The following is a 115,343-nucleotide window of genomic DNA, read 5'->3' on the forward strand; positions in this document are numbered from 1 at the left end:
TTAAAAATAATTGCAGTGCATTGCCCAAGTGCGCATCCATCCGAAAAAGATGAAAGTGTACTCCTTTGGAGAGCAATTGTTCCTTGGTTCGCGTCATTTTGGCTTCCAAGGCCTTTAAATAAGCATCTTTGGCCTTGTCCACATCCACCTTTACCTTGGCCCCGGTCTCCAAATCTTCAAAAGTGACCGATTTTTTATAATCAAAATCCAGTTCGTTGCCCGCCATAAGCTGAAGCACCACGACCTCATTATTGGAGGTTTTCAGTTCCTTCGCAAAATCGGAGAGTTCCGAAATGTCTTCGTACATATCTGTCAGGAAAAACACCAACTCCCTCGTTCCCCTACTGTGTATTTTTTTGGTAGCGACGGATAGTTTTGGCCATTTTCCCTTGGTGGATATATGGAGGAGTTCCAAAAGCAATCGGTTGTAGTGTTTTTGGTCCGCCTTTGGATAGATCTCTACGAATTCATCTTCGTTCAAGGCAAAAAGGCCGACAGAATCGCCTTGTTTCTGTGCTATTTGGGACAGACAGGCCACAATGACACGGGCAAATTCCAATTTGGAGAGGCCATTTTCGGTATGCTCCATGGAGGCACTTGCGTCCACGATAAACTTCACCACGACCTGACTTTCCACTTCAGATTGTCGGATATAGTACCTTCCTGAACGGGCCAACATTTTCCAATCGAGCAAACGAAGGTCGTCCCCTGGTTCATAGGCACGGTATTGGCTGAACTCCATCCCGGGACCCACGCTCCTGCTCCTGTGCAGACCCGACAGGTAGCCTTCCACCACGATACGCGATATCAGGGAAAGTCCCGATACGGTATTGATGACTTCCGGTTTTAACAGATCATGGTAGTCCCTAGTGGCCATTGATTTTTTTTATTTGGACTATTGATTGCTTCTATTTAAAACACTAATCACCAATCGCTTTACCGTTTCCATTTCCTCAGGTTTGCTAGATGCTATAAACAGCGTTAGGCTGGCTAGTGTTTCATTGGCAATTATTGGTTGTTGTTTGGTATTAAAAAGCATATTGTTTTGTTGTAAGAATTTTAGAAAACATGCTGCAGCAATTCGTTTATTGCCATCTACAAATGAATGGTTTTTCACGATCAAGTATAAAAGCATTGCAGCCTTTTCTTCTAATGTGGGATAAAAATCACTTTTGTCAAAGCCCTTCGTGATTTGGTTCAAAGAGCTTTGAAAACTGTTGTCCTTTTCCTTACCAAATACCGCACTATCAAACTCAGATTTCATTTGGTTTACCACCTCAAAATAAGCCTCTAAAGTTGGATAGCTGGCTGCTCTTTTAGTTAATCCTTTGGCATCTAATTGCTCATGGTCATAATCATCCAATAAGCGTAAACCTTTAGCGTAAACTGTAAGCCATTCATTATCTTCTAATTTTTCTTCGATGGCTCTGCTTAATATTTGTATGCCTCCTTTTAAAAGTTGTACTTCTTGCTCCTTTTGGGCCAAGCGCTTTTCATTTACAGCGTATCCTTGTATAAGATATTCTTTTAGAATATTGGAAGCCCAAATTCTAAATTGGGTTCCTCTTTGGGATTTCACCCTATAACCTACAGAAATTATAACATCTAAATTGTAAATGTTAACGCTGGAGGTTTGTGTTTTCCCTGCAATGGCCCCATGCTGAGTGGTTGTCCGGGATTTCCGGACAACCACTTTTTCGTCCAGTTCACCTTCTTTAAAAATGTTTCTTATGTGCTCTGAAATTGTACGCTTGTTTTTTTCAAATAGTTGCCCCATTTGCGCCTGTGTCAACCAAACAGTATCTTGCTCAAGTTGAACATTAATCTGAGTGGAACCATCATTAGCCTGGTAAATCTCTATTTGCTTATCCGTTTTCATACAGTTCTGAACTGATACTTTCTGTTCAAGACAATTTTTGTTCAAGCACTTTCAGTTGTAAGTTATCGTTTATGTGAACTATTTTCAACCTTGACGTTTTGATTTAATGATTGGATTCAATTTTCTCTCCAGAAACATTTATCCAGATGGTGGTCCTTAGTGGCCATTATTTTTCCTTTAACTGGACAGTTTTCAAGATGTGGCGGGTCACTGCATCCGAGGTTATCCCTTCGGCCTCTGCTCTAAAATTGACCAATACCCTGTGGCGCAATACGGGAACGGCGACCGACTTTAAATCTTCAAGGGAAACGGCCAAACGTCCTTCCAAAAGTGCATGGGCCTTGGCGGTCAATATCATGGCCTGACCGGCACGGGGACCGGCACCCCAATCCACCCAATCCTTGACATAGTCAATCGGTGTGGTGTCCGGTCGTGTAGCACGAATGACATCGCTGACATATTTGATCAGTCCATCACTAATGGATACATCCCGGACCAATTGTTGCAAACGGATGATGTCTTCGCCTGTAATGACCTTGTTCAATTCGACCTTGACCCTACCCGTGGTCGCCTTCAAGATCTCCGTTTCCTCCGTTTCCGTGGGATAGCCAATTTTGATGTACAGCAAAAACCTGTCTTGCTGGGCTTCGGGAAGGACAAAAGTCCCTGATTGCTCTATCGGGTTCTGGGTGGCCAAAATGAAGAAAGGCCTGTCCAGCGAATAGGTCTTGTCACCATAAGTCACTTCAAATTCCTGCATGGCCTCCAAAAGGGCCGCCTGTGTTTTTGGGGGTGTCCTATTGATCTCATCCGCCAAAATGATGTTGGAAAAAATAGGCCCTTTGTTGAACTTGAAGAATTTTTTGCCCGTGGTATGGTCCTCTTCCAAAATCTCTGTTCCAATGATGTCCGAGGGCATCAGATCGGGCGTGAACTGTATCCGTTTGAATTTTAGATCGATGGCATTGGCCAAGGTGCGGATCATTAAGGTCTTCGCCAGTCCCGGTACGCCTTCCAAAAGGGCATGTCCCCCGGCCAAAAAGGTAATGAGCAATTGGGATACGGTCTCTTCTTGCCCAATGATCACTTTGCCGATCTCTTTTTTGAGTGCCTTTAGTTTTGCGGAAAGGTTCTCGACCTCAGTGGCTATCTGTTGTAGTTCTTTGTCCAAATTCGTAATGTTATGAAGTTAGGGCATAAAGCACAATGTTCACCGCAAAGCGGGTATTGTCCACTTTATACCATCGTTTGTTCCTAAAATCGTAATCCCATTCGCAACCATAGTCCTTGTTGCTGTAGAGCACCCCTATCCTTCCGTTGATAACGATGGCCTTCAAATAGTCGTGGACAAGGTCGTCGCCCCAACCGTTCAGTTCCTGCGAAGTGGTCGGAGGGCCATTTTCAAACTCAAAAAAAATGGAATAGAGCTCGTGGTCGTTCGGGATTTTCTGAAGCTCCCCCGGCCCGAATATTTCCTCCATTTGGCGCTCAAAGGATTTGGCAAAAAGTCCATCAATATCGTGGTTGCAATCATCGGCAAATACAAAGCCTCCGTTGCGTACATATTTTTCAAAATTTTCCCTTTCCTTTTTGGTAAACTGCACAAGTTTATGCCCTGAAATGTAACAGAAGGGACTTTTGAAGATGTCGTCACTGGCCAGGGTAATGATCTTTTCCTGGGTGTCCACTTTCAACGTGGTATATTCCACCAAGGAATTCAGCAGATTGGAGGGCATGCGCTGGTCCACATCCCAATCGCCGGACTCATATTGTAAACGTGTAAAAAAGAATTCATTTTGCAACGCCATAGGGTATTGGGGGCTACATCATCACTTCCAAAATGAAAACTGGCGGCCACGAACGTGTCATTGACCACCAGTTTTACTATTATCCTATTGTTTATACTGCATCGGAAAGACTGGTGAACGTAAAGTCACGAATCTTCATATAGGGAATGAGGTTTCCATCGACCCGAACCTGTTTTCCTAGGGATTCCAAGTTGTTGAGCATGATGATGGGGCTCTCATTGAACCTAAAGTTCTTGACCGGGAACTTGATCTTACCGTTTTCAATATAGAACGTTCCGTCCCTGGTCAGACCTGTATAGAGCAAAGTTTGGGGGTCCACACTTCGTATGTACCAAAACCGGGTGACAAGTATTCCCTTTTTGGTTCCCTTGATCATATCTTCCAAACTTTCATCACCACCGGCCATGATGGCATTGGAAGGGAACGGCATGGGGTCCACCCCTTTTTGTTCTGCCCAATATCGGCTATAGGCCAAGTTCTTGACCACTCCGTTCTCTATCCAAGAGGTTTTCTTTAGGGGCATACCTTCTCCGTTCCAAGTGGATGTGGGTACGTCGGGGTGCAAGGGATCGGACCAAATGTTTACGCGTTCGTCCACGATTTTTTGACCCAATTTGTTCCCACCATCCGGGGCCGACATGAAGTTTCGACCTTCATCCGCTGAACGGGCATTGAAAGAGCCGAACATATTCCGCAACAGGTCTGATGCCGCGGCAGGCTCCAATATGACCGTATATTTTCCTGGCTCTATGGCCTGCGCCCCTTTGGACATCACGGCTTTGTCTATGGCGGTGTTTGAGGCCTCTGAGGCATTGAACTTTGAAATGTCGTTGTAATCGCGGGTCACCCAGCCAGAACCCGTACCATCGTTGGTACGCATGGTCACCGTAAAATCGACATTGGTGGATTTGTTATAGGCGAACAAGCCGTTGGAGTTGATCATGGCGGAAAAACGGGCGCCATCATTCAAAAACCCTGCTGCAGTGACATCTTTGGCCGCGGCCGGAACAATGCTCTGACTGGCCACTTCTGCCCTATATTCTGGTGTAGTATTGGCCGTGGCTTCCACATAAGTGATGGATTCGTCATAGGTCTGAGGGCCCAAAGGTTGCATAAATTCGGGATTTTCAGGAGATAGGTTTGCCAATTCCTCTGCCCTGCGGACCACTTTTTCCAAAGAGGCGTCATCAAATTCATCTATGGTTGCGGTACCTACCTTTTTGCCGAAACTGGATTGTACCACCAAACTCTGACTGGATTGGTGCCCGGCAGTGGATACCGTATTACGGGCATATCGAATGTTTCCACTGTTGGAGCCACTAAGGTTTATTTCACAGGCATCGGCCTTGGAAAAGCTAAGGGCCTTTTCCAAAATCTTCTTTGCTTCTTCTTTAGTATATATAGCCATTGTATTATTTTTTGAATGAATGAACCTTAGATGGTCCTACCTGTATTGATTACATTGATCCCGTTGAACCTGGTAGTGGAGCTTCCGTGGGAAACCGCACTCACCTGTGATGGTTGTCCTTTTCCATCGAAAAAGGAACCGAACATCCTGTAGTCGTCCTGATCACAGATCTTGGCACAGGAATTCCAGAATTCCTGGGTATTGGACTGGTAGGCCACATCTTCCAACATGCCCACAATCTCCCCGTTCTTGATCTCATAGAACAAGGTGCCCCCAAACTGGAAGTTGTAGCGTTGCTGATCAATGGAATAAGATCCCCTTCCCAGAATGTAGATTCCTTTTTCCACATCCTTGATCATCTCCTGCAAGGAATATTTTTCTTTTCCTGGTTCCAAGGAAACGTTGGGCATACGCTGGAACTGTACATCTTCCCAACTCTGCGCATAGCAGCAGCCATGGGATTCGTTCTGGCCTATCATATGGACTTGGTCCCTGATGGCCTGATAATTTACCAAGGTTCCGTTCCTGATCAAGTCCCATTTCTTGGTCTTCACCCCTTCGTCATCATAGCCAACGGCGCCCAATGATCCCACTTGGGTCTTATCTGCCACTATATTGACCAGGTCACTTCCGTAGTTGAAGTTTTTGCTCTCCCATTTGTCCAAAGTGGCAAAACTGGTCCCAGCATAGTTGGCCTCGTAACCAAGTACCCTATCGAGCTCCAATGGGTGTCCTACGGATTCGTGGATGGTGAGCCCCAAATGGTTGGGTTCCAATACCAGGTCATATTTGCCGGCCTCGACCGATTTTGCGGTCAATTTTTGCTGTGCCTGTTTAGCGGCCAGCGTGGCATCTTCCACGATATCGTAACTGTTCCTGTATAGCTTGATGCCTTCAGGTCCTGAAAGCTTTTCGGACTCCAGACCATCCATATATTCGTAGCCCATACCCATAGGGGCACTCATGGCCTCCCTGGTCTTGAACTTACCTGCTTGACGATCTACTGCGGTCACGCTGAAAGTGGGCCAAATCCGATGTACATCTTGATCAATGTATGACCCATCTGTGGATGCAAAATACTTCTGCTCATTGACCATGAACAAGGCTGAGTTCACAAAGCTTGCCCCATTTGCCGTAGCGGCAGCGTTCGCACTCAACAACAAGTCCACCTTTTCTGAAATGGGGACTTCCTTAAAATCCTTTTTGATGGGTGTTTTCCAAGAAACCTCCCCATACGATTGTACTGGGGCCAGAACAACGGGCTCCTTTTGGATCTTTGAATTGGCCTTGGCAATGGCAACGGCCTGTTCGGTTGCTTTTTTGATGCCGTCCTCGGTCACATCATTGGTAGAGGAAAATCCCCAAGTTCCATTGGCGATCACACGGATACCTATTCCAAAGGATTCTGTGTTGACCACGTTCTGGACCTTGTCCTCCCTGGTAAAAACGTACTGGTTCAAGTACCTTCCAATTCTAGCATCGGCATAAGTTGCCCCCAAAGATTTGGCGGTGTTCAGTGCCACATCGGCCATTTTCTTTTTGAGCACTGTGTCCATGCCCGGCTCCAGGAGCATCTCTACGGGAATGTTGTTTCCCAAGAGCATGGAGGGCATCAAAATGGCCCCGGTTCCCAGACCAGCATACTGTACAAAATTTCTTCTTTTCATATGTTTTGGTTATCTGATTTATTGTCCCGATCAGTGGATAGTTTAAAAAACCTGTCCTGACACTGATCTTTTTTCATGGGCTTTTAAAAATAAGTAGTGTATGTGTAGTCTTATGTTAATTTTAACCTAAAATCCAAATGGACACTTCATTTAAAAAAATGGGCAACACCCATTGGGTTCTTATGTGTTCCGAAGTTCCCAACTTGGAGCTTGACCTATCAGTTTGTATCAATTTTCACTTATCTGTTACAATATTTGGAAATACATTCAAGAAAAAAGTCTTGCAACCTATTATAATCACTAAAAATAATATGTTATAATCACTAAAAATATGGTTTCTACAAAACAAGGCCCGGCCAATTGCCCAGTGGATTATCTTTGTTGTACAAACCCATTACCCATAGATGCTTATTCCCATTCTCATAGTGGTTTATATCGTCATCGCCCTTACGATGGTGGTGAGTCTATTGCTGAACGGGATAAGGCCCAGTAAAACCTTGGCATGGCTCTTGGCCATTTTCACCATTCCCGTTGGCGGGGTACTTTTCTATCTATTGTTCGGAAGGAACAGGAGGAAGAACAAAATGTTTTCCCTGAAGGACAATTTTGCCCTCAGAAATGAAAGGTTTCATGGAACTTGCATCCCCAACATCTCCCAAGGCAAAGAAAAGACCACCGAGCTTATCCATAAGACCGCCAAATGCCCTGTTACCTGCGAGAATGGACTTACACTTTTGAAAGATGGCAAAAATACGTTTGAGAGTATATTCGAAGCCCTGGAAAGTGCTTCGGAACACATCCACCTCCAGTATTACATTTTCGAGGATGGCCTCTTGGCCGAAAAGCTTTTGGAAATCTTTGAACGAAAAATTGCCCACAATGTGACCATAAGGCTTTTGTATGATGGGATCGGGAGTTATTCCCTGAGCAAAAAATACCTTAAAAGACTCAAGGAAATGGGAGTGGAAACCGCACAGTTCCTCCCCTTCCGGTTTGGTCGCTTTTTATCGTCCCTCAACTACAGGAACCATAGAAAGATCATTGTGGTGGACAACAAGATAGGGTTTACCGGGGGGATCAACATATCGGACAAATACCTGAAGGGTGACCCCTCATTGGGCAAATGGCACGATACCCACTTAAAGATTGAAGGAGAGGCGGTCGACTTTTTGAACGAGATCTTTGTGACCGATTGGTATTTGGCCAGTGGCAAAAAGGTGGATATGTCAAACTTCAGGGTCCAAAAGAACACAGGGAAGCACTTTCCTTTGCAAATTGTGCCCAGTGGCCCGGACGATGACTTTGATGTGATGGAGCAGGCTTATTTTTCCCTCATCAACAGTGCGGAGGATTACCTGTACATCATCAACCCCTACATCATCCCCAACCATGCCATCCTACAAGGGCTGGAAACCGCTGCCCTCAGTGGTGTGGACGTTCGCCTGCTGATGTCCTCCAGTACCGACATCAAATTGGTGGACTGGTGCGTTAGGGCCTATTTTGAGTCCTACCTCAAGGCCGGTATCAAGATATACCTTTATCCGGATGGTTTTTTGCACAGCAAGGTCATGCTCTGTGACGACGAAGTGGTAAGTATCGGCACTGCCAATCTGGACAATAGGAGCCTTCAACAGAACTATGAGGCCCAAGTCTTTGTCTATGATGGTGACCTATGCCAACAAATGAAATCGGATTTTCTGAAGGATTGCTCCAAATCTGCCGTGCTGGAAGATCATGAGGCCTACAGTAAGCGCCCCTGGGTCCGCAAACTCGTTGAAGGCATGGCAAAGCTGATGAGCCCCTTGTTATGAAACAAAGGTTTCGTAGCCCAGTTCATTTTTGCAGCCCCTTCCCTCTTCCCAACAATCAAGGTTGGATATGGTGGTCTGCGCTATCCTGAGCAAGGCTTCCTTTGTTGCAAAGGCTTGATGGGGCGTCAAAAGCACATGGGGCAGGGAAATCAGTTCCTTGAGTTGCTCGTCTTCAATGCCCTTTTTGCTATGGTCTTGGAAGAAAATACCCCTCTCGTTTTCATAGACATCCGTTGCATACCCTCCAAGGTGGCCATTTTTGATATTGCTGATGAGATCTTCTGTCTTCACGATGCCCCCTCTCGCGGTATTGACCAAGATGGTTCCCTTTTTCATGAGCTTGAACAGCGAATTCCTGAATAGGTGATGGGTCTCATAGGTAAGTGGCACATTGATGCTGATAATGTCCGCCTTTTTGCACATTTCTTCCAAAGGAAGGTATTTCAGATCATAGTGGCTCTCCAGATATTGGTTCTTTGTAAGGTCCGTGGCCATCAACTTGCAGCCAAAGGCATGGAATATCCTCACCAAAATGGAGCCTATCTTTCCTGTTCCCAAAATGCCCACTGTCTTTCCGTTTAGGTCAAAACCCACCAAATTGTCCATAGAGAAGTTGTATTGCTTTACTTGCGCATCTGCTTGCACCAATTTTCGATTGAGCGCCAACACCAGCGCCACGGTATGTTCGGCTATGGCGTTGGGCGAGTATTCGGGGGCATAGGCCACCTTGAGCCCTATCCGCTTGGCGGACTTGATGCTCACATTGTTGTATCCTGTGGACCTCAATGTAATGTACTTGACCCCCATATCCTTCAAAGTCTCAAGGACGACCAATGAAGCATCATCATTGGAAAAAATGGAAATGGCATCATATCCAGCGGCCAGAACGGCCGTATCGGCATCAAGGGCTTCGGGCACGAATGTCAACGTATGCTTTTTACCATTGGCCTTTTTGAGATTGTCCTTTTCAAAATCCTTGGTACTGTAAACCAATACTTTCATAGCTTCTTTTTTAGATTGAAATAACTTACATGCATTGCCGCTTGGGTTTAAACCATCCCATTCTGAAAAGTCGGAAAAACTCTCCTTTCCGCAAGACAACGCTAATGGTCTCTTGCCTGTTCCATCCTATCTTGTTTTCAATTATCATTCAGTTCCAAAATGGGTACTTTGGGATCATATCCTATTTCTTTCACCAAGGGATTGGAGAGAATGGTGCGAAGGAAGGTATGTTTTCTGTTCAAAAAAGCGACCATATCCCCTTCTTTGCTTTCAAGGAAACCTTCAATGCCCTTACCTAGTTTTACCGGAGGTAAAAAATGCATTTCATAGTCCGTTCCGTCCAAAATATCCTCCAACAATTTTTTATTGGCCTCCTCACTGTCATTGAGTTTTCCATCCTTGCCCCTGTCCAAGTGCACTACATTGATCCTTGCTCCATGCAGGTTTGCTATTTCCATCAGGTCCTTGATCTCCTTTTTTTGGAAGCTGTGCCTAAAATCGGTAGGAAACACAATTTCTTTTGGGGGCACAAAAAGACAATCACTGGGTACCGCCATCACTGGACATTGTTTGATGTATTCCATGACACGTACGGTATTTGTCCCAAAGATCTTGGCCATGGAACCCGTGGCGCCCTTTGTTCCCATAACGATGGCATCAATATCATTTTTCCTGACGGCATGGGCCACAGCTTCCACAAAACTGTTGAACGTACAAATGGCATGGAAGCGGTGCCTATGGTTTTCCGGCAGCAACTTGATCATCTGCAGCAGGCGTTCCATGCCCTCCTCGGATTCTTTCTTTGCCGCTTCGTAGAGGGGTTCCCCTTCCTCAGGGACCCTCATGCTCTCCAAGGTATACCCGGAAACCTGATAGGCATTCAGAAGGTAAAAATCGCACTGCACATCCCCATAAAGTCCTAGGGCATACTTAATGGCATTGAATGCATTTTTTGAATAATCCGTGGGCAACAATACTCTTTTGTCCATCATGGCATCTATTTGCATTAAAATTACCCCGATGCAAAATACTGTACCATGATTTTGGTCAGCTTCATATGCACAAGAACATAAAATCAGGCCTCAACACCATACGGAAGCACCAAAAAAGGGACCTTGCTGTGCAACCCAATGTTCTTTATCACGGGTTCCATAAAAAGACGTTCAAAGAACGAGTGCCTGTTATTGATCATGGACAACATGTCGATGGGCGTCCTTTCCTGAAACGAATTGATGGCCTGGATAAGCTCTTGGTCAGGAAGGTCGTGGCTATCATGGTTGTGCTCCAACATCAACCCTTCCAATTTGGCCTTGTTGTTTTCCTGTTCGAGGGTCAACCCACCAGGTGATGATACATGGAGTATATGTATCTTGGAATGCCATAGCTTGGCAATCCAGAATAAAAAATCCAGAGGGGCCCGTCCATAATCCACTTCAAAATCTGTAGGGAACAAAAGATGTCTGGGCAGTTCAAATCCAAAGTTGGACGGTATGGCCAAAACGGGCACTTCCATATTTTCCATTGCCTGCACCGTGTTGGAACCCAATAGGATTTCCTTTGCCCCGGTGGCACCCTGGGTGCCCATAACAACAAAATCGATGTTTTCCCTTTGGACGATATTCTTTATTTCATCCACCAATGTGTTGAGAGAGGCGTGGAGGACAAAAGTATGTCTGTGGTTTTCGAACTTTTCCTTGATCTGCTCTAGGAGTTTTTCCAGTGAAGATTCCGCAATGTATTTATGCTCGTCTGGCAGCCCTATCTGGCCTGGGCTACCCAGCGCATAGTCTATTCGATATATGGGAGGTGAGTATACATGTAGCAAATAGAACTCACAGGTTGCATTTTCACACAGACGGAGGGCATACTCGATTGCATGGAATGCATTCGGGGAAAAATCGGTGGGCACCAGTATTTTCGTCATAAGATCTTCCTTTTAAATGGCCCTTGTTGTACAGGGTTTTACTCATGGATGACAAAGAATGGTATCTTGGTGTGGAAACTGATCTTCTCCGTCAGGGAGTCAAAAAGAATCTGTTGGATGAAGTTCAAGTTCTTGGCCACCATGACCATCATGTCTATGTCCCGGCTCTCCACAAAACATTGGATGGCCAGCTTTGCGCTTTTGTTCGTCAAGGAATGGAAACTGTATCTGTCCGGAAAGGTTTCTTCCATATAATCCAACAGAAATTCCTTGTTGTTTTGCTGCTCCGGATTCATGACCACTCCTTCCCTTTTGGCATTCATGATCCGAAAATTGCCCTTTCCCAAGTGCATCATCTCGGTCATGGACCTCAATATGCCATGGGAGTAAAAGATATTAAAATCTGTTGGAAAAGCAATTTCCATGGGCTTGATATATTCGACCTGGTTAGGGACCACCAATGTATTGCACTGCACCTTAACGATCACGTCCCCTGCATTGCTCCCCACTACCTTTTCCCTGAGACCTGATACTCCTTTGGTACCCATTACGATAAGGTCTATCTGTTTTTCCTCCAAATGTTTTTTGATGGTGGGTACAAAAAAGCCGTATTCGTGCAGGGCATAAAAAGAATGGCCAGCATAGGCACTGTTTTTTTTGCTGTCATCCAACAAGTCCTGCAATTGTTGTTTGGTACTTCCCGTAGGACCATCACCTATGTCCGCCAAGGCATCGGTATCGGCTTTGACGTCCAAAAGAGTTCCAACATACAACAAATAGAAATTGCACTCCAATGCCCCAAACAGCATTTGTGCATACTTTAGGGCGGTCTTGGAGTTTTCCGAAAAATCAGTCGGGACCAGGATATTCTTCATCTGCCATAAAATGATGGGGCAAGATTAACATTCCATTGGTGATACGGAATGATAAATATCATCTGGGCTGATTATGGCCAAAAAGTGTCTAATGAACGTGTTCCAGGGCCTTCTTGTCCAACACTTTGATATTCCTGTTCTCTATGGTTATCAGCCCCTCGTTCCTGAAGTCGGACAAGGTCCTGATAAGGCTTTCCGTGGCAATCCCCGCCACGCCTGCCAAATCGCTACGGGTCACTTTAAGGGGTGCTTCCTTTCCCCTGTTCATCGTGTTGGAGTACATCAACAGGGTCTGGGCGGTCTTCTTACGTACGGAGCTATAGGCCATTTGCAGCAATTGCCTTTTGATGTTGGCCAAATTATCGGCAATGACATCCATCAGCTCCAAGGAAATGTTCTTATTGTCTTCCAAAATGACCTTGACCCTTTCCTTTGAGATTCCTGCCAGCTCCACATCTTCCATGGCCACTGCATAGTCTTGGTGCGGAAGGTTCTCGGTCAGGGAAGTGAACCCTAAAAAATCGTCCTCACAATGGATGGAGGTGATCAGTTCCTTGCCGTCTTCATCCAGGCCACAGCATTTGACCACACCTCCCAGAATAAGGTAAACCATATTGGAATGGTCTCCAATCGTATATATGGTCTCGTCCTTTTTATAGGAGAACGATTGTCCATTATCATCAAAAAAATTCTTCAGTTCGTTCAGCGACCTGATGTCATTTTCCTTTTTTTTTTGGCCGGGAAACCCCTTGAGTGCATCCCCGTACTGCTTTGCCTTTTCCAATCTGGTCTGGATGGCGCCCAAGAGTTCATCTTCCTCAAAAGGTTTGGTGAGATAATCGTCCGCTCCAAGGTTCATGCCCTTTCTGATCTCGTGCCGCTCGGTCTTGGCCGACACAAAGATGAAGGGAATATGTTTGGTGGATTCGTCCGATGAGAGATGCTCAAGAACCTCATATCCATCCATTTCGGGCATCATGATGTCGCATAGCACTACGTCCGGGAGTTCCCTTCGGGCCATCTCCACCGCTATTTTTCCATTGGAAGCCGTAAAAACTTCAAAACCGGACAGTTCCAATAGCTCTTCCACATTTTCTCGCAGTGAGGTATCGTCCTCAACCAGTAATATCTTTGTCATTTTCTATGCCTTTATGGGTATGTGCAATGTAAATATGGACCCTTCCCCCTGTTTGCTGGTAAAAGTGAGGTTGGCCCCAAGGTTGTGTATGTGCTGCTGAACAATGTTCAGCCCTATTCCCGTTCCCTGTATCGTCAAAACGTTGCTGGCCCTGAAATACCTGTCAAAAACAAAAGGCTGGTCCTCCGGCGGAATCCCAAAACCTTTGTCCACTATATCGATGTGCAGCCAATCTTCCCCATTCGACACCCGTAATTCTATTTCTGTCCTTTCCGGGGAATATTTGATGGCATTGTGCACCAAATTGGAAAGTGCCAAGGTCATGATCTTCTCATCAAAGTCCACATTGATCCCGTCTATGTTCTCCGGATAGCGGATGCGCTGTCCCTCTTTCAGCAGCATATTGGAGTCATAGATCACCTCGTTCACCAATTTGCTCAAGGGAAAATTGGTCATGGTATAGTTCACCTTTCCGGAGTCCAAACGTTCAATGGAAAGGAAATCGGTAAGGATATTGTCCAGGTATTTTACTTTGGCCTTGATGGTCCCAATATGCTTGTCCCTTTTTTGCTGCTGCTCGGTTTCCGTGTATTTGGACAAGAGCGATGTAGAGGTCAGAATACTGGTGAGCGGTGTCTTGAACTCATGGGAAACCAAAGACAGGAATTTGGTTTTCAGCTCATTGAGTTTTTTTTCAGCCTTCAACGCTTCCCGTAGCTGTTCCGTTCGTTCCTCCACTTTGTTCTCCAACTCGTGGGTGTAGTTCTTTCTTTCCGTGATGTCCAATACAATGGCCACGAAGACCTGTCTTTTTCCAATGGACGACAATTGCAGGTGTACCTCCACTGGATACGCGGAGCCGTCCTTGCGTTGGTGTTCCGCCTCGAAGATGACCTTTTCCTTTTTCTTGTTCAAAAGTGGGGACAACATTTTTTCAAAATGTGCTTTGGTCATTTGGGTCTTGATGTCCAAGACCGACATTTGGCACAATTCGTCGTGGCTATATCCCAAGTTGAGCTGTGCGCCCCGGTTCACATTGATGAACACATAGGTTTCGGCATCAAAAACATAAATCTCATTGAGGGATTCTTCAAAAATCTTAAACCAGTAATCAATGGTCTGCTGTGCCCTTTTTCTTTCGGTAATGTCCACGATCAAGGCCATGACATACCTTTTTCCCATCAAATTGAACGGATTAAGGCTTATTTCCAAAGGAAACTCGTCCCCGTCCTTTCGCAGTCCCACCAAATCCAAACCGGGGCCCATTCGTCTTGCCTTCCCGCTTTTCACAAATTCGCCTACGTCCTTATGGTGCCCTTGCCTTACATTTTTGGGGATCAGTATCTCCAATGGTTTTCCGTTCAGTTCGTCCTTTTCATAGCCGAACATCTTATTGGCAGTGGCATTGCTGGACAGGATATTGTGCGCATCATTGACAATAATGATTCCCTCAGAGACTACCTCCGACAGCATTTCCAATACAATGCCTTCTTCCAAAAGTTCTACCATGATGCGTTAAAAATACTGACTTTGATCATGGAGCAATCCATTTTCCATGATTATATTTACCAACAAAAGCATTAAAATTTAAGAAAATGTCGGATTCCAAAAAAAAATTGGGCAATGAATTTTACCAAAACTTAGGGAAACTGTTCTATGCCGTAGCCATGGCAGACCATAGTGTCCATATGAAAGAGCTGGAAAAACTGAATGAGGTGATACGCGACCATTGGCTGGATGTGGACGACATTGAGGACGAATTTGGAACAGATTCCGCGCACCAGATCAGCACTGTTTTTGATTGGCTCCTGGAATATGCGAAAGACGGGGAGGAAATCTATGAAGAGTTTGAGGAATTCTACACCGACCATAAGGTACTCTTCACTCCCGAGGTGAAAAGCTTGACCATGTCCACTTCAAGGGCCATAGCCTCTGCCTTTGCTGGAAGCAATAAGGCGGAATTGGTGCTCTTGGGACGTCTTGAACTTTTGTTCAAGAACTGACAAAAGGGATTTCCAAGGTCTCGTGCCTATTATTCCAACCTGTCCAGTTTCCTTCGCAACGACATCACTTCTTTTTGAAGGTCCTCGACCTGCTGCAAAAGATGGTGGATGGCCTGTATGCCCTCTGGGTTGATGTCCAGTTCACGGTGCAGGCGGACCATTTTTTCCAAAAGCGGAAGTTCTTCCATGGACAACAAGGCTTCACCTTGGCCTTGGTCCATTTGGACCAGTTCAAATTCGTACATGGAATATACAAAGGACTCCTGCACACCATGCCGTTCACAAAAGGTTCTCAATGAAATGTGGTTCTTTTTTTCCATGTTCCTATTCCAATTTGGTCTTTTCCAATGCTTCAAAAAGTGATCGCTGCTCATGGGTCAATTTTTTGGGGATGGCAACCGAGTAGGTCAATATGAGATCTCCGAACTGCCCTTCTTTCTTATATTTTGGGAATCCCTTTCCCTTGAGCTTGACCTTGGTTCCATTGTCCGTTCCTGGGGCAATCTTCAATTTTACCTTTCCTGTGAGGGTCTCCACAACGATCTCACCGCCCAGCACGGCTTTTACGAGTGGGACTTGCACTGTTTTGAACAAATCGGCACCATCCCTTTTAAACTCGGTATTGTTGACAATGGAAAAGGTGATATAGAGATCTCCCGAAGGGCCGCCCTCGATTCCCGGCCCACCGTGTCCCTTTATCTTGATGGTCTGCCCATCCTCCACCCCTCCAGGTATGGAAAGGCGGATGTTTTTTCCGTTCACGGTCAGGGTCTGCTTTTGGGCGGTGTACACATCCATCAGCGATAATTGCAGTTGGGTCTGGTAGTCCTGCCCCCGAAAACGGACTTTTTGCCTATGGGACCCAAAACCTGAACCGCTGCCCCCGAACATGGACTCAAAAAAATCTGAAAAGTCCTCCGCAGAGCCGCCACTTCCTGAATAGGTGTAGCCCGAATATCCCCCCTGTCCGCTTTGCGCCCGGGAGCGTTTGGCCTTTTCAAACTCCTCAGCGTGCTGCCAATCCTTCCCATATTCGTCATACTTCTTCCGCTTCTCGGGGTCGGACAACACTTCGTGGGCCTCATTTATCCTTTTGAAGTTCAGCTCGGCTTCTTGATCGTTGGGGTTAAGGTCGGGGTGGTACTTTCTGGCCAGCTTTCTGTACTGTTTCTTGATTTCTTCGGCGGTTGCCCCCTTGTCCACGCCCAATACTTTATAATAATCTATATACTCCATGGGTAAATCCAGTGATCAACGGTTAACTGTTTTCTTTCGCAAGTCCTTCATCATTTTTCTTCAAAATAAGTAAAAGTTAGCTAAGGTACACAATGATGAATGTCAGAATCGGTCACCACAAAAAGCTGTACCTTGTAACTTTCTGTCTATTTTTAAGAGACAAAACCATCATCCAATGATAACCCACCAATTTGACCAAAGGAACTCGATACTCAACACCTTCATTTCCGAACTGCGTGATGTGGCCATCCAGAAAGATGCCATGCGTTTCCGAAGGAACATTGAACGCATTGGTGAGATCATGGCCTATGAGGTCAGCCAGACACTGGATTACGAAGAAACCGAGGTGACCACTCCTTTGGGCACCAAAAAAACATTTCGCCGCACCGATCGTTTGGTCATCTGTTCCGTGCTCAGGGCAGGGTTACCGTTGCACCATGGCATTTTGAATTATTTTGATGCTGCGGAGAACGCTTTCATATCGGCATATCGGCACCATCCCAACAATGATGACGATTTTGAGGTGGTCGTGAACTATTTTGCCTCCCCTTCCTTGGAAGGTAAGGTTCTGATCCTTACCGATCCCATGCTCGCCACGGGCAAAACCTTGGAAAATGTGTTGAATGTTTTGAAGGACCATGGAACCCCAAAACAGATCCATATCATCTCCGTGATCGGTTCACTAACAGGCGTGGCCAAAGTGGAAAAGGTATTTCCCAAGGATACCCAACTGTGGATTGCCGCCGTGGATGAAAAGCTTTCGAGCAGAGGGTATATTTTGCCCGGTCTTGGCGATGCCGGTGACCTGAGCTATGGAGTGAAATTATGACCTCAAATCAAATCGGGATTTCCACGGTTTCGTAGAGATCCGGGATGTGGCAGTTCCAGCGGTACTTTTCGTGGATCTTGTCCTTGTAAATTGCCATGGTTTCCTTTTCTCCATGGACCAAGAACACCTTTTCGGGAACATTTTTGATGTCCTCCATCCAAGAAAGCAATTCGGATTGGCCCGCATGTGCGGAGAGGCTTTCCAAGTGGGCTACTTTTGCCCTTATGGGGATGTATTTGCCGTACATCTTCAACTCCGTGGCCCCTTCCAACAATTTTCTTCCCCGGGTCTCCTCGGCCTGAAAACCCACGAGCAGTATGGTGGTGGATTTCTTTTCCGCCAGTTGCTTGATGTAGGTAAGCACCCTGCCACCGGTCACCATTCCACTGCCTGCAATGACGATTTTGGGTCGGGGGTCGTCAATGGTTTCCCAGGTCTCCCGATAGGAACTCACCAAAGTGACATGGTTGCACATGTTTTTGTATTCACGTGGGTCGAGCTTGTGCCAATCGGGGTGACGTTCAAAAACCTCAAGGACATTGATTCCCATGGGGCTGTCCACAAAAATGGGAATGTTGGGAATCTTGTTTTTATCATAGAGCTTCCAGAGCAAATACATCAAGGATTGCAAACGCTCTACGGCAAAAGAAGGAATGATCAGGGTGCCCCGCTCCCGTATAGTCTGATCCACTAGATCCTGAATGATGCCTTCCACATCTTCGTCCGGATGGTCTTTGTCCCCATACGTGCTCTCCACAAAAAGATAATCGGCCCATTGTGGTCGTTTTGGGGGATGGAGCAAATGGTCCTCTTCCCTGCCCACATCGCCTGAAAAGACCAACACCTTGCCATGAAAGATCATTTCGATATAGGTTGATCCAATGATGTGTCCATTGTATTTGAAACAAGCTGTACAATTAGGTGAAAGCATAACGGTTTCTCCCTCTTCGATACTTTTGAAAAACTTCAAGGTACGCACCACATCATCTTGTGTATAGAGCGGGAGCGCAGGATCGTGTTTGCTATATCCTTCGGCGTTGGCCCGTTCGGCTTCCTCTTCGTGGATCTTGGCACTGTCCTCCAGAATGATCTTGGCTATTTCCAAGGTAGGTGCCGTTCCTAGAATGTTTCCCTTGAACCCTTGTTTCACCAAAAGGGGAAGGTATCCACAGTGATCCAGGTGACCATGTGTCAATAATACAAAGTCCACCTCATCCACTTGAATGGGCAACGGTTCCCAATTTTGTTTTCTGAGTTCCTTTGTTCCCTGAAAAACACCGCAATCCACCAAAATCTTTATCTCTTCTGAATTCAGATAGAATTTGGAACCCGTTACCGTTCCCGACCCTCCCAAAAATTGAACTTGAAGTTTTTCCATGTCCTGTCTATATTTTACAAAGGGATTCCATCTCCGCCAATATCCTGGTCTTCCTGCCATTGGAAACTCCTAAATGATCCAAAAAGAAATGCTCTTGGACCAGCTGTTTGCACAACACCACATCCCTGTTCAGCAGAAAATGTTTTTCCTTTTCGGACAATAATGTGGAAACGGTTATGGGATAAAGCCCCAATCGATCTATCCTATCCTTTATGCTATTTCCATTGGGATGGTCCCAACTCAACAGATATAGTCCAGCACATTTTCCGTATTGGAGGGCATCCACGGTAAATCGGGTGTTCGTGACCACCCAACCCAATGTTTCCCTGTAGGTCTTGTCCTTTTTGGATTCCAAGGGCACTTTCACATCATTGTACCTGGAATGGATATAGAGGGGTACTTTCACATTGCAATTGAGCCCATCTTCTCCATGGAACTTGCATTCGATAATGTTGAGGGTGCCATTTTTGATGGCCAACACGTCTATTTCATGGGAAACGCAGGTTCCCTGAAGCACCTCGCCCACCTTGGTCTCGTAACCGGAATAGTGCAGGATGCCACTGATAAAGCGTTCAAAAGGGAAACCGGTCGGTCCCAGTTCATAAATGGCCTTTTTCAGCTTGTATTTTGAGGCGAAGAGTGACTTTTTTTTCTTCAAAAGTGCATAGGCCCTGTTGTGGATTTCCCTAGTGGAGATCCCTGGATACAATTCTTCCTCCACACGATGGATGATTTCCTCGATCAGGTCGTCACTGGCTCCGCTATGTTTCAAGGATCGCTGTAATTTATCCAACGAAAACTGTGCCCTTTCCCCAGAGGATTTTGTGATGTCAGGTATCTGTTTGGTCATGACACTAAGGTAAACATCATTTCCAGATGTCTGATTTCTCAACGCGCATATATTTTTTGATATGGGATATATTAGCCACCAGGGCATTTCCCCATCCTTTCTATGTTATGTTGAAAATGTACATATTGGATATGACCTTGCACGTAAAAAAAATCCCGGAAAGTTCCTTGTGTTCTTGGGCTTCTAAAATTTTCCAGATACTCCACAGTTCCTTTTCAACTGAAATTTGATGGTGCTCAATTTGGGTCCATCCATGAAGCCTAGATGGTTCCGTTGTCAAATGCGGTATTAAAATGGAGCCAAGGCGTGTAGGAATTGATTGTATAATTTCATATCATTGTAATGGTAGAATGTTCCCCCCCTTTGCATCAACCTAATCAATGCCTTTGCCCATGTTAAGCAAAGAATCCGACAAACTCAGTCTGTTCAAGTATCTAGAGGGTGTCTTCAACGACCTGGAACAACAAAAAATTGCCCTGGACCAATCTGCCATTGTAGCTTTTACGGACACCAAAGGAGATATCACCTATGTAAACGACAAGTTTTGTGAAATCTCCCAATATGCGAGGGAAGAGCTGGTGGGACAAAACCATCGGATCATCAACTCTGGTTATCATGGCAAGGATTTTTTTACAAATCTTTGGCGTACGATCGCCCAAGGAAAAGTTTGGAGCGGAGAAATAAGGAACCGTGCAAAGGACGGTTCCCACTATTGGGTCTATACCACCATTGTTCCCTACCTTGGTGCAAACGGAAAGCCCTACCAATATGTGTCCATTCGGTTTGACATCACCAAGCAGAAAAACCAAGAACTGGAGCTGAAACAGAGGACCAAGCAGTTGGAAGATTTTTGTTTCATTGTCTCCCATAACCTAAGGGCCCCTCTTTCCAACCTGCTTTTGCTCACCTCGATGATAAAGGAAAGCGATTCACTTGAAGATCAAAGGACCCTCATCGATAAATTGGCCAAACCGGTCCATATCCTGAACGAAACCTTCAATGAACTGGTGGAGTCCCTGCAGATCAGGCAGGACGTAGATATCAAAAAGGAAAAATTGCGGTTCGATGAATGTTTTCAAAAAACCATGGAAAGTCTAAATGTTGATGTCATATATCCAGATATTACCATTGAAGGCAATTTTGACAAAGCACCGGAAATCCATTATCCGAAAAAATACTTGATGAGCATTATGCACAATCTGCTGAGCAATGCCATCCGGTACCGCTCCCCGAAGAGAAATTTGAAAGTGGAGTTGGAAAGCTACCTAAAGAACGGGGAAGTACACATGAAGGTCAAGGACAATGGCATAGGAATAGACATGGCGGCCAATGAAAAGAAATTATTTGGGTTGCGAAAAACATTCCATGACAACCACGATGCCAAAGGATTTGGCCTTTTTATCACCAAAACGCAGATAGAGACCATGGGAGGTAGCATATATGCAGAAAGTGAGCTTGAAAAAGGGAGCACTTTCTTTGTGCAGTTCCATAAAAATGAATCTTATGAAAGAAATTGATACGCTCTTCCTTGTTGACGATGATGACACCTACCAATTTATTGTCCAACGTACTCTTTCTTCCATCAATCTCGTAAAATCCATAAGGATTTTCTCCAACGGAAGGGAAGCCATCAATTTCTTGGAATCCTCCATTGGCGACCCCAACCTGATACCTGATGTGATACTTTTGGATTTGACCATGCCCATCATGGATGGGTGGCAGTTTCTTGAAAACTACATTTTGCTAAAACCTCGATTAGGGAAAAGAGTCCATATCTATGTAGTCTCTTCATCAGTAGATCCTTCTGATGTGGAAAGGGCCAAGAACATCAGTGAGGTATCCGACTATATCGTGAAACCGATTACCAAGCAAAAACTGATCTCGCTGTTGAGCAGTCTTTCTTGATAGTTTGCCCTTACCATTTAGGTTTGCCCCAACTTGTTATGGGTAGAAAATAAATAAATCAGTGTTGGCCACATGCTTTCACAAAAGCGTCCCTTCTCCGTGTGGAAACCTCGATCTTGGTACCATCAAAAAGAATGGCATACCCATTTTTATGGTAGGAGGCCACAAAACCCAGATTGATGAGGTGCGAATTGTGTGTCCTAAAAAATTGATGCCCGTCCAGCAGCTGTTCAAAATGCTTCAAGGTCTTTGAGGCCGTGTATTTTTTCCCGTCCGAAGTAAAGATATGGGTATAGTTCACATCGGCCTGACACCTGACAATATCGGTGACCGTGATAAAAATATACCCCTCTTTGTGGGGAACTGAAATCCTTTTTGGGCTATCCCCCTTTGAAAGATTGGACAGTAGCACGTTGATCCTATCATTCAGTTGGGCCTGTTCCGTTTTGTCCAGTGCTTTTTGGAAGGCGAATTCAAAATCGTCCCGGTCCACAGGTTTTAGCAGATAGGCGATGGCCGAAAATTTGAAGGCCTCGATGGCGTACTTTTCATAAGCTGTGGTGAAGATGAGGCTAAAATCGCGATAGGTCACCGATGAAAGAAAATCAAAACCGGTTCTGTCATGGAGCTGTACATCCAAAAAAACAACATCGGGACGTAGGTAATCCACTCCTTTTTGGGCCGCATCCATTGTATTGTAACTGACGATTTCCACATGGTCCGAATGCGGTTCGAGCAAGTGCATCAAACGGTCTATGCAGTGCTGTTCGTCATCGATTATGGCTACGGTCATCTTATTCTCTGTCTGTTTAAAAAATGGTCTCCAAAGGTAGGCTCACCTCCACACGGGTGCCCTTGTCACGTCCTTTGTCCAAAATGTCCAATTTGCCTTGGGTGTTCTTCTGTGCGTTCAGGATTTCCAATCGGCTTTCGGTAATGGCCACCCCAAACGATTTTTTTGTTGCCAAAACACTGTCTTCCGTCTGCCTACCCTGTCCATCATCATCCACCGTGCACAAAAGCATGTTTCCTTGTTTGGCAATGCCAATGGAAATGTGTCCCCTATCGGCTTTTTGGGCAAATCCATGCCAAATGCTGTTCTCGATGAATGGTTGTAGCATCATGGGGGGTACTGCAATATTTTCCGTATCCAAGTCTTCTTCCACTATGATTTCATAGGAAAACTTACCTGGTTGTCTTTTGCTCTCCACTTGAAGATAGAGATCAAGAAATTTCAAATCTTCGGACAACGGGATTTCTTTGAATTCTGAATTTTCGAGCACCATTCGCATCAATTTGGCGAACTTGGTGAGGTATTCCATTGCCGTTTCGGTGTCGTTCTTTAAAATATAATCCCCAATGGAATTCAGGGAGTTGAAGATAAAATGGGGGTTCATCTGGGCCCTGAGTGCCTTGAGCTCAGTATCGGAGACCAATGCCCTAAACTCCGCTTCCCTTTTCTGCTCAAGATCATCCCTTCGGCGTTTGTACAGCATAAAACCAAAGACCGATGCCAGAAGCAGGCCTCCACCGCCCAAAAGGGTCGCCCTTTTTATGGTGGTCTGTCGTTCGATCTCTGCCTTGGTGACGGTCCGTTCCTTTTCAAAATCAAATTCCAATTGCTTTCGGTTGATCTCCACCCTTCTGTTCTGCCCATTGAGACTGTCCTTCAACGTGGAAAATTTTTTGTAGGCGTCCAAAGCTTCTGAAAAATTGCCCTTTGCCGCATACACATCGGCCAAGGTTCCCCATGCCGATTTTTGTAAAAACAGATTTCCCTGCGCATCGCTCAGTTCCAACGACAACTTTGCATATTTTTCGGCCATTTCATAGTCGTTGTTGCCCATATAGGCCATGGAAGCATTGGCATAGGCGGTGGGCCGCACAAATTCGATTCCATATTGTTCAATCAGCGCAATACTTTTCTCTGCGGAGACCAATGCAGAATCCACTTGGCCGTCCTGTCCATAGATCAGGGAAAGGTTGCTGTGAAGATTGGCCCTGTAAGTAGGGTTGTCCTTCACCTGTTCCATGTCAAGGGCCTTGTTGTAATAATAGATTGCGGAGTCCAATTGGTTGATTGAACCATAAATATTGGCCATGTTGGCCGTGGCGGTCAGCTCAAGGTTCTTGTCGTGTTTCAACACCTGTTTGAAAAAGTCCAGTGCCTTCCCATATTCTTCCTGCTCGTAGTAGAGGGTGCCAATTCCCCCGTAGATGCTCCATCCGTAGGGTTTCAGCCTTTTGTCCTTCTCCATCAAGGCAAGGGCCTTATGATAGTATTCCTGGGCCTTATATGGGTTGGAAAAGGAATATTGATGGATGAGGGCCAAGCGTTCATAGGCAAGCATGGTTCCCTTTCCATACCCCATTTTCGTTGAAATTTCAAGGGTTTTTTCAGCAAAGTCCAATAATGTAGTGTCCGCAGGATTTGCGAAAAGGGCCTGTTTGGTGTAGTGGTTCCTAAGGTCAATGGTGGCGGTATCAGTTAACGACCGATTCTCCATCAATCGGGAAAGGGAATCCAACTCTTTCTGGAACTGTTGTGCAGATATGGGCAGAACAAAGGCAACAAAGGCGAGCAAGCACAATATGCGTTTTACAAAAGCATCCATTTAGCGTAAAGTCAAGGAATGATGAAAGTACACATTTTAGCAAAAAATAAACGCTCCCCTGCACAAAATAAAAATACCCGACCACAGGATCATTAGGGGTTTTGTGGGTGTGGCGGTTCCCCTAGTTTTGGAATATAAAGAACCAAACCTCACAACATGGACAAGGAAACCGTCATCCACTTTTTCACCCGCTCCGAAAAATCACTTTTGGGCGTTTGCAGCACCATCGCACAGAAATTCAAATTACCCCCAATCGGGGTCAGGGTGGCCCTGATCGTGTTGACCCTGATTTTTATCCCTTTAGGGATCATCGTCTATTTGGGGTCCTATCTTGCTTTCAATCAAAAGAAAGGCAGAATGGTGACCTTCGGGCTGCTCGGGGCCCTGTTGGGCATTCCGTTGAGTTATTACTTCCAGTCGGACATGGTCCAAAACTATGGAAGCCTTTATGGGAACACTGGGATGTTCAGCTACCTAAAGAATTTCACGACCATAGTGGATGAATACGACAAATATGTGGGCAATGGCTGGGACATTGTCTTCAACGTGCTGGTGAGCATCGTTGTATTTGCCTTGGTGGGCGGAGCCATCGGATACTTTATGGACAAAAATGAAAAAAACAACAAACTACACAACTAAAACACAACCTTATGAGATCTAGATCATTCCTTTTGATGACCGTATCGTTTGCATTCCTTATGTTTTCCTGTGGAAGTTCCATGGAAAGTGATGCCAAAAAGTTTGCCGAACTACAATGCGAGACCATGCAAGATGCCCTTAAAGGTGGACTTGGCGCCATTGACACCGCAAGGGAAGAAGCGATGGACGAATTGGAAGGCAAGTACAGGGAATCGAACGAGATTGCAAAATTCAGACAACTGGTGGATAAAGAGTACAAAGAAAACTGCAAACTGAATACCCGCTAAAATATCCAACCCTATAATGGGTTCCGCACAAATAATATCCAATGAAAAATCCATACAAGTATCTTTCCATCTTTCTGATTGCAAGTTTGTTCCTTTTCAGTTGTTCAAAAAGTGACAACGGGACTGACGAAACTGACAGTGATTATTATTTCCGTTTCAAAGTTGATGGAAACCAGGTTGATTATGTTTTCAAACCGGATACCCAAATCAATCTCACGGGAATCATCGACCATGATGAGCAATCTGGCGTGCATGCAATGAACATTGGGGGGATAGACACTATTTTTGAAACGGGACTGACCAATAGGTTCTCCATTCTTATCGGGGATATGGAGAATATTGTGGCAGGAACATCCTACACCAATATCCAAGGCCAGGGCGACAGAACACCGGATTCTGCTTTTAACATGAGCTACTTTGATGCGGAAGGGAACATTTACATCGCCGTGTTGAACACCACAGCCACACAACTTTATGATTTGGCGACCGTGAAATTCACGGAAATCACGGATTCCCATGTCAGTGGATCATTCTCTGGCACTTTAAAATGGTACGATGTCAGTGGCGGAACTGTGGAATTGGTGGATTCGGTCATCATTTCCGAAGGAATATTCAAAGTGCCACGCTATTGAATATTCCACTCAACGCAAGCTGTAAACCTAAACTTCTAGGGTTACATTGACCAAACTATAACTGTGTCCGGCATTTGACCCAAAGAAAAAACTCCTTGGGTCGTGTTTGTTTTTGGTTTTTCGTAGTATTTTCATCCCAACTATAAAAAGAATATCATGAAACGAACACTGCTATGCCTATTGGCCTTCCAATTGGTGGGATGTACGGAACTCCAACAGGTGGTCAACCAACTACCCCAGGGAACCACAGGAATCGGAAATGCCGAAATAGCCCAAGGACTTCGCGAGGCCCTCAACATGGGCATTGAGAAACAGGTGAACAAACTGGCCAACGAAAATGGTTTTTTCAGGAACGAACTCGTAAAGATCCTACTCCCCGAAGAGCTTCAAAAAGTGGACAAGACCCTTAGGGATGTAGGTTTGGGAAGTTTGGCCGATGAAGGGCTCAAAATCATCAACCGTGCAGCTGAGGATGCCGTTGGTGAGGCTACCCCTATTTTTGTGGATGCCGTGAAGGGAATCACTTTCAACGATGCCAAACAGATTCTGTTGGGGGCCGATAATGCTGCTACACAATACTTGGAGCGGTCAACGAAAACCCAATTGTACGGGAAATTCAACCCGATCATCAAAAATTCGTTCCAAAAAGTCGGGGCCGATAAAATCTGGAGCAACATCATCACGAAGTACAACAACCTGCCGCTCACCAATGACGTAAACCCTGACCTGACCGACTATACGACCAATGAGGCCTTGGAGGGCGTATATACCATGATCGCTTTGGAGGAAAAGGAAATCAGAACAAAAGTATCGTCCAGAACAACGGATTTGTTAAAAAGGGTGTTTTCCCTTCAAGATTAATCACAATTTTTTCACAATAACGCAATAAGTGGAAAATAAGCCCGTTATAAACTCAATAAAAGAGAACAAGTATAACATATTCCTAAAGTTAAATTAACCTCTTGCTGAAGGTTAAACAGGAATTTTGCAACGAGTTAGTTATCTGAGTTAGCATTTTTTTGAGTTAGTTAGTTTAAAAAACCGGTGGGCCACACCGGTTTTTTTGTTCATTGCTTTTTGTAAAGGCCATCAAAGGCAGTGGATACCACTTTTTCACCTTGCAGCACCTCCCATAACTGCCGAACGGTACCATCGCTGTTTTGGGTCCAAGTGATCCGATTGCGGTACTTCTTCCCATCATCTTTGGTAAATTCATCGGATACCAATATCATTTGATTGTCCCTCCTATCCCCTATCAATTTTAAATAAGCACCGGAATTGTCCACCCAGAGCTGTTCCCATTGTTGGGTATCCTTGTTGTAAAAGTTCAAGCTAGTGCCCGTGTACCCCGCATTGGCACTGGTCCAGTTTTCCCTGATCACACAGCCGCCCTCTTCCTTACTGATGATACTGGTGCCAGCAGGCTTGCCATCAGTGGAATTCACTACCTCCCATTCCCCTATCCAAAAGTCAAATGTCCGCTGCTCTTCTGAACAACAGTTGCAGGCATCCTTTTCCTGTGCATTTGACACCGCGAAGACCATAAATGCAAAAAATACCACTCTTTTCATACACTATCGGTTTTTGTAGCCATCCATACTTATATTAAAGGTACGTTAATTTAAATCTAAAGAAATGTGAGAAAATGTACTCATGGAGGTCGGTTTCGTTAAATTTTAGATAAAATACCTGATTTCTAGACATATATCATCGGAAGGCATCATCCACAAGTCCGTTTTGGACGTATCTTTAGCATAACAAATCTTGGGAACAATGGACAATCAATATTGCAAAGTAGGGGCAGTTACCCCGATCACCAGCGGAAACCAGGCAATCTATGTTCTGGAAGTTATGTACAACAACTTTGTTGAAAAGGCGGCCAACGTGTCACAGGCCGACATGCATCTTGGCGAATTTTTCAAAAGAAAGGCGCAGAGCATCAAAAAGACATTGGAAAGTCTGGGTTGAGTTAAGGTAGTTTTGCCAACTCCAACTCCATTTCTCCTTGGATTTCCTTTGCCTTTTTCGCAGCGACTTGCGCAAAATCCTGCCCATTCGAGGCATACAAAATACCGCGCGAGGAATTGACCAAGAGTCCTATGTCCTTGGTGATGCCGTATTTACAGACTTCCTGCAAACTTCCTCCTTGGGCACCGACCCCAGGGACCAATAAAAAGCTCTCGGGTACTATTTGCCTAATTTCTTTCAAGAAAGATGCCTTGGTCGCCCCGACCACATACATCAACCTTTCTGAACCTTTGTAGGTCTTCGAGGTGGCCAGAACTTCTTTATACAGTTCCCTGTCCCCCACTTTTTGGGTCTGGAAATCAAACGCTCCTTGGTTGGAAGTCAAAGCCAACAAAATGGTGTGTCTGTCCCCAAACTCCAAAAAAGGCTCCACGGAATCCCTGCCCATGTAGGGTGCAATAGTGATGGAATCAAAATCCATCGTATCGAAAAAGGCCTTTGCGTAGCGCGTGGAAGTATTCCCGATATCACCCCGTTTTGCATCGGCTATGGTGAAGATTTCTGGATGGTTGACGTTCAGGTATTCCAAGGTACGCTCCAAGGATTTCCAACCCTTCAACCCATAGGCCTCATAGAAGGCAATGTTTGGCTTGTAGGCCACACAATAGGGATGTGTAGCATCGATAATGGCCTTGTTGAAAGCAAAAATGGGGTCTTCGTCGTCCAGTAAATGTGCTGGAATCTTGTCCAAATCCGTGTCAAGACCAACGCAGAGAAACGATTTTTTCTGACGGATCTGCGAAATTAGATGTTCTGTCTTCATTTCAAAAGGTTCTCGACTGCGCTCGACCTGACATACAAGACCAGTCAATAAAAAGTTTAAAAAATCTCCGAAGCCTCTTTCAGTTTTTCGGTGTTTTCCACCAACATCAGCTCATCGATTATTTTTTGGACATCGCCGTTCATGATGTTCTGCAGGTCATACAGGGTAAGCCCGATCCTGTGATCGGTGACCCTTCCCTGTGGATAATTGTACGTTCGGATCTTGGCCGAACGGTCCCCACTGCTCACCTGTGAATTTCGTTTTGCGGCATCCTCGGCCTGCCTTTTGGCCAGTTCCATATCATATAACCTCGAACGGAGTACCTTAAAGGCTTTGTCCTTGTTCTTGTGTTGGGATTTTTCGTCCTGGCACTGGGCCACGATACCTGTGGGAAGGTGGGTCAAACGTACCGCGGAATAGGTGGTGTTCACCGATTGTCCTCCAGGTCCTGACGAACAGAAATAATCGATACGGACCTCTTTGGGGTCTATCTGCACATCAAATTCCTCCGCTTCGGGAATCACCATCACGGTTGCCGCACTGGTATGCACCCTACCTTGTGTCTCGGTCTGGGGCACACGCTGCACTCGGTGCACGCCCGCTTCAAATTTCAAGGTACCGTACACATCCTCTCCCGTGACCTCAAAATGGATTTCCTTGTATCCGCCACTGGTGCCTTCGCTCAAATCGATGACGTTGGTCTTCCATCCTTTGGATTCACAGTATTTGGTGTACATGCGGAACAGGTCCCCCGCAAAGATACTGGCCTCGTCGCCTCCGGTCCCGGCCCTGATCTCCATCACCACGTCCTTGGCATCCTCGGGATCTTTTGGAATCAGTAGGAACTTGATTTCCTCTTCCAACTTGGGCAGGGCACTTTTGGCCTCATCGAGCTGCATCTTGGCCATTTCCACCATTTCGGGATCACTGCCATCGGCGATGATCTCCTCGGCCTCGTTGATGTTATTGGTCAGGGAAATATAATCCTCGCGTTTTTCCGCAAGGGCTTTCAAGTCCTTGTATTCCTTGTTCAATTTAATATACCGCTGCTGGTCCGAAATGACATCGGGCTGGATGATAAGGTCGGAAACCTCATCAAAACGCTGCTTTACGATATTGAGTTTGTCAAGCATAGATCAATCTTCCTTAGGGATGCGAATTTACGATTTTTTAGTTGGATTCCTTTCCAACAAAATTGGGTCAGTTCCCCACAAAAGTAGTTCCGAGCGTAACGATGAACGCATTGAGGCCATCACTTCGGTCGTATTGGCTAAAACGGAGGTCGATGGTCTTCAGGCCAAAACTGAACACTTTGGCCGAGGCAAAAATGTCGCGGTACTGCACTCCCATCCCATATTGATGGGCATTGTAATCCGATAGATCATAATCCGAAGTATAATAGGTATCTGTGGACAGTGCTTCCTCTTTGGGATAAAAATAATCTGCTGCGGTCTGGGTGTAATAGCGATAGGTGGGATACAGGATGAACTTGTCCGTTACCTTGAAGGGTGCCTCCAAACTGGCCGTGTGGGAAGTAATCCCCCAATCGTCCCAATAAAAACGGTAATAGGAACGTAACACTACCAAGTCGTTCAGATAGTAGTTCAACCTGCCCCCGAAGGGTATTTTGAACCTACTGTCCGGTAATTGCTCCACATTGTCCGCCAATTGGAAATCATCGATATAAAAATCTTCAAAATCCGCAAAGTACACCCGCTGGAAAGGCGTGCTCAACAATCCGTTCTGGGAAACAAGGTCCATGAACAAGGCACCTTGCAATTTTTTTCCCATAATCTGTGAAAAGTTCAACGAAAGCGAATAGGAGTTTCTGTTCTCCTTTTCAAATTCCGAAAAAATGGGGTTATAAGTGCCGTTCCCGGTAATCCGATCATCAAAAAAACCTTCACGTAGTTCAATGGGATATTGCGGGTTCCACTTGTCCAAAAACACCCGGCCGCTCAAGGTCAGTTCTGTGTTCTTCTCGTTGAACAAACGGGTATAGCTCCCTCCAAAACCAAGGGACAGATAATCGTACTCCGTGGAAAAATAGGCATTGGCGCTCCAGATGGAATTCCTGTCATCGGAACTGTGCTGATAGCTGGGGTTGATATAGGTCAAAAGGTCCTTCCTGGATTCCCCCGAAGAGGCATCAAATGGGGAAACACTGAGTCCGCCATCCAAAGGGTTCACGTTGCTGGAAGAGGCAGAAGTGTAGGCCGAAAGGCCGACATCCACCGTTAAAATATCATTCTCGTTCATGGGCATCCGCAGTACAATGCTGGAAGTGGCATCGGTCAACTCTTCAGTTCCCTCGCCCCCAGTCACCGCGGCATTTTGCCCATCCTGCTTGTAATAACTGAACAACAGATCGACCTCACTTGTCTCCAGAACACGTTTTTGGTAAGAGGTGCCGGTCTGCTGCGAACGGGCCGCCATAGAGCAAAGAAAGAGCAATCCAAAACAGAACAGTGTCCTTTTGGCGACTCCTGATCTTTTGATGCAATGTTTCATAGTGTCCCGTAGCATTTAATTACAGCCACAACCGCCCCCTGTTTTGCCTCCATTGGCCCCGGCGGATGCTTCCCGGTAGATGTGGAAATTAGTCTCAAAGCGTTCACTGGCCCTAGCGCCCAATTGCATCTCTGCATCGTTCAGATAGGCCTTGTCGTACTCGCGCACGGCCACACAGGAACTTGAAAGGAGCAATACCAAGAGAAAAAACATCGCTTTGACCATGGTCTAAATTTACGGATTCATGTCGAATATGATCCCCGAACTCTTGTGAATTTTGTTGTCCGAGTCCACGACCACGGCCTCTACCCCATCCATCTGGTTGATCATGTGCAGGCCAACATCCCTTCCCATGATGAAAACGGCCGTGGCCAAAGCGTCACAAAGTTCTGCCTGTTTTGCAAAAATGGACACGCTGTTGACCCCCGTTGTGGGGTATCCTGTCCTAGGATCGATGATATGGGAATATTTTTTTCCGTTCAGGGTGATGAACTTTTCGTAATTGCCCGACGTGGCCACCGACGATTCGATGACGGGTAACCAACTGAACACTTTGTCCTTGCTCAACGGATTGGCGATGCCTACCAGCCACTTCTCCCCTGTCACTTTGGTCCCCCAAGTGGTCAGGTCGCCAGAAGCGTTGATGATGCCCCCTTTTACATCCTTGGAAACCATGAGCTCTTTGGCCTTGTCAGCAGCATATCCCTTTCCAATGGCCCCAAACCCGATACACATGCCCGGTTCAGGCAAGAACACGGTTTGGTTCTTTTGGTCCAAAACAATTTTCTTGTATCCGATCTTTGCCACAGCTTTTTGGATATCCTCTTCCTTGGGTGCACTTTCCATACTGCCATCGAACTTCCAGATGTTGTCCATGGACGCATAGGTGATGTCGAAGGCGCCATCAGTGATTTCGGAGATCCGTATGGAACGCTCGATAAGGCCAAAAAGCTCTGGACTCACCTTCACTGGCTTTATGCCTGAATTTTTGTTGATGAGCGAAGTCTCGGAGTTTTCATCCCACGAAGATATGATCTTTTCAATACGTTGTATTTCGGAAACGGCCTCATCAATGTTGATATAGCCTATTTCCTCGTTCGGGGCCACCACGGTGACCTCAAAACGGGTCCCCATCAACTTGAGCGTCTTTTTTACAGTGACATCCTTCTGTCCCAATTGCCCCAAGGACAATAGACAGGAAAGGCTGCACAAAAAAACGGTGATCGCTTTCATTTGATGAACTTGTTGAGGAGTGAAATATATTTTTCTGGGGTAAGCCTAGGGTTGAACCCTGTTTCTCCCAAAACAGATTCGTTCTTGTCCAAGACCACGACCAAGGGAAAGTATCCTTTGGGATTGTATTTTTCGGCCAGCGTTTTGTTCACACCCGATTTATCTTCGGGAAGCTGGTTTTGTTTTTTTCGGGGAAAATCGGCATTGTACAGCACGTAGTTTTCGGTAGCATAAACCTTGAATTCCTCCGAATCCAGGATCTTTTTTTTCAAACGGATGCAGGGAGCGCACCAATCGGAACCGGAAAACACGAGAACAATGGGTTTGTCAGTGGTATTTGCCCTATCCAATGCACTGGCATAACTCTCCTGCCACTCCTGTGCATGCAGGGTGCCAAGACATACCAATAGCAATAAGGTCAACAATCGTTTCATAAGATTTGGGACTACAAATTACTCAAATACTCGCAGCAGGGATCCATCAAGTTCGGTATTGAACACTTTGAGGGCACGGGCAGGTTTACTGTCCACTTTGTTCAACGGCGTTCCATCCTGTCCAAAACGTGATCCGTGGACATCGCAATAGAAAATACCACCATCCTGGTTCACGAACCTTACTTGATCATAGGATTCATGGCTGCATACCTGACTGGCCGCCACATATTCTCCCTGCAGGTTTCTGGCCACAACGACCAGATTCTTCAAAATAAACCCTCCATTTGTCGCTAGTGCTTGGGCTTCTTGGGAAGTAAGATCTACTGTAAAATCCACGCCTGTGGGCACTTCTTCAAGATTTCCATCAATTTCGTCCTTGGAACATCCATGCAGACAGGGAAAAGTAAGGGCAAATGCAGCACCTGCACCCAAACTTCTCAGAAATTGCTTTCTTTCCATAGCTAGAGGTTTATAATAAAGAACGCTAAACTAAAAGGAATCGTATGCTAATAGTGAAACTTGCCGTACTCGCTCTGGATGGTCAGCTTTTTGGTTTCCGATGGTTCAACTCTACCTATGATTTGGGCATCTACCTCAAAACTTTTGGAAATCTTGATGATATCCTCAGCAACCTTCTCATTTACATAGAGTTCCATGCGGTGTCCGCAATTAAAAACCTGGTACATTTCCTTCCAATCAGTACCGGATTGCTCTTGGATCAATTTGAACAGCGGTGGTACGGAGAACATATTATCCTTGATGATATGAAGGTTGTCCACAAAGTGAAGGATCTTCGTCTGTGCTCCCCCACTACAGTGTACCATCCCGTGGATTTCCTTGGAGGAATAGCTTTCCAGTATCTTTTTGATGATGGGCGCATAGGTCCTTGTGGGAGACAGCACCAATTTTCCGGCATCCAAAGGTGAGCCCGGAACGACATCCGTCAACTGGGTCTGACCAGAATATACCAACTCTTCAGGAACGGAAGCATCATAGCTTTCGGGATATTTTTGGGCCAGATATTTTCCAAAAACATCATGCCTGGCAGAGGTAAGCCCATTGCTGCCCATTCCGCCGTTATATTCGGTCTCATAAGTCGCTTTTCCATAGGAAGCGAGGCCCACGATGACATCACCTGCAACGATATTGGCATTATCGATCACCTGGCTCCTTTTCATACGGGCAGTAACGGTCGAATCCACGATTATGGTCCGTACCAAGTCGCCCACATCGGCCGTTTCCCCACCTGTGGAATGGATGGTGATGCCGTGCTTTTTCAGGTCGGAAATCAATGCCTCCGTACCATTGATGATTGCTGAAATGACTTCGCCGGGAATCAGGTTCTTGTTCCTTCCGATGGTGGAGGAAAGCATGATATTATCGGTTGCCCCCACACAGATCAGGTCGTCCACGTTCATGATCAGGGCATCCTGGGCTATCCCTTTCCAAACGGACAGGTCACCCGTCTCCTTCCAGTACATATAGGCCAAGGAGGATTTGGTTCCGGCACCATCGGCATGCATCACAAGGCAATGGTCTTCACTACCGGTCAAATAATCTGGGACGATTTTGCAAAAAGCCTTGGGAAAAAGTCCTTTGTCTATGTTCTTGATGGCACTGTGCACATCTTCCTTGGAAGCGGAAACCCCTCTCTGGGCATATCTTTTACTCGTGTCGGATGACATAAAAATGGGTTTGGGCAAAAATAACGGAAAGCCATCAATTAATCGACAGCTCTCCGTAGGTTTTCATTTTTGCAGCTCTTATTATTTGGCAAATAGCAATTCCCTGTATTTCGTAAAGGGCCAAAGATCGTCCGCAATCAATTTTTCCAATTTATCGGACTGTTCCCTGATCTTCTCAAAATAGGGTTTTACATTGTTGCAATAGGCTTGGGCCTTTTTGTTGCTCATGGCCATCCCATTGGCACGTTTTCTGGCATCGATCATCTCATCGGTCAGCTTTTTGATCTGGACAATGTGCTCTCCTACCTGCTCCAAGATGTTCAACTGGCTTTCGGCCACATTTTTATGGGCCGCTCCATAGACCTCTTTCAGGCCACTTACGTTCTTCAACAAAATATTTTGGTATCGGATAGCGGCAGGGATGATGTGGTTATAGACCATTTCCCCGAGCACCCTTCCTTCAATCTGGATATGGAAAATATAGGCTCCCAACTCCACTTCTTGATGGGCCTTGAGTTCCACTTCGCTCATTACGCCCATTTCCTTGAAAAGTTCCAAACTCTCCTTGGAGGTGATCACTTGCAGGGCCTCCGGGGTGTTTTTGTTGTTGCTCAATTTGCGCCTTCTGGCCTCTTCCTGCCATTCCATTCCGTAACCATCGCCCTCAAAACGGATACGCTTGGAGGTCTTGATGTATTCACGAAGCACATTGAAAACGGCCTCGTCCTTTTTCAGGCCTTTCTTGTCGATCAGTACATCCACTTCCTTTTTAAAGTCGGTGAGTTGTTTGGCCACGATGGTGTTGAGGATGGTCATCGGTTTGGCGCAATTGGTCTTGGAGCCCACACCTCTCATCTCAAACTTGTTTCCTGTGAAGGCAAAGGGGGATGTACGGTTCCTATCGGTGTTGTCCAACAGGATTTCCGGGATTTTGCCCACCACGTTGAGTTTGAGCTCCGTCTTTTCTTCGGGGGACAGTTTTCCTTTGGAAACGCCTTCGAGTTCATCCAGTACATTACTCAATTGTTTTCCAATAAAAATGGAAAGGATGGACGGCGGGGCCTCGTTGGCACCCAATCTGTGGTCGTTGCTAGCAGAGGCGATGGAGGCGCGCAAAAGCTCCTCATAGGTGTCCACTGCTTTTATGGTATTCACGAAAAAGGTCAAAAACTGAAGGTTTTTCATGGGCGTGCTCCCTGGACTGAGCAGGTTCACCCCGGTATCGGTGGCGAGGGACCAGTTGTTGTGCTTTCCAGAGCCGTTGATCCCTGCAAAGGGTTTTTCATGGAACAGCACTGAAAAATGGTGGCGGTCCGCAATCTCTTCCATGACGTCCATCAACAATAGGTTGTGGTCCACGGAGAGGTTGGCTTCCTCGAAAACGGGTGCAAGTTCAAATTGATTGGGAGCTACCTCATTATGGCGGGTCTTGACTGGGATGCCCAATTTGGTGCATTCCTTTTCCAAGTCGCTCATAAAGCTCAAAACCCTGGGTGGTATCACTCCAAAATAATGGTCGTCCAACTGCTGGCCCTTGGCAGAAAAATTGCCCACGAGGGTCCTTCCGGTCATGGTAAGGTCCAAACGCGATTTGGCCAATGCTTTGTCCACCAAAAAATATTCTTGTTCCCAGCCCAAAGTGGCATAGACCTTTCTCACATTTTTGTCAAAATACTGGGCAACACCTGTCGCTGCTTGGTCAACTGCGTGCAATGCCCGTAGCAACGGTGCCTTGTTGTCCAAGGCCTCACCCGTGTAGGCTACAAATATGGTGGGAATACAGAGGGTGGTCTTATAGATGAATGCCGGGGAAGTCGGGTCCCAAGCAGTATATCCACGGGCCTCGAAAGTATTCCTTATGCCACCACTGGGAAAACTGGACGCATCGGGTTCTTGCTGCACCAATTGGGCCCCTCCGAACTTTTCCATGGCCCTACCATCAGGAAGTATGTCAAAAAAAGCATCGTGCTTTTCGGCAGTGGCTCCGGTCAAGGGTTGGAACCAATGGGTGTAGTGCGTAGCGCCCATGCTCAGGGCCCATGCCTTCATCCCTTCGGCCACCTGGTCGGCAATTTTACGATCTATCTTATTACCCTGAAAAATGGCAGATTTTACATTTTCAAAAGCTTCCCTTGTCAGGAATTGGAGCATTTTGTCCTCATTGAAAACATGCTTCCCGAAGAGTTCGGAACGTTTTCCAATCTCGCTTATCGATGTATGTTCCCTTTTACGGCTTTCGGCCAAGGCTTGAAATCTTACTTTCGGCATTTCATTTGTGTTTAGGAGACAAAATTACAATTAACAATTTAATAATATAAGTTCGAAAAAATACTTTTTTTTCACTTTCCCCCACCTAAAATAGGGGTATTATAAATTATAACGAGAATTTTGTGATTTTACCCCCATGAAACATTGATTATTAAATGAAAAAACTATTTTTGCTTCCATTATTTGAGAACGATTAACTACCAAAATTATGAGCAAATCTAAATTAGAGTATATCTGGTTGGATGGTTACTTCCCTACCGCCAACATGAGGAGCAAGACTAAAATCGAGGAGAATTTTAGTGGTAAATTGGAGGACTGTCCCATATGGTCCTTCGACGGAAGCTCAACAGGGCAAGCGGAAGGTGGTTCTTCCGACTGCTTGTTGAAACCTGTTTCCATCTTCCCTGACCCAGCAAGAAATAATGGCTTTTTGGTCATGGCAGAAGTATTGAACGCCGATGGCACTGTGCACGAAACCAACTCAAGGGCCACTATTGATGATGAAAATGATGACTTCTGGTTTGGTTTCGAGCAGGAATACTTTATCATGGACACCCACACCCAATTGCCCCTCGGGTTCCCAATGGGCGGGTATCCCGGCCCACAAGGATTGTACTACTGCTCCGTTGGTGGTAAAAATACCCATGGTAGGGATTTGGTGGAGCGTCATGCCGACCTATGCCTTGAAGCGGGAATCAACTTTGAAGGAATCAACCAAGAAGTTGCCTGCGGACAGTGGGAGTTCCAAATTTTTGCCAAAGGTGGCAAACACGCTGGTGACCAAGTTTGGATTGCCCGTTATCTTTTGGACAGATTGACCGAGGAGTATGGTTACTACATCGAGTACCACCCAAAACCCATCAAAGGGGATTGGAACGGTTCCGGTATGCACGCCAACTTTTCCAACACTACGTTGCGCACGGCCGGTTCCAAAGAAGTTTATGAAAAAATATGTGAGGCCTTCCGCCCTGTTACCGCTGAGCACATTGCTGTTTACGGTGAGTTCAACGATCAGCGTTTGACCGGTAAGCACGAAACTGCTTCCATCAAGGATTTCAGCTATGGAGTTTCCGATAGGGGCGCTTCCATCAGGATTCCGATCATGACCGTTGAAAAAGGATGGAAAGGATGGCTGGAGGACAGAAGACCTGCCTCTAACGCCGACCCATACAAAGTTGCGGCCAGGATCATCAAAACAGTAAAGTCTGCAAAGATATAACTGGGAGCAAATAAATTAGTTGTTGATTATAGATGAAAAGCCGTCCCAACCATGGGGCGGTTTTTTATTTTAGTGTCATATACACAAACGTGACGTAAAAGGCCAAAAGCACAAGACCGTCCTTCCACCCCAAGCGCAATCCCTTTGGGAAGAACACCAAGGGCAATATCAAAAAGGAGATGCCCAGCATCCAAAAGATGTCGTTATAGAGCAATCCCTTGTCCACTACATTTATAGGAGTGATAATGGCCGTTATTCCCAAAACAGCCAGTAGGTTAAAAATGTTAGAGCCAATCAAGTTGCCCAAAGAGATGGCCTTTTCCTTTTTGAGCACTGCAATCACTGAAGCTGCCAATTCCGGAACGCTGGTCCCAATTGAAACCACGGTTATCCCAATGATTCGGTCACTCACCCCAAAAGCGGAGGCCATGCCCACAGCTCCTTTGATCAGGAGCTCCGATCCGCCCCAAAGCGCCGTTCCCCCTATCCCCAGCAACAATACCGTTCTATATAAAGGTAGCGGAACATCATCTTCTGGCTTTTCATCCACAACGGCCGTTTGCTGAAACCTAAGTAGGTACACCAAAAAGAGAAATAGACAGGACACAAGGATGATTCCTTCATATTGCTGCAGCACACCATCAAAGTAAACAAAACCACAAAACAGCAATGAGGCCACCATCATCACCGGCCAATCGGTGGAATAAAAACTCTTTCGCACATCTATACTCCCCAATATAATGGTAATGGCCAGTACCAATCCAAGGTTGGCGATGTTAGATCCCACCACATTGGCAAGGGCAAGATCTGGAAAACCGTCCAAAGCAGCTTTTACGCTCACAATAAGTTCCGGGGCCGATGTGGCGAAGGAGACCACCGTCATCCCGATCACAATTTTTGGGATGGACAACCTGAGCGATAGGGCCACTGCCGATTTCAACAACCAATTTCCCCCGGCAATAAGAAGGCCAAGCCCCAGCACAACAAAAAGTAGATTTTCCAAAGAGTCGAGTTTTGCGTAAAAATAGCGGAAGATTTGATCAACCAAAAGTGTTCTTGAAAGAATAAAAAACTATAAAAATAGTTAATAAACTATAAAAATAGTTGTTTAACTATGGAATTAGTATTATGTTTGGGACTGTAATTTCCGAGACTATGCAAAAATTGACCAACAAGGAAGAGGAAGTGATGAAAATCCTTTGGAAGCTGAAAAAGGCTTTCGTTAAGGAGATTTTGGAAGAGATAGATGGCGAGAAGCCGCATTACAACACCCTCTCCACCATCGTGAGAAATTTACAAGAAAAGGGATATGTGGGCCATGAGGCCTTTGGGAACACCCACCGCTATTTTCCCATGGTGACCAAGGAACAATACCGCAAAAAGTATGTCAACGCCGCCATAGCCGACTATTATGACGATTCCTACAAAAGTCTGGTTTCCCATTTTGCGAATGAGGAGAAGATATCGGTAAGGGAACTCCAAGAAATCATTGACCTCATCGAAAAGAAGAAATAATGGAACCTATCCTATTGTACTTTGCAAAAACGGTTTTGATCACCTCCCTTTTTTTGGGGGTCTACCATTTGTTCCTGAAGCGGGACACCTTTTTCAAGGAAAACAGGTTGTTCCTACTTTCCGGGCTCATTCTCTCCCTCCTCTTTCCCTTGATCAAGATTGAAAAGGTGGTTGTGGCCACCAAACCCGTCCTGGTCAATTTGGCAAGCAACTCCAATGCTGCCAAGATAGCTCCTGTGCAGACCCTCTTCACACTTGAAAATGTGCTCTGGGCCGTCTACTTGATCGGGTGTGCCCTACTATTGGTGAAATTTCTGGTTCAATTGAGTTCATTGAGAACCTTGACCAAAAATGCCAAAACTTGGAAGGAACATCCTTTTTTGCATGTGGAAACGGAAAAACGGATTTCGCCTTTCTCCTTTTTCAATTCCATTTTTTACAACCCGTCCCTGTTCAACACCAAAGAGCTTAGGACCATCCTGTCCCATGAAAAGGTACATGCAAGGCAATACCACACACTGGATATCTTACTATTGGAAACCTTGAAAATTGTATTATGGTTCAATCCTGTCCTGTGGCTCTACACACGGGCAGTAAGACAAAACTTGGAGTTTTTGGCCGATTCGGAGACCATCAGCCAAATGGAGAACAAGAAAACCTACCAATACCTTATGCTGAAACAGGCAGTGGATGGTCAGCAATTCAAAATCACAAATTCATTCTATAATTCATTAATCAAAAAACGAATAGTCATGTTAAATCAAAATCAATCCAAAAAAATCAATGTGTTCAAAACATTGTTCGTGCTACCACTGCTGGGACTATTCCTGGTCAGTTTTAGCGTAGAAGAGGTATATCGTTATTCCAGTTCTGAAAGCATTGAAGGCATCATGGACGACAAATCCGTTGAGCTATCCATCGACAAGGACACTTCCAATGACGACTTGGACAAGATGAAGAAAAAGCTGTCCGAAGATGGCATTGATTTCAGCTACACAGCGGTCAGGAACGACGAAAAAGAAATTATTGAGATCACTTTGAATTTGAGCGGCAAAAATTCCAAGGGAGAAAAATTCAGTGGCAACTACACTTCCAATTCAGATGGTCCCATAGACCCACTCACTGTTTTTTATGACGATGGGGCCAACTTGGTCTCGTTTGGCAATGCCAAGCACAACAAGATCCGCATCCATAAAATGGATGATGATGTGACCTGGACCACTTCGGGCAAGACAGAAATCAGGGTCGATGGATCCAATGCCAAAAAAACTGTAATCGTCAACGGAAAAAAACTCAGCGACGAAGAAATTGAAGAAATAGAAATAGGCACAGGCACTTCAATCCATTTTAGTTCAGATGATGATGACAGTGTAAGCCATAAGGTCATCAGAATCAATAAAATGGCAGACAAGGACGAGAAGAAACAGGTGATGATCATCAGGAATTCGGATGATGATAAGGATATTGAAGTAATTGAAAAAGATGCCAGCTTCTTGTATATAGATAACGATGGGGACAGCGAACCGCTCTATTATATAGATGGAAAAAAAGTGTCCAGCAAAGACGTACAAAAAATCTCCCCCAAGGATATTAAAAGCATGAATGTGCTCAAAGGCGAAATGGCCATTGAGAAATATGGGAAAAAAGCCAAAGATGGGGTCGTGGAAATTACTACAAAAAAGGGTAAGAAATAGAAAAAAATATCCCTGAAAAAGGAAAGGAACCGCTCATTAGAAAGTGGTTCCTTTTTTTTTGGGGGCAAACGAAAAGGCCAAAAAATGGTCTTTTGGAAACGAAACCTCCCTTGGTTTTCAAAAAACACCTAAAAACACCCCTACAAAAGTTACAGTTTAATACATGAAACATACTATGGAATTACATTTTAAAACTCTAAACAAGGAACATGTTTAATTTTCAAGGAGCATCTCGTTCAAAAGACTACAATCTTGTATGCAATTGTATTGATTTTGGGCTAAAAGTTTGGTAACATGAATCTTATCATTTTATATTCGAAAAATGCAACCGGTCAGCACTAGTTTTTTAACCTAAAAAAATCAATCGGACTATGATCGCAATAGTAAAGTTTTTCGTTATGCTTCTAATTCACCTCATCACCCTTGTTTTCATGTAACAATGGTCGGTGGACTCCATAGTACCGCAACTGTTTAGTATATTTGGTAAATCCAACACCACAAACCATGTTGTACAAGATTTTGGCAAAAATCAACAAAGCGGTTCTTCCCTCTTTCACCAAAAAGGGTCTTGACCTGTCCAAGGCATCAAAGTGGCAACTGGCCCTCATAGGCTGGCGCTACTATGTCACCACCAGGGCATTGGACGGCGGGAATTAATATTGGAGCAATGACCTGATGGGGTATCCTTTGAGCTTATCGGCTCCGTTCAAGAAGGTCAGTTGGATCAAAAAATTGCACTGAACCACCTCGCCCCCGAGCCGTTCCACCAATTGACAGACCGCTTTGGCCGTTCCGCCGGTGGCCAGGACATCATCATGGACCAGTACCTTATCCCCTTTTTCAATGGCATCGGAATGGATATGAAGGGTTTCCGCTCCATATTCCAGATCATAACTCTCGGACAAGGTATCAAAAGGAAGCTTTCCAGATTTCCGGACAGGCACAAAACCGGCACCAATTTTCTGGGCCAACAAGGGCGCAAAAATAAACCCTCGACTATCCACTCCAACCACTTTATCAACTTTGGCATCAGTGATAAAATCCAAAAGTGATTCCGTTGCCAATGTTAGGGCCTTGGGGTCTTTCAGAAGCGGTGTGATGTCCTTAAAAACAACGCCGGACTTTGGAAAATTGGGGATATCACGAATGTATGTGGAAAGGTCCATTATTTTTGTATGCCAAGGTTTTGTGGTAAATTTAAAAAGAAATATATTTGCAGCCCATTAAAACGGCCTCGTGGCGCAACTGAATAGCGCATCTGATTACGGCTCAGAAGGTTGCAGGTTTGAATCCTGCCGAGGTCACTTGATGGGACAAATTCAAAAATGATGAATTTGTCCCTTTTTTATTTCCATTTAAGTCTTTGTCTATCAGTGTGATATACTTAATTGCTTCATTGATCCGGGTGGTTCGATATTCAAATCCGTCAAAAGTCAGATTTTCAGGAAAGACCGAACCAATAATCTTTCTTTTTTGCGTAATCGTCCCGGTTTCATACAAATAGCCCAACTGAGAAAGATTGCTGATTGCCTTGTCCCACAGGGGTTCCACGTTTTGCGTGTCTGTAATCGTACTTGTGAGTTTAGCTTCCAGCCTGTTTATTTTTTTATCGGCATCCGCTTTCATCATTCGGTAATCATCCGCTTCAATATCACCACATAAAAGCAGTTCTCTGGCTTTACTCAGTTTATTATTTTCATCCTGTAAACGGATTTTGAGTTGCTGTATATTTCCAATCCTATTTCTGGTTTTTGCTTTATATACCGTAGTAATGACTTCTTTAAATAGATTCAGTTTAGGAATGGAATACACATATTTCCCAATTTCGGAAACGATCTTTTCATTCATATCTTCGGCCTTGTGTCTGAATTTACAGCCACCAGAGCAATGGTAATAATAATAATACTGGGAACGCCCTTTCGACTTGCTACCGGTCAGCATACGTCCGCAATCCGGGCAAATCACAAATCCACGTAATGGAAAATGACCATCCACCTTCATTTTAGCCCGCATCACTTTTTTACGACCGTCAAGCACATCCTGTACATCATAAAACAAGGCTTCAGATATCAGGGGTTCGTGTTGCCCCATTACCAATTGACTTTCTTCATCTTTGTATTTAGGAATAAATATTTTACCGCAATACATAGGATTACGGATAGCTGTCCAGAAATTATTCTTACTGCATTTCAGCCCCTTTTCCTTTGCCATTTTCCAAACCTGCTCGGTACTGAACATATTTTTTGCCAACTCTTTGAACGCCCATTTCATAATATCGCTCTGAACTTCCCTTGGGGCAATATATTTTTTACAGCTTTCGTTGGTTTTATTGACGTATCCAATCGGCGCTGTTCCCATCCAGCGACCTTCTTTTTTAGCCCTGCGCATCCCATGAAATACATTCAATGCCCTTCTGTCATTTTCCACTTCAGGAGCAGCCAAATAAAAGGCGAGCATCATTTTATTTTCAGGGATTGATAAATCTAGCGGTTGTTCGACTGCCTGCGGTTCTACCCCCAATCTTCTCAACGTGCCGATCATCTGATAAGCATCTCCCGCATTTCGGCTGAACCTGTCCCATTTGGTAAATAATATCAAATCGGACTGCCCTCTGGATTTACGAAGGATGCCCAACAGTTTTGTCCAGGAAGGACGTTTAAAGGTTTTTGCAGAATGATCCTCATAAATCACTTTCCGTACCTGAATATGGTTGATTTCACAATACTTACGCAAACGCTCTTCCTGATCCCGTTGTGAGTATCCCTTATCGGCCTGTTCATCCGTGCTTACCCGTATGTATAAATCTGCAATTTTCATCTTTTGAGTGTCTTAAGGTTGTACCATCTAACAGACTGATTTCGTTTATAAATATACGAAATTCAGGCAGGTTTTGCCAGATACTGATCTACTACAATATCCGCTATCTCATACATAAAATCCAGTATTACTTTCACCTGTTCAGCTGTTACTTCTATACCGTCTTCTTTTAATAGTGCTATTGCTTTTTCCGGCGGAATTCTTTTTACTTCATTTTCCATCTTACACCTCCGCTTTAAAACAGCAAAAGCCCCGAAGGGCTTTATACCGAAAAATTAATTCATGCTACCCATCGCTTTCGGGAAAGTAGATTTTACTCCCCTTGTTTTTATTAAATGAGGGTTCATACCGTATATACCCGTAGGCATTGAGATCCTTTACACATTTATGATACGTCATGGCAGATGATATTTTTGCAATCTTCATAATGTCATAACTGAATGCCACTATCGGATTGCTATTGCCCATCTTTGCCCTGTACTCTAACAGGGCAGCATATATCCCTATATGTGTAATACTGATACGGCCATCTTGCTCAATAGCCGTAAAAAAATCAGATAAAGGCTTTAACTCTTCCATATCATTTAGGTTATGGTGGGTCTCTTTCTTTTCTTCTTAGCCTTCGGTATGTCCGGAGCTTCATCTGCAATCGGCTGCTGCTGACCTTTATGCTCCTGTTTAGCAGAGCGGCTTTGTGCTTCCGATTGTTTTTCCGTCTTGGACTGGCGGTTATCCACCCGTTGCATATTACTGTCATAGATATTGATAGTCTTAAACCGTGGATTCGCCTCGATGTACTGTTTTTGCTCCGAACCTTCGTTTTGAAAAGTTGCCGATTGCAGGTTTCCCTTTTTCAGGGAATCGATTAGGTTGGATTTATAGGTTTCGTTCTCCAGTTCTTTAATAGGATGTTTGGAGAGTGTTGCTTCCAGATCATACCCATAGTTTTGATGATACTGCTGTATTTTGAAATTTCCATTGTCATCACTCTGTTTAAAATCCATCTGTAACCAGGCATTGTAGAGTTGCCCCTCCTTGTTGGTCAAATCCTTATTGACCGACCGGCCTTCCATTAAGTTGTAGGCTTCTTTGAGGGTAATGTTATTCCCTTTGTTGATATAGAAGGTCTGTTTCATGGCTTCATCGGGATTGTTTTCCTTTTGCACACTCACCTGGTACGAGTTGAAGAAATACATATCCGTTTGCTTGGACTTACTAAAATTCATTCGGGCTTCCACCTTATCAGTACCGAATTTCGTTTCATGTACCAGCTTAAAGGCTGGCTTTTCTATTTCCATCATTCGCTTTAAGGGAGCTTCAAAACCTTCCCCGAAACCGGTATATTTAATCTGGTCTTTCAAGTATTCTAAATTCTTCTGATTCATGATAATTGATTTAAAAGTTATTGATAGGTGTATTTCCTGTTGATTTGCAATTTGGGAAGTACTGCCGCTTTAATAATCGTCCTGTTTTTTACACTGAGCTCGATATGCCTTCCGCCGTTTGCTTCAAACAATTGAATGGCGAGGTATTTCTTATCGGGAATGGTAAATTTGGGAACCGCAACCACCAAGGTCTGTGAAGACCGACCGTTAATTTTTGTTACGTTATTTTGGAGGTGTGCCGGGGTAATCTCAATTTCCTGTGAAGCCGTACGTTTAGCCTTTTTCTGGTCACGGATAAAAAAGCGTAATTGGTCAATATCATAGCTGATATTGGATGTGTTGGTAATGGTTAACCGCAGGTACATCAGGTTGTCCCGAATGAATATTCCATTCAATCCGAAACGGATACCATATTTGCGGTGCTTTACCTTACGCCCCTTGTATTTGGAATATAGGGCGTGTGTAGCATAGGTGGTGACTTCAGCCTCATTAATCGATCCGGGTGAAAGGAAAATACTGTTTTTGTTATTCCTTTCCTTCATGGAAACATTTAATACGGACGGCTTTAGGGTATAGTTAATCACAAAGGAGTTTAGTTTTCCGTCTGCGGTAACTACCGTCAGGTTGGTCTCTGGGAAACTATCCCTTGCCGCTTTGAGCTGTAGAATATTGGTAGCCCCTTTGGCTTTTTGCGCCAATACATCTTTGCTGCCCCTATCCACACCTACAATGGCACTTGGAAATATAATATTTGTCGTTTTGAAATAGGTAATCTCCAAAGGATAGGGAGCGATGGATTTGGGCTCAAGCTTAGCGATGCTTTGAGCATTTACATTCAATACGAAAAGGAACAGGAAAAATCCCATTACCATACATGCATTTATCTTTTTCATCTTTATGGAATTTTAAATGGTTATTACTTATTGATTACTGATTTGTTTTTGTTTTTCATCACGGAGCAATACCTGATAGCCCGCTTTCAGGGTTACTTTTATCAGTTTTACTTTTTTACTGAACAGTGATTTAGCCGTTTCTATACCGGCACCTGCGGCCTGTGCCTGCCAGGAAGGGTCAAGAGAGGTCAATCCGATGTTTTGCATGGAGCGGTCAGCCGATTGTTTGGCGACATCCCGGGTAATGGCGCCGGGAATGTAAACCCCGTCCAATCCATCCATATCGTACACGGAGAGTTCTACCGGGAAAAGGGAATTACCGCTTCTAATGCTGTTGATCTTGATATGCAGCCTTTCCCCGCTAAAGGAAGCAATTCCAAACACAAAGTTGTCTTTGGGAATATGCACCCCATTAATGAATACATCATTGACCAGGCGAAGCTTTACGGTAGACCCGTTCACTACGGTCTGTGATTCGTGAATAACCGCTTGTATGGCATTTTCTGGTTGTTCAGCAATTTGGTCATCGTCCAGGGAATAAAATCCATTTGCCGTAGGAGTAACAAAGCGTCCGGTATGCATCAGCGAAATACTATCATCTTTCTGTGCAGTGGATACTTTGTACAATTGTTCCCTGCGATCCTCCGATAGTTGTTTTAGTTTCTCCTGAACCCGCTCGGGATGCTGTACATCAAGAATCTTTTCCAGCATACTGTTGAGTTGTTCCAGTTCCGGGTCAGGTGCTTCCGGCTGGGTCATGGTGTGCATCATTTCTTCCAGCCTGTCCACATCACTGGAACTCACCGATGTATTACCATAATTGGTTTTTGTTTCCTGTTTCGGGGAATCTTCAGGAAGCTGGGTTCGTTCCACCGGTTTGTTCAATTCCCTGTTTAAAGCTTCCAGCTTTTTATAAATTTTATCCGTATTCGGATCGTTGCCCTGACCGCTTCCGTAGAGGGAAGTTTTCAGTCCACCGGAAGATAGTTGACCGGGTTTTACTTCCTGTTGGGGTAATACATCATCCATATCTGAAATCACACTGTTTTTATAGTTCGGATCATTTTTACGGAGTTCCCTGAATTTTGCCGAATCCTGTTCTGCCCGGTTGTAATAGCTCATCTTATCCATTTGCTTGTCATCGGTCAGTTTTGCTTCCGGCAGGTAAAGGTTAAACCCGTTCTGTGGAGTTTCCTGTGCCTGTAGTTCCTGTACCTGTCCGCCTCCCAATACCCAAAATATCAGAGTGGTGAAAGGAAGTACGAGCAGCGGCAATACCAATAGGAACTTGCGTTGTCTTTTCATTTTTGGTGTTATTACCTGTTTTTCCATGGTTATTGATTTTTAAAGTTTTGATATTCTTTTTCGATATAGCGAACCGAATCCATCAGTCCCGGACGGGTTGCTATGATACTGTCGCCCGATGGACTTCGGGCAAGGCTATCCATATACAACCGGAACTTTTGGATGCGCCTGTAATCCTGTTTGGATATCGGAGGGAGCGGTGATTCCATAGCTCCGGATTCCGTAAGATGCCGGGGACTTTTGATCGAGGTTACCGTAAAGGCATTGCCCTTACTTTTTCCCGTGATGGCGTGTACCCCAAGGTAGATACAGTATCCGCTGGTTAGGCTTACAAAAACGACCAGCGCTATGGTAACTGTCCGCTTTGAAATACGCTTTGTCTTATTCGACATCCATTTTGCCCATGCTTTTTGCAGCCATTTGTATAAGGCAAATAATCCCAAGACTAAGAGTCCGTTTTTAGGAGCCTCCTTTTTCTGTTTTGCGTTTTGTTTCATCTGTACAAAGTTTTATAAGCCATTGATTTATATTTGTTTGTATTGATTGGAATTGTCCATTTTTTTTTCAAAAGCCCATTATGGGCTAATACCGTCTGGCGGTCGTTTTCAAATCCTTGTTGGCGATAGTTGCCCAGCGTTCAATCAGAAAACCATGCGCATTGTTATCACTGCGGGACACATTACGCAACGCCCCTTCGGTAATCAGGCTGCGGGTGGTTATGCTGGTGGGACGGACGATACGCTGGGTAGCATAGCACCGAAATCTATAAGGATATTCATTGATGTCCACCGCTACGCTATCCACATGGATAGTTTGGTTAACATTTCCGGAAATAAGCCCGGCATAATACCCGTTCTCCTTCAGGTCATCATAGATCCGTTTGGCACTGCCATCCGCCAGGTATAAAGCTTTAGTGATATTCGTTTCAATTGCTTTATCATCCGGGTCAAGGGTAAAGAACAATTGGTGGAAGGTTTTCACATGATCCCGTGCTTCCACTGGGATATTGTCCTTACGTCCGGCGGAATAGGCTTCCAGTGCCTTGCCATTGGCAAGAATGTAAATCCTGTCCTGCATTTCGGATACCAGACTAAAACTCTTATATAGGGCAAAGCAGGATAATAGCACTGAGCCTGCAATAATGAGCATGGTAAATCCCCGGATATGCCGAAAAGCCGTATCGATATTTTTCATTTTTTTAAACATGATTTCTCCTTTTTGGGGTTAAGAATTACCTTTGAGTTTGTCATTCATATAGCCGGAGCCACCGCCATCCGAATTGCCATCCTTGAAATAAGGATTGGTTGTACCATTGCTGGCCATACTCTGGGAAATACGACTTGCAGCATTACCCATTGCATCCGCCGCCATGCTGGCTCCGCCTGTAGCTGCTCCCATAACCGCTCTGGAGGAACTGCTGAAGATACTGGTGACTTTCTGTCCCAAAGCACCACCACCTCCTGCATGGACAATGTAATTGGCTACCGAAGGCACGGTAAAGTATCCCACAATGCCAATAATCATAAAGACCAGATACGCCATATCCGTCCGGCTGAAAAAAGTATCCCCGTAATCCTGTACCTGGGCAATGTCCATTTCCAGCATTTTCTCCTGGATTTTTCCGATAATGCTCCCGAAAATATTGGCTACCGGAAGCCAGAGAAAAATATTGATATAGCGGGCAATCCAAACCGTCAGGGTATGCTGGAACCCGTCAAAGACGGCAATCCCAAATACCAGCGGCCCCAATATGGCAAGTACCACCAATTGAAAGGTTCGTAGCGTATCGATACATAAGGCTGCGGCTTCAAAGAGTACCCGCAGTACTTCACTCATCCATTCCTTGACCGAATTGCGGAAATTGTAAGAGGCTTTGGACATGGCAAACTTGATGTCGTTACCAATCCCTTCAAAAAAGCCTTCATCGGAAGGGCTGGCATTATCATGGGTGTATTTATACCATCGGTCCCGGTCACCGTCACCGCTTTCACCTACATACATCTGCCATACATCCGTTTTTTTGATGGCCTCTTCCTTCTTTTCCAAGAGTACCGCAATTGCCCTGTCGGAACCTTCCACCATCGAAGCGGTAGCGGTCACCGTCGGTTTCATGATCCCGTTGATCAATCCCAAAACGGAAGGGAATATCAGCACACAAAACCCGATGACAAACGGGCGAAAAAGCGGGTAAAAGTCGATAGGTTCCGCTCTTGACAAATGTCCCCAGACCCTGGAGGCGATATACCACATGGCGGCAAATCCCGCCAGTGCCTGTCCCACACCAATAAGCTGACTGCACAGTGGCATCATTTCATCATAGAGTTGTTCCAAAACGCTATGCAAGCCGTTCATCTCACCGGCAATGCCCTGTGCACTGCCCATAAAAGGCAATAACAATCCTGTGACCGCCAGCCAGGCGGTTTTTCTATACGTAGCCATACTATTGATTTTTAGTTATTTATCCCATAGCTATTGCGAATGGTCTGGGCATCATTTCTTTCTTTTGCCCTTTGCACCGCAAGAATGGTCGTGTTATTGTTAAAGTGTCTGAGGAACATTAGTTTGTCCTGCATATCGGCATAGATCCGGTCAATAGCCTGTAAACGTTCATCATCACTCATACGGGCTTTCCCTGCTGTGATAATGACCAGTAATTCATCGAGGTTACGCAGGCTTTCATCAAAGAGATGGTCGTACACCCGTCCTAGATACGCCAGTTCCTGCGGATTGAAATTCCCGTCACTTTGAAACCGGTCATACGCATCCCGGTATTCCCTGACCAGTATTATCTGGTAGTTTACAATATCACCTACACGTTTGTAATTGCGAATGGTGGGGCTTACTTCCATCAGCCCGTCCAAAAAAGCTTTGTGCAGGCTAAAGTTCCCTTCCGATATATCCTTGATGGTATTGTAACCCCCTTCCAATATCTGGTAGCCTTTTTTCATGTCGCTCAATATCTGCTTGAACTGGGTCAGTTTTTCTACATTGAGCAAGAGCTGTTGTATCTCTGCGGATTGCGCTGATGCCCTGAAAGAGCAGAAGAGCCCGCAGATCACAAGTCCTATAAGTATTCCTGTTTTTTTCATGGGTTTTCGTTTTGAAGGTTCCTGAGTGTTTTGCCGTATTGTACTTCATGGTATTCCCTGATCCGAACGGCTGCCATGACCTTGGCTTCATTGCCGAAACTTTGGGAGAAGGTGTAATTGTCCTGCATCCGCAGGTAAAGCTTATCGATACGCTTCATGCGCTCATTATCTTCCATTTGCAATTCGGCATCCGTGGTTATTGCAATAAGTTCATCCAGTGCCTGTTCACAATCCTCCAAGAGCCGGGTAAAAACCCGCCCGATATAGTTGAGTTCTGCTTCGGTAAAAGCATCGCTATCGTCAAGTTGTCCGTAGGTTTGCCCGTAATCCTGAACAATGCGTATTTCAAGGGCAATAATGTCTGCTACCTTTGCATAGTTTCTGATTTCAGGGTTGACCGTACTTAAGGAATTTATAAAATCACTGTGCAGATCAAATTCCCCTTGGGTAAACCCGCCGATGGTGTTCAAACCTTCTTTGGCAATACGATAGCCTTTTTGAGCATATCCGATATATACCTGTAAAGCGGCTATCTGCTGAAGCAGGTATTTCTTCTGTGTCTTTTTCTGGCGAAACCACTCTGAAAAGGTCTGTGCCTGAACGCTTCCTGCTGCCAGAAACAGCATGAGTCCTATTAAAATTATCTTTCTCATAGTTCGTGTTATTGGGGAAGTCCATATAATTTTTTCACGGTTTGCACTTCAATGGAAGTCTTTGCCCGGGAAAGGCTCAGCAATACATTTTGCTGATTAAATCGCATCAGGTCATCATAATTGGCATCAACCTGATCGGCGGCATTGTTGATGATCTCCAAGCGTTTGGCATCACTCATCGTAGTAGTAAAGGATTGAACGATCAAGGTAATCTGGTCGATGTTGTTCAGGCTCTCTTCCAGGATGCCGGAGTACACCTGGGACATATATTCAATTTCATCCGTAGTAAAGTGGTCGTCCTGCTGAATGAGCTGCCAGGCATGTTGGTATTCATTGACCAGCCGAACCTGTTTTTGGGTAATATCCCGGATGCGCTGGTAGTAGGAAATAATCGCCTTTACCTTAGCCAGCTCTTCGTAATACTCCCGGTATTGCTCTTTTTGTTTTTCCGTCCACTCGGAAATCTCATCCAGTTTGAGCTTGGAAAGCGTGTTTTCCAATGTTTTCTGGGCGTTCTGTAACCAGATGGTCTTGTTCTGTAAACGCTGGATTTTTAAATCCACCGCTTTAATTACTTTTTTAATGCCTGCTTTGATGATTTCCAGTATGGCTATCGGGGTGGCATTCGCCTGTTGTACCGGTAGTACCGTAAAGGAGATACAAAGGGCAAGCAGTAACATTCTTGCATATTTTTTCATGGTTCATCATTTTTTAAGTTTTAGATCTTCTGCCATTGCGGCAATGCCCTTGCGGATGTCCCCGCTAAATTTTGCCGCATATTCCATCAGTTTTACCTTTTCAGTCTGCTCAGTGGTATACGCCAGATATTCTTCCACGCTTACTTCAGTGCGGTACACCTTGCTAAGCATTCCACCCAAACTGATAAATACCTCTTTGTATTTTCGGGCAGGGTCATTGGCTTTATTGACCGACAACACAAGTGCTTTTTCTTTTTCGGTTAATCCTAAAAGTTCCTGTATCTGATCAAATTTGTTCTGGTACTTGCTCTGGTCGAGCAGTATTTTACAATCGCTGTTATTGATGATCGCCTGCTTGACCACCGGGGAAGAAATAATATCTTCTACTTCCTGGGTCACCACGATAGCCTCCCCAAAGAATTTCCGTACCGTTTTAAAGAGATATTTGATGTATTCCGCAAAGCCTTCTTTCATCAGGGCTTTCCAGGCTTCTTCAATTAAGATCATCTTACGGATGCCTTTCATTTTACGCATCTTGTTGATGAAGACTTCCATGATAATGATGGTCACTACCGGAAAGAGGATGGGATGGTCTTTGATATTGTCCAGTTCGAACACGATAAAGCGTTCCTGTAAAAGGTTCAGGTTTTCCGTAGCATTGAGCAGGTAGTCAAATTCCCCACCCTGATAATACGGGCGGAGTACATACAGGAAATTATCCATATCAAAATCCCGGTCTTTTACCCGATCCTGTTGAAGAACCGCTACATACTCATCCCGCAGGAATTCATAAAAACTATTGAAACAAGGAAACACCGATGGATTCTTCTCAAGGTGCTGGTAGTATCCTGTAATGGCATTGGAAAGCGCTACATACTCGCTGCGTTTAAAGGCTTCATCATCCTTTTTCCAAAGGGCGAGCAGCAGTGTTTTGATACTTTCTTTCTTTTCCGTGTCCAAGTTGTCACCCTCACCAATAAAGAAAGGATTGAAACGGATCGGGTTTTCTTCACTATAGGTGAAATAGTAGCCGTTTACCATATCACACAAGCCTTTATAGCTATGTCCTACATCCACCAGTACGATATGCGTTCCCTGCTCGTAATAGCTGCGTACCATGTGATTGGTAAAAAAGGATTTTCCGCTCCCCGAGGGACCTAGAATAAACTTGTTACGGTTGGTACAAATCCCCATTTTCATAGGTTCATCACTAATGTCCACATGCACGGGTCTGCCCGTCATCCGATCTCCCAGACGAATACCTACAGGACTTAAGGAAGTACGGTAACCCGTTTCTAGGTTCAGAAAACAGGTTGCCTGCTCGGCAAAGGTGTCAAAGGTGTCGTTCATCGGAAAGTCAGCAGCATTACCCGGAATACCCGCCCAGAAAATCTGGGGAGCACCGATGGTTTCCTGTTTGGCTACCGCATCCATCTGCGCCAGTGCGGAGGATACTTTGTTTTTCAGGTCTTTGAGTTCTTCCTTATCTTCCGTCCATACCAGTACATTAAAATGGGCTTTTACAGGAAGGCGTTGCTGACTGATGGCTTCATTTAAAAAATCATTGGTCGCATCACGCGCAATCATATTTTCCCTGCTATAAGCGGACAGGGATTGCAAGCGCAATCTTTTGGATTCCAGTTTAGTGATCGTCTTCTGGGCATCCTCGATAAACAGATACTGATTGTAAATATGGTTACAGGGCAGTAGTTGTCCCAGCGTAGAGGCAAAACCGATACTGAACTTGGTTTTGTCCGTACTGTACTTGTCGTAATTGATGCGACTTCCACAAAGTGCCGGTAGGTCGGCAGCATCCCCCAAGGTATAAAGTTGGCAATGCTTTGAACCTACCTGTAAGCCTTCCTGGAAATTGATGTCCCCCATTAGATACTGGTCATTGCGCTCGGACAGGTAGCAATACTTTTCAATAATGCCCATTGTGCGTTTGCCGCTCCAAAGTTCACTTTCCCGTAACCGGGTCAGCTTTACAAAACCGCTGTCTTCCATGATGCGTTTGAACTGACCGGTACTGTCCAGAAAATCCTGTAACAAGGAGGGCTTCAACGTTTCTTCCGGTACGATGCTTCTGCGTAGCAGGCTGGAATAGGCAGAAGTTGCGGTTTTGCGGTTATCCGGTTTTTTGGTCAGCAGGATATAACAGCTATGATCCAGAAAGGGACGTTCATTAAAAAACCGCTCACTTGCCCGGCTTAAAAAACTGGTATCCGCTTTGGTAAAATCAGGTTGATGCCCGGTTTGCAAAAACCAGTCCTGTTTATGCAGTACACTGAATTTAGGCAATACTTTAATGGCTTTTACCCAGGCCTGATGAAAAGCTTCATATTCCTGATCGGAAAGGGTAAAGATCTCCGGCAGGTCTGCTTTAAACACCACGGTGACATCGCCTTGTTTGCTCAGGATGCAGTCGTGTTCCACATCCATAATCGGTAATAGGTCATCCAACATTTTTTCCATTCTTATAGTATTTACCGAGTTGTTACTTAATTTTTTTATCGTTTAAAAAAAGCCCTGCGGCTCCTGGAGCGGATTGCTTTGGGAACCTGTTTTCGTGCCAGGGTTTTCATAAGTCCGTGTTCCCCGTATTGATGGCTCATCCGGTAGATTTTCATCACTAGCAAGGTGCCCGAGCCTAGAATAACACCGATGCATACCAGTGTGGGCAGGCCGATGATATACATGATGGCAAATACGATGAGCAATCCTACCACACCGCCACCCAAATACCAGATATACTGGGCTTTTAATCCCTTAAATTCAATACTGCGGTTGATTCCTTTATTGACCTGATATACACTATTTGCCATATGCTCCTTTTTTTAAATGTTACAATCGCATCCTGCTACGGGGACGCTCCGATGCCGAAGCAGTTACTATAGACTCTTTGGCGGTATGACCGTTTGTCTGATGTTCCCCGAGCTTTATGACCGGGGTTTGTTCTTCATCCGGTTCATTGGGTTGGTGTTGCTTTAACTGGTTTTCCTGAATTTTAATAGCAATCTGTCGTTCCAGATTAGCAAGTTCTGTTTTCAGCTCCCGCAGCTCGCTTTCTTTTGTAAAAGGTTTGGTAGTCAGTTTTTCAATCTTGGGAAGCTCGGTTTTCAGATCGGAAAGGTTCCGTTCATACCGCTCTTTAAGATGCTCCACCCGGTCAATGGCATTTAAAAAATGCCGTGCTGCCAGCTTCGGATTATCCGTATTGGGTAAACCGTTATTGTAGGTGTATTTGATTCCCTCACTTTCCCTTTGCGCATAGAAACTATTGGAATACCGGTATTTAAACAATCCGTTTTCTTCATAGGCTTCCTGTTGCCTGCGGATGTATAACCGAAAACCGTATAGGTTACCAATTTTTTCTTCGTGCTGCCCGGTTGGTGGCTTCCAGTTTTGATACAACTGGATAATGTGCTTGCCTATAGCTTCACTGTCCCGACTCGCTGTTCCATTCAATTGAATGGGGTTGGCTTTGGTACCTTCTTTGGTCATCTGGAGACGGTCTTTATACACGGCTGCATCGGCGGAGAGCTTTCCGAGTGTTTTTTTCGTGGAAGCATGATCGTTTTGCAGTTTTTCCAACTGGTTTTTATGACGGGTGAGTTCCCTAAGGTGGGAATGCTTCAGGCTTTCCATTACCGCCACTTTCTTTTCCAGTTTGCTTTTTTCCAGAAGGGAAGTGTCCCCGGAAAGGATAGCAATGTATTCGGAGAAGTTCATACCGCTTTTTTCATCTACAGCCCCTTCATCAATGGTACGGACATTGAGTTCGCTGTTCTTCATTTGGGAAATAAACGTCTGCTTGTTTTTAAGCAGGTTGAATTTATAGTTGTCCAGCGATTGCTCTACGGCATAGACGAAATTCTGTACCTGATTGCCGTAATGTTCTTTGGCAATACGGTTACCCTGTCTTGCCCCACGGCCGTTGCGTTGTTCCAGTTCTGAAGGCTTCCAGGGGATGTCCAGGTGATGCATCGCTACCACACGCTCCTGTACATTCAAACCGGTACCCGCTTTTTCCGTACTTCCAAGCAGGATGCGGATTTCACCCCGGTTCATCTTACGGAAGAGTTCCGGTTTCTTGCGATCCGTCCAGTCGTGGATAAAAGTGACTTCCGTGGCAGGGATATGAAAATCCCTCACCAGTTTTTCCTTCAGGGTATCATAAATATTAAACTGATCCGGTTTGGGGGTACCGATATCTGAAAAGACAATCTGCGTACCTTTATGAGGTTGGGTGTGGTGATAAATTTCAACGATTTTTCTTGCGGCGGTGTTCACCTTGTTATCCGGATGGTCTCCGTATTTCCAATCATCTACCAATCGCATATCCGCTGCCATTTTCTTGGCGTAATTGGTTGCAATAAGCATTCGTCCTTTATCTTCTTCCGGGGTCAGCCTGCCACGCCCGATCAGTTCTCCATTACCGGTCTTGGCGAATTGCATCAGGTTTTTGATAAATACCGATTGCTCTGGTGTAGGCGGAATATTGACCAGGGTTTCCCTGAGTTCCGGTTTATCCAGGTTGATGTGCCTGGCGGTTTTGTAATCGGTAATCTCGTTATAGAACAAAGCGAGTTCAGGAACTTTAATAAAATGACGGAAGCGTTCTTTGGCAATGATTTCATTGGTCACACTAAACTCAAAGTCCGTGGTTTTACGGGCAAATACCGCTGCCCAGCCGTCAAAATTCTCAATACGCTGGCGTTCCATTTCTTTAGGTCGCAGGTATTTAAAAAGCAGGTACATTTCCGTCAGGCTGTTGGAAATGGGTGTACCCGATAAGAAGGTCACACAGAGATCGGAATTGAAACGCTCCTGCAAGGTGCGCACGGCAAAAAGCATGTTAAGCGCCTTTTGGCTGCCTGCCATATTGCCCAATCCGGCCACCCGGTTATGGCGGGTGGTGAAGGTCAGGTTTTTGAACTTATGGGATTCGTCCACAAACAAATGGTCAACACCCATTTCCTTAAAGTTGATGCCGGTATCTTTCTTTTCTTCAATATCCTTGAGTACCGTTTTTAATTTTCCTTCCAGATTGTTCTTGCGGATTTCCAGCCCTTTGAGCATTTTTTTGGAAATCGCCCCGCCCAACTCCCTGACGGTATTCAGATCACGCTGGATATGATCCAGTTCCGTCTGGAAGATTTGTTGCTGCATTTCCGGGGACTGTGGTATTTTACCGAACTGGTCATGGGTAAGGATAATACAATCCCAATTGTTGTTTTTGATTTCATGGAATAAGCGTAGCCTTTTAGCCGGGGTAAAATCATTTTGTCCCGGGGACAATATCCGGGCATGGGGATAGGCTTTGCGATAGGTTTCCGCAATTTGATTAACATTGGCTTTCAGGGCAAGGATCATCGGTTTTTGGACAATACCGAGCCGTTTCATTTCCTGAGCGGAAACGATCATGGTCAGGGTTTTTCCCAATCCCACTTCGTGATCGATCAGTGCGCCCCGGTTCTGGATGATGCGCCAGGCAGCATTTTTCTGACTGCTGTACAAATCTTCAATCCCCAAAGCCTTTTTGTCCAGTCCGGGAAAGTTCAGGTGGCTGCCGTCAAATTCACGGAGCACATAACAATTGAAGGTATCGTTATACAGGTTCTCGATATGCTTTTTATCGGTGTCCGGCAATTCTTTGAGCCAGTCTATAAAACCGTTGCGTATCTGGTCGATCTTTTGGTGCGCCAGTTGAATGGCCTCATTATCGGGAACCCGTATGCTTTTGCCATCCCCAACGGATACCTCATAAGTAAAAAAAGGGGTTGTGTTTTCGAGGGCATGTTCCAGCAAGGTATAGCCGTAGGTAGTCCGTCCACTTTTCGGAGTAACGGCAAATTCCCGGGCTACTTTGGTATTCATCCCGGTGGTGACCTTAAAGGCATCCAGTGAAGGGAAATAGTTGATGTCCGTATGTTGCTCGAAAAGTTCCGCTGCAAAGCGTTCGTAATAGCTTACGGGAATCCAGCGTTCGCCCAGGTTAAAATCCAATAATTCGAAAGGGATGCGTTCGGGTTGTACTTTTTCCAAAGCGTTTAGGCTTCGCTGTGCTTGTGGGGTATCATTTTCGGTATCCGTTTGTTGTTTTGCCTGTCGTAATTTTTCCACGACATTACCGCTCAGGAACTGATCTGCGGTTTCCCAGTCATTGCTTATCGGGTTCAGGTAAATATGTTCGCCCAAACGGGCAATGGTTTCCGGTTCTTCCAATCCCATGGCTGCACCAATAAACCCAATATTCACCTTTCCGGTATCGTTCAGGCTATGTGCCAGGGCTTCAATCGGGTCATCGGTGACAAAACGTTTTGTAGATGCCTGGCCAGTACCGGTCAGCATATCGGACTTGACAAAATGTTCACCTTCCCTGCGTTCCAAAGAGGATAACATGGTCAAACCGAAAGCGGTATCTTCCAGTATTCGTCTGCGGTTACCTTGGCTGTTTAACTGCCCATATTGGGAAATGAACCGGTCATAACGCTGGTTCAACTCACCCCGTTCAGTTTGGGGAACAGAAGTTCCTGTGCTTTCTTTTTCGGAGATTTCCAGGTACTGATCCCGAATGCTGGTATACTGTTCATAGAAGCGTTTGTCGGTTTGCATCCCCAGGGGTTGGAAGACCGCATTTTTAAAATCACCATCGATTTCGGAAAGTGTACCCACTTGTCCCTGATAAACGATCAGTGTACCTTCTTTATGAAAGGCTTGTATATCGGTAAAGGGACGTGCTGCCTGCCCGTTTAATTGAAATATCCCTTCTAAGGTTTGGTCGCCTTCGTAGGTAAATGTATGGCCAAACCCTTGCAATTCCCCGGACAGGTTTTGCAGTTCATGCCCCAATAAGCGGGCATCCATCCAGTTGGCAGAGAAATGATCGATCTGCTTGACGTTGGAATATAGTTTATACAGGTAGCGATTGGATTTTTGTTGTTTGGCTGCCAAAAGCACAATACTCTCGTGCATAGGTTCATCGGTAGTACGAATGGTACTGATCATCCGTGCACTTTCTTTTCGAACGACGGTTGCATCCAAAGGATTGATATAGGCTATTGCCCGGTTGATTTGTTCTGCTGGAGCGGTATCAAAAAGCCCTAACTGTACTGAAACGGTTTCTGATTTATTTTCGGGCATCGGAAGATAGGTGAGCTTCCTGCCACCAAATTCCTGTTTTTCTTTTGGCAGAGATTGACTTTGGAAATAACGCTCCCGATTCAAACGGGTAGTAAAACCTTCGGTAATCGTCTGTCCAAGTTTTTCACGAATTTCATTGAGGTCGCCTTGTTGCCATACGGTTTCATGTGCCTGTCCATATTGATTTTTACCCGGTTGGAGAATATTGCCCGTAATAATGTCCCGATGCTGTTGGATATAACTATTGCTAGGGTAGGTTCCATATTCATTCTCTAATGGTACGGTAGTAATTAGTAGGGCTTCTTCTTCGGATAGGGTCTCTTTTGTTGCATTCTTTTGAACAATCAGTAGATGATTGGGAGCTTCGGTATTGCCGGTATCCTTCATCAGGTTATCGGGCATAACGGAAAGGCTTATAAAATCCGCTTTACCGAACAGGTATTCCCTCGCTTTTTGATTGGATGGGCTGTTTAAAAAGGCATCTGTGGTAATGTAAGCCATAAGACCACCATCAGCCAGTTTGTCCAGTCCTTTGACAAAAAAGTAATTGTGTATTTTTCCGGATAGTGCTTTATCGGGATACGCCTCATCATATACCGAAAAATTACCGAACGGAATATTGCTGACGATAAGGTCATAGCTGTAATTTTCGGTAACCGGAGTTTTTTCAAAACCGGTGATATGGGTTTCTACCGGAACAGAAAGCGTACCGTTGATAGCAGAGAGTACCAACCCGGAAAGGGTATCTTTCTCTACAGCAGTGATTTGTTCCAATTCAGGAAAAGCCCTTACCGCTTCACTGATAAAAACACCGGAACCTGCCGAAGGTTCGTACAATCGTTTGGGTTGCAGGTTTTGAGCTTTCAGAACAGTATATAAAGTTTCGGGAACTACCTGCGGGGTATAAAAGGCGGTCAGCACACTATTGCGCAAAGAAGAAATGATTTCCCGATATTGAGTTTCACTATAATTCTCTTTTAGCAGCTCATGAAGTTCCATAATCCCTGCACGGTGTTTCAGGTCTTCTTTGGTAGCCCCATTGGCTGACCATTCTTCCTTTGTGGCATAAGGGTATAGGATAGCCTTGATCCCTCCAAAACCTGAGAATTTTTTCAGGTTCGAGACTTCATCAGAATTTAGTTCCTTTCCGTCTTGATGGCTCAGGGCGATCCGAATCGCCCTGATATTATCCTGTAGTTTTTCTGAAATATTGTAAGCCATATCCACACATTTATCATTCTCACAATTTCTTTATGGCTGTAAAGCCGTCACTTTCTCCTGATGACCGGCCTTTTCGTATCGGTAGTTAACTCAGATACTCGTGTACCTGTCCGATGACAGTGTATCGTAGCTGCCTGTCCTCTTCATTTGCTGCATTGAATCCGTATCCGTCAAAAATGTCCTTGCAGTAAGCAATCAGGTTGACGACTTCATAGGTGAGCGTCCCGCTTTCCCGTAACCGCTCATAGTCGGCAGTAAATTCTTCTTCCAGTATTGAAAGGAGGTAGTGGTAACGGGAAGGTTTAAGTTCTTCAGTCATCTGCTCCAGGCATAATTCTTCCACAACATAAACGGGTCGGTTTTCAGAAAGTAATTGTTCCGCCAAAGGCATAATGTCCTTTACTTTTGAATCCAGATAGTTGGTCACCGAATAGTCTTCCTGCAAATTGAACATCAGTTCGGGATTGTTGTGGACGATAAACGTCCACAACTTTTCTTTTAATTGTGTCTGCATACTTCAGGAATTTTAGATACCGAAGAACGACTGAATGACGGTAGCCACGACCACCAGGAAAATACAACTGCCAAACCAGGCGGCCGCTACCTTTCCCGTGTCCTGATCGCCGTTGTTCCATTTTTGATAGACCTTTACGGCGCCGATTAAGCCGAGGATTGCTCCAACGGCATACATCAGATTGGTGCCTGCAGCAAAGTAGCTGCGTACTTTGGTGTTGGCTTCATTGATCCCCTCGATACCATCCTGTGCATAGGCACTGTATTGAATGGCTAATAATGCCATAGCGGCACAAATGGTGATCACCTTTTTTCGGTTAAACTTTGTTGTTTTCTTGCTGCACATTTTCATAACTCACATGTATTAAAGTTTAAAATCAAAAGCTTTTTTTGAAATAAAAAGCGGAACGGTTTCGCCGCCACATGCCCATCCATTCTGTCACACATCGCCTTACGCCCGGGGTTGGGCAGGGAAACACGTTCCGCCGGGATTGCTACCTTTCCTCACTCCACAACGCATCCACTTCCTCTTCATTAAAGGCACCAATCCCTTGTTTTTCGCACTCCGATACAATCAATTCATTGACCGAAGGACGGAGTACGGATGTTTTTATGGAGGGAAATTCTTTAAGGACAAGGCGTAGGTAATGCCTAAATTCTTCCTTGACAAGTTGTTTGCCGAGCGCATCGGCAATCATGGCTTTTACTTTTTCGATCAAGTGTTCCACTTCTGCGAATTCGTCATCGGTATCTTCATCTGTAGTTACCGAAATATCTTCTGAAGTTTCATTTTGCAAGGGTTCATTTTGCGGATAACCAGATGGCTTTAAGGTACGTTTTCGTTTTCCTGTCAACAGGGCTATGAGGTCACTAGAAAAATACCGTACCCCAACAAATAGATAATAAATAGCTAGTAGTATGGAGACCGCCAACAGGTAGTCTGTCCATGAAATCTGGGTAAACATACGCCTCTCATTTTATCGTTTCACAATTCAACTCGGCATTTCAATGTCGGGTCGTTTACATTAATCTCGATAGCAAAGAAACGAATGCAGGCAGGGTGCTACAAGTCCAACTTTTGGCTGTAACCTTTTTGTAACCATTGGAACCTTAGTGGAATAGATGTCTTTCGTGAAGAGATTATTCAAAAAAAAAGAGAACATTCTTAAAAAGTTCTCTTTTGTAACTATGATATGGAAAAATGATTTTTATGGCTTTATCAATTTCCATTTGCCATCTGTGAAACGTAGTGTAGCGGAGCGATCAATCGGTTTGGAAAAATCACGTTTCATCAAGACAGAAAATGGGGTGATATTGGTACAGGTTACTGTATAAGTCACCGGGATAGATGTTTTTCCATTGGATTTAGACCTATTTCCGAGTTTGATGTTATCTATGGTTTCTTCTGCAATCTTTACTTTTTGAATGTCGAGCTTCCTTTCCTTTGCTGTAGGTTTAATCAGATACGGTTGGGCTGCTTCGGTAAAAGAGATTAACGGTGAACCGATATCTTTTAATTTTTGTGTTTTCTGAATGGTAACCATTCCTTTCTCATCAAGCTTTAAATCCAGCAACTTTTTAGCATGAGCAGGATCACTACAAAAGATTTCATAATCAATAGTACGTGGAAAGTTTAGATCATCATTGATTCTTTTTAAGACAGTCTCCTTATCAGGTTTTTGATTTGTTTGACATCCAATCACAGGGATGATAATGAATATGAGAAATAGTTTTTTCATAGTATAGTGGTTTTAATATTCTTTGATTTTTTTAATAATTCGTTCCAGGGTTTCAATGGCTATTTGTTTGTCTCGTTCTTCTGCTACATACGATTTGCTACGCATGCCATCGTAGGACAGGTCTTCTTTATAAGGGGTTGATAAATGGGGGACTATAGTTTTAAATACCTGGCTCATTGACTTTGCAACCAATATTCGTAGCTCATCGGAAGCACGAAGGATAAGCCCTATCTGGTCAGTAGAAAGCATACAAAGTACTTTCTGCTTCTCCTTTGCGGTTGATTGCTTTTCTACTGGGTTTTCCTTTTTACTTTGCAGCGGGACAACTGATAGATGTAATTTCTTTTCTAGGTAAAGAATCTCTTGTGTAAACCAATTTCCCAAAATTGTTTCCAGATCATGATAGTTAGGGTTCAGTACTAAACCTGGCTTGCGATGTAATTGGTTGAAAGCTTTGTAATAGTATAGCAATCTATCCATTTTCTCAATAGAATTATCACAGCTATTAATACATTGAGAAATACGTTCAGTAAGTAAATTAATGTAGCCTTTACTGTTGAAATTTAAAAAGATTAGTAGCTCATCAATAGGAGAAAAAGCTTTATTATTTACTGAATTCCAATCTATTTCTTCCAACCCCCGTACCAGATCTTTTTTGTAAAAAATATCTCTAAAAGCTATTTTATATCTCAAGTTGGTGTCTGTAAAACGATATAATCTCTTTAATACAATATCCATAACAGGATTTGTAATTCTTTTATGTTTTGATTTTAATCTATCCAATTTCTTCCTGAGCTCTTTACGTGTTACCGAAAGATAGGTTTCTGGGACCTCTTCTTCAGGGCTTAGATAATTGGCAAAGTGGGTTTCTATGAAAGAAAGAAGTTCGTCAATATTTACAAGTAAGCTCTTATAGGTATTCTTTAAAATTAATTTCCTTGGGATTGCCGCTTTTTGATTTTCTAGAGTTTGATTTAATAATATGATAAAGGAAGAGTGGTATTGTTTGATAAGCAGTTTTATTTCATTTTCCTTGTTTGTGGAAAAGACCTGGCTTTTTATGAGTAGTTGTAAACGAAGATTTTCTTCAGAAATTCGAAGGATAATATTATTTAACTGCACATCGGTAATTGCCCCTATATCTGTTTTGGAGGGGTTGAGCGTGACTGTAATAAGTAGATCGAGCCATTCAAGTGGATATGATTTGTTTGCATTTTTCAAGATAATTCATTTGCGGACTCTATTCTTACAGTTAATTATATATTCTTCCTTTTTATAATATTCAGGTTGTTTTATAGGATTATAAATTGATTCTATCCATAGGATTGCCAGGAAATGATATCACTAAAAAACGTAGGTATTCTGAGTGTCTATTACAAATTTTATGAGATTGTTTTTTTTCAATTTTAATCCCTTCATTTTGTTTTACAACAATTTCTTTTTTGTTGAGTAGAAATGTTGCAACGCCTTCAAGAATATAAAAGAATTGCGCAGTTTCATTATGATAATGTGTTTGTTCTTCCGTATTTAGTGGCATTTTTTCTTCTTTGATGATGACTTGGTCTGATTGTATTAATGTCCAGGCATCACAATGATTTCCCCATCTGTAGTGAGGGGTATTCTCTGTATTTGTAGTCATAATTTTTTGAGGTTATAAGTCATCTGTATAATGTCTTTTGCTTTTCTCCTGTGAAAATTTTCGATTGTTGTAATTTCCTGATTTATTTCTGGCTATGGATAATGTATTCCACGCTTCGTTTTTCAGCATTTTGGCAATGAAAACCATCTGACCAATATGATATGGGTAGTGAGCTAATTGTCTATTAATGGCCTCTACTACGGTATGGCCATCATTTCGTATATAAATAATTTTTTCCAAGTCTTTTTCTGATAATTGTTCAAGCGTAGTTAAGAGACATTCCCATCCTTTATTCCAATAGTTCATCATTTCTGTTTTGTTCAAAAATGAATTCGTAAATTCAGAATCCCTATTACGCCAGTCCTTTTCTCCGTCTGTGGTTAGAAAATCGGTAAATCTTGATAACATATTTCCAGCAATATGATTTGTTAGAATGGCTATGCTATTGCTTTCTTCATTGTATTGCCAAAACAATTGTTCTTCAGTTAGTTGTTCCATCGCTTTTTCTCCTAACATTTTATAATAGAGAAACTGTTTTTTAATACTTTCCAAGTAACTATTCATCTCTTTTGGTTTTGATTATATTTTTTAATTCTTTAACGGAGCAAATACCTACACCTATCCCTTTCAATTCATCGATACCTTTAGGGTAAATTCTGGAAATAGCCTCAGGAACAATACTAATATGGTAATCTCTTTCACTAGCTTCATATATGGTAGTTCTGGGGCAATTGGGGAAATTGCAGCCTGCAATCAACAACGAATTGATTTGATGACTGGTAAGCCAATCATCTAATTGTGTGCTATAGAAAGCTCCCCAGCGAGGTTTATAGACTATAAAATCATAAGGGGCTATTGGTATAATCTGACCGTTTAGCAGCGATATATCTGAATAATTTTCTGCATTTTCGGGTAATAATTCCGTAATTATCTTAGCTCCATTACTACCCGGGGAAACGATTTTTTTACCATCTTGAAACAAGCTCTTTCTGCATAGCTCAGCATTACTGCCATCCTCTTTATAAAGTCTAATGACGTGGATGACCGGAAGTTGGCAGTTACGAAATACAGATGCCAGTTTGGCAATATTTTCCGTAACGTCTTCGGTTCCCTGTATATATGATGCACCATCTTTTTTTGCAAAATCCTTTTGCATGTCAATGATGATCAAGGCACTCCTATTCCAATTCATTTTTGTGTATTCCATTTTCTTACTGGATTTTATAATGTGCTCTTACTTTACTTACTTTTCCTTCATTATTCAATTCCATATATTCTGCCGAAAAGGAGTTATTTACACTTCGGTAAAACAAAACGATTGAGTGAGATCCTTTGAGTTCGTGATATAATTCAAAGTGCAGGTCGGGGTATTTTTTCAGGGCTTTTGAAAAATAATCCTTTAAATCACTTTTATTGGAAATTTTACCTTCTGCGTTTATTCCCATTTGCTGGATAATAGGAGATACAAAATCAATTTTTTCGCTGTAATGCTCCATTATTTTATTCAAATCGTGACTGTTCCACGCCATGAGCCACTCCTGTGCAAAATCTGTATTCATATCCGTTTATTTTAATCGACTGTTTTGAATAATTTCTTCTGAACTCAATCCAAACATTGGCGGTGTCTTTACATCCAACAGGTTCAGATAAATATAAAGCTGTGCTCTGTGATGAATTTCGTGTTCGGTCATTGCACGAAGCCACTTCCATACCGTAATAGGTGTATTGGCGGGTGTCAGGCATTTTCGTTGCAAGTCATCATTGCTAAGCTTTTTTAAAATGGCGAATGTTTCCTCGTGTTTCTCATTAAAATACCCGATTATCTCATTGTATCCATCTGCTAATTCTTTACCACAACCGCTATAGCTACATGGCTTTCCTAAAATGGTTTCGGCAAACATATATCTTTCTATTGCTGCAATATGACGTATTTGGTCGGCTATGGTAAACTTTCCGGGTCTATACGCCCAATCCATGTATTCTGGTTGAATAACAGCTATCAATCGGTTCGTCCGTTCCCTGATTTTTCCATAATAGTCCAGAAAGGTGTTGATATTGGTTATTTCCATAATTAGTTCAGTCTATTTGTTTGTCAGGAGCTTTTTTGGATAACTGCATTAAGGTTACTAATGAAGTTGCCGCTAGTGTTTCCTCGCCTTTATTCGTAATACTAAATACATCTGAACGCACCACAGTAAGCACTTTTCCGTTTTTTACCACCTGCGCTTTAGCCACCAATTGTTCTCCAAAAGCGGGATTTAGATAATTTACTTTTAATTCAACCGTAGTAAAGTAACTGTCTTTCGGTTTTGCCGAAGCTCCTGCATAACCAGAGGAAACATCTACTAAAGTAGCAATGGTACTGCCGTTGAACATTCCTGCGGGGCGAGCCATAAATTCTTGTTTAGCAACGGTAATTTCAAAATAGCCCTCGCCAATTCCGGTTATTTCTGCTCCAAATAATTCCATCATTTTGGAACGGTTAAAACTTTCCTGTAATTGCTTTTTTCGTTCGTTACTGATTGTTTTCATAGAACCAATTATTTAAAAATTCATTCATAAGTGTGTTGCACGTACTTGTGTTTTGTACCCCTGTATGGATTTCTGCTTCAGATTGTACATAAGGAAGCGGTTCTATGTCTTCTTTTCCATTTTCAAGCATTTGCAATAAGCTGGTTTGTGTTACTTCCAAATGAAATTGAAGTCCTATTACATTTTTATTGTAGTAAAAAGCCTGATGCGCATTGGCTTCTGAATACAATAGGTCTAAACTTCCGTTATCAGGAATATCGAACCGGTCTGCGTGCCAGTGAAAGACGATGGGTTTATTGCTGAACAGCTTATAAAACCAAGGTAGCTTTTTACTTTCTTCGGTAGGGAAAACCGGAAACCAACCTATCTCTTTATAAGTGGCAGGAGATACTTTTGCACCTAAACAATCCGCAATGAGTTGTGCACCCAAACAAATTCCCAATACTTTTTTGCCTGCGGCTATACAGGATTTGATAAACAATTTTTCTGCCTTTAACCATTGATATACCGATTCTTCGTAAATACCCATTGGGCCTCCCAGTACAATCAAGGCATCTATCTCTGAAATATCAGGTAGTAGAAACCCGGGATCATAAAATTTTGTGGAGGATATTTTGTGTTCTTTGTCATCCAACCAGATTTTAATAGCTCCTAAACCTTCAAAGGGTACGTGTTGTAAATAATGGACATTCATAGGTATGCTTTATTTTCATTCCAATAATAACTGTCAGGGTACATACGCTGCCCGAAGACTGCTGTGCCCACCCTGATTATTGTAGCCCCTTCTTTTATGGCTGTTTCTAAATCTCCACTCATTCCCATTGACAATTCCTTCATTACGACGTTGGGGATATTTAAAGCAATAATTTCCTGTTGTATGTTTTTCAGTAAGCGAAAACATGCACGGACTTTCTCCGTTTCGGCACTAAATAATCCTATGGTCATCAATCCTTTTATTTTTAGTCTATCGAATTTTGCTACTTGTTGCACCAAGTCAATAGCTTTGCTGGGATGTACACCGAATTTACTTTCTTCATTAGAAGTGTTTACTTGTATAAAAACCTCTATTTGCTTGTTCTCAAATTCCAATCGCTGTTGTAATTTCTCTGCTAAGTCCAACCGGTCAAGGGATTGAATGCAAGAGACCTCATATTTTAAAATTTCTTTGATCTTATTGGTCTGTAAATGCCCGATAAAATGACTGATGTGCGGGGTGCCTTTTAAGGCATCGTATTTAGCTTTTAATTCCTGCACCTTATTTTCGGCAATCAATGTTTGTCCTGAATTTAAGGCTGCTTTAATACGCTCTGCCGAAACGGTTTTGGTGGCTAATAGTAGTTTTACCTCACTACAATCACGATTGCTTTCGGTACAGGCGTTTTGTATTCGCTGTTGAATAGTTTGCAGATTATGTATTATATCACTGTTCATATTGCATTGCTTTTTCCTGTTGCTCTAACTCATCCAGCAACATAGATTTTATAAGTGTGTAGGTATAATCTTTAGCTTCAGCAAATGATAGATTGTAATCCCTTTTAATAGTTTGTATATTTTCCGGAAATACAGCCAGCAATTTATTGTAATAGCTGTCCAATAATTCCTTGTTAGGTAAGCTGTATTCAATCCTAATCTGAAATCTCCTTATCAGTGCTGTGTCAATCATTTTCTTATGATTCGTGGCGCAAATCAACAAGGCATTTTCAGGGAAATAATCCATTAATTGGATAATGGTATTTACTAATCTCCTCATTTCCCCTACATCCTTCTCATCGTTTCCCCTTGCTTTGCCTACTTGGTCAAATTCATCTAAAAACAACACCGACTTTTCTCTGCCTGCTTTATCAAAAATCTGTTTGAGGTTTTTTGATGTTTCCCCTATTCGAGAACAGACAATATTGCTCAAATTGAGTATAAGGATGTTTTTACCCAAACTACTTGCAATAGCTTTTGCAGTCATTGTTTTACCACATCCTGAACTGCCGTGAAGCAAAATTTTATTATTAACAGGCAGTCCGTATTTTGATAGTTCGTTAATGTGTTTGTGTTCCCTAATGAGTTGCTTTATTTGATCTTGATTTTCACAGTCAAGTAAGACCTCATCAAGGAGAACCTTTTCTTTATCATTTATAAGCAGGTCATATACATTCATAAATTTATTGCTATTCTAAATATTCATTTTTCGAAAATGAATATTGATTGTCTTTTCTAAAGTTTTAATCCCTCATTGAGGGTCTCTCTTTTTCGAGGCTTGCCCCAAAATTTTAAAAAGGCGTTTCGATTCATAAATTGTGGAATCGCCCCAAGGTTATTGATTTGAGGTCGGAAATGGATTTGAACCATTGTAAAGGATATTGCGTATCCTTGCCTAACCACTCAGCCATCCGACCTTTTATGTTATATCAACAGCTATTTGCTGTATAAATTATTTCTTCTTATCTCCATAAGTCTTTCCGGGTGTTCAGGAGATTGGAAACCGAATTTGCTATATAGTGCGTGTGCATCGAGTGTAGCCAATAATATCCTTCTCATTCCTTTTACGTCATCCAAACCCATTATATATTCCATCAGTTTTTTGGAGAGTCCTTCTCCTCGGTGCTGTTCCAGAATATACACATCTGCCAAATAGGCAAATGTGGTATAATCCGTAATCAGTCTGGCAAAGCCTATTTGTTTGTCGGCTAGAAATACCCCGACACAAAAAGAGTGCTGCAAAGCTTTTTCAACCAGTTCCTTCGAAATTCCTTTAGCCCAATAGCTCTCCATGCATAGAAATTGGTGAATGGCCTGGATATTCATATTGCCATACCCTGTTTTTATGCTGTAGTTTTTCTTTAATTCCATCCCATTTTTTCTTTTGTATTTACAATGTGCGCCAAATGATGTTTGCAGTGCCAACTGTATTTGTCCATTGCCTGAGCTATAGTCTGGTTTTTTTGGAGTTCAGGATGAAAAAAGGATTTTTGCCAATCCTTTTCTTTCAGATTTTCCAAAAGAGCAACCCAGCGCTCATGAATCCCTTCGAGAATTTTTAGAGAAGGTGTAATGTCTGTTAGTTTGGCGTCAAACAGGTCTGCCCAGGGCTTTTCTGCAAAAGGTTTAATACTTGGATTTTCTTCGGTCAACGCAAATTTGATACGTGCAAAACAATTTATATTACTGTCTGCCAGATGATGAATAACCTGCCTGACTGTCCAACCATTTTCCCGGTACGGGGTGTCCAATTGAAGCTGCGTGAGCGACTGTACTTCTTCTTTGATACGGAAAGGCAATGATGCAATAGTAGCAATCCATTGTTGTTGCATCTGCTGATGCAATTCCAGGTTTTCTATATATCGGCCTATTGGATATTGATCTTTTTCATTCATAGGATGCTTATTTTAGATAAAGTGATTCCATGAGTGGGTGTCTTTTGCTCTTCCTTTTCGGATGTTCTCCAAAGCTGTTTTCAGTTGAAACATTATAGCACCATCTTCTATGTAAGGGGAATAGTCTTTGCCTTGTATCTGAATGCTATATACTGGAGAAATAACTGCTGCGGTACCCACACCAAAAAGTTCCACTCGATTTCCGGCATTAAACGCATCTTCCAGCTCTTGATAGCTAATAGCCCGTTCTTCCACATTCATTCCTTTATCCCTGGCAATCTGGATAATGGAATTTCGGGTCACCCCATCCAGGATAGAAGTGCTCAAACGTGGAGTGATGAGTGTATCCTTGAGCATTACCATCATATTCATAGTTCCGGCTTCTTCCAAAAACTGATGTGTTTTGGCATCTGTCCAGATAATTTGATCGAACCCCTGTTCTTTTGCCTGTTGTGTAGGGTAAAAGGCGGCTCCGTAGTTTCCGCCACATTTTACGTAGCCCACACCGCCTTCTGCTGCCCTAACGTATTCGGTTTCAACTTTTACCCTTACCGGTTTGGGATAGTACAGCCCCATTGGGGTACAGGTAATACAAAACGTATAGTTGTCAGCCACTTTAACCCCCAAACGTGGCTCCGTAGCAAAAACAAACGGGCGGATATATAGACTTACTTCTTTATCCTGTGGAATCCAATGCTGTTCAAGCCTTACTAATTCTTCCAAAGCATTGATGAAAAGCTCTTTTTCTATGGGCGGCATGCACATACGCTCCAAAGAACGATTGAAACGTTGGTGATGCTTTTCGGGGCGAAAAATATGTACTTTACCGTTATCTTGACGAAAAGCTTTCATTCCTTCAAAAACGGTTTGCCCATAGTGAAGACAAAGCGCAAAAGGACTTAATGAAAAATGTTGTGTGGGTACAATTCTATGAGACCTCCAGTTTCCATGATCATATTCGCTCAGGAATAGGTGATCGGTAGGCTGTGTCCCAAAATTAAAATCATCATAATTGAATGCTGATTGTTTACTCTGATCATTTTTGTGAATGTCTATTGCCATTGTTTCCATAGCTTACTATTTTATGTTTAATTCCATTTTAGTGTCTGCTCTTTTATAAATGCCCTGTTCTATGGGTATTTGTTGAAACCCAAATTTTTTATAAATGCTTAAAGCAGGTTTTAAAGCAGATTGAGTATAGAGCACTAATTTTTTTACTTCTAGTTCTTTTGCTTTTTCCAGGGCTGATTTACATAGTTTTGTACCTGCCCCAAGTCCGTGAAAAGCCTCGTCCACAGCCATTTTGGTAAGTTCCATAGTAGCATTGTCTATTTTTTTCAGTGCCACTGCACCTATTACCGTTTGATTATGAAGCGCAAATAAAATTTCTCCCCCATCTTTTAAAATAGCTTCTTCAGGATGAGTTAGGACATAGTTGTCAATAGCTTCCAATACAAAATGTTTTTCAATCCAAGCTTTGTTGAATTTTTCAAAGTAAGGTTGCCATTCAGGACGGTATGGTGCTATGTGTATGTTTGTCATAATTTTATTTCAAATAAGCTGACTTCAATATTGTTGTAATGGGCAGGAAGATTACTTTTAGGGGGCAATTGTTTTTTCCCGATTAACCGGAACCCTAAGTTTTGGTAATAGGTTATCAATTTCTTATTACTGGCCCAGGTATCAATTCTTATAAATTTCTTTTTGCTTTTAAAGGCTTCAATCATAGCCCATTCTACAACTCGTTTCGCTATATTTTTCCCTCTGTAATTGTTGAGAATTGCCATTCGATGTAGATAGATGGCTTCCTTTCCTTTATCATCATTCCAAATGATGGGGTCGACATTCATTACGGAAAAAACGCCTGCAATTTCATCTTCGTCAGTCACTACCTTAAAATGTCTTTTCTCTTCAATCTCTTGTTTTATGAAAGATGGGCTGAATGGATACCAACTGTAACCGGTTTGTTGATGTTGATATGCAATTGCTTCTGTGTATATTTTTTCAACACTGGAAATATCTGTTATGATGGTTTGTTCTATTCTCATTGTATTGCCATTTTTCGATATCCTCTGTTGATACAATACACACCGGAAAGTGTAGCGGTTAAAGCTAATAGCGTTATATCCGTAAGGGGTTCATTCAGGAAAAAATACCCTAGCATAATGGCTATAAAAGGATTGATGTATGCGTATAAAGAGGAGACACCAATGGGTAAATGTTTCAGGGCATATACAAAACTGGAGTAAGCGATAATAGAGCCAAATACGATAAGGTATGCCAATGCCCATATACTTTTGCCTGAAATTACTTTTAGCTCTGTGTAGTCGTCTAAAAAGAGGCTAAAAAGCGCTAATGTAATCCCTCCCATGAGCAGTTGTAAGGCTGCATTTTGGAAAACATTTTTATGATTTAAAATTTTGAACTTACTGAAGACACTTCCCGAAGCCCATGCCAGGCAGGCTCCAAATGCAATAAGCATTCCTAGAAAATATTCCGGATTGGCAATATCTTTTAGATTATCCCTGAAAATGAGTATGATTCCCAAACAACCCAATATCAATCCAAATAAGATCAAAATGTGCGGTCTTCTTCTATCAAAACCAAACAGATAGCTGATTACTACCACAAATACAGGAATAAGTGATAATATCAATGCGGCCAGTCCACTGGTAATGTAACGTTCGCACCAACCAATTACGCCATTGCCTAAAGTGACCATTAAAATACCGGTAATGGATTGATTAAGTAAATCCGATCTTCTAAGCTGAAGTTTTCCAATGATTTTTAATGCGACCAGCATGATGCCTCCTGCCATGATTTGCCGAATAGCAGAAAATAGAAAGGGAGGAAAAGTGGCTACGCCTATTCGGATTGCAAAGTAGGTAGAGCCCCATACTAAGCATACGATAATAAGAGATAAATATGCTAATAGATTTTTATTCATAGCAAGTAGGTAATTTTTATAACAAAATAAAGCAGAAAAAATGAATGGTTACAGATACAATTTTATTAATTTTGACGGATACAGATTTTATAATGAAGACTACACTATATCAAAAAATTGCCGAAACATTATCAGATCAGATTCAAAGCGGCACTATAAAGACCGGGGAAAAAATGCCTTCTCTTAGAGATCTAAAGAGAGAATATGGGGTTAGTATGAACACGGTTATTCAGGCCTACCTGGAACTGGAATCACAAGGGTTAATTATCTCCAGACCTAAATCAGGGTATTTTGTTAATTACAAACCCAATCGATTATCTGTACCCTCAACCAGTAATCCGGAAGGAATTGAGGAGCCGGAATGTGTGGAAAGCCTAATCGCTAAAGTATATACCTCATTAAATGATACCAGGATTACCCGATTCTCTTTGGGAGTACCGGAGAATGAATTGTTGCCTATAGCAAAATTGAACAAGGAACTGGTGAATGCCACGCGAAACCTTAAAGGAGGTGGAACTGAGTATGAAAATATACAGGGAAACCAAAAACTACGCAGGGATATTGCCAGGTTCACCTATACTTGGAATGGTAATTTACAGGAGGAAGACATTATTACTACCGCAGGAGCAATGAATGCCCTTTCATTTGCATTGATGGCACTTACCAAAAAGGGAGATACCATTGCAGTAGAAAGCCCTGTTTATTTCGGAATATTACAATTAGCAAAAAGCCTGGGACTGCACGTTATTGAACTTCCAACAAATCCTATTACCGGGGTGGAACTGGAAGCTTTAAAAAAAGTAATTCCTAAAATTAAAACCTGTATTCTGATTTCTAATTTTAACAATCCATTGGGGAGTTGTATGCCTGAAACACATAAAAAGGAAGTGGTTTCTATGCTAGCCAAGTATGGAATTCCTTTGATAGAAGATGATCTGTATGGAGATGTATATTTTGGAAGCAACCGCCCTAAGCCCTGTAAGGCGTTTGACAAAGAAGGATTGGTTTTATGGATAGGATCGGTTTCTAAAACTCTTGCTCCAGGCTATCGGGTAGGTTGGATAGCCCCCGGAAAATTCAAAGAAAAAATCATTCATCAGAAATTAATCCATACCGTTTCTTCTACAACCATAACACAAGAAGCAATTGCCAACTTTTTGGAGAAAGGACGTTATGAGAATTATTTGAGAAAGTTGCGAAAAACATTACATTCCAATAGTTTGCACTATGCCAGGGCAATAGCAGAATATTTTCCGGAGAAAACCAAAATCAGCAACCCTCAGGGAGGATTCATGTTGTGGGTAGAATTGGAAGAAAAAATAAATACTGTAGAACTATACGAAAAGGCTATCCGCCAAAATATAAGCATTGCCCCGGGCAGGATGTCTACCTTACAAAATCAATTTAACAATTGTATGCGTCTAAGCTATGGACAACGTTGGTCAGAACATATAGAAGATAAACTAAAACAATTAGGAAGAATTGCTAAAAGAATGTCGTAATTGTTAAATAATCTGTTCTATGATTTACTAGGTATAGATAGCTATTTGTAAGGACATCTTTTTATATAAAGTTTGAACTCAAAAAGCTATCTTTGTAAAAAATATTCTTGAAGCGTTTTGCTTTGAGTCCGGCACTGAAACTTAGGAAATTTCGATAACAGCAGGACAACAAGTGAAGAACGCTCATGCTATTGCGTGGGCGCACTTATTGTTGTTGGGTTTCCTAAGACCTCAGTGCTGTAAGTTGCTGCCTGCGCTATTTTAAATCAGGCGGTATTAATCCATAAAAATATTGATATGAAAGCAGCCGCCCAGCATTTTCCCGGATTTCAATATTCAGCTTCAGAACTCCTCAAATACATTACCGTAGCTAACGATTTTACCTTAATGCTATCCTCAGGAGAATTTATTAAATTTACTCCTATTAACGATTCATTATTTGAAGATTGGCTCATAGCAAATAAGGTTCAAAATATCAGAAAAGAAGAAGGCTGGATAACCGAATAACCAGCCTGAATACTTTACTTCCCTTTTCCTAACTCATTCAACTTTTCTTTGAGTTCAATAAGTCCGGCTTTTTCGAGATATTGACCGGCAATACTTTTCAATTCTACCAGGTTTTCTTCGGGCACATTAGATAGAAGTCCATCATTTTTCTCATCATCTTTCACGACTAATCCACGCTCAATTACATGGTTTAGTAATAGCACATTTTTACGTGAGATCCTCAAATCAATCTTCACTGTGTCATTCATGCCAGGGATACTTAAGATCGTATCATAAACTTTGGCTACATCATTTGTTGTCAACATAATCACACGTTTTAAATCATTCAACATTAATAACAAAAGTATTAAGAGTAAAAGAAATCATCCTCATCAAAATATGAAGGAGATAATTATTAGAACTATGAAAAACAAATCAAGCGCTATTATTATTACAGGAGGTCCCGGAATGGGAAAGACATCCGTGTTAGAACAACTTTCAGTTATGGGATATCATTCCGTTGAAGAAACCGGTAGAAGCATTATCCAAAAAGAACTGAAAACAGATGGAAATCGTTTACCTTGGCTTGATAAAGAAGGGTTTGCAATGGCTATGTTTAAGCAATCCCTTAAAGATTTTCAAAATGTATCGGAGAAGAGTGGATTAACATTTTTTGACCGTGGTATTCCCGATGTTATCGGATACCTAAAATTGTGCAATATTTCCATTCCTGAAACAATGTGGCAGGCAGCGAAAGAAAAGCGATACTATCCTAAGGTTTTTATTACCCCACCTTGGAAATCAATTTATGTTAATGATGCCGAGAGAAAACAGACTTTTGAAGAAGCGGTTGCCACGTATCATATAATGAAGGAAACCTATTCTTTCTTGGGATATGAATTGGTTGAATTGCCTAAAACTACAGTTTTAAAAAGAGCAAAATTCATTCTTAATTATCTTTTAATCTATTGATTACCATCCCATTCAAAATATAGAGAGGATAGGTAGAAGCCATACCACTTGTTTAACTTTACGTCAGTAAACTGAATAGTGAAGGTGAAAATGTGTGGTTATGGATTTCAGGAAACAAAAACTTTCCATTGCGGAAGCAAAAGAAATGGACATGGTTCAGTACTTGTCCTCATTAGGTCATGAACCTTCGAAAATCAGGAACAATGACTACTGGTATCATTCTCCGTTAAGGGAAGAAAATACAGCCTCATTTAAGGTAAATCGAAAGCTGAACCGATGGTATGATCATGGACTTGGTAAGGGAGGTAATATTATCGATTTCGGAATTGAATATCATGGTTGCTCGGTTGGAGAATTTCTAAAAAAATTGGATGGTGGTTTTTCTTTTCAGAAGACCATAAAAAATATTCCCAAAATAGAAAATGCATCGGAGCATCCACTTAAAATTTTTAAAGAGGTTGAGCTTAGTTCATACACATTGACCAGCTACTTGGAACAGCGAAAAATTCCTGTTGAAATTGCAACCCAATATTGTAGGGAAGTACATTATGAACTGAATGCTAAAAGCTATTATGGAATTGGTTTTAAAAATGATTCCGGTGGATTTGAAATACGCAATCCTTATTTCAAAGCAAGCAGTTCTCCAAAGGATATTACCACAGTAAAAAATGCCTCAGATGAGGTGGCTGTATTCGAAGGATTTATGGATTTTCTTTCGTTCAAAAGTATCAGAGCAAATGAGGTAAATAATTCTTCTGATTTTGTTATTTTAAATTCCCTTTCCCTGTTTGAAAAAGCACGTCCGTTTCTGGAATCGCACAAATCAATACGGCTATACCTAGACAATGATGGTGCCGGGAAAAAAGTTGTCAGGGAAGCATTGTCTAATAGCAAGAAATATAACGATCATAGCAAGCTTTACCAAAACCACAAAGACCTTAATGACTGGCTTGTGTATATTGGAAAGCAGCAGAAGAAACGCTTAGGGAATAAACTGTAAAAGTGTTTCTAAGCATTTTAGAAAACTTCACTATTTAGAAAATCGCCAGAATCCCTGAAAGTACATAATAAGCCTCTGGGAGACTTTGGCAAAACGACGAGTTTGCAACGTTCCTGCAAACGGCAAGATGAACGGTTGTTAAACAACCGACATCTTGCTGCCTATCACTCGGAACTCGTGGGCAGGGCGTATAGAATGAATTTTTGAGTTTGATAACAGGATAAAGGAGAATGAGATGGAAGGAAAAAAATCAAACAGGACACGCATTATCGGGTTGCGTTTAACACCCGATGAGTATGCGAAAATCGAAAAGAAATGGCAAAACAGTACCTGCCGAAAGCTAAGTGAATATGTTCGTCACAGCCTTTTTGAAAAGCCCATTGTAACGATGTATCGCAACCAATCTGCTGATGATTTTATGGCAGAAATGGCTCAGCTTAGAAATGAACTTAACCACGTGGGCAACAACTTTAATCAGGCGGTAAAAAAACTCCATACGCTTCAAAAAAGTACAGAATTTAAAAGCTGGCTGATTGCCTATGAAGTGGAAAAACGAACCCTGTTCAATAAGGTGGATGAGATCAAAAATCACATCCAAAAAATGGCAGAAAAATGGTTGCAGTAATCAAAACAGGGCACTCCATTCACCGCATTTTAAACTACAATGAGAACAAAGTAAAGCAGGGAGTTGCGGAATGTATCGGGGCAGGAAATTATCCGGTTGATCCGGATAAAATGAGTTTTACCATGAAGCTGAACCGCTTCTTAAAACAGATGGAATTAAATGAAAAAACAAAACGGAACAGTGTCCATATTTCACTCAATTTTGATGTTTCAGAGAGCCATTTATCAAAGCAAAAACTGCTTGAAATAGCCGATAGTTATCTGGATAAAATCGGTTTTGGAGAACAACCTTATTTGGTCTATCAACACCACGATGCAGGGCATCCGCATATCCATTTGGTAACTACCAATATTGAAGCCGACGGCAAACGAATTGACTTGCACCATTTGGGCATTCGTAAGTCTGAACCCGCCCGGAAAGCACTGGAAAAAGAGTTTGGTTTGGTACAGGCCGAAGCTCAAAAAAAAGACAAAAATTATCAGTTAAAACCCACAGCTGTCGGCAAGGCAATGTATGGTAAATCACAAACTAAAATGGCTATCCAGAACATTCTGGAAAATGTGTTGAATCCATACAAATATACCAGTCTTCCGGAACTGAATGCAGTACTTAATCAATACAATGTAAAAGCTGAACGGGGAACAGAAAATTCAAAGGTGTATCAGACTGGCGGATTGCTATACCGGGTACTGGATACTGATGGTAATCCGGTAGGCGTCCCTATCAAAGCCAGCTTGTTTTATAATAAACCTACCCTGAAATTTCTAGAGCAGAAATTCAAAGAAAATGTAGCAAAAAGAGCACCTTTTAAAAGACGGATAAAAAATGCTGTGGATAAGGAGTTGCTGTCAAAAAAGAAATCCATCCCGGAACTAATAAAAGCATTAGAAAAACAAGGGGTTCATATCGTACTCAGGGAAAATGCTAATGGAATTTTATACGGAATCACCTATGTGGATCACCAAACCAAATGTGTTTTTAACGGGAGCGCTTTAGGCAAAGCCTATAGTGCCAAAGCTATTCAGGAAAGGTGTTTACTGGAAAGGGTTTCAGGACAGTATTTGCTAAGGCATCCCGACCCGAAACAAACTATTGGATTACAGCCACAGACTACCGCTGCGGCAGAAACCAAAGAAGCTGATAAAGAGATTCAATCTACTACTGTGCCAACAGGAAAGAAAAATGTATTGGAGGTTTTGACTCAAGCAGAAAACACCTCAGATTATTTACCTAATCAGCTTAAAAAGAAACGCAAAAAGAAGAAAAAAAGAAATCTGAATAATAACCAGTAAAAAATTTAAGCTATGGCAATGCACACCGGAGAAAATGAACAGGCACTGAGAAAGATACTGGATATGACCAGGCTTATCAGTATTACCATATTAATCATCCATTTCTATTATTACTGCTACAGTGCTTTTGAACTATGGGGATGGCAAAGCACATTTAGCGACCGTATTCTAAGTAATATTTATAAGACGGGATTGTTTAGCAATTTTCACAAATCGAAATTAATTGCGCTTGGTTTTTTAGGTATATCCCTTTTAGGAGCTAAAGGGAAAAAGAACGAAAAACTTAATTACAAAACAGCTTTTGCATACCTGATTACCGGACTGCTTATTTATTTTATCAGCTATCTGTGTATGAAGTTAAATACACCTGTAATTACGACTGCTATTCTGTATATGGCACTAACAGGAATAGGCTTTCTTCTGGTGTTGACGGGAGGCACTTTACTTTCCCGAATTATCAGGGATAAAATCAATAGCAAGGATATTTTTAATAAGGAAAATGAAACCTTTCCACAGGAAGAACGATTGCTGGAAAATGAATATTCCATTAATCTTCCTGCCCAATACCAATTAAAAGATAAGCAGCGGAAAAGTTGGGTCAATATCATTAATCCATTTCGGGCGATTATGGTATTGGGAACACCTGGTTCCGGTAAATCCTACTTTGTGATACGTCATGTGATTACCCAACATATCCGCAAAGGGTTTACCATGTTTGTGTACGACTTTAAGTTTGATGATCTTTCCAAAATAGCCTATAACACCTGGCTGAAAAACCAACATCGATATACCAAGCCCCCGGCATTTTATGTGATTAATTTCGATGATCTTACCTGTAGCCATCGGTGCAATCCTTTAGAGCCTTCAGCAATGACCGATATTACCGATGCAGCAGAAAGTGCCCGTACTATTTTAATGGGGTTGAACAGGGAATGGATCAAACGTCAGGGAGACTTCTTTGTGGAATCCCCAATCAACTTTCTAACCGCAATTATCTGGTATCTAAAAAAATACAAGGATGGGGAATTCTGCACCTTACCACATGTGATAGAATTAATGCAGGTAGATTATGATAGCCTGTTTACATTATTACGAACCGAAAAAGAAATCGAAGTACTGATAAATCCTTTTGTTAATGCATACCTTAATGATGTTATGGAACAATTGGAAGGTCAGATCGCTTCCGCAAAAGTGGCAATGGCAAGGCTTTCATCCCCACAATTATACTATGTATTGTCAGGAAATGATTTCAATCTGGATATTAATAATCCGGACGATCCAAAGATTGTATGTATGGGAAATAATCCGCAAAAAATACAGATCTACGGAGCAGTATTATCACTCTATGTGAACCGGCTAATCAAGCTAGTGAACAAAAAAGGAAAGCTAAAGAGCAGTCTCATATTTGATGAGTTCCCGACTATCTATCTGAACAATATGGACAGCCTGATTGCCACTGCACGGAGCAATAAGGTTTCTACTTGTCTGGGGATTCAGGATTTTAGTCAGCTCCGCAAAGATTACGGACGTGAGCAAGCAGATGTAATTATGAATATTACAGGGAATATTGTTAGCGGTCAGGTTACGGGCGATACCGCTAAACAACTCTCCGAACGCTTTGGGAAAATCATGCAGGATAGGGAAAGTTATTCTATTAACAGCGGGGACACTTCCATCAGCCGATCCAAACAATTGGAAGCAGCCATACCACCTTCCAAAATATCAGGGTTAAGCTCCGGTGAATTTGTGGGCATGGTGGCTGATAATCCAGATTGTAAGATTGACCTAAAAGCTTTCCATTGTGAGATTATTAATGACCATGACAGCCTTAAGCGTGAGGAACAAAATTATAAGGACATTGAAATCATCCGAAAGTTGGATTCAGGTATGGTACAGCGTAACTACTTCCAAATCAAACAGGATATTCAGGATATTATCCAATCAGAAATGGAGCGGTTGCTGAATGATCCGGGATTGAGCCATTTGGTGGTAAAGAAATAATAGCATATTCGTTTTTTTTCCTTGGATAAGAATGACTTTTTTTGTTGTTTTCAAAATTTGAAAAACTCTACAAAATAATTTTATAGAATATTCTGTGTTTTTTATAAATTTGTAGTGAATTTGAAATAAGCTACAAATTAAATGAAGGTTAAATTAGGAGATATTGCTCAATTACAATTTGGTTTATACGTAAAGCCTAAAAGTATTGGAGATGCGGTGTATTTGCAAGCTAAGCATTTTGATGATTGGGGGAATCAAACGGATGAGGTTGACACTTTCGTTCAGATAGATCAAAAAAAGAAAGCTCACCTTCTTGAAGATGGAGATATTTTATTGGTTGGAAAAGGAATGAGGAACTTTGCTTGGACTTATTATAAAGAATTTGGTCCAGCAATAGCGTCTTCAATTTTTTTTGTTATCAAACCTGACCCATTAAAAGTAATGCCCGAATTTTTAACTACCCTATTTAATATGCCACAAACGCAGGCTTATTTCCAGACTCTTGGTGCAGGGAGTTCTATCCCTTCCATTCGTAAATCTGAATTGGAGGCTTTTGCAGTAAAGCTTCCTCCTTTGGAATTACAACAAAAAGCAATAGCTATTAAGTCCTTGCATTATAGAGATATGGAAATATCAAAACAGATTATTTTAGAAAAACAAAAAGTATATCAAGCTATCATTAAAAATATAATTTATAAAAAAGCATGAGTAAAAAACCAATTACACAAAACGAGATTAACAATATTGTTTGGAAGGCATGTGACACCTTTAGAGGGGTTATTGATCCATCACAGTACAAGGATTATATCCTTACTATGCTTTTTGTGAAATATGTATCAGATGTATGGAAAGACAAAAAGAATTTCTATGCAGAAAAGTATAGCGGTGATGAAATCAGAGTGCAAAGAGCTTTGAGGAATGAGCGTTTCCAATTGCCCGATACTTGTAGTTTCGACTATTTGTTTGAAAACAGAAATGCGGCAAATATTGGAGAGTTGATTAACACTGCACTGGAAAGTATGGAGGACGCCAACCGAAGTAAACTGGAGCGTGTATTCCGAAATATTGACTTCAATTCAGAAGCAAATCTAGGTCAGACTAAAGATAGAAACAGAAGACTTAAAAATCTATTGGTTGACTTTTCTGCGTTAGATTTACAGCCTTCCCATTTAGAGGATAATGACGTTATTGGTGATGCTTATGAATATCTAATTGAAAAATTTGCCAGTGATGCCGGAAAGAAAGCGGGGGAATTTTATACGCCTGCGCAAGTTTCAAAACTTTTAGCCAAACTACTCAATCCTCAGCCTGGTGATCGCATCATTGATCCTACGTGTGGTTCTGGCTCATTGTTGATTAAACTTGCTAAAGAGGTAGGGAATAAAAATTATTCACTTTATGGTCAGGAAATCAATGGAAGTACTTGGGCTCTTGCTCGTATGAACATGTTTTTGCATGAGATAGATGATGCTACTATTGAATGGGGTGACACCTTAAACAATCCTAAGTTGTTGGAAGAAGATAGCCTGCTTAAAGGAAATATAGTAGGAGCAAATCCTCCATTTTCATTAGATAAGTGGGGGGCTGACAACGCTATTTCTGATCAGTTTAACAGATTCCATAGGGGAACTCCTCCAAAGAGTAAGGGAGATTATGCTTTTGTATCTCACATGATAGAGTCTACGTATCATGACACAGGTCGCGTTGGTGTTATTCTACCACATGGGGTACTTTTCAGAGGAAGTAGTGAAGGTAAAATAAGAAAGCAGTTAATTGAAGAAAACTTGTTAGAAGCTGTGATTGGATTGCCAGCTAATTTGTTTTACGGAACAGGTATTCCTGCAACTATTCTCATTTTTAATAGAGCAAAAGGGAAAAATAAAGATATTCTCTTTGTTGATGCTAGTGAAGGATATGAATCCAGCACCAATCAAAATCGTCTTCGTGATATTGATATAGACAAGATTGTCAATACATACAAAGCATTTCAAAAAGCCATTCCTTTGACTTCTAAAGAAGGTAAGGTATTAGAAGAAAAGTATGCTTATAGAGCATCTATTCAAGAGGTTGCCGAAAACGAGTACAATCTCAATATTCCCCGCTATGTGGATACATTCGAAGAAGAAGAAGAAATTGACATCCCAGCAACTCAAAATAATATCAAAGAATTAAAGAAGGAGCTTGCAACGGTAGAACAACAAATCAATAATTACCTAGTAGAATTAGGGTTTAATGAATAAGACAGTCGAAATAACATATAAAACCAAACACACAAAAGTTGGAGATATCCCAAAGGATTGGAGCTTGGATAAACTTAGAAAAAATGCAATTGTTCTCTTTAGTAATGTTGATAAGCATATTAAGGAAAATGAAATACCTGTTTCATTATGCAACTATCAAGATGTTTATTATCATGATTATATAACCTCTAGCATTCCATTTTCTGCAGGTTCAGTAAAAGAATCCGAGTTTTACAAATTCCAACTACACAAAGGAGACGTAATAATAACAAAAGACTCTGAAGATAGAAACGATATTGCTGTGCCAGCTTATGTCATTGAAGAAATCCCCAATTTAATTTGTGGTTACCATCTTGCAATTCTGAGACCTAATGAAGCTCATTTAGATGGTGTGTTTTTATCTTTTCTGTTGCAGTCCCACAACATTAATCATTATTTTAAAAAATTAGCAAATGGGGTTACACGATTTGGCTTAACAACTGACTCAATAAAAAATGCCTTAATTCCTATTCCTCCATTACCAGAACAACAAAAAATAGCTGAGATACTTAGTACCTGGGATTTAGCTATTTCTACTACGCACAATCTAATAGAAGAGATTAAATTTCGAAATAAAGGGCTTGCTCAGCAATTGCTGACTGGGAAGAAACGATTGAAAGGGTTTGATGGAGAGTTGAGAAAAAAACCTTTAAGTTATTTTGTGGACTATACTCCAAGACCTGTTGATAAACCATTGGAAAGCTACCTTTCCTTAGGTGTGAGAAGTCACGGAAAAGGTATCTTTCATAAACCTGATTTTGATCCAGATTCCATTGCAATGAAGACATTGTACAGTGTAAAAGAGAACGACCTTGTCGTTAATATAACTTTCGCTTGGGAACAGGCCGTCGCCATTGCAAGCAAAGAAGATGAGGGAGGACTTGTTTCCCATAGATTTCCGACTTATGTCTTCAAAGCTGAAAAGGCGACTCCCAAGTATTTCAAGTTCCTAATACTTCAACCCTATTTCAAATACTTACTTGATCTAATTTCTCCCGGTGGTGCGGGTCGTAACAGGGTGTTGAGTAAAAAGGAGTTTATGAAGCTGGAAATCAAATGTCCCGAATTGGAAGAGCAAGTAGCTATTGCCTGCGTACTTTCAGAAGCTGACAAAGAGCTAAAGCTATATCGACAAAAATTAAATACCCTGAAAGAGCAAAAGAAAGGTTTGATGCAAAAGCTATTGACGGGTGAGATTAGAGTAAACATAAAATAAAAATGATATGCAGTTAAATTACTTCCCCATACGGTTTGATTTTTCAGATTACCAGATAATAACGAAGACATATTCTGATGAACGATTGCAAGAATTGAGGCAAAACTATAATAGTTCTTACTCATTTTTTAGGGATAGTAATTTGATTGTTATTTCTAATAAAGATGATGAGAAAGGCCTGCTTAGCGGTAAGGTAGAAAAGCGATCGGTATTTGGTGATGCCAAGGTAACCGCATCATTGGTAAAGCACATTTTTTTTAGAACGTTTAAAGATAGGTTTCAAGGCTTTATACCGGTTGATTTTTATCCTTTTAGATTTTATTCACGCCAAGATAAAGATGATTTAATTTTAAATTTTCTGCCAGAAAGATTAAAACATAAAATTGCGTTTAAGAAACTTATCGAGATACAACTCCGAGAAACAAACATTAATGACTCTAAAGGTTTTGCTTTTTTAGTTAACATTCGTAGAAACTGGGTATTTAATATTTCATGTTTGGAACTATCTCAGGAAGGCTTTGATTTGATTGATTTTGAAGTATTACATACTGAAACGCTTCCGGGATTAGATGATATACTTGCTCCAAACGAAGATTTTGTAGGTGTAATAAAATCGATCAGTGCCAATATAGCGACAGTTTCCACAAATGATGGTGACGAGAGTTATCCACTGAACGAACTCTTTATTCGTAAAACGAGGAGAAATATTCAAGCTTATTTAAACTTTGCTATTAATGAGCAAAAATGTGATCAAATATTAGAGGCTGTAAAACAAGAACGTATTAAAAAGCAAAATCCTGTTAGCCAGCTTGCTGAAATAAATAAGATTGCAAAGCACCTTTTTTCGGATGGTGATAATCCAATTTTGTTTCAAAACCGAGATGGATTTTGTTTTAAAGTAGATACATCGCCATTGCAAGTTCAAAATAGCATGAATTTGCAAACACCAACATTTATCTATGATCATGCTGGCACAAAAAAGAATAATATAAATGCCGATATGGGACTGTCAAATTATGGACCTTATGACAGCATTAGTTTTGATATAAAAAATCCAAGAATAATAAGTATTTGTCATAGAGCCAAGAGAGGTGATTTCACAAGATTCTTGTCTCATTTAAAGGATGGTATAGCAAACTCCCAATACTTCCAAAAAGGATTACTTAAAAAATATGAGCTTCAAGATATTAATTTTGATATACAGGAAATTTCTGATTATGGCTTAAAGGACTATTTAAGTATAATAAGTAATTATGATAATGAGAAGCCACATCTTGCTATAATCGAGATACCTGATAGATTTAAGGCTCTTTCAGACAGAGACAATCCATATTATAAGATTAAGGCGAAACTACTTTCTTTAGAAATACCGGTACAGTTTGTAAGATCATCTACCATATCTAACTATACGGAATATATATTAAACCCACTAGCTCTTCAGATTTATGCAAAGCTAGGAGGAACACCGTGGGTATTGCCCGCCCAAAGGTCGGTGGACAGAGAAATCGTAATAGGGATAGGACATAGTTGGCTGAGAAGTACAATATACAAGGGAGCTGAAAGTAGTCGTGTAGTGGGAATTACCACCTTTATGTCGAGTGACGGACAATATCTTTTAGGAGACAAGGTAAAAGATGTTCCGTACGAAAGTTATTTCGAAGAATTACTCAAAAGTCTTAAAAGTTCAATTGGCCGTCTTTCAGATGAATATGCATGGCAAGAAGGAGATACTGTAAGGTTGATTTTTCACATATTTAAACCGATTAAAAATGTAGAGTTTGGAGTTATTAGCCAGCTAGTTAAAGAGATTGGACAGTTTAATATCAAGTTTGCTTTCGTAACAATAAGCAAAAGCCATCCAAGTATTTTATTCGATACTAGTCAACAAGGAGAGTCAAAATATGGATCGCGTCAAATTATAGGGAAGTATATTCCACGGCGAGGAAGTAATGTCTTTATAGATGATGAAACCTGTTTAGTACAGATGCTGGGAGCAAGGGAACTAAAAACGGCTAAGCATGGTATGAGCACCCCTATTCAAATTAAAATAAGAAAGCCTCAAGGAAATTATGATGATCCCGAATTAAAAGACTTGATGTTTTATGATTTGAATTATATCACCCAGCAGATTTATTCATTCACCTATTTATCCTGGAGAGGTTTTTTACCGAGAGAAGAACCTGCGACTATGCTGTATTCTAATCTTATTTCAAGACTACTTGGAAAAATGAGACATATACCTGAATGGGATGCTGATAAATTGAACTATACCTTAAAGCGAAAAAAATGGTTTTTATAGAAGAAAAGCATAGTTATTTGAGCAGTCTAGCCAATCAACCTAAGCAAGCTGCTTTGGTTGCCTTGGTTACCGATGAGGTATTTCAATTACCTCAAGGTAGTTTTTCAGAACCTGATACAATTTATTACTCGTCTATTCAGGCTATTAAAAAGAATTCAAAAGAAAGTTTTGAGTCTCAATATGCCAAAATATCAAAACGTAAAGTTTCTGAGAACTCTGTTGCTCCTTTTATACATGACGATTTCCTGATTTTTACATTGGTTATAGGGGTGCTGAAATTTGAATGTGATAAAGAATGGCTTTTGGGTGTCATCCGAAACCGAGCTAGAGGTAAAGTTACTACTAGCTTTGAAAATTTATTGATTGGTAATTATCTAAGCAAAGCCAACAATCAGTCTATGGTTTTGGTGTTTCTCTTTTTACTGGATAAATCAAAAATAACCAATGACCAATTGAATGAAGCGTATAATACAATGAGCAACACCAAAGAATCATTTAACAGCGACTTCATACGTATCGTGTATTACCGTGCATTTGATATTATTATCCAGTTTAAGCTGCCAAGAGATGCCGATGAAGTATCTCGTTTATTAGAATTTGAGAGTCGTTTTAAAAAGCGAATCAATATTTTTTCAATTGTAGTATACAACCTTTTTATTATTGGGATTCTTTGTGGAGCATATAAAGTCTTTCAATTGCTACCTGAAGACAAAAAGCTATTTGTGAATGACTTGAATCTAATCTTAGGATTAGGTGCAGTTATAGGTTTGTCAGGAAACTTTATACCTAAACTAAAAACCAGGTTTCAAGAAATGATATTAAGAGCCTTTGGCTATGAAAATGTAAAGTAATTATGGCAATATTCTTATATGAGATAAAATTCACTACTATATTTCAAATGCTGAGATTGAATAAAAGTGTGCAGAGTTTTGGATTTGATAACTAAAAAACAATTCAATAATGAGCAAGAAGATAGGAAGAAACGATAAATGCCCATGTGGCAGTGGCAAAAAATACAAGAAGTGTTGTATGAATTCTGGTCGTACGTTTAGTACTTCACATACTCAGCAACAACCTCGCCCATTTTTCTCTGAATACAATTCAATTGACCTTCTAAAGTCCTTCGCTGGTCTCACCTTGCTCGCCCAAAATCACGGTAAGAACGTCCGTTTCGAAGAGCTTTCGAGGATGTCCCTAAGAAACTTTAATGACGATAAGCCTAATGTGTCTCAAGCAGCATTAACGACCTTCCTAAATGAGAATTACCCCTCACATTATCTGGAAGATCCTGTCACGAACCTATTCATAGACTTAATCACATTCTATGGTGGTGACTACATTATTTTCCCGGGCATTACAGAAGGTGGTAGCTATGTGCCCTCCAAGCTATTAACGGCAATTTACAATTGGCCTGATTCAGGCATTCCAGACTGGTTTAAAAGCAATTGCATGCATGCAGCTCTGCTAATATTAAATCTATCAGACAGAGTTGCTGCCCGTTTAGGATATGGCCGATACCAATTTGAAAAAGTTGAGAGTAACCTCATATCTATTCCTGATTCAACACACCTTGCAGAATTAAAAGCAGCCGTTACTCTTTCTGAGGAGGAAATAACCCAATTACTTCAATCTAAGCAAATAGCAAGGGAAGCGCTGGACATGTTTATAATTGACATCAACGATCCTGAATTAGCTAATGATCATATTGAGGAAAGTCCGTTGCTGACTAAACCAATAATTCACCACAATGGTGAATACATCATTACCTCCCCGGCAACACTCAGCTATGCTTTGGTCGATTTCATTCATTCAGAAGCAAGCACATCGGGCTGCCTCCCTGCTGTTAGCAATGCCTATCATAATGTCATTTGGAATTACACACAGCTTCACTTGAAGCAACTTGGCTTTTCACGAATTGATATTCCTGCAATTTCAGAAAATACAGACCCTACCATAAGAGAAGTGATCTATCGCTTTGATGATGACAAACTTGCATTTGTTCAATACAGAACATCAGGTGAAGCAACACATGAGCAAAGAAAGCAACAGATTATAAACAGCACCCTGGCGTTACCTGAATTTGCTGGTCACCAGTTTATGGACATCTCCCTGATTTCTTCAATGGGTAAAGACATGTTCTTCATGTATGGCAATACTGTAAACTCTGTGAGTATAGGAATGCCAATCTATGATTTTTACACATTGGTGAAATTGAAAGAACATGACGCAATTGACCTTTGGAATTTCGCCAACGCAAGAGATAGTCAGATCCCAGGCAGCAACATGTTTGGAGCTTCTTTTTTGGATGTCTTTAAAGTATACAAGGAAAATGATGATTCCTTTTATGTTTCAGATGATAGTTCCGGTGTTATCCTTCACGTAGAGCCGGGATATGCAGGTAGTTTATATCAGGAAGCAAAGCTTCTTTCTGATGAGCATTCAGCAACACGATTAGTCGAAGGTAGGCTTGCGAACATCCCTGTGACACGAAAGGATAAGTATGCTCCAATTTATTGCTCCATTGATGAATTGTCAGCAGGCAATCTCAATATGGCTGTTGAAGGGTTTCCTTTACCTGTTTGGGTTTCCCCGAATAAAAACTCATTTGACATCCCTGCATCTGCAAGAGGCTTGTATTTTGAAATGACTGACGCCATCGCTTTTTGGTTATGGCAATGTCAGGAATTTATAAATGCCGACTTATCTCATCTTGAGCAAGCTCCTATTGCTTTTAGATTCGAATTTGAGCAGGAAGACCGTTTCAATCCTATAGAACGAAACTTTGAACGTGATCCTGAATTGGCCGGTCATTTCAACATATCAATTGATGGCAATACTATCTCAATTTCGATACCACCTGCCATTATACCATATCTGTACGGGGCAGACAATCAAGGAGAGCGAGAATTAACAAGGCAGATTCTTCGAGGAATAAATCTCCTGTTGGAGGCTCAACAGAAGCCGACTATCGAGAATGAAAGGATTAATCAAATTGTTGATGCGGCTGCACCACTCGGAGTGAAGAAGAAAATTTTTATTCTGGATTCAGCTGATAATCTATTACTCGATCCTTCAAACCTTACAAGCCATAGATATATACAAGGCTACAATGTGAATACCATATTAAATAGTCTTATTCCGGGCTTGGACAACTTATGCCCTCCAGTTGGAGAGATTACTGATAAAGCTGTAAAGACCAAATTGACAAGGGATGTAGTGATGCGAGTATTGCTACCTATGTTGCAGACAACAATTAGCCAATACCCTAATGAACCTCTCCTCAAAAGATTATTCAATCTCAATGAAAGCTTAATTCATAAAAGAGAAGAACTAAGAGTCAAAACACCAACCCGAATTGCATGCTTTGTTACTCAGGAACAACAAACAAGTGATTTGCAAGATAACCTTGCTAAACTCAATCAAACGACCATTGCGGTAAGGTGTTTAATAGAACATCTGGCTGCAGAACCCTCCACTGGCAATAAGATCATTAGCACAACTGCTATAGATGAGCTAGTAGCCATAATGAACGCAATAATCGATTGGGGTTCTATGGGTGATCAGATTGAATTTGACCTTTTCGAAATAGAAATGGGCATTTTGCCTTCAGGTCGTATAGGTACAAGCAAACAACTCTTCCGAGAAATTTTTGACCCATATCACGCCTCCAAGTCTAAAGAGAATGTGCGTGATGCTCAAGACACTTTCGAACAAGTATTTCCACAACTGAATCCTATGGAGGGCTCAGACGTACCCGAAAGTCTTGATAAAGCTTTCACAGAAGAGTTTGGAATCTCCTTCACAAGGTTGTGTGAGGTAGTAAATGACTTGGGAATTGTAGCCTATTCCCAACCTAATGCATGTGCAACCATGCTGAAAAAGGATTTATACATTGAAATAAACAAGCATGATCACACCTATACTGAGGAAGAATTTAATACAGCAATAGCATATCTGAGTTTATTCAATAGAGGAAAAGTACATCGTGTTCCTGCTGGTTTTGACAATATTGACATTTCACCTTGGAGGTTTAACAGAAGACTTTCCCTGCTTCGCAAGCCTTTAGTTTTGGTTGACAACCCCACAGACCCAGACAACCCCACCGTTTACTGGGGATTTAGACAGCTACTTTCAAGTAGAACGTATTGGTATGACCAATGTACCACCAACAGACTAAGGGTAAGTGAAGATGGACCAGTACAAAGGGTCTTAGGCAAGCTGGCACAACATAATGGTAAAAGATTAGTGGAATCCGTTCTGAATGAATTTGAAACAGATGACTTAGTAATTGATTCTGAAGTTCCAATCAATCCAAAATCAGACCTCAAAAATGATACTGACATAGGTGATGTTGATGTTCTGGTAATAGACACTTCCACAAAGACCATTTACAGTTTAGAATGTAAAAGCATGGCTCCAAGTCGAAACATCAAAGAAATGATTGGCGAGGTTGACAAACTATTTGGGAGTGATTCAGAAAAAGGTTGGATCGATAAACATGTGGAGCGAGATACCTGGTTAAAGGCAAATTTGGATCAACTCAGTACAAAGTACGACTTGGACTTATCTGATTATACAGTGAAGTCCTTTTTTGTGACTCAGGAAGATATGTTGACACCATACCTAAAAACAAGGCAATTGGCTATGCCATTTGTCACGCTGTACGATTTAAAAGAAAAAGGATTAAAAGCTCTTAATTAAAAGATTAATACAATGGTACCATCATTTAAAGAAGACCATATATCACAGCTTCCCGCACTAAAGCTGCTTATGAATATGGGCTGGAAATACCTCTCTCCAGAGCAAGCTTTAGAAGCCCGTGGAGGCAGGACATCCAATGTGTTGTTGGAGACCATTTTGAAGGATCAACTTCAAGTCATCAACACCATTGAATACAAGGGCAAAGAGTTTCCCTTTTCTGATGCCAACGTAAACAACGCTATTCTTGCCATTCGTGACCTTCCGGTTCAGGATGGTTTTATTGCTGCCAATAAAGCCTTTTATGAACTCATCACCTTGGGCAGGAGCTTTGAGCAGTCGGTTTTAGGTGATAAAAAGAGCTTTTCATTCCATTACATTGATTGGAAACATCCTGAAAACAACACTTATCACGTATCAGAAGAGTTTAGTGTGCTCAGAAGTGGCAGCAGTGAACATTACCGCCCTGATATTGTATTGTTTATCAATGGTATTCCAGTTGTGGTTATTGAGTGTAAGAGTCCAAAGATCAAAGACCCAATCGACAAATCAATTGAGCAACATCTTAGGAATCAGCAGGAAGATGGAATACGTGCATTATATCAATACTCCAACTTGGCCATGGGACTGTCCACCCATGAAGCCAAATACGCCACAACTGCCACTCAAAAAGAGTTTTGGAGTTTTTGGAAAGAACTCTTTAAAACAAAAGCGGAAGAAACTGCCTGGCTCGATAAGCTCCAAGCTTTAAAAAATCAGCCACTACCTACCAACGAAAGAACAACGCTTTTTCAAGAACGGTATAAAAACGTTTTGACTTTCTTCCAGAACCTCGAAAAAGAAGAACAGGCGATAACAGAACAAGACAAGCTACTATTTAGCATTTGTAAGCCAGAGAGACTTTTAGACCTATTCTTCAACTTCACTCTCTATGATGATGGGATCAAGAAAGTCACTAGGTATCAGCAATACTTTGCCGTTCACAATACCTTGGATAAGATCGTAAAAACAGATAGCGAAGGATTAAGAAAAGGCGGTGTAATCTGGCACACTCAGGGAAGTGGCAAATCCCTCACTATGGTCATGTTGGCTCAACTGATTGCTACGCATCCTCAAATCAAGAATCCTAAAATCATCTTAGTTACTGACCGTATTGATTTGGACGATCAAATCACAGAGACGTTTAAAAAATGTCAAATACCAGTAGAAAATGCTCAAACAGGCAAGCACTTGGTAGAGCTTCTTTCCGGCACAGGTGATACAGTTATCACTACTTTGATTCATAAATTTGAAGCGGCTGTTAATCAGGCCAAAGAAGGATTTGATTCACCCGACATTTTTGTTTTGGTAGATGAAGGACATAGAAGTCAATATGGTACATTCAATATCAAAATGCAAAAGGTATTTCCTAAAGGTTGTTTTATAGCCTTTACAGGAACTCCTTTAATGAAGAAAGAGAAAAGTACTGCAAATCGCTTTGGAGGTTTGATAGATGTTTACTCTATTACCGATGCAGTTGAAGATGGAGCAGTAGTCCCCCTACTTTATGAAGGTCGCCATAACTTAATTGAAGTGAATGAAAAGCCTTTGGATAATTATTTTGATCGAATATCCGAACCGCTCACCCCTTATGGTAAAGCTGCTCTCAAGAGAAAGTTTAGTTCCACCAATCAGCTTAATAAAGCGGAAGAGATTATCTACGCCCGTGCTTGGGATATTTCAGATCACTATGAGCAAAACGTTCAAGACATACTTTTTGGAAGTTTAAAAGCTAAGGGGCAGTTAGTAGCTCCAAATAAGACGACGGCTTTACGTTATCGGGAGTTTATCAAAGAACACAAAAAGGTTAGCTGTGAAGTCCTGATCTCCCCTCCTGATGTGCGAGAAAACTATGAGGATGCTTTTGAAGAAAGCGACGATTTGATATTAAAGTTTTGGAAAGCCATGATGGATAAATATGGCAGTCCGGAGAACTATGAAAAGTCGTTGATCAACTCGTTCAAAAAGCAAGATCACCCTGAAATAATCATTGTGGTAGACAAACTGCTTACTGGCTTTGATGCTCCCAATAACTACGTTTTGTATCTCACTCGCCAGCTCAAAGAACACACGCTACTACAAGCGATTGCGAGAGTAAACCGTTTAGCTCCAGGCAAGGAACACGGTTTAATTATAGATTACTATGGCAATCTGGAGAATCTTGACAGTGCATTAGAAACCTATTCAGGTACAAACAACTATGATGCAGCTGATCTGGAAGGTACATTGACCAACATCAGTGAAGAAATCAAAAAGTTACCGCAAGCGCATTCAGAAGTATGGGACATCTTCAAAGAAGTCAAAAACAAGTATGACGAACCTGCCTATGAAATGCTATTGCAGGATGAGGCCATTCGCCACATCTTCTATGAAAAGGTATCGGCTTTTTCTCGCTTGTTAAAGCTAGCCCTATCGAGTTTTGAGTTTATCAGTAAAACTCCGGAGCAGCAAATAAATAAGTACAAACAGGATGCTAAATTTTTCCTTGGATTAAGAATTGCGGTCAAACGAAGATACTTTGACGATCTTGAATATAAGGAATACGAGCCACAAGTTCAGAAACTCATTGACAAGCATATTACCACAGAAGGTGAAATTCTTCGTATTACTGAAATGGTCAATATTTTTGATAAAGAAGAAAGGGATCGTGAAGTTGAGAAGATAACCAGTAAGGCAGCCAAAGCCGATCATATTGCTAGCAGGACTATAAAAGCTATCAATGTGAAAATAAATGAAGATCCAGTTTACTATAAAAAACTTTCAAGACTTATTAGAGATACTATTGAAGACTATCACCAGCATCGTATTTCAGAAGCTGACTATTTAAATAAAGCGAGAGAATACGAAGATCAATTTCATAATGGTAGACAGGACAATGTGCCGGAGAACCTTTCTGGAAATGATACCGGTATTGCCATTTATAATTTAGTGAATGAGATTTTTAAAGGAAACTTAAAGCGTTCGGAAGGCTCACAAAACATTGCTGCATTGATGGCTGAAGGTATTGACGAAGTTATTAAGTCTATTGTATTTGAAAACGGGAAGCCAATAATTGATTGGGTAAATAAATCAGATATTGAAGGAAGGATAAAAATTGATATTGACGATTATTTATTCGATTTAAAGACACAGCAAGGTATAGAATTGCCCTTTGACCTAATAGATGAATTGGTTGAAGAAGGAATCAAAGTAGCTAAATTGAAATATGTCTGAAACGCTTAACATAAAATCTATAGAATTTGGTTCGAGAAAAATCACCTTTGAACTTTCTTATAAGGATCGAAAAACCCTTGGCATTCGGGTGTATCCTGATTGTAAAGTAAAAGTGATTGCTCCGTATAATACCACAGAGGAGAAACTGGAAGCTAAACTTCGGGAAAAAGCACCTTGGATCATTAAACAGCAGCTTGAATTTTTATCCTATCATCCATTAACACCACCAAGAAAATATATTAATGGAGAAACTCATCTTTATTTAGGTAGGCAATATAAACTTAGAATAGAGAAGTCAGAAACTAATGAAGTAAAGTTATTTAGAGGAAGATTATTAGTGTTGAAAAAGGATAATAAATCCGCTAAAAGTCTATTGTCTGAGTGGTATAGAGAAAAAGCTTTCGTTCATTTTGCGGAAACATTGAAAAAAACAATTCCGCTTTTTAAACGATTTGATATTGATGAACCTGAGATCCAAATTAGACTAATGGCCACTCGCTGGGGAAGTTGTACCTCTCAAGGCAAAGTAATTTTAAACCCTGAATTGATAAAGGCTCCTAAAGGAAGTATTGAATACGTTATTATTCATGAATTATGCCATTTGGTTCACCACAATCATACTCGAGCATTTTATGCTTTACAAGAAGCAATCATGCCAGATTGGAAAAAATGGAAAGAAAGACTTGAAACCTCTTTGATATGATTTAAAGGAATTATATTATGATAATAACTAGAGAAATAACACAATATTCTGATTTTGGCGCACATATATTCATAAAAAAGAATTGTATAGTATAAGAGAAATAGAGAAAATGTTAAATCCATTTCTATTATATAGGAATCGATTAATCTAATGATTCTATGACTGAACAACAAAAGATAAGGAAATTTGAATCGGATATATTGGATATAGCCCATATTAATTACGAATTCTATCAATATTCTGAGGATGTTGTTATTCCTTATTTATTACAAGTCTATGGAGATACTGAAAGACATAGAGACAATCTAATAGCAAATGGGCAAGATGCCCATAATGTATCCATTTATTTAAGTAATATGATACACGGAATTGGTCATTGTATTAGATGGATGCTAAAACAAAACCAACCATTGCATAGGGATATATCCGATGAATCACCAAGGCAATTACAAGAAATGGCTGCCGATTTTTTAGATTGGGGAACCGGATATCATATGATTGCTCAAGAATTTGTTACATGGTCGAGAGGAGTTAAAACAGCTATTTTTAGCGAAGAGAATAAAACTATAACATTTTTAAATCCCGAGGGGTATAATTACTCCAGTGTGTACGATAAACAACTTTTGTACGCTAAGCAAATGCAAGTAGTTTATTATAGTTATCCCCATGAAGAAATGGAAAGCGAATATGAAGAGTGGTTAAAAGATATAGATTTTTCTTCGCCTCCTATAGCTAATCATATAGACTGGGATAGGGGCAGAGATTCTAAATCTTATCCCCTATTATATAGAAAAATGTGTGAAATATTGTTTCCGGAACTAGAAGAAATTACGGAATTTGATGGTTATAACCTGAGACAACTTCGACAATTTTATGCTCTATTTTTTCTAAATTTTCATTTTATTCGCTGGACGGAAGCGGTCTTAGACTCTAAATCAGGAAAAAATCTTTCTTTTGGTTCGAATCCATTATATTTGAGTACTAATCAATTTGAAAATTTGGCATCCACTATTACGGGACTCCCGAAGAAAGTAGTTGCTGCAATAATTAATGATCTTACCTTTAATCCTAATACTTTCCACACAAGTGTTAGTATTCAGCCACTTATACTTTCTTCATCTGGCACATACTATATCTTACCGAACCTCTTTTCGCAACTAGAGCCATCAAGAATGATTTTAGGGGCTTTAAATAAAGGATCTAAAAAGAAAATTTATGATAAGCTAATCAATTTGATTGAAAAGTGTAATCTCAAAGAACTCTACAACTCTGTAAAAGATGTAGGCTCTTGGACACCTTATTTGGAGAAGACGATCAAATTCGGTGGTAAACAGATACACCCTGACCTTATTCTTATCAATTCAGATGATAGATGTATATATATTATAGATTATAAACATTTTATTGGGCCAATTTCTGCTTCTGAAGTAGATTATAAAATGAATGAACTTAAAAAGGGCAGTAACCAAGTAAAAAATTATATTGAGTTATTTAGAAAACTATGTAAAATTGGCACAACTAATATTGAAGGTTTTGCTACATATGGCTTATTGATAACTCATAAGCCATTACCTGTCCCTATTTCCGATAATATAGATATTCCTATTTTGGACATGTTAACATTCAAACAAAAGATAGCTTCCATCAAAGAAGGCAAAGGAAGTATTAATGAACTAATGGGAATTATTGAGGATGATAAAAATCACGAGAATGTTTTTACTCCTTTTGAAAATGAAATAAAAGTAGGTGAATGGAAAATTATCCGTTCTCAGCATAAAATAACTCAATCAAAATAATTATGCCTAAAGTAGGACAATTAAACGATTCATTTTTAGAACCTCACCATATTTTGAGTAGGATAGAAAAACACTTAATAGGTAGCTTTGTATTTGAGAAAATGCAGAGCGAAAATGGAGCGAGGAGAAACTCAAAACATAGAATACAAGCAGGCTTGGAGAGATGAATATCTGAAATGGATTTGCGGTTTCGCAAACGCAAAAGGAGGGCATATATACATTGGCATTGATGATAGCGGAAATATTACCGGTGTAGATAATTATAAAAAGCTGATGGAAGACATTCCAAACAAGTCTGTTAACCATTTAGGACTTGTGGTTGATGTGAATCTGCATGCGGCTGAAGGAAAAAATTATCTTGAAATTATTGTTCCAATTAGTAATATACCTATTGCTTATCATGGTGTTTATCACTACCGAAGCGGAAGTACTAAACAAGAACTTAAAGGAATTGCTCTACAAAACCTGTTACTCAATAAAATGGGAAAGAAATGGGAGGATATGGCCGTTGAAGGAATAACATTTTCCGACCTTAATGATAATAGCATCCAAGCATTTATTATTAAGGCAATTGAGAAAGATCGTATTCCTCCAAATACACTAAACATTGGCAAAGAAACGCTATTCAAAAACCTTGGACTTCTTACGAAACAAGGTCAGCTAACAAATGCCGCCGTTTTATTATTTGGGAAAAATCTAATCAAGGTATCAGTAACGGCAAGTTTCAAGATTGGACGATTTGGAAAATCCAGCCATGATCTTTTGTTTCAAGACATAGTTGAAACCAACATTTTTGAAATGGCTGATAAAGTAATCGAAACCCTTAAAACCAAATATTTGGTTAGACCTATTTCTTATAAAGGATTGGAGCGTATGGAACCATTGGAATATCCGGAAACAGCCTTAAGGGAAGCGATTTTAAATGCTATTATTCATAAAGATTATTCCAGTACTTATACCTTTCTTCGAGTGTATGATGATCGATTACATTTATGGAATCCGGGAACTTTACCAGAAGAATTGACAATTGATAAACTAAAACAAGAACATTCATCCTATCCCCGAAATCGAAATATAGCCAATGCATTTTTTAAAGCTGGTTATATCGAATCCTGGGGGCGAGGGATAAATAAAATCATTGATGCCTGTAAAGAGGCAGGATTGCCTGAACCGATTATTGAGGAAGATCAAGGTGGGGTAAGTGTTACTTTTCTAAAGGATATTTATACAGAAGAAATTCTGAAAACATACAATCTTGAATCTCGACATATTAAAGCTTTGTTATTTATAAAAGACAATGGTCGAATCAATAATAAACAATACCAAGAACTTTTTGAAATCTCCAAGAGGATGGTGTCTTATGATTTACAAATGCTTGTTGATAGGAATTTTATAACCAAAATAGGTTCCACAGGAAAGGGAACCTACTATATTCTCCAAAGGGGAAATAAAGGGGTAAAATAGTCTCCAAAAGGGCAATAAAGGAGCAATTGTACAAAAACTATATATATTGAATCTACTTCTGTCTCCACACAGGTAATTACTTTGTTCCGATTTCCAAAATCCAAACGCTCACGCAAGGTATGTTTGTGGTGTTGGTAAATACCTTTTGTAAACTGGAAAATTCATTTATAGTAGAGTAATACCTGCAAGGATTGAATAAATTTGCAACTCAAATGCTAAAGTAATGAACGAAATTATGGATCAGGATTATCATCCTAAATTTATGTTGAGAGCAATTGAGCTTTCGAAAATGGCATACAAGAGCGGCAAAGGTCTTCCAATTGGCTGTGTAATTGTTAGAAATGGTAAAATTATTGGAGAGGGACATAATGAAATTTTTGAGCGGGTCAATCCAACATCACACGGAGAAATTGTCGCTATTGAAAGGGCTTGCAGAAATATCAATGATCTTCAATTATCTGAATGCCAAATGTACACCACATTAGAACCCTGTCCTATGTGCTTAGGTGCTATTTATTGGGCAAAAATTCACAAAGTTTATTATGCGAATACAAATGCTGATGCCGCTAAAGTTGGGTTTGATGACACATTTATATTTGATGAATTACGAAAAAGTGCCAATGAGCGTAAAATTAATTTCTTGTATGTGCCCGATAAAAATGCAATAACCGTTTTAGAAGAATGGAAATCCAAAGATTTAATATCTGCCCAACCTTGGAATGGTAAATAATGTCAATTAATCTTGTCCATCAAATTATTGTTCCATTCAAGTTATAGGTATCAGGCACAATGATATTAATACTGATAGTAGTAAATTGTGATAAACTATTCTTAGTCCAATATAGGAAGTCCATAAGGAGTTCATTGAAAGAAAGAAAATACTATATTTCTTCAAAGGGGCAATAAAGGGGCAAGAACGCCTTTAAAGGGGCAATAAAGAAGCAATTGAACAAAACTACTTCTTAAACCATTTATAAATAAGTGGTTTGATTTTTTAAGCAGCTAGTATATCAGCTAAAAGCTTTAAATCCTCTATTAATTGGTTCGAGTTTTGTACCATATCGTTCACAAGGTAGCGATACCAAACACACGGAAACCCTGCAAAATCTACGAGATTGCAGGGTTTTTGACGTTTTTGGGGCGTCATTTAATTCGGTTTGATTTGATTCGTCAACGAAATCAGGGTCGTCAGCGAGGTATAAGCGAGGGCTATTGTTAATGGGAAAAGAGCAAATATTGGCCTCAAACGAAAGATTGACATTCAACTTTGGGGCAACCAAAGCAAAAAGGCAATCGGGAAACACCCTGAAAAAATGGTTCTGCCCTCTTTAAGAAACTTTATTTACATTGTGTATTCCTCCAATTTTGTGCTATAGTTTTTTTAGGCTGGGATTGTTTCAAAAATCTCTTTACATATGACGTAAGTTTGCCATATCAACCTTAGAGCAATTAAAATGAACAAGTTAAGGTCAAAATTAAACGTTTAGGCCAAAAAAGCCTATTTTGTAAATCTAAACCTCAACCATTACAGGCATTGCATTTAGGCCAGTACCATAACATATGCTCCAAGGCGAACTCTTTACTCGTCCTATTCTTGTTTTTCTGTTTTCGAGTTTTGGTGCCAATTTATGCACAGGAGCCTGTGGATATGCAAGGACAATTGTTGTTCAACAACCTAACGGTGGATGATGGTCTTTCCCAAAACAGCGTAGTGGGCATTGCCCAGGACAGCACCGGATATTTATGGTTGGCCACATTGAACGGCCTGAACCGGTACAGCGGAACGGACTTTGTACACTATGAAAAACAGTTTGCCTATACCATCCATCCCATGTTCAGCAAACCTGGAGGGCTTTATGTGGACAGACAGGACAGGTTATGGATCGTAATTGCCGGCAAACTTGAACTTTATCGCCCAAAAACCAATGACTTTAGACGAATTCCTTCTTTTTCAGATGTCACAAAGATCCATCAAGCGCAAAATTTAGACCTGTACATTGGCACTTATGGCAAGGGAGTCTTTAAAATAGACGCAGAAACAAAGGATACCCTCCTGCTTCCGAAGCCTGAAAAAACAACTATCACGGCTCTTGATTTCCATGAATTCGATAAGAAAATATGGATGGCCTGCAACGAGGGAATCTATGCCTATGACCCTCTTTCCAATCTTATGGAAACAGTGTCAATAGAAGGCATTCCCGCCCTCAATTACAGTGCCCTCGAACATACTCGGGACAGTACGCTATGGCTGGGAACTTCAAATAAGGGACTTTTTTACCAATCGCCGGGCCATGACGGGTTTCTTCCCTTCAAGCACAAGGAACTACCCGAAAATCTCATCATCAGCAGTCTATTGGTGGACAGCAAGGACCAATTATGGGTCGGCACCTACGGTAATGGGGCGTACTTGTACAATCCGGCCAACAAAAGTGTCGTCAACTTTAAAAAAGAAAGAAGGACCTCCTTTGCTGTTCAATACAACGACCTGCCTTTTGTCTATGAGGATGGGACAGAAGTTATTTGGATTGGTTCCGATGGTATGGGGGCCTATTATTATGACCCATATTTGTTCAAATTCAATGTGCTCACCAATGACCAGTTGCCCTATGATGTGGACGTTGGAATGGTGCGTAGCATAGCCTCCGACCCGCAAGGGAACATATGGATAGGGACTTCTGGCAATGGTCTTACGTTGATAAATACAGAAACGGACAACTATGTCACCTACAACACAGACAACTCCCCTTTGTCCAGCAACCGGGTCGTAAGTTTGATGCATGATGGAACAGACCTGTGGATCGGGTATGCCGGTGCCGGACTCAACATTAGGGAGCCTTCTGGAAAATACCTGTCCTTTCCCAAAATAAAGACCTATAACATCTATGGCATTGTCAAAAAATCCAATACGGAAAGTTGGCTTTGCACGGAACATCATGGGCTTGTTCTTTTTGACAAGTACAATGGGACCATAGAACAATTCAACACCCAAAACTCCAAACTTACCACCGATAACATAAGGACCATCGAAAAAGGGAACGATAGTATTTGGTGGATGGGGACAGAGGAAAAAGGATTGTTCAGGCTTTCCATGGCCACTAAAGAGATTTCCCCCATAAACGAAATTCCAGATAAGGTGAAGTCACTTTATTTTGATGATGGGATCCTTTGGATAGGGACCAATGGCAACGGCCTGAAAAAATATGACACAGCAACTGGAGAAACCCTTCATTTTTCAATTGAACAAGGTCTTTCCGATAACGTGGTGTATGGCATCCTGGCCGACGACAAGGACAACCTTTGGTTGAGCTCCAACAAAGGCATCACCCAGTTCAATACAAAAGATTTCAAAGTCACCAATCATAACGATCAGGTCTATCTTCAATTCAACGAGTTCAATACAGGTGCCTACCACAAGGACAAGGAGGGCAATCTGTACTTTGGCGGGATAAAGGGAATCAACTGGTTCCGCCCCAATCACATAAAGACCAATCCCTACAGGCCCAAAACGGTGATCACCAATATAAAGGTGTTCAATGATACCCGAAGCCTTTCTGAGGAAATTCCATTGAAACACACACAAAACACCATCACCTTCACTTTTGCCTCATTACAGTTTTCCCAACCCAAATTGAACCATTACAAATACCGGTTGGTGGGGTATGATGACGATTGGGTCTTGGCAGGAAACAACAATGAGGTGCGCTACACCAACCTTTCGCCCGGAACGTATAGCTTCCAGGTCGTATCCAGTAACTACGACCGTCTATGGGGCGATGAACCCGCCACCTACAACTTTGAGATTGAGCAACCTTGGCACTTTACCAATATGGCAACCGCTGTGTTCACCACATTCATTCTCCAAGGATGCTTCATCGCCATTGGCCTGTTTATGCTTCTGCTCTATTTTAGGTTGAGAAAGCAGGATTACCTTTTGTATGGAATCTATATTCTACTCTTCGCCGCCTATTTTTTCCTACGGATAGACCTAGAGCTCCAAACTGGTCTATTTTGGACGGACAGCGACTCCATTTATTATTTTTTGACACCCATCATTTTCTTGGTCACTGGGATATTCATTGCCTTTGTCAATTCGTTTGCGGAAATTCGGGAACACCACCCCGGGTTTTCAAAAGAAATACAACGGTTTGCCCTCTTTACCTATGTAGTGGCCGCAGTAGCGTTCCTCTACCTTTTGCTCACCAAGGACTTCACCTTAGTGAAGGACCATTTGAATTTGGTTTTGTTGCCCTTGCACCTGTACGCCATGTATGCCGTGGTCAGGGCCTTTATTGTTGTGAAGTCTCCTTTGCGTTACTATATCCTGCTAGGCAATATATTCCTTATCGGGTTTTCCATGGTCGGGGTATATTATGGCTCCAAGAATGCCTTTTCAGGAGGTGCCGAGGGAAACAATGTATTCGGTTTCTATAGCTTTAATATTTCGCAGATGGGAGTGTTTTTGGAGATGATCGTATTCTCTCTGGGTCTGGGACATAAATTTTACCTTGTTGAAATAGAAAAGGACAAGATCCAGAGAACGGACGAACTAAAGACCAAGCTCTATACGGACATTTCCCACGAAATACGCACTCCTCTGACCCTTATCTCTGGCCCTATTGAGCACCAACTGGGCCGAAAAGGACTTTCCCAAGAAGACAAGAAAGAGCTGTCGCTCATCAAGGACAATGCCCAGAGACTATTGGGTTTGGTCAACCAAATGCTCGACCTTTCCATGATAGATTCCGGCCACCTAAAACTCAAAGTTGAAAAAGGAGACCTAAGAGGTGTGTTGGTCCAATTGGTGGAAGCCTTTGCCTATATCGCGAAGGAGAAAAACATAACGATCACATCTGAGTTCGGAAAAATGGACGATGCTTGGTTCGACAGGGATGTCGTGGAAAAGATAGTTTCCAATCTTTTGTCCAATGCAGTGAAATATGCACCTAAGGGCAGTCAAGTATTGGTAAATGCCAGAAAAGAGCAGGACAGTTTGGTCCTCTCCACAGTAAACAACACCAATGGAATGGAAATTGAAGACCTCGGCAAGTTGTTCAATCGGTTCCACCAGAACAATGCAGCTTCGGAAGGGGTCGGCGTTGGCCTGGCATTGGTCAGGGAGCTGGTATCCTTATCCCAGGGAAGTATCATTGCGCACAATATTGGGGAGAACATGATCCAATTCACGCTCACATTGCCCATAATCCAATCAGCTTATGGGTCAAACGGTCTGGACAAGGTCATTGCCCCTAGAAACAAAACGGTTCTTGGCCAGACCACAAAAAAAGGCACCAAAAAAACATCCCTACTCCTTGTGGATGATGATACGGATATTTTGGCCTATTTGGTCTCCATTTTCAAAAATGATTACACCATCCTGAAGGCACGGAACGGCAAGGAAGGCGTAGAAACGGCCATGGACCAACTTCCGGATCTGATCATCAGTGATATTATGATGCCGGTTCAAAATGGTATCGAACTCTGTAAGATCATTAAAAATGATGAACTCACCAGCCATATCCCTGTAGTTTTGCTTACGGCCAAGGCAGGAGAGGAAAACCAATTAAGAGGGCTAGAGACCGGGGCCGACGCCTATGTGACCAAACCGTTCAGCCCTACTGTTTTGAAGGTGAGGGTAGAAAAACTTTTGGAAAATAGGATACGCCTTCAACAGCATTATTCCAAGACCTTCAAAGTGGACCCGGGACTTGTACCCACCAAGACAGAGACCGAGTTTTTGGGGCGACTCCAGCAAGTTCTGGACAAGAACATCACAACCCCTGACTTTACCAGCGAAAAGTTTTCCCAACTGATGCACATGAGCCGTTCGCAGCTCCATAAAAAGTTACATGCCGTCACAGGAATGTCCACCACGGAATTTGTACGGACACAGCGCATCAACCTGGCCAAAGAACTACTGGCCGAATCCGATGCTTCCATCTCGGAAATTGCCTATCAGGTCGGGTTCAACACTCCTTCTTATTTCAACAAATGTTTCAAGGAGATTGTGGGCTGTACTCCAATCGAATACCTCTCCAAACAGGTGTAGGACAAAGCATTACCATCACTTGAAACATATGTTCCATCATTGGAAACATATCTTCCATACCAAAGCTGTTGGCCAGCCTACATTTACATCCAACAATCACCTGCATTCATGCCCATCACCATGAAAACCCAAATGGGACACGATAAAATATATATGAGTATAGACCATCTGAAAAGTGGGACATACCAATTGAACATTTTATTGGGAAACAAGGTGATAAAGGTCTTGGAGATCGAGAAGAAAGATATCAAGCACACAGACCTGTAACGGAAAGGACCATTCCCCCTCCCTCCTTCCCTTTAGCTAGATTGAATACAGAACCATAAAATAGTATCATGATGAGAAGAAAATTTCCATTCGTGTTGATATGCTGCCTTGCAGTATCATTTTCAACCCAGGCACAGTTTTTAAAAAAGCTCAAAAAAGCGGCTGAAAATGCTGCGGAACGGACCATCTTGAACCGGACCGATGAGGAAGTTTCCAAAGGAACGGACAAGACCATCGATTCCATAACCCAAGGAAAAAAGGGCAAAAAGAACAAAAAAGACAACTCAAAAAAGATAGGGGAAACCGAAAAAAACCTGGACTCAGCAAAACAACAAAACCAAGCCAAGGAAGCTGCCATGCAAAAAAAGATGGCAGGTTTGTTCGGAGGTGGCGGTCTAAAAGGCATTCCTGATGTTTATGAATTCTCGTACAGGGCCACAATGAAAATCACCTCCCAAAAAGATGAGAGCGATATACACTATTGGATGGAACCCGGCCAACGCTATTTTGGTAACAGGTACAACGATGACAAAACAAACAGTGTAACGGTCATGGACATGGAAAACCAAGCCATGGTGATGTTCACCGACGATGGCAAGCAAAAAATGGCCATGAAAATTCCGGCAGGTAAAAAAACAATTGAAAAGTTGACCAAAAAAATGGAAGAAAAGAACAAGGCAACTGCAGAAGATATCAAGGTCATTCCCATTGCGGGCAAGACCATTCTGGGCTACAATTGCGAAGGCTATCAAATTACGAGCAAGGATGGCATTTCCAAAGTTTGGGTCACCAATGAGACCCCAGTGGGATACTTGGGCGGCATAGCCAACACGGAAGGCCTGCCGAGCAGTGTGTTGCCCATTGGCGAGAACACCATGTTCATGGAAATGCAGTTTGAGTCTGCCAAGAAGAAAAAGGACAACTTCAGCATGGTATGCACCGAACTGAAAGAAGAAAGCATGTCCATTGTAAAAGCGGAATATTCCACCATGGGTGGGTTTTAAGATTATTTAATCACCATAGAATATTGATATGAAAAAAATATTGGGATACGCCATGCTTTTCTTGCTTATGGGCACTGGAATGCAGGCACAGGATTTTGACCTGGACGACATCATGGGCGAAGCGCAGGATTTCTTTGGCGAGGCACAGGATGATGCCGAAAAAGCCGCAGATACTGAAGCTCAACGGAAATTTAAGGAGGCATTTAAAGATAAATTCAAAAAATGGGGGGAGTTTTCAGAAAATCTCGATGATTATTCGCCTCAGACCAAATGCTTGTACCTAATGGCCAAATATATTTCGGAATTAGAAGCACTTAAGACAGAAACAGAAAAGGATAGTGACTGCAGAAGGACCTACGACCTGTTAGGGATGCAACTGATGGCCATGATGTCCAGCACCACGATTATGTTCTGTACGGAGGAATTATTCAACACTTTAGGTAAGTTGGGACCAGAAATGTCACAAGAAGATATGGATTATATTTCCGAAATAAAAAAAGACTTTAATCTATTGTATGGTAAAGAGAAAAACACAGATTTTGAAAAAACCATGGTACAGTTTTACATAAACGATTACGCCTTTGTAGACCCTTACTATGAAGATAATTTGTCGATAGAATTCACAAAAATAAATCAATACTTGCTGAAATACTTTCATCCGCTTTCCCTTATGAAAGAAGGCATGGCCATAAGCCAACAAATGGACAAGCTCAAACCTTGCACAGGGTATTAAAACCAATCATTGTCCTATGAAAATCAATAACTCCTATATAATTCCATTTGTTTCGTTCCTGCTCGTATCCTGTGGAAGGAAAGAAAGCAAGAAACCCGACCAAGATGCAACCAACACCGTTGAACTGGTAAGGACAGTCAAGGATGTGCAAGAGAACCAGTCAAGTCTGGCGAATGAAACGCCTTTGACCAAGGAAGAATTTGCGTCATGGTTGCCGGGGACACTTTTAGGAATGCCCCTTACTTCCTCGACCATCAACATGCTTCCAGAAATTGGCTCCTGTAGCGCAACATATAGTGTAAAAAACAGGAGAATCAGGGTAATGGTCATTGATGGCGCTGGTGAAAAAGGAAACAATGCCGTTAGTTCCTACCGAATGTCCAGCACCATGGAATACGATGAGAAAGGTACTTGGGGCAGCACCAAAACAACAACCATCAGCGGCATCAAAGTAAAAGAATCCAGCCTGAAAAATGGCAAGTTCAACCTGTCCATGTTCTACAATAACCGATTTGCAGTTGACGTGGAGACCAATGAGGTGGGGCATGAAGAATTGGAACAACTCGTCAAGGAATTGAATTTGGAACAACTTAAATAAATGAAATCATGAAAACAAGAACCATTATCCTCGCGATCGCATTCATAAGCATCGCCACACTCACAAAGGCCCAATCAAAGGCAACATCATTTAAAAATGGTAAAAAAATCATTTTGGCCATTGACAATGAAACAAAAACAGTTGTGGATATCCTTCCAGCAGATGCCCTGCCAGACAAAACCATCGCAGCAAAAAAATACCCGGGCAGCATTTTTTTTGCTGGCATGCTATACGGGGAATCCAGCCGTTCGGTACATCCGCATGAGTACTCGGATATCAAAAAAAGACCATTTGCAAGCAACAGCTCCAAAACAGATTCCCGCTCAGTACGGCCCCATGAGTACTCGGATATCGAGAAAAGGACGTTCCTCTCCATAAAGAGCACTAAAAACTTTACGGTGGCGCCAAAAAAAGATGCCATACTGACCTTTGATCTGTCGCAAACCTATATCCCCGGAGATACATTCATTCCTGGCGATACATTTCTTCCCGGAGATCAATTCTTACCTGGTGATCAGTTCCTACCTGGCGACTAATTTCTTGTCATGTTTGACGAGAAGAAAAAAATGGTCGTATTAAAATCCAAGTAGCACAATCTTAAAACTTAAATGATGCATTATAGAAAATCATATTTCCACAATTATCTTTTTTCCATTTTAATGGTCGGAACCCTCTTGTTTTCTTGCAAAAATGCCGAAAAAAAGAAAGTTGCAGCGTCCACTGGTGAACTTTCGGGCAACTTTGCCGTGGAGGTCACCATGGAAAACAAGGTGTTCCATATTGAACAAGAAGACTTGCTGCCTGCAAAACGAACCTTTGCAAACGATAGTATTTTACTTTTGTTCAGGGCGGATGGAAACCCGTTTCAGCTTAATTTGAACCTTACCCATACCGACGTTCTGGACAACCAAAGTGGAGAATACAGCATCCCAGATGCGAATGCGGGAAAAATAAAAGTGGATCTCAACTTCTTCAATGCCGATAGGGATGTAAAAAGAACCAACAAACGGATCGTTTTCAAAAAAGGGATCATCACCATTAAAAAGTTAACAGCAAACAAGCTGGAAATGACCTTTACGGGCGAAGGCAGTGGAATGATAGAACGTGATGGCAATTTTCCGATTTCGGGCAAAATAAATGCCTCTTATTAAAACCATAATCCATTGTAATCAAATGAAAACAACATTGAAAATACTGGGCCTGATGTTGCTAATGGTCTCATGCAATACGCAGAACAAAAAAGACAACACCGTTGATGAAACCGTAAAAATGGGCAAAACCGTACAAGATTTGGCCAAACAGTCACAAGACTTAAAAGAAACCGTGCCTGTTTCCGAGGAAACACTCAACAATTGGTTTCCAAAAACCCTTCAGGGCATGGAACTCCAGAAAATAGTCAAAGGCACTTTGACGGGCTACGGAATAAGCGGTGCCACGGCCACATACGAAGGCTCCGATAAAAGCAGATTAGTTGTGAACGTGAACGATGGTGCCGGGGAAAAGGGTACAATGCTCACCTCGCAGTACATTGCCTTCAAAAACCTGAACACTGATTCGGAAACCGATACTAAATCGGAAAAGATCCTGAACAACAACACCATGTTGGGTGTAGAAACTGTTTATAAAGCAGAAAAGAAGGTTTTGATCAACTTCCTGTACAAAGACCGATTTGCGGTAAACATGCAAGCGGACAATATAGAAAAACAAGCCGTTTGGAATGCCCTCAAGGAACTTAAATTGGATAAGTTGTTTCATTGAAACCCTGAACATACGGTTACAAAAAAGAAAAACCAAGGCGTTTCAATCTTGGAAAAACACATATGGAAGCGAAATTTAATAGAAGAGAATTTATCGAATTGGTCGGAATTGGTTCAGCAGGGCTTTCATTTTCACCGTTGTTGCTTTCGGGCTGTGACAGTAAAGATCCATCGGTACCATTTGGGGTATGGAAGGAAATGATCGCGGCATTGGAGCAAAGCCCTGACCATCTTCCGGGCAGAAGAAATACACTGGTTGCGGCCAAAGACCCCAAAGCCATGGCCGAATTTGTGCGTGACAGCCTGCAAATGATCCCTGAAGTAGGACAGTTTCTACACAATGCCAACCGTTGGTCCCTTTATGGTACCGAAGGTGCCCTAAGATGTGGATTGGCCACCCCCCGCGAAAAGGCTGAAATATTAAAAGATATGCTCATTGAGGCTGGCTTTGAGGCAAAAGTGGTCTTGGAAGCAACCGAAATTACCGAAGAAGATGCAAAGCATATCGTATTTCGCGAAAATAGTGCAGCCTTTGCACCTCCCATCAGCAAAAAGCAACTCAAAAAATGGAAGAGGTTGCTAGGGGCAAACGACACCAATGGGAGTGTCCATCAAATACCTGGCCTTGATGAAAAATGCACGCAATTGGCAGATGAACTTGTTTCACAGCTTGATGAAAAACAATATGCTGCCATTAGACCCAATTCCTTCCGTTTCCACAAAAATGAGGTTCCTTCGGTAGTATATGTCCAGGACGGAACGGAAAAATACGCCCATGTTTTTGATTCTCGAGTAGCCGTTGGGCAGTTGCACCCAAGCAATAAGGGCAATATGTTCAAGGACGCCCCAAAAATTTCCGAGGTACGCGAAGAGGACATCAAGATTTCATTGACCTACAGGACGGCCATTGATTATTGGGAAGAAAGGGAACTCCTTTCCGGAACATGGAAACTGAGCGATCTAACCGGCAGCACCATGCAGATCTTGTTCATGAAGAATATGGATTTTACCCAGCAGGCCACCAAGTCCATTTCCGACATCAGCACATTTACACCCTGTTTCTCATATCAAAAATTTGATACGGATCTGTCCTTTATGGAAGAACGTTCGCTTGTGGGCGAGCCCATCTCCTTGGAAGGGGATGAAATCCTGCAACATATCGTGGTGCAGGAAGACAATGCCAAACCAGGAGATATCTCACGGGTGAAGTCAATTGAAGTGAAGGCGCATCCCATGACCTTTCCCAAAGTAAAACTGGAACTCTTCCCAAAGGACAAATCCGGTGCCATTGTTGAAGGCTTGTCGGCCGCCAACTTTACCATAACGGACAACGGCAAGACCATGAATGGATGGTTGGAACAAAATGTGCTTTCCCCAAGGATCATGCTGCTTTATGACACCTCTTTGAGTATGCCAGTGGAGTACCGTGGGGATGGCGCAAGGGACTTTTCGGAATCGCTTGAAGAGATGGTAAAGGAAATGTATCCGCATGCCAGGGTTACAAGCAAGGCGACCACTTCCAATATTTACACCTCCCTCTTAAAGGCCAAACAAAGTAGTCAGGACCTGATATTGTACGCTACCGATGGCCACAATGACGACCAATTCCAGACCGAGTACAAAGATGTGTACGAATCAGGACCACCTGCCATTTTGTTGAATGTTTACAATGTTGATACGTTTTATAAACACCTACGGGAGAATTTCGAGTTCAAGGAGATTCCTGCCGATGATCAGGAAAAAACAAAGACAGAGATCCAAAAGATCATTTCACAGATGTCCTTTCCACCTTATGTGCTCACCTACCATTCATTTGAAGAGGAAAAAGAACATCGTATAAATGTTTCCATTAAAGAAAGGGGGATTTCGGATGAAGCCACCATCACATTTCCCCCTCCAAATGATCTCTATTTGGGCGAACGGATCATAGGGCTGTATGTAGAAATCAGTTGGAGGAACAACAAAATAAAACGCACTTTGGCAGGGTGGGACAATTATCTGGACAAGGATCGTATTACACCCAGTCGAAAATATATTGACGATGTGCACGAAATGATGCTCGGTGGTGCCATGTTGGCCTTCGAACGGGAAGCCCCCACCTTGTCCGTAAGGCTTTCCGAGTACCTGAGGTCCCTGCTCAGCAATGAGGAATGGTTTATGGCACAACAGGCGAACGACACACAAAAAGCCGTGGATGCATTGGAAAAAGGGACATTGGGTTACCCTCCGTTGTTACTTACCATGATGCAGCCATTGAGCGGGCATACTACTGGGGAGTCCGTTACCTATCCAACGCAATTCCGGTCCTGTTTACTTAGGATGAAGGCCGGCTACTATCAAAATAAATCCAAGGTATTGTTTGACTACCTACCCACCGCAAAGTATACAAGTATCAGCAAATCGGGGAGCAAGAGGGACAACTTGTACGAAACCATCAAAAAGACGGCCCAATTTGCCTTTTTGGAAGAATCGGAATTTGACGACAGTGCCGTAAAACAATTGGAAGGGCATGAACTGGTCTGTTTGCACAATATCCGAAACGAACCCGAATATGGCTATAACATATTGAAAAGTAAGCACAAAGTTTTCCAAAACCGGATTTTTAGGGAGAACCAATTATCCTTTTTTGAGAAGAAAATGACTGTTACTTCCTACTATGAAGTGGATAAAAACACCGGGGAGCTCCGAGGGGTTCTGCCAGACGGAAGTGGAGGTGGGAGTTCCTCAACTATCGAACAATTGAAAGCCCTGGACAATGTGATCAAGGAATATCAAAAAGTGTTGGCCGGAATACAACTCATGATGATGATCCCGGGCGCTGCTACTTCGGCGGCCCCGATCGTGGCATTGTACAGCATGACCTTGGTGAAACTATACGCATTCGCAACAGAGGCCATCATATTGATGAATCCCGATAAATTGGAAGGACAAGTCAACATGGCGCTGAAGGAATTGGCCTGTAATGTGTATAAAAGCATCATTATGACCTTTATTGGAAAAATGGGGACCGGGAAAGCGCAGGGGGTCATCAATACTATGGATGGATTGGAAAACCTGATTGCCATGTCTGGAGGTAATTTTTCCTTTTTACCATGTCCGTCAGCATGAACATAGCCTTCAAAATAATACGACAATCAAAGAGCAGCCCGTTCAAAATGTAGCATACCAACTCCTATGAACCAATGTCCTTTTGCTGTTTATATTTAATAGGTCAATCTCATTCTTGAAAACAGCCTTCATTTTCTACTTGAAAAAATCAGTTATCCATAGCCATTTTTTGGGAGGCATATAAACAACTTGTACACTGAAAGTGGAGATACCCCCAAAAAAAAGGGCAAGTTTTCCACAAAGAAGACACTGACCGAATGCTTGGAAATGCATGAACATAAACCAGTTTCAAAAGTCCGGAAGTCAAAATTCAAATGGCCTTAGTCCACAATCCCAAACATTCATTGCCGCGAAATTTCCGCCAACTGTAACCGCTAGTCACCCCTATAGCTAACTTGGGCCGGAACATTACAATCTGTAGACCCTCACCCAATCAATATAGACCGAAGTGGGAAATTGGGCTTCCGGCACTATCGGGCCGCCATAGGTATGATCACTTCCGCCAACCCCCGCACTTAGGATAACGAACATCCTATGTTCGAATGGATGCCACTCATCAAAATGATTTGAATATTCTGAAACGGTCACCCTACGCCCATCTATTTGGGTTACCATCTTTTGGTCCTGGCCGTCCACGACAAAGCCTCCGCCATCATTTAAATAGTGGATATGATATACGTGCCCATCCACGAAGAATTCAATTCGGTCATCATACCAGTCCAAACCATATTCATGAAAACCTGCACTCCCTGCGTTGCGATCGCTTTCCAAAGGTGGAAAACCTCCATAACCCGGTTCTTCAGGGACGGGGGTTTGCTGGGTTTCATAACTATAATAGCCCCCTAAATGCCCATGGTTCCATTCCTGGTATTCATTGTTCTGCCATTCCCATGCATAGTGGACCGTTCCCAAATTATGGTAAGGAATGGAGCCCACATATTCCATAATGTCCACTTCACCTCCTTGGGGCCACATGATATCATCAACCGTCACAGGTTTTTCTTGGGGCATCAACCAAAAGGCAAATCCCTGCCCTTGGTGGTTTACCCCTTCTGGAAATACCCTTGCCACAATCCGATGTCCGGGACCCCATGCACCTTTATCTTTGGTATTGATACGCCCACTGGTGTAGTCCCTATCTTGATACGTCTCTTTACGGGTCGTGATGACCAGACATCCTCCGTCTGCATCTACGATTCCATTTGCGAAACTGACATTTTCCTTCCTATCCGTAGCCCGGTCCAACTGACCCGTACCCCAGTCCCCATTTATTCCAGTACCCGTTTCATAGTTCCATTTGGAAAGGTCAAGACTTCCATCGTTGAACTCATCGGACCAGACCAATCCTGAACGTTCTTCGACATAAACCGTTACGTTCACTGTTTTACTCACAAACTGTCCACCGTTATAGGCCGACACTATGATGGTGTAGCTGTGGGTACCTTCTTTGGAAAAGGTATGGGACAGTGTGTTTGAGGTCAATTCCTCCACTTTGCCTTCTATATGTACCTTGAACAAAGAGGCATTTGTGGCCTGAAACATAAAATTCACCCTGCCTTCGCCATTTCCATTGGGGTTTTCATCGGATAGCCCTACAATTTCAACCGTAACGTTCAAATTGGAAGGAGGGGAAGGCATTCCCATTTCAGTTTCTGCACTATCACTCCCACTACATGCGAGGAGCAGTATGAATATTCCAATATATAGCACCTGCTTCATCATATTTAATAGTATCGGCGAAGGGGGATCACCTTTTTACAGTTGCTTATTGCATTTTAAACTCAAGATAGTTGAGATTGAACCCACCCTTTTCAAACGCCACTTTTATTTTGTGGGTCCCTTCTTTCAAATCAATTCCTGAGAGCGTTGCCGTTTTATACGAAGTTGCTCCTTCTGTCGCGGGCAAGACTACAGATTTCGATGTGGTGGAACCATCGATTTTCAAATGAAGTTTGCCCGTGCCTTCCATGCTGGAGTATCTTACATCCATGGCATAGGTCCCTGATTTTTCAATACTTACGGTAAAGAGAAGCCATTCCCCGTCCTGAATATCAAAAACCTCATAACCGTTGTTCTTACTGTCCGAGCAGCTTTGGATGTCCACTCCATCGTTCCGCATTTTACGCCCTTTGTTCCATGCGCCTTGTTCCCCGGTGCTTACGCGATAGTTGATGTAATCCACATCGCTATACGCATAATTCTGCGTCCCCATATCATAATCCGTGGCATAGATAAGCCCAGGAATCGAATGCCTCTTATAGGCCTTGGTCTCAAAGGTCTGCACTTGCCGGAACATGGCATCGACCACATCGGGCTTGACGGTCACATTTTCCATTTTGTAGTTTTCGGCCAACTGCATCAAGGTTTTTTGGGCAAAGGCGATCGTAGGTTTTTCTCCTCCATTTTGCCAATAGTCCAATAGCGTTTCATATTCGGGGGTTTTCGTCACCGAGGTGACCCCGGCTATATTGTCCACCTTTTTCATGGGCCAAAACGCCCAACCAATATTATGGGACTCCATCAGGGTCAGTGCGTCTTTGAACCATACATTGGAGTTTTCGCCGCTTTCCCCCAACCAAATCGGGGCGTTGTACTTCTCGCGATAGTCCAAAACTTGCTGGATGGATTCCGTGGTATTGAAGTTCCAGTATTTGTGGAAACTGATGACCATATTGTCGTCCCACAGCGGAAAAATGCCATTGTAGTTGTTGCCCCAGCAATTCCCTTCGATGTAGATGATGTGGTTGGTATCGATCTTACGGATGGCGGTTGTGATGTCCACCATCAACTGGCGCAAGGGTGCGTTGTTCTTTTCGTCACAACCGTTTGGGTTTTCACCTTCAAAGTTCCAGTTGGGCTCATTCACAATATCATACCCTCCCATCCATGGATGATCTTTGTAGCGTTCGGCCATCTTTTCCCAAAAGGCTATCATTTTCTGCTTGTTGGCCTCACTTTCCCAAAGGGAAGGTTTGGTGGCGTCATAGTCCGAAATATTGGCATCGTGACCCTGTCCGCCCGGGGCCGCATGAAGGTCAAGAATAAGGTACATCTCGTTTTCCGCACA

At 42.1% G+C, this 115,343-nt stretch carries 109 protein-coding genes and 1 tRNA gene (2 of these 110 cut by a window edge); 42 read left to right on the top strand and 68 right to left on the bottom strand.

From position 1 onward, the window contains the following. From FOT42_RS11330 to FOT42_RS11355, 6 genes are all read right to left on the bottom strand, one after another. Positions 1-877: the 5' portion of a DUF58 domain-containing protein gene (locus FOT42_RS11330; protein WP_151890693.1), read on the bottom strand. 23 nt of this gene lie to the left of the window's left edge; 877 of the gene's 900 nt are visible here — the first part of the coding sequence; it begins with the start codon at positions 875-877; its stop codon lies beyond the left edge, outside the window. Positions 878-895: 18 nt separating this feature from the next. After that, positions 896-1,879 (bottom strand): virulence RhuM family protein/type II toxin-antitoxin system death-on-curing family toxin, encoded by a 984-nt coding sequence (rhuM, locus tag FOT42_RS11335; protein ID WP_151890694.1) that lies wholly within the window; start codon positions 1,877-1,879, stop codon positions 896-898. A 166-nt stretch (positions 1,880-2,045) separates the two neighbouring features. Further along, the gene (locus FOT42_RS11340) at positions 2,046-3,050 is read right to left on the bottom strand and encodes an AAA family ATPase (RefSeq protein ID WP_151890695.1); all 1,005 of its coding nucleotides are present in this window, start codon (positions 3,048-3,050) and stop codon (positions 2,046-2,048) included. Between the two features lie 10 nt (positions 3,051-3,060). Continuing rightward, positions 3,061-3,681: a DUF4159 domain-containing protein gene (locus FOT42_RS11345; RefSeq protein WP_151890807.1), complete on the bottom strand. Its 621-nt coding sequence runs from the start codon at positions 3,679-3,681 to the stop codon at positions 3,061-3,063. Between the two features lie 97 nt (positions 3,682-3,778). Continuing rightward, positions 3,779-5,095, bottom strand: a complete 1,317-nt coding sequence (locus FOT42_RS11350) for a TldD/PmbA family protein (protein ID WP_151890696.1) — start codon at positions 5,093-5,095, stop codon at positions 3,779-3,781. A gap of 26 nt (positions 5,096-5,121) precedes the next feature. After that, on the bottom strand, positions 5,122-6,762 hold the full coding sequence (locus FOT42_RS11355) for a TldD/PmbA family protein (RefSeq protein WP_151890697.1): 1,641 nt from the start codon (positions 6,760-6,762) through the stop codon (positions 5,122-5,124). Positions 6,763-7,166: 404 nt separating this feature from the next. On the opposite strand from FOT42_RS11355, the gene cls reads away from it, so the two are divergent. Further along, complete coding sequence (gene cls, locus FOT42_RS11360; protein ID WP_151890698.1) at positions 7,167-8,573, top strand: cardiolipin synthase; 1,407 nt, start codon at positions 7,167-7,169, stop codon at positions 8,571-8,573. Here the strand turns inward: cls and FOT42_RS11365 are convergent. The 6 genes from FOT42_RS11365 to FOT42_RS11390 all read right to left on the bottom strand — a co-directional run bounded on the left by FOT42_RS11365 (position 8,568) and on the right by FOT42_RS11390 (position 15,021). Next, complete coding sequence (locus FOT42_RS11365; protein WP_151890699.1) at positions 8,568-9,575, bottom strand: 2-hydroxyacid dehydrogenase; 1,008 nt, start codon at positions 9,573-9,575, stop codon at positions 8,568-8,570. The two genes, cls and FOT42_RS11365, sit on opposite strands and share 6 nt — an antisense overlap. A gap of 137 nt (positions 9,576-9,712) precedes the next feature. After that, positions 9,713-10,564 carry a universal stress protein gene (locus tag FOT42_RS11370; protein WP_151890808.1) on the bottom strand — a complete coding sequence of 284 codons (852 nt, stop codon included), beginning with the start codon at positions 10,562-10,564 and terminating at the stop codon, positions 9,713-9,715. Positions 10,565-10,650: 86 nt separating this feature from the next. After that, positions 10,651-11,499: a universal stress protein gene (locus FOT42_RS11375; protein ID WP_151890700.1), complete on the bottom strand. Its 849-nt coding sequence runs from the start codon at positions 11,497-11,499 to the stop codon at positions 10,651-10,653. A gap of 38 nt (positions 11,500-11,537) precedes the next feature. Next, entirely contained in the window at positions 11,538-12,374 is an 837-nt protein-coding gene (locus FOT42_RS11380; protein WP_151890701.1) for a universal stress protein, read from the bottom strand. 88 nt (positions 12,375-12,462) lie between these two features. Continuing rightward, entirely contained in the window at positions 12,463-13,512 is a 1,050-nt protein-coding gene (locus FOT42_RS11385) for a response regulator (protein ID WP_151890702.1), read from the bottom strand. 3 nt (positions 13,513-13,515) lie between these two features. Then, the gene (locus FOT42_RS11390; protein ID WP_151890703.1) at positions 13,516-15,021 is read right to left on the bottom strand and encodes a sensor histidine kinase; all 1,506 of its coding nucleotides are present in this window, start codon (positions 15,019-15,021) and stop codon (positions 13,516-13,518) included. An 86-nt stretch (positions 15,022-15,107) separates the two neighbouring features. Here FOT42_RS11390 and FOT42_RS11395 point away from each other — a divergent pair, with 86 nt between their 5' ends. After that, positions 15,108-15,515, top strand: a complete 408-nt coding sequence (locus FOT42_RS11395; protein ID WP_151890704.1) for a hypothetical protein — start codon at positions 15,108-15,110, stop codon at positions 15,513-15,515. Between the two features lie 29 nt (positions 15,516-15,544). On the opposite strand, the gene FOT42_RS11400 is transcribed toward FOT42_RS11395, so the two are convergent. Further along, the gene (locus FOT42_RS11400; protein ID WP_192938383.1) at positions 15,545-15,835 is read right to left on the bottom strand and encodes a chaperone modulator CbpM; all 291 of its coding nucleotides are present in this window, start codon (positions 15,833-15,835) and stop codon (positions 15,545-15,547) included. A 4-nt stretch (positions 15,836-15,839) separates the two neighbouring features. Continuing rightward, entirely contained in the window at positions 15,840-16,751 is a 912-nt protein-coding gene (locus FOT42_RS11405; protein ID WP_151890706.1) for a DnaJ C-terminal domain-containing protein, read from the bottom strand. Between the two features lie 175 nt (positions 16,752-16,926). Between FOT42_RS11405 and upp the strand changes: the two genes are divergently transcribed. After that, a complete protein-coding gene (gene upp, locus FOT42_RS11410; RefSeq protein ID WP_151890707.1) occupies positions 16,927-17,580 on the top strand; it encodes a uracil phosphoribosyltransferase in 654 nt (217 codons plus the stop codon). Between the two features lie 7 nt (positions 17,581-17,587). Here the strand turns inward: upp and FOT42_RS11415 are convergent, their stop codons facing one another. Both FOT42_RS11415 and FOT42_RS11420 read right to left on the bottom strand, forming a co-directional pair. Continuing rightward, on the bottom strand, positions 17,588-18,958 hold the full coding sequence (locus FOT42_RS11415) for an MBL fold metallo-hydrolase RNA specificity domain-containing protein (RefSeq protein ID WP_151890708.1): 1,371 nt from the start codon (positions 18,956-18,958) through the stop codon (positions 17,588-17,590). A 7-nt stretch (positions 18,959-18,965) separates the two neighbouring features. Beyond that, entirely contained in the window at positions 18,966-19,808 is an 843-nt protein-coding gene (locus FOT42_RS11420) for an ATP cone domain-containing protein (RefSeq protein WP_151890809.1), read from the bottom strand. A 392-nt stretch (positions 19,809-20,200) separates the two neighbouring features. Between FOT42_RS11420 and FOT42_RS11425 the strand changes: the two genes are divergently transcribed. After that, the gene (locus FOT42_RS11425) at positions 20,201-21,325 is read left to right on the top strand and encodes a PAS domain-containing sensor histidine kinase (protein WP_226789866.1); all 1,125 of its coding nucleotides are present in this window, start codon (positions 20,201-20,203) and stop codon (positions 21,323-21,325) included. Next, complete coding sequence (locus FOT42_RS11430) at positions 21,312-21,713, top strand: response regulator (RefSeq protein ID WP_151890710.1); 402 nt, start codon at positions 21,312-21,314, stop codon at positions 21,711-21,713. Before FOT42_RS11425 ends, FOT42_RS11430 begins: the two co-directional genes overlap by 14 nt. 58 nt (positions 21,714-21,771) lie before the next feature. Here the strand turns inward: FOT42_RS11430 and FOT42_RS11435 are convergent, their stop codons facing one another. Then, positions 21,772-22,506 (bottom strand): LytR/AlgR family response regulator transcription factor, encoded by a 735-nt coding sequence (locus tag FOT42_RS11435; RefSeq protein ID WP_151890711.1) that lies wholly within the window; start codon positions 22,504-22,506, stop codon positions 21,772-21,774. A 16-nt stretch (positions 22,507-22,522) separates the two neighbouring features. Beyond that, a complete protein-coding gene (locus tag FOT42_RS11440; protein ID WP_151890712.1) occupies positions 22,523-24,328 on the bottom strand; it encodes a tetratricopeptide repeat-containing sensor histidine kinase in 1,806 nt (601 codons plus the stop codon). 156 nt (positions 24,329-24,484) lie between these two features. Here FOT42_RS11440 and FOT42_RS11445 point away from each other — a divergent pair, with 156 nt between their 5' ends. The 4 genes from FOT42_RS11445 to FOT42_RS11460 all read left to right on the top strand — a co-directional run bounded on the left by FOT42_RS11445 (position 24,485) and on the right by FOT42_RS11460 (position 26,747). Then, positions 24,485-24,967 (top strand): PspC domain-containing protein, encoded by a 483-nt coding sequence (locus FOT42_RS11445; RefSeq protein ID WP_151890713.1) that lies wholly within the window; start codon positions 24,485-24,487, stop codon positions 24,965-24,967. Between the two features lie 11 nt (positions 24,968-24,978). Then, entirely contained in the window at positions 24,979-25,254 is a 276-nt protein-coding gene (locus tag FOT42_RS11450; RefSeq protein WP_151890714.1) for a hypothetical protein, read from the top strand. Positions 25,255-25,295: 41 nt separating this feature from the next. After that, positions 25,296-25,886, top strand: coding sequence for a hypothetical protein (locus FOT42_RS11455; protein ID WP_151890715.1), 591 nt, complete (start codon positions 25,296-25,298; stop codon positions 25,884-25,886). A gap of 156 nt (positions 25,887-26,042) precedes the next feature. Further along, a complete protein-coding gene (locus tag FOT42_RS11460; protein ID WP_151890716.1) occupies positions 26,043-26,747 on the top strand; it encodes a DUF4197 domain-containing protein in 705 nt (234 codons plus the stop codon). A 206-nt stretch (positions 26,748-26,953) separates the two neighbouring features. Here FOT42_RS11460 and FOT42_RS11465 read toward each other — a convergent pair whose 3' ends face one another. Beyond that, positions 26,954-27,457, bottom strand: coding sequence for a hypothetical protein (locus FOT42_RS11465; protein WP_151890717.1), 504 nt, complete (start codon positions 27,455-27,457; stop codon positions 26,954-26,956). A gap of 202 nt (positions 27,458-27,659) precedes the next feature. Between FOT42_RS11465 and FOT42_RS11470 the strand changes: the two genes are divergently transcribed. Then, positions 27,660-27,854: a hypothetical protein gene (locus tag FOT42_RS11470; protein ID WP_151890718.1), complete on the top strand. Its 195-nt coding sequence runs from the start codon at positions 27,660-27,662 to the stop codon at positions 27,852-27,854. Between the two features lies 1 nt (position 27,855). Here FOT42_RS11470 and pyrF read toward each other — a convergent pair whose 3' ends face one another. The 9 genes from pyrF to FOT42_RS11515 form a co-directional block, all read right to left on the bottom strand. After that, complete coding sequence (pyrF, locus tag FOT42_RS11475; protein WP_151890719.1) at positions 27,856-28,677, bottom strand: orotidine-5'-phosphate decarboxylase; 822 nt, start codon at positions 28,675-28,677, stop codon at positions 27,856-27,858. A 56-nt stretch (positions 28,678-28,733) separates the two neighbouring features. Beyond that, on the bottom strand, positions 28,734-29,810 hold the full coding sequence (prfA, locus tag FOT42_RS11480; protein ID WP_151890720.1) for a peptide chain release factor 1: 1,077 nt from the start codon (positions 29,808-29,810) through the stop codon (positions 28,734-28,736). Positions 29,811-29,877: 67 nt separating this feature from the next. After that, entirely contained in the window at positions 29,878-31,188 is a 1,311-nt protein-coding gene (locus FOT42_RS11485) for a DUF3570 domain-containing protein (protein ID WP_151890721.1), read from the bottom strand. 15 nt (positions 31,189-31,203) lie between these two features. Then, positions 31,204-31,413, bottom strand: a complete 210-nt coding sequence (locus FOT42_RS11490; protein WP_151890722.1) for a DUF4266 domain-containing protein — start codon at positions 31,411-31,413, stop codon at positions 31,204-31,206. A 9-nt stretch (positions 31,414-31,422) separates the two neighbouring features. Continuing rightward, complete coding sequence (locus tag FOT42_RS11495; RefSeq protein ID WP_151890723.1) at positions 31,423-32,421, bottom strand: FAD:protein FMN transferase; 999 nt, start codon at positions 32,419-32,421, stop codon at positions 31,423-31,425. Next, the gene (locus FOT42_RS11500) at positions 32,418-32,855 is read right to left on the bottom strand and encodes a thioredoxin family protein (protein ID WP_151890724.1); all 438 of its coding nucleotides are present in this window, start codon (positions 32,853-32,855) and stop codon (positions 32,418-32,420) included. The genes FOT42_RS11495 and FOT42_RS11500 overlap by 4 nt, the downstream gene beginning before the upstream one ends. An 18-nt stretch (positions 32,856-32,873) precedes the next feature. Further along, entirely contained in the window at positions 32,874-33,314 is a 441-nt protein-coding gene (locus tag FOT42_RS11505) for a QcrA and Rieske domain-containing protein (RefSeq protein WP_151890725.1), read from the bottom strand. A 47-nt stretch (positions 33,315-33,361) separates the two neighbouring features. Next, entirely contained in the window at positions 33,362-34,540 is a 1,179-nt protein-coding gene (locus FOT42_RS11510) for an AIR synthase related protein (protein ID WP_151890726.1), read from the bottom strand. A gap of 81 nt (positions 34,541-34,621) precedes the next feature. Next, entirely contained in the window at positions 34,622-36,808 is a 2,187-nt protein-coding gene (locus FOT42_RS11515; protein ID WP_151890727.1) for a glutamine synthetase III family protein, read from the bottom strand. A 208-nt stretch (positions 36,809-37,016) separates the two neighbouring features. On the opposite strand from FOT42_RS11515, the gene FOT42_RS11520 reads away from it, so the two are divergent. After that, a complete protein-coding gene (locus tag FOT42_RS11520; protein WP_151890728.1) occupies positions 37,017-38,027 on the top strand; it encodes a glutamine synthetase beta-grasp domain-containing protein in 1,011 nt (336 codons plus the stop codon). 64 nt (positions 38,028-38,091) lie between these two features. Here the strand turns inward: FOT42_RS11520 and FOT42_RS11525 are convergent, their stop codons facing one another. Then, positions 38,092-39,030 (bottom strand): calcium/sodium antiporter, encoded by a 939-nt coding sequence (locus FOT42_RS11525; protein WP_151890729.1) that lies wholly within the window; start codon positions 39,028-39,030, stop codon positions 38,092-38,094. A 152-nt stretch (positions 39,031-39,182) separates the two neighbouring features. On the opposite strand from FOT42_RS11525, the gene FOT42_RS11530 reads away from it, so the two are divergent. From FOT42_RS11530 to FOT42_RS11540, 3 genes are all read left to right on the top strand, one after another. Beyond that, the gene (locus FOT42_RS11530) at positions 39,183-39,542 is read left to right on the top strand and encodes a BlaI/MecI/CopY family transcriptional regulator (protein WP_151890730.1); all 360 of its coding nucleotides are present in this window, start codon (positions 39,183-39,185) and stop codon (positions 39,540-39,542) included. Continuing rightward, positions 39,542-41,236, top strand: coding sequence for a M56 family metallopeptidase (locus FOT42_RS11535; protein WP_151890731.1), 1,695 nt, complete (start codon positions 39,542-39,544; stop codon positions 41,234-41,236). The genes FOT42_RS11530 and FOT42_RS11535 overlap by 1 nt, the downstream gene beginning before the upstream one ends. Positions 41,237-41,740: 504 nt before the next feature. Then, the gene (locus FOT42_RS11540) at positions 41,741-41,893 is read left to right on the top strand and encodes an SsrA-binding protein (RefSeq protein ID WP_151890732.1); all 153 of its coding nucleotides are present in this window, start codon (positions 41,741-41,743) and stop codon (positions 41,891-41,893) included. Here FOT42_RS11540 and FOT42_RS11545 read toward each other — a convergent pair. After that, the gene (locus tag FOT42_RS11545) at positions 41,890-42,402 is read right to left on the bottom strand and encodes an adenine phosphoribosyltransferase (protein ID WP_151890733.1); all 513 of its coding nucleotides are present in this window, start codon (positions 42,400-42,402) and stop codon (positions 41,890-41,892) included. The genes FOT42_RS11540 and FOT42_RS11545 overlap by 4 nt on opposite strands. A gap of 64 nt (positions 42,403-42,466) precedes the next feature. Here FOT42_RS11545 and FOT42_RS11550 point away from each other — a divergent pair. After that, positions 42,467-42,540, top strand: a tRNA-Arg gene (locus tag FOT42_RS11550). On the opposite strand, the gene FOT42_RS11555 is transcribed toward FOT42_RS11550, so the two are convergent. From FOT42_RS11555 to FOT42_RS11720, 35 genes are all read right to left on the bottom strand, one after another. Continuing rightward, entirely contained in the window at positions 42,506-44,053 is a 1,548-nt protein-coding gene (locus tag FOT42_RS11555; protein WP_151890734.1) for a recombinase family protein, read from the bottom strand. The genes FOT42_RS11550 and FOT42_RS11555 overlap by 35 nt on opposite strands. 62 nt (positions 44,054-44,115) lie before the next feature. Further along, entirely contained in the window at positions 44,116-44,274 is a 159-nt protein-coding gene (locus tag FOT42_RS18095) for a hypothetical protein (protein ID WP_013072897.1), read from the bottom strand. A gap of 64 nt (positions 44,275-44,338) precedes the next feature. Then, positions 44,339-44,632 carry a hypothetical protein gene (locus FOT42_RS11560; RefSeq protein WP_041579029.1) on the bottom strand — a complete coding sequence of 98 codons (294 nt, stop codon included), beginning with the start codon at positions 44,630-44,632 and terminating at the stop codon, positions 44,339-44,341. Between the two features lie 5 nt (positions 44,633-44,637). Further along, positions 44,638-45,438: a hypothetical protein gene (locus FOT42_RS11565; protein ID WP_151890735.1), complete on the bottom strand. Its 801-nt coding sequence runs from the start codon at positions 45,436-45,438 to the stop codon at positions 44,638-44,640. 17 nt (positions 45,439-45,455) lie between these two features. Continuing rightward, positions 45,456-46,331: a conjugative transposon protein TraN gene (gene traN, locus FOT42_RS11570; protein ID WP_151890736.1), complete on the bottom strand. Its 876-nt coding sequence runs from the start codon at positions 46,329-46,331 to the stop codon at positions 45,456-45,458. Between the two features lie 27 nt (positions 46,332-46,358). After that, positions 46,359-47,663: a conjugative transposon protein TraM gene (gene traM / locus FOT42_RS11575; protein WP_151890737.1), complete on the bottom strand. Its 1,305-nt coding sequence runs from the start codon at positions 47,661-47,663 to the stop codon at positions 46,359-46,361. 2 nt (positions 47,664-47,665) lie between these two features. Further along, entirely contained in the window at positions 47,666-48,133 is a 468-nt protein-coding gene (locus FOT42_RS11580) for a hypothetical protein (RefSeq protein ID WP_151890738.1), read from the bottom strand. 85 nt (positions 48,134-48,218) lie between these two features. Then, a complete protein-coding gene (gene traK, locus FOT42_RS11585) occupies positions 48,219-48,830 on the bottom strand; it encodes a conjugative transposon protein TraK (protein ID WP_226789867.1) in 612 nt (203 codons plus the stop codon). Between the two features lie 30 nt (positions 48,831-48,860). Next, a complete protein-coding gene (gene traJ, locus FOT42_RS11590) occupies positions 48,861-50,075 on the bottom strand; it encodes a conjugative transposon protein TraJ (protein WP_151890740.1) in 1,215 nt (404 codons plus the stop codon). Between the two features lie 11 nt (positions 50,076-50,086). Next, a complete protein-coding gene (locus tag FOT42_RS11595) occupies positions 50,087-50,725 on the bottom strand; it encodes a tellurite resistance TerB family protein (RefSeq protein ID WP_151890741.1) in 639 nt (212 codons plus the stop codon). Continuing rightward, positions 50,722-51,378, bottom strand: coding sequence for a hypothetical protein (locus tag FOT42_RS11600; RefSeq protein WP_226789868.1), 657 nt, complete (start codon positions 51,376-51,378; stop codon positions 50,722-50,724). The genes FOT42_RS11595 and FOT42_RS11600 overlap by 4 nt, the downstream gene beginning before the upstream one ends. A gap of 8 nt (positions 51,379-51,386) precedes the next feature. Next, a complete protein-coding gene (locus tag FOT42_RS11605; protein ID WP_151890742.1) occupies positions 51,387-52,076 on the bottom strand; it encodes a conjugal transfer protein TraI in 690 nt (229 codons plus the stop codon). 6 nt (positions 52,077-52,082) lie between these two features. Further along, a complete protein-coding gene (locus FOT42_RS11610; RefSeq protein ID WP_151890743.1) occupies positions 52,083-54,551 on the bottom strand; it encodes a TraG family conjugative transposon ATPase in 2,469 nt (822 codons plus the stop codon). A 35-nt stretch (positions 54,552-54,586) separates the two neighbouring features. Further along, complete coding sequence (locus FOT42_RS11615) at positions 54,587-54,901, bottom strand: DUF4133 domain-containing protein (protein WP_151890744.1); 315 nt, start codon at positions 54,899-54,901, stop codon at positions 54,587-54,589. Positions 54,902-54,920: 19 nt separating this feature from the next. After that, positions 54,921-60,443, bottom strand: a complete 5,523-nt coding sequence (locus FOT42_RS11620) for a helicase-related protein (protein ID WP_226789869.1) — start codon at positions 60,441-60,443, stop codon at positions 54,921-54,923. An 85-nt stretch (positions 60,444-60,528) separates the two neighbouring features. Continuing rightward, a complete protein-coding gene (locus FOT42_RS11625; RefSeq protein WP_151890746.1) occupies positions 60,529-60,957 on the bottom strand; it encodes a hypothetical protein in 429 nt (142 codons plus the stop codon). Between the two features lie 12 nt (positions 60,958-60,969). Further along, on the bottom strand, positions 60,970-61,308 hold the full coding sequence (locus tag FOT42_RS11630) for a DUF4134 domain-containing protein (protein ID WP_084839765.1): 339 nt from the start codon (positions 61,306-61,308) through the stop codon (positions 60,970-60,972). Between the two features lie 142 nt (positions 61,309-61,450). After that, positions 61,451-61,921 carry a hypothetical protein gene (locus FOT42_RS11635; protein WP_151890747.1) on the bottom strand — a complete coding sequence of 157 codons (471 nt, stop codon included), beginning with the start codon at positions 61,919-61,921 and terminating at the stop codon, positions 61,451-61,453. A gap of 243 nt (positions 61,922-62,164) precedes the next feature. After that, positions 62,165-62,695, bottom strand: a complete 531-nt coding sequence (locus tag FOT42_RS11640) for a hypothetical protein (RefSeq protein WP_151890748.1) — start codon at positions 62,693-62,695, stop codon at positions 62,165-62,167. A 12-nt stretch (positions 62,696-62,707) separates the two neighbouring features. Continuing rightward, positions 62,708-63,916, bottom strand: coding sequence for a hypothetical protein (locus FOT42_RS11645; RefSeq protein ID WP_151890749.1), 1,209 nt, complete (start codon positions 63,914-63,916; stop codon positions 62,708-62,710). A gap of 79 nt (positions 63,917-63,995) precedes the next feature. After that, positions 63,996-64,334: a cupin domain-containing protein gene (locus FOT42_RS11650; RefSeq protein WP_151890750.1), complete on the bottom strand. Its 339-nt coding sequence runs from the start codon at positions 64,332-64,334 to the stop codon at positions 63,996-63,998. 12 nt (positions 64,335-64,346) lie between these two features. Continuing rightward, a complete protein-coding gene (locus tag FOT42_RS11655) occupies positions 64,347-64,898 on the bottom strand; it encodes a DUF1572 family protein (RefSeq protein WP_151890751.1) in 552 nt (183 codons plus the stop codon). Beyond that, a complete protein-coding gene (locus FOT42_RS11660) occupies positions 64,891-65,541 on the bottom strand; it encodes a cysteine hydrolase family protein (protein ID WP_151890752.1) in 651 nt (216 codons plus the stop codon). Before FOT42_RS11660 ends, FOT42_RS11655 begins: the two co-directional genes overlap by 8 nt. A gap of 4 nt (positions 65,542-65,545) precedes the next feature. Further along, positions 65,546-65,893 (bottom strand): nuclear transport factor 2 family protein, encoded by a 348-nt coding sequence (locus FOT42_RS11665; protein WP_151890753.1) that lies wholly within the window; start codon positions 65,891-65,893, stop codon positions 65,546-65,548. A 6-nt stretch (positions 65,894-65,899) separates the two neighbouring features. Further along, positions 65,900-66,403, bottom strand: coding sequence for a DinB family protein (locus FOT42_RS11670; RefSeq protein ID WP_151890754.1), 504 nt, complete (start codon positions 66,401-66,403; stop codon positions 65,900-65,902). Between the two features lie 7 nt (positions 66,404-66,410). Then, positions 66,411-66,866, bottom strand: coding sequence for a PaaI family thioesterase (locus FOT42_RS11675; protein WP_151890755.1), 456 nt, complete (start codon positions 66,864-66,866; stop codon positions 66,411-66,413). Next, the gene (locus FOT42_RS11680) at positions 66,850-67,560 is read right to left on the bottom strand and encodes a type 1 glutamine amidotransferase (protein WP_151890756.1); all 711 of its coding nucleotides are present in this window, start codon (positions 67,558-67,560) and stop codon (positions 66,850-66,852) included. The genes FOT42_RS11675 and FOT42_RS11680 overlap by 17 nt, the downstream gene beginning before the upstream one ends. Next, a complete protein-coding gene (locus tag FOT42_RS11685; protein ID WP_151890757.1) occupies positions 67,557-68,297 on the bottom strand; it encodes a YggS family pyridoxal phosphate-dependent enzyme in 741 nt (246 codons plus the stop codon). The genes FOT42_RS11680 and FOT42_RS11685 overlap by 4 nt, the downstream gene beginning before the upstream one ends. Beyond that, entirely contained in the window at positions 68,287-69,015 is a 729-nt protein-coding gene (locus FOT42_RS11690; RefSeq protein WP_151890758.1) for an AAA family ATPase, read from the bottom strand. Before FOT42_RS11690 ends, FOT42_RS11685 begins: the two co-directional genes overlap by 11 nt. A gap of 257 nt (positions 69,016-69,272) precedes the next feature. Beyond that, positions 69,273-69,707 carry a GNAT family N-acetyltransferase gene (locus FOT42_RS11695; protein WP_151890759.1) on the bottom strand — a complete coding sequence of 145 codons (435 nt, stop codon included), beginning with the start codon at positions 69,705-69,707 and terminating at the stop codon, positions 69,273-69,275. Then, positions 69,698-70,231 (bottom strand): YfiT family bacillithiol transferase, encoded by a 534-nt coding sequence (locus tag FOT42_RS11700; protein WP_151890760.1) that lies wholly within the window; start codon positions 70,229-70,231, stop codon positions 69,698-69,700. The genes FOT42_RS11695 and FOT42_RS11700 overlap by 10 nt, the downstream gene beginning before the upstream one ends. A gap of 12 nt (positions 70,232-70,243) precedes the next feature. Continuing rightward, a complete protein-coding gene (locus tag FOT42_RS11705) occupies positions 70,244-71,302 on the bottom strand; it encodes a branched-chain amino acid aminotransferase (RefSeq protein WP_226789870.1) in 1,059 nt (352 codons plus the stop codon). Positions 71,303-71,308: 6 nt separating this feature from the next. Continuing rightward, complete coding sequence (locus FOT42_RS11710; protein ID WP_119648687.1) at positions 71,309-71,773, bottom strand: GNAT family N-acetyltransferase; 465 nt, start codon at positions 71,771-71,773, stop codon at positions 71,309-71,311. Then, a complete protein-coding gene (locus FOT42_RS11715; RefSeq protein WP_052123350.1) occupies positions 71,770-72,279 on the bottom strand; it encodes a GNAT family N-acetyltransferase in 510 nt (169 codons plus the stop codon). Before FOT42_RS11715 ends, FOT42_RS11710 begins: the two co-directional genes overlap by 4 nt. Continuing rightward, positions 72,276-73,178, bottom strand: a complete 903-nt coding sequence (locus FOT42_RS11720; protein ID WP_151890761.1) for an EamA family transporter — start codon at positions 73,176-73,178, stop codon at positions 72,276-72,278. The genes FOT42_RS11715 and FOT42_RS11720 overlap by 4 nt, the downstream gene beginning before the upstream one ends. A gap of 44 nt (positions 73,179-73,222) precedes the next feature. Here FOT42_RS11720 and FOT42_RS11725 point away from each other — a divergent pair, with 44 nt between their 5' ends. After that, positions 73,223-74,680 (top strand): aminotransferase-like domain-containing protein, encoded by a 1,458-nt coding sequence (locus tag FOT42_RS11725; protein WP_226789871.1) that lies wholly within the window; start codon positions 73,223-73,225, stop codon positions 74,678-74,680. A 297-nt stretch (positions 74,681-74,977) separates the two neighbouring features. Further along, positions 74,978-75,187, top strand: a complete 210-nt coding sequence (locus tag FOT42_RS11730; protein WP_035133562.1) for a hypothetical protein — start codon at positions 74,978-74,980, stop codon at positions 75,185-75,187. A gap of 14 nt (positions 75,188-75,201) precedes the next feature. On the opposite strand, the gene FOT42_RS11735 is transcribed toward FOT42_RS11730, so the two are convergent. Next, positions 75,202-75,492 carry a hypothetical protein gene (locus FOT42_RS11735; protein WP_072319141.1) on the bottom strand — a complete coding sequence of 97 codons (291 nt, stop codon included), beginning with the start codon at positions 75,490-75,492 and terminating at the stop codon, positions 75,202-75,204. A gap of 73 nt (positions 75,493-75,565) precedes the next feature. Between FOT42_RS11735 and FOT42_RS11740 the strand changes: the two genes are divergently transcribed. The 25 genes from FOT42_RS11740 (at position 75,566) to FOT42_RS11855 (ending at position 112,276) form a co-directional block, all read left to right on the top strand. Beyond that, positions 75,566-76,138, top strand: a complete 573-nt coding sequence (locus tag FOT42_RS11740; protein ID WP_226789872.1) for an AAA family ATPase — start codon at positions 75,566-75,568, stop codon at positions 76,136-76,138. 100 nt (positions 76,139-76,238) lie between these two features. Continuing rightward, on the top strand, positions 76,239-77,138 hold the full coding sequence (locus tag FOT42_RS11745; protein ID WP_151890763.1) for a toprim domain-containing protein: 900 nt from the start codon (positions 76,239-76,241) through the stop codon (positions 77,136-77,138). Positions 77,139-77,373: 235 nt separating this feature from the next. Next, positions 77,374-77,763, top strand: coding sequence for a plasmid mobilization protein (locus FOT42_RS11750; RefSeq protein WP_151890764.1), 390 nt, complete (start codon positions 77,374-77,376; stop codon positions 77,761-77,763). Then, positions 77,751-79,055: a relaxase/mobilization nuclease domain-containing protein gene (locus FOT42_RS11755; RefSeq protein WP_151890765.1), complete on the top strand. Its 1,305-nt coding sequence runs from the start codon at positions 77,751-77,753 to the stop codon at positions 79,053-79,055. The genes FOT42_RS11750 and FOT42_RS11755 overlap by 13 nt, the downstream gene beginning before the upstream one ends. 18 nt (positions 79,056-79,073) lie before the next feature. After that, the gene (gene mobC / locus FOT42_RS11760; RefSeq protein ID WP_151890813.1) at positions 79,074-81,056 is read left to right on the top strand and encodes a conjugal transfer protein MobC; all 1,983 of its coding nucleotides are present in this window, start codon (positions 79,074-79,076) and stop codon (positions 81,054-81,056) included. Positions 81,057-81,197: 141 nt separating this feature from the next. Further along, positions 81,198-81,764, top strand: a complete 567-nt coding sequence (locus FOT42_RS11765) for a restriction endonuclease subunit S (RefSeq protein WP_151890766.1) — start codon at positions 81,198-81,200, stop codon at positions 81,762-81,764. Next, positions 81,761-83,296, top strand: coding sequence for a type I restriction-modification system subunit M (locus FOT42_RS11770; RefSeq protein ID WP_151890767.1), 1,536 nt, complete (start codon positions 81,761-81,763; stop codon positions 83,294-83,296). Before FOT42_RS11765 ends, FOT42_RS11770 begins: the two co-directional genes overlap by 4 nt. Further along, the gene (locus FOT42_RS11775; protein ID WP_151890768.1) at positions 83,289-84,551 is read left to right on the top strand and encodes a restriction endonuclease subunit S; all 1,263 of its coding nucleotides are present in this window, start codon (positions 83,289-83,291) and stop codon (positions 84,549-84,551) included. Before FOT42_RS11770 ends, FOT42_RS11775 begins: the two co-directional genes overlap by 8 nt. A gap of 7 nt (positions 84,552-84,558) precedes the next feature. Continuing rightward, complete coding sequence (locus FOT42_RS11780) at positions 84,559-86,850, top strand: Piwi domain-containing protein (RefSeq protein WP_151890769.1); 2,292 nt, start codon at positions 84,559-84,561, stop codon at positions 86,848-86,850. Beyond that, positions 86,838-87,701 carry a hypothetical protein gene (locus FOT42_RS11785; protein ID WP_072319132.1) on the top strand — a complete coding sequence of 288 codons (864 nt, stop codon included), beginning with the start codon at positions 86,838-86,840 and terminating at the stop codon, positions 87,699-87,701. The genes FOT42_RS11780 and FOT42_RS11785 overlap by 13 nt, the downstream gene beginning before the upstream one ends. Before the next feature lie 109 nt (positions 87,702-87,810). Further along, positions 87,811-91,551: a YecA family protein gene (locus FOT42_RS18335; protein ID WP_226789873.1), complete on the top strand. Its 3,741-nt coding sequence runs from the start codon at positions 87,811-87,813 to the stop codon at positions 91,549-91,551. 12 nt (positions 91,552-91,563) lie between these two features. After that, on the top strand, positions 91,564-94,800 hold the full coding sequence (locus FOT42_RS11795) for a type I restriction endonuclease subunit R (protein WP_151890770.1): 3,237 nt from the start codon (positions 91,564-91,566) through the stop codon (positions 94,798-94,800). Further along, the gene (locus FOT42_RS11800) at positions 94,793-95,503 is read left to right on the top strand and encodes a M48 family metallopeptidase (RefSeq protein ID WP_151890771.1); all 711 of its coding nucleotides are present in this window, start codon (positions 94,793-94,795) and stop codon (positions 95,501-95,503) included. Before FOT42_RS11795 ends, FOT42_RS11800 begins: the two co-directional genes overlap by 8 nt. Positions 95,504-95,661: 158 nt before the next feature. After that, positions 95,662-97,299 carry a hypothetical protein gene (locus tag FOT42_RS11805; protein ID WP_151890772.1) on the top strand — a complete coding sequence of 546 codons (1,638 nt, stop codon included), beginning with the start codon at positions 95,662-95,664 and terminating at the stop codon, positions 97,297-97,299. A 114-nt stretch (positions 97,300-97,413) separates the two neighbouring features. Further along, the gene (locus FOT42_RS11810; protein ID WP_151890773.1) at positions 97,414-98,763 is read left to right on the top strand and encodes an ATP-binding protein; all 1,350 of its coding nucleotides are present in this window, start codon (positions 97,414-97,416) and stop codon (positions 98,761-98,763) included. A 223-nt stretch (positions 98,764-98,986) separates the two neighbouring features. Further along, positions 98,987-99,493 (top strand): nucleoside deaminase, encoded by a 507-nt coding sequence (locus FOT42_RS11815; RefSeq protein ID WP_151890774.1) that lies wholly within the window; start codon positions 98,987-98,989, stop codon positions 99,491-99,493. Positions 99,494-100,411: 918 nt separating this feature from the next. Then, on the top strand, positions 100,412-104,809 hold the full coding sequence (locus FOT42_RS11820) for a two-component regulator propeller domain-containing protein (RefSeq protein ID WP_192938384.1): 4,398 nt from the start codon (positions 100,412-100,414) through the stop codon (positions 104,807-104,809). Positions 104,810-104,929: 120 nt separating this feature from the next. Further along, complete coding sequence (locus FOT42_RS18100; RefSeq protein WP_226789874.1) at positions 104,930-105,076, top strand: hypothetical protein; 147 nt, start codon at positions 104,930-104,932, stop codon at positions 105,074-105,076. Between the two features lie 71 nt (positions 105,077-105,147). Then, positions 105,148-106,080, top strand: coding sequence for a DUF4412 domain-containing protein (locus FOT42_RS11825; protein ID WP_226789875.1), 933 nt, complete (start codon positions 105,148-105,150; stop codon positions 106,078-106,080). Positions 106,081-106,108: 28 nt separating this feature from the next. After that, on the top strand, positions 106,109-106,813 hold the full coding sequence (locus FOT42_RS11830) for a hypothetical protein (protein WP_151890777.1): 705 nt from the start codon (positions 106,109-106,111) through the stop codon (positions 106,811-106,813). Positions 106,814-106,829: 16 nt separating this feature from the next. After that, positions 106,830-107,411: a hypothetical protein gene (locus FOT42_RS11835; protein WP_151890778.1), complete on the top strand. Its 582-nt coding sequence runs from the start codon at positions 106,830-106,832 to the stop codon at positions 107,409-107,411. Positions 107,412-107,419: 8 nt separating this feature from the next. After that, on the top strand, positions 107,420-107,947 hold the full coding sequence (locus FOT42_RS11840; protein WP_151890779.1) for a hypothetical protein: 528 nt from the start codon (positions 107,420-107,422) through the stop codon (positions 107,945-107,947). Positions 107,948-108,022: 75 nt separating this feature from the next. Continuing rightward, positions 108,023-108,562 carry a hypothetical protein gene (locus tag FOT42_RS11845; protein ID WP_151890780.1) on the top strand — a complete coding sequence of 180 codons (540 nt, stop codon included), beginning with the start codon at positions 108,023-108,025 and terminating at the stop codon, positions 108,560-108,562. A gap of 22 nt (positions 108,563-108,584) precedes the next feature. Then, on the top strand, positions 108,585-109,169 hold the full coding sequence (locus FOT42_RS11850) for a hypothetical protein (RefSeq protein ID WP_151890781.1): 585 nt from the start codon (positions 108,585-108,587) through the stop codon (positions 109,167-109,169). 62 nt (positions 109,170-109,231) lie between these two features. Next, on the top strand, positions 109,232-112,276 hold the full coding sequence (locus FOT42_RS11855; protein ID WP_151890782.1) for a vWA domain-containing protein: 3,045 nt from the start codon (positions 109,232-109,234) through the stop codon (positions 112,274-112,276). Positions 112,277-112,684: 408 nt separating this feature from the next. Here the strand turns inward: FOT42_RS11855 and FOT42_RS11860 are convergent, their stop codons facing one another. Continuing rightward, positions 112,685-113,995 (bottom strand): glycoside hydrolase family 16 protein, encoded by a 1,311-nt coding sequence (locus FOT42_RS11860; protein ID WP_226789876.1) that lies wholly within the window; start codon positions 113,993-113,995, stop codon positions 112,685-112,687. 46 nt (positions 113,996-114,041) lie between these two features. Next, a protein-coding gene (locus FOT42_RS11865; RefSeq protein WP_151890783.1) for a cellulase family glycosylhydrolase crosses the window boundary here: on the bottom strand, positions 114,042-115,343 show its 3' portion. Its footprint extends 435 nt past the window's final position; 1,302 of the gene's 1,737 nt are visible here — the last part of the coding sequence; its start codon lies beyond the right edge, outside the window; the stop codon is at positions 114,042-114,044.

This window comes from Flagellimonas hadalis, assembly GCF_007785775.2.
Taxonomy (GTDB): Bacteria; Bacteroidota; Bacteroidia; order Flavobacteriales; family Flavobacteriaceae; genus Flagellimonas; species Flagellimonas hadalis.

Bases quoted from the DNA above. Each gene is read 5' to 3' on its own strand.
- rhuM (WP_151890694.1), bottom strand. From the start codon at position 1,879: ATGAAAACGGATAAGCAAATAGAGATTTACCAGGCTAATGATGGTTCC.
- FOT42_RS11350 (WP_151890696.1), bottom strand. From the start codon at position 5,095: ATGGCTATATATACTAAAGAAGAAGCAAAGAAGATTTTGGAAAAGGCC.
- FOT42_RS11355 (WP_151890697.1), bottom strand. From the start codon at position 6,762: ATGAAAAGAAGAAATTTTGTACAGTATGCTGGTCTGGGAACCGGGGCC.
- cls (WP_151890698.1), top strand. From the start codon at position 7,167: ATGCTTATTCCCATTCTCATAGTGGTTTATATCGTCATCGCCCTTACG.
- FOT42_RS11365 (WP_151890699.1), bottom strand. From the start codon at position 9,575: ATGAAAGTATTGGTTTACAGTACCAAGGATTTTGAAAAGGACAATCTC.
- FOT42_RS11370 (WP_151890808.1), bottom strand. From the start codon at position 10,564: ATGGACAAAAGAGTATTGTTGCCCACGGATTATTCAAAAAATGCATTC.
- FOT42_RS11375 (WP_151890700.1), bottom strand. From the start codon at position 11,499: ATGACGAAAATACTGGTGCCCACCGATTTTTCCCCGAATGCATTCCAT.
- FOT42_RS11380 (WP_151890701.1), bottom strand. From the start codon at position 12,374: ATGAAGAATATCCTGGTCCCGACTGATTTTTCGGAAAACTCCAAGACC.
- FOT42_RS11385 (WP_151890702.1), bottom strand. From the start codon at position 13,512: ATGACAAAGATATTACTGGTTGAGGACGATACCTCACTGCGAGAAAAT.
- FOT42_RS11390 (WP_151890703.1), bottom strand. From the start codon at position 15,021: ATGGTAGAACTTTTGGAAGAAGGCATTGTATTGGAAATGCTGTCGGAG.
- FOT42_RS11395 (WP_151890704.1), top strand. From the start codon at position 15,108: ATGTCGGATTCCAAAAAAAAATTGGGCAATGAATTTTACCAAAACTTA.
- FOT42_RS11400 (WP_192938383.1), bottom strand. From the start codon at position 15,835: ATGGAAAAAAAGAACCACATTTCATTGAGAACCTTTTGTGAACGGCAT.
- FOT42_RS11405 (WP_151890706.1), bottom strand. From the start codon at position 16,751: ATGGAGTATATAGATTATTATAAAGTATTGGGCGTGGACAAGGGGGCA.
- upp (WP_151890707.1), top strand. From the start codon at position 16,927: ATGATAACCCACCAATTTGACCAAAGGAACTCGATACTCAACACCTTC.
- FOT42_RS11415 (WP_151890708.1), bottom strand. From the start codon at position 18,958: ATGGAAAAACTTCAAGTTCAATTTTTGGGAGGGTCGGGAACGGTAACG.
- FOT42_RS11420 (WP_151890809.1), bottom strand. From the start codon at position 19,808: ATGACCAAACAGATACCTGACATCACAAAATCCTCTGGGGAAAGGGCA.
- FOT42_RS11425 (WP_226789866.1), top strand. From the start codon at position 20,201: ATGTTAAGCAAAGAATCCGACAAACTCAGTCTGTTCAAGTATCTAGAG.
- FOT42_RS11430 (WP_151890710.1), top strand. From the start codon at position 21,312: ATGAAAGAAATTGATACGCTCTTCCTTGTTGACGATGATGACACCTAC.
- FOT42_RS11435 (WP_151890711.1), bottom strand. From the start codon at position 22,506: ATGACCGTAGCCATAATCGATGACGAACAGCACTGCATAGACCGTTTG.
- FOT42_RS11440 (WP_151890712.1), bottom strand. From the start codon at position 24,328: ATGGATGCTTTTGTAAAACGCATATTGTGCTTGCTCGCCTTTGTTGCC.
- FOT42_RS11445 (WP_151890713.1), top strand. From the start codon at position 24,485: ATGGACAAGGAAACCGTCATCCACTTTTTCACCCGCTCCGAAAAATCA.
- FOT42_RS11450 (WP_151890714.1), top strand. From the start codon at position 24,979: ATGAGATCTAGATCATTCCTTTTGATGACCGTATCGTTTGCATTCCTT.
- FOT42_RS11455 (WP_151890715.1), top strand. From the start codon at position 25,296: ATGAAAAATCCATACAAGTATCTTTCCATCTTTCTGATTGCAAGTTTG.
- FOT42_RS11460 (WP_151890716.1), top strand. From the start codon at position 26,043: ATGAAACGAACACTGCTATGCCTATTGGCCTTCCAATTGGTGGGATGT.
- FOT42_RS11465 (WP_151890717.1), bottom strand. From the start codon at position 27,457: ATGAAAAGAGTGGTATTTTTTGCATTTATGGTCTTCGCGGTGTCAAAT.
- FOT42_RS11470 (WP_151890718.1), top strand. From the start codon at position 27,660: ATGGACAATCAATATTGCAAAGTAGGGGCAGTTACCCCGATCACCAGC.
- pyrF (WP_151890719.1), bottom strand. From the start codon at position 28,677: ATGAAGACAGAACATCTAATTTCGCAGATCCGTCAGAAAAAATCGTTT.
- prfA (WP_151890720.1), bottom strand. From the start codon at position 29,810: ATGCTTGACAAACTCAATATCGTAAAGCAGCGTTTTGATGAGGTTTCC.
- FOT42_RS11485 (WP_151890721.1), bottom strand. From the start codon at position 31,188: ATGAAACATTGCATCAAAAGATCAGGAGTCGCCAAAAGGACACTGTTC.
- FOT42_RS11490 (WP_151890722.1), bottom strand. From the start codon at position 31,413: ATGGTCAAAGCGATGTTTTTTCTCTTGGTATTGCTCCTTTCAAGTTCC.
- FOT42_RS11495 (WP_151890723.1), bottom strand. From the start codon at position 32,421: ATGAAAGCGATCACCGTTTTTTTGTGCAGCCTTTCCTGTCTATTGTCC.
- FOT42_RS11500 (WP_151890724.1), bottom strand. From the start codon at position 32,855: ATGAAACGATTGTTGACCTTATTGCTATTGGTATGTCTTGGCACCCTG.
- FOT42_RS11505 (WP_151890725.1), bottom strand. From the start codon at position 33,314: ATGGAAAGAAAGCAATTTCTGAGAAGTTTGGGTGCAGGTGCTGCATTT.
- FOT42_RS11510 (WP_151890726.1), bottom strand. From the start codon at position 34,540: ATGTCATCCGACACGAGTAAAAGATATGCCCAGAGAGGGGTTTCCGCT.
- FOT42_RS11515 (WP_151890727.1), bottom strand. From the start codon at position 36,808: ATGCCGAAAGTAAGATTTCAAGCCTTGGCCGAAAGCCGTAAAAGGGAA.
- FOT42_RS11520 (WP_151890728.1), top strand. From the start codon at position 37,017: ATGAGCAAATCTAAATTAGAGTATATCTGGTTGGATGGTTACTTCCCT.
- FOT42_RS11530 (WP_151890730.1), top strand. From the start codon at position 39,183: ATGCAAAAATTGACCAACAAGGAAGAGGAAGTGATGAAAATCCTTTGG.
- FOT42_RS11535 (WP_151890731.1), top strand. From the start codon at position 39,542: ATGGAACCTATCCTATTGTACTTTGCAAAAACGGTTTTGATCACCTCC.
- FOT42_RS11540 (WP_151890732.1), top strand. From the start codon at position 41,741: ATGTTGTACAAGATTTTGGCAAAAATCAACAAAGCGGTTCTTCCCTCT.
- FOT42_RS11545 (WP_151890733.1), bottom strand. From the start codon at position 42,402: ATGGACCTTTCCACATACATTCGTGATATCCCCAATTTTCCAAAGTCC.
- FOT42_RS11555 (WP_151890734.1), bottom strand. From the start codon at position 44,053: ATGAAAATTGCAGATTTATACATACGGGTAAGCACGGATGAACAGGCC.
- FOT42_RS18095 (WP_013072897.1), bottom strand. From the start codon at position 44,274: ATGGAAAATGAAGTAAAAAGAATTCCGCCGGAAAAAGCAATAGCACTA.
- FOT42_RS11560 (WP_041579029.1), bottom strand. From the start codon at position 44,632: ATGGAAGAGTTAAAGCCTTTATCTGATTTTTTTACGGCTATTGAGCAA.
- FOT42_RS11565 (WP_151890735.1), bottom strand. From the start codon at position 45,438: ATGAATCAGAAGAATTTAGAATACTTGAAAGACCAGATTAAATATACC.
- traN (WP_151890736.1), bottom strand. From the start codon at position 46,331: ATGAAAAAGATAAATGCATGTATGGTAATGGGATTTTTCCTGTTCCTT.
- traM (WP_151890737.1), bottom strand. From the start codon at position 47,663: ATGGAAAAACAGGTAATAACACCAAAAATGAAAAGACAACGCAAGTTC.
- FOT42_RS11580 (WP_151890738.1), bottom strand. From the start codon at position 48,133: ATGAAACAAAACGCAAAACAGAAAAAGGAGGCTCCTAAAAACGGACTC.
- traK (WP_226789867.1), bottom strand. From the start codon at position 48,830: ATGAAAAATATCGATACGGCTTTTCGGCATATCCGGGGATTTACCATG.
- traJ (WP_151890740.1), bottom strand. From the start codon at position 50,075: ATGGCTACGTATAGAAAAACCGCCTGGCTGGCGGTCACAGGATTGTTA.
- FOT42_RS11595 (WP_151890741.1), bottom strand. From the start codon at position 50,725: ATGAAAAAAACAGGAATACTTATAGGACTTGTGATCTGCGGGCTCTTC.
- FOT42_RS11600 (WP_226789868.1), bottom strand. From the start codon at position 51,378: ATGAGAAAGATAATTTTAATAGGACTCATGCTGTTTCTGGCAGCAGGA.
- FOT42_RS11605 (WP_151890742.1), bottom strand. From the start codon at position 52,076: ATGAAAAAATATGCAAGAATGTTACTGCTTGCCCTTTGTATCTCCTTT.
- FOT42_RS11610 (WP_151890743.1), bottom strand. From the start codon at position 54,551: ATGGAAAAAATGTTGGATGACCTATTACCGATTATGGATGTGGAACAC.
- FOT42_RS11615 (WP_151890744.1), bottom strand. From the start codon at position 54,901: ATGGCAAATAGTGTATATCAGGTCAATAAAGGAATCAACCGCAGTATT.
- FOT42_RS11620 (WP_226789869.1), bottom strand. From the start codon at position 60,443: ATGGCTTACAATATTTCAGAAAAACTACAGGATAATATCAGGGCGATT.
- FOT42_RS11625 (WP_151890746.1), bottom strand. From the start codon at position 60,957: ATGCAGACACAATTAAAAGAAAAGTTGTGGACGTTTATCGTCCACAAC.
- FOT42_RS11630 (WP_084839765.1), bottom strand. From the start codon at position 61,308: ATGAAAATGTGCAGCAAGAAAACAACAAAGTTTAACCGAAAAAAGGTG.
- FOT42_RS11635 (WP_151890747.1), bottom strand. From the start codon at position 61,921: ATGTTTACCCAGATTTCATGGACAGACTACCTGTTGGCGGTCTCCATA.
- FOT42_RS11640 (WP_151890748.1), bottom strand. From the start codon at position 62,695: ATGAAAAAACTATTTCTCATATTCATTATCATCCCTGTGATTGGATGT.
- FOT42_RS11650 (WP_151890750.1), bottom strand. From the start codon at position 64,334: ATGACTACAAATACAGAGAATACCCCTCACTACAGATGGGGAAATCAT.
- FOT42_RS11655 (WP_151890751.1), bottom strand. From the start codon at position 64,898: ATGAATAGTTACTTGGAAAGTATTAAAAAACAGTTTCTCTATTATAAA.
- FOT42_RS11660 (WP_151890752.1), bottom strand. From the start codon at position 65,541: ATGGAATACACAAAAATGAATTGGAATAGGAGTGCCTTGATCATCATT.
- FOT42_RS11665 (WP_151890753.1), bottom strand. From the start codon at position 65,893: ATGAATACAGATTTTGCACAGGAGTGGCTCATGGCGTGGAACAGTCAC.
- FOT42_RS11670 (WP_151890754.1), bottom strand. From the start codon at position 66,403: ATGGAAATAACCAATATCAACACCTTTCTGGACTATTATGGAAAAATC.
- FOT42_RS11675 (WP_151890755.1), bottom strand. From the start codon at position 66,866: ATGAAAACAATCAGTAACGAACGAAAAAAGCAATTACAGGAAAGTTTT.
- FOT42_RS11680 (WP_151890756.1), bottom strand. From the start codon at position 67,560: ATGAATGTCCATTATTTACAACACGTACCCTTTGAAGGTTTAGGAGCT.
- FOT42_RS11685 (WP_151890757.1), bottom strand. From the start codon at position 68,297: ATGAACAGTGATATAATACATAATCTGCAAACTATTCAACAGCGAATA.
- FOT42_RS11690 (WP_151890758.1), bottom strand. From the start codon at position 69,015: ATGAATGTATATGACCTGCTTATAAATGATAAAGAAAAGGTTCTCCTT.
- FOT42_RS11695 (WP_151890759.1), bottom strand. From the start codon at position 69,707: ATGGAATTAAAGAAAAACTACAGCATAAAAACAGGGTATGGCAATATG.
- FOT42_RS11700 (WP_151890760.1), bottom strand. From the start codon at position 70,231: ATGAATGAAAAAGATCAATATCCAATAGGCCGATATATAGAAAACCTG.
- FOT42_RS11705 (WP_226789870.1), bottom strand. From the start codon at position 71,302: ATGGAAACAATGGCAATAGACATTCACAAAAATGATCAGAGTAAACAA.
- FOT42_RS11710 (WP_119648687.1), bottom strand. From the start codon at position 71,773: ATGACAAACATACACATAGCACCATACCGTCCTGAATGGCAACCTTAC.
- FOT42_RS11715 (WP_052123350.1), bottom strand. From the start codon at position 72,279: ATGAGAATAGAACAAACCATCATAACAGATATTTCCAGTGTTGAAAAA.
- FOT42_RS11720 (WP_151890761.1), bottom strand. From the start codon at position 73,178: ATGAATAAAAATCTATTAGCATATTTATCTCTTATTATCGTATGCTTA.
- FOT42_RS11725 (WP_226789871.1), top strand. From the start codon at position 73,223: ATGGTTACAGATACAATTTTATTAATTTTGACGGATACAGATTTTATA.
- FOT42_RS11730 (WP_035133562.1), top strand. From the start codon at position 74,978: ATGAAAGCAGCCGCCCAGCATTTTCCCGGATTTCAATATTCAGCTTCA.
- FOT42_RS11735 (WP_072319141.1), bottom strand. From the start codon at position 75,492: ATGTTGACAACAAATGATGTAGCCAAAGTTTATGATACGATCTTAAGT.
- FOT42_RS11740 (WP_226789872.1), top strand. From the start codon at position 75,566: ATGAAGGAGATAATTATTAGAACTATGAAAAACAAATCAAGCGCTATT.
- FOT42_RS11745 (WP_151890763.1), top strand. From the start codon at position 76,239: ATGGATTTCAGGAAACAAAAACTTTCCATTGCGGAAGCAAAAGAAATG.
- FOT42_RS11750 (WP_151890764.1), top strand. From the start codon at position 77,374: ATGGAAGGAAAAAAATCAAACAGGACACGCATTATCGGGTTGCGTTTA.
- FOT42_RS11755 (WP_151890765.1), top strand. From the start codon at position 77,751: ATGGTTGCAGTAATCAAAACAGGGCACTCCATTCACCGCATTTTAAAC.
- mobC (WP_151890813.1), top strand. From the start codon at position 79,074: ATGCACACCGGAGAAAATGAACAGGCACTGAGAAAGATACTGGATATG.
- FOT42_RS11765 (WP_151890766.1), top strand. From the start codon at position 81,198: ATGAAGGTTAAATTAGGAGATATTGCTCAATTACAATTTGGTTTATAC.
- FOT42_RS11770 (WP_151890767.1), top strand. From the start codon at position 81,761: ATGAGTAAAAAACCAATTACACAAAACGAGATTAACAATATTGTTTGG.
- FOT42_RS11775 (WP_151890768.1), top strand. From the start codon at position 83,289: ATGAATAAGACAGTCGAAATAACATATAAAACCAAACACACAAAAGTT.
- FOT42_RS11780 (WP_151890769.1), top strand. From the start codon at position 84,559: ATGCAGTTAAATTACTTCCCCATACGGTTTGATTTTTCAGATTACCAG.
- FOT42_RS11785 (WP_072319132.1), top strand. From the start codon at position 86,838: ATGGTTTTTATAGAAGAAAAGCATAGTTATTTGAGCAGTCTAGCCAAT.
- FOT42_RS18335 (WP_226789873.1), top strand. From the start codon at position 87,811: ATGAGCAAGAAGATAGGAAGAAACGATAAATGCCCATGTGGCAGTGGC.
- FOT42_RS11795 (WP_151890770.1), top strand. From the start codon at position 91,564: ATGGTACCATCATTTAAAGAAGACCATATATCACAGCTTCCCGCACTA.
- FOT42_RS11800 (WP_151890771.1), top strand. From the start codon at position 94,793: ATGTCTGAAACGCTTAACATAAAATCTATAGAATTTGGTTCGAGAAAA.
- FOT42_RS11805 (WP_151890772.1), top strand. From the start codon at position 95,662: ATGACTGAACAACAAAAGATAAGGAAATTTGAATCGGATATATTGGAT.
- FOT42_RS11810 (WP_151890773.1), top strand. From the start codon at position 97,414: ATGGAGCGAGGAGAAACTCAAAACATAGAATACAAGCAGGCTTGGAGA.
- FOT42_RS11815 (WP_151890774.1), top strand. From the start codon at position 98,987: ATGAACGAAATTATGGATCAGGATTATCATCCTAAATTTATGTTGAGA.
- FOT42_RS11820 (WP_192938384.1), top strand. From the start codon at position 100,412: ATGCAAGGACAATTGTTGTTCAACAACCTAACGGTGGATGATGGTCTT.
- FOT42_RS18100 (WP_226789874.1), top strand. From the start codon at position 104,930: ATGAAAACCCAAATGGGACACGATAAAATATATATGAGTATAGACCAT.
- FOT42_RS11825 (WP_226789875.1), top strand. From the start codon at position 105,148: ATGAGAAGAAAATTTCCATTCGTGTTGATATGCTGCCTTGCAGTATCA.
- FOT42_RS11830 (WP_151890777.1), top strand. From the start codon at position 106,109: ATGAAAAAAATATTGGGATACGCCATGCTTTTCTTGCTTATGGGCACT.
- FOT42_RS11835 (WP_151890778.1), top strand. From the start codon at position 106,830: ATGAAAATCAATAACTCCTATATAATTCCATTTGTTTCGTTCCTGCTC.
- FOT42_RS11840 (WP_151890779.1), top strand. From the start codon at position 107,420: ATGAAAACAAGAACCATTATCCTCGCGATCGCATTCATAAGCATCGCC.
- FOT42_RS11845 (WP_151890780.1), top strand. From the start codon at position 108,023: ATGCATTATAGAAAATCATATTTCCACAATTATCTTTTTTCCATTTTA.
- FOT42_RS11850 (WP_151890781.1), top strand. From the start codon at position 108,585: ATGAAAACAACATTGAAAATACTGGGCCTGATGTTGCTAATGGTCTCA.
- FOT42_RS11855 (WP_151890782.1), top strand. From the start codon at position 109,232: ATGGAAGCGAAATTTAATAGAAGAGAATTTATCGAATTGGTCGGAATT.
- FOT42_RS11860 (WP_226789876.1), bottom strand. From the start codon at position 113,995: ATGAAGCAGGTGCTATATATTGGAATATTCATACTGCTCCTCGCATGT.